This window comes from Lysobacter enzymogenes, assembly GCF_017355525.1.
GTDB lineage: Bacteria > Pseudomonadota > Gammaproteobacteria > Xanthomonadales > Xanthomonadaceae > Lysobacter > Lysobacter enzymogenes_C.
Map to the genome: position 1 here is coordinate 57672 of NZ_CP067395.1, position 115033 is coordinate 172704.

A 115033-nucleotide genomic window follows, 5' to 3' on the forward strand; every position below is an offset into this window, starting at 1 on the left:
CTGGACCTGTCGCTGCCCGGCCAGGACGGTTTCGAGATCTGCCGCGCGGTGCGTTCGCGCTACGCCGGGGTCATCTGCATGCTGACCGCGCGCACCGACGACATCGACCAGGTGCTGGGGCTGGAACTCGGTGCGGACGACTACATCGGCAAGCCGATCGAGCCGCGGGTGCTGCTGGCGCGCCTGCGCGCGCACCTGCGTCGCGACCACGCCGCGCGCCAGACCGGCCGAGTGCTGCGCTTCGGCCAGCTGCGCATCGACTGCGAAACCCGCGAGGCGACCCTGCGCGAGGTCCGCATCGACCTGACCACGGCCGAGTTCGACCTGCTGGTGCTGCTGGCCGGACGCGCCGGCCAGATCCTCAGCCGCGACGACCTGCTGCAGGCGCTGCGCGGCATCCAGTTCGACGGGCTCGACCGTTCGATCGACGCGCGCATCTCGCGCCTGCGGCGCAAGCTCGGCGATCTGGCCGAGGAACCCGAACGGATCAAGACCGTGCGCGGCAAGGGCTATCTGTTCAACCGGGCCGCCTGGGAATGACGACCGCGCCGGCATGGCTGCGGTGGCTGTGGCCGCGCAAGCCGGACTGTCCCGCGGCCGGGCGGCGCGCGCGCGATCTCGGCAAGCAGGGCCACTTCGGCCTGTTCGTGCGCTATTACCTGATCGTGGTGCTGATCTACGCGGTGATCGTGGTCGGCGGCATCTCGGCGTGGCTCAGCATCACTTCGGAGAACAGCCGCGCCTACGGCGAGGCGCAGCTGCGCGGCACCCACTACCTGATCGAGCAGCGCTACCTGGAAACGCCGCGCGAGGACTGGCCGGCGCTGAGCGAGGAGCTCAGCGACCGCTTCGCCTATCCGGTGCGGCTGGCGCCGCTGGCCGAGCTGCGCGACACGCTGACCGCGCGCGAGTACCAGCGCGTGCTGCGCGGCGAAGTGGTGATGGAAAGCGAGGACGAGGCCTACACCTACCAGCGCCTGCCGGGCAGCGACCAGGCGGTCGCGCTCGGCGATTTCGACGATGTGATGGTGCAGGGCGTGCCGTGGAGCGACCTGGACCTGATCGACTCGATCGTGATCCTGGCGATGTACTTCCTCGCCATCGCGCTGCCGCTGTATTTCCTGGTCTACCGGTTCTGGCGCGACCTGCGCCGGCTGCGCACCACCGCCGAGGCGCTGAGCGCGGGCGAGCTCGACGCGCGCGCGCCGGAGGTCACCACGCGTCTGGTCAATCCGCTCGGCCATGCGCTGAACCAGATGGCCGGGCAGGTGCAGCAGGTGCTGGAAAGCCAGCGCATCCTCGCCCAGGCGGTCGCGCACGAGATCCGCACGCCGCTGGCGCGCATGCGCTTCGGCCTGGAAATGCTGGAGCAGGCCGGCGGCGACGACGAACGCGCGCATCTGCGCGAAGGCCTGGAGACCGACATCCAGCGGCTCGAGCATCTGGCCTCGCACAGCGTGGCCTACGCGCGGATCGGGCGCATGGTCGGGATCGAGCGCGCGCCGGTGCCGGTCGGCGCGTTGCTGGCCGACATGGCCGATGTGTTCGATCCGGAACCGCCGCTGCTGCTGAGCTTCGATTGCGGCGGCGTCGACAGCCTGCCGGCCAATCACGAGGCGCTGGAGCTGGCGCTGCGCAATCTGATCGGCAACGCGCTGCGGCATGCGCGCACGCGCGTGGCGGTCAGCGTGGCGCGCAGCGGCGACGGTTATGCGCTGTGCGTCGACGACGACGGCGAAGGCGTGCCCGAAGCCGACCGCGAGCGCGTGTTCCAGCCGTTCGCGCAATTGCGCAAGCATCCCGAAGGCTTCGGCCTGGGATTGGCGCTGGTGCGGGTGGTCGCCGAAAAGCACGGCGGCCGCGCCAGCGTCGGCGATTCCGCGCTCGGCGGCGCGCGCTTCCGCATCGACTTGCCCGGGCAGTAACGCGAGGCCTTCCGGCTTCGCCCTTCTGCGCCCGCCAAGCGGCGCCCGCCAAGCGGCGCCCGCCAAGCGGCGCGCAGACCCCGCCGTTTCAGCGAGCCGACCGCCCCAGGGCCGCCGGCTGCCGGGCCGCGTCTGCGCCGGCCCCGTTGCGCCCATTCCCTACGTCTCAGTAACACTCCGTTACCGAGCGTCGACCGCAGTCACCCACGCGCCCAGATACTCCCACTGACGCGCCTCGCGCGCGCCCGCAGCATGGTCCCGTCCCCCCACGACGGAGTGTTTCCCCCATGCAACGCAAGCTGTTCGCGCTCGGCGCCGCCGCGCTGGCGCTGTCCTTCTCGACCGCCGCCAGCGCCCAGGGCGCCGGCGATCGCGAAGGTTTCTACGTATTCGGCGGCGTCGGCGCCGCGATGACCCAATGGGACGCCAAGCGTTCGGCGCTGCCGGCCGGGCAGAAGCGCAGCCAGGACAAGACCGGCGCCAGCCTGGTGCTCGGCGGCGGCTACCGCTTCAACCAGTACTTCGCCGTGGAAGGCTCCTACCACGACATGTTCAGCGAGGTCAGCCGCCGCGGCGTGGGCGACTACGACACCCGCACGCTGCAGCTCAGCGCGCTCGGAATCATCCCGATCGGCGAGCGCTTCGAAGTGTTCGGCAAGGCCTCGGTCGGCCGCGCGCGCAACGAATTCAGCCCCGCGCGCGGCGCGGTCGGCCTGAGCAAGGCCAGCGAGAGCGTCAACGTCGCCAGCCTCGGCGTCGGCGCCAACTACCACTTCAACGACCGCTTCGCCCTGCGCCTGGACGTGACCGGGCTCAGCAAGGCCGACGGCGGCAGTTTCCGCCGCAAGGCCGGCGCCGACGACCTCAAGACCGGCGAAGCCAGCCTCGCCGTGATGTACCGCTTCTGATCCGCCCATCGGCGGAAGCGGCGCGACCGCTTCCGCCTTCTTCCGAATTCAGCTGCCTCCCACCTTCCGCCGAGCGCGCCCGATGAACCTCGCGACCCGCTGCAACTTCTCCCGACATTTCCTGTGGAGGCGCGCATGAGCGGCCTGGCTGGGCTGTGGCGCGCGCAGCCGGATTGGGAGGACGAGCGCCTGCGCTACTGCATGCGTTCGATGATCCACGCCTTGCAGCACCGCGGCGCGCACGCGCATGCGCTGTGGAGCGACCCCGCCGCCGGCGTCGCCGTCGCCCATTGCCGCGAGCGCGCGGGCGCCGCGCAGCCGGTCGCCAGCGCCGACGGCCGCTATCTGCTGAGCATGGACGGCGCGCTGTACGAGCGCGAATCGCTGCACCGTTCGCTGATCGCATTGAACGCGGTCGGCGAGGAGGCCAGCGACGCCGAGCTGATGCTGGCCGCGATCGTGCGCTGGGGCCTGCGCCGCGCGCTGGCGCGCTGCGACGGCGCGTTCGCGCTGAGCCTGTGGGACCGCCAGGACCGGCAGCTGTGGCTGGCCCGCGACCGGGTCGGCGAGCGTCCGCTGTACTACGGCTGGATCGACGGCGATTTCGCCTACGGTTCCGAACTCAAGGCGCTGCACCGCCATCCCGGCTTCGACGCGCCGGTGGACCGCGACGCGTTGAGCCTGCTGTTGCGCTACGACTACATTCCCGCGCCGTTCTCGATCCACTGCGGCGTGTTCAAGCTCGCCCCGGGCACCTTGCTGCGGCTGACGTACCAGGCGCTGCGCGCCGGCGCCGGCGCGCACCAACCCGAGCGCGACGCGCAGACCTACTGGTGCGCGCGCCAGCGCATGGCCGAGGCGGTCGAACTGCGCGGCGAGCTCGGCGCCGACGAGGCCGTCGACCAGCTCGAAATCCTGCTGCAACAGGCGGTCAGCGCGCGCATGCGCGCGCCGTGCGCGGTCGGCGCGTTCCTGTCCGGCGGCACCGATTCCTCGCTGGTGACGGCGATGATGCAGGCGCAGTCGGCGACGCCGGTCGACACCTACGCGATCGGCTTCGACGACGACCGCCACGACGAAAGCGACTGGGCGCGCGCGGTGGCGCGCGCGCTCGGCACCCGCCACACCGAGCACCGGGTCGGCGGGCGCGAGGCGCTGGAGGCAATCGAGCGCCTGCCGCAGGTGTGGTGCGAACCGTTCGCCGATTCCTCGCAGGTGCCGACCCTGATCGCCAGCGAACTGGTCGCGCGGCGCAGCCCGGTGGCGCTGACCGGCGACGGCGGCGACGAACTGTTCTTCGGCCATTCGGCGTATTGCCGCGCGGTGCGCAACGCGCGCTGGAACGAGCGCGTGCCGGCGCCGCTGCGCCGGCTGGCGCCGCGCCGCAGCGGCGACGGCGCCGAGCGCGCGCGCCTGGGCGGGCTGCGCGCGCTGTGGGCCGAACTCGGCGCGCAGCGCGTGGAAGACCATTACCTGCAACGGGTCTCGCGCTGGCGCGACCCGGCCGCCGCGGTGCCCGGCGCGCGCGAACCGGCGACCCTGTTCGGCGACTGCGCCGGCCACCTGCCGGTCGGCGACGCCGCCGACCGCGTGCAATACCTCGATTTCCGCATGGACCTGCCGAACGGCATCCTGACCAAGATCGACCGCGCCGGCAGCGCCTGCGGCCTGGAGACGCGCTCGCCGCTGCTGGACCGCAGCGTGATCGAGTTCGCCTGGTCGCTGCCGACCTCGCTCAAGCACCATCGCGGCGAGCAGAAGTACGTGCTCAAGCGCCTGCTCGAACGCTATCTGCCGCACAAGCTGATCTATCGCCCGAAGACCGGCTTCGGCGCGCCGGTGTCGCGCTGGCTGCGCGGGCCGCTGCGCGAATGGGCCGAGGCGCTGCTGGACGAATCGCGGCTGCGCCGCGAAGGCCACTTCGACCCGCGCGCGATCCGCACGGTCTGGAACGAGTTCCAGGCCGGCGAGCGCAAGTGGCATACCCATCTGTGGAACGTGCTGATGTTCCAGGCCTGGCTGGAGCGGCACCGCTACGCCGCGGCGCCGCTGCCGCTGGCGTTGGCGGCCGAGATGGCGCCGGCCGCCGCGCCGCGCCGGCTCGGCGCGCTGGAGAGCGCGGCCGGCTGACCGCTGCGCGTCGACAGCGCGCGCAGCGCTGGCCGCTGCGCGCCGGCGGCGGCATCATGGCCGCCCCGAACGCGCAACCACGGCCTTTGCATGGACTCACTCGCGCTGATGCGCAGCTTCCGCCGAGTGGTGGAACTCGGCAGCTTCGCCCGCGCCGCCGACGACTTGAACCTGTCGGCCGCCGGCCTGAGCAAGCAGGTGCGCCAGCTCGAGGCGCGGCTGGGCACGGTGCTGATCCAGCGCACCACCCGGCGCATGAGCCTCACCGACGGCGGCCGGCTGTATTTCGCCGAATGCGGCCGGCTGCTCGACGAGATCGACGCGCTGGAGCAGCGCGTGCGCGAAGGCTCCGAGCGCGTCGACGGCCTGCTGCGGGTCAGCGCGCCGCTGTCGTTCGGGCTGCGCGTGCTGTCGCCGCTGTTGAGCCGGTTTCTGGCCGAACACGCGCATCTGCGCCTGGATTTAGTGTTGGAAGACCGCGTCGTCGACTTGGTCGGCGAAGGCTTCGACGTGGCGGTGCGGCTGCGCGCCGAACTGGAGGATTCCAGCCTGGTCGCGCGCCGGCTCGGCAGCGTGGGGCAGCTGCTGTGCGCCGCGCCGGACTACCTGCGCCGCCGCGGCGAGCCGCGCACGCCGCAGGAGTTGTGCGGGCATGCGCTGCTCGGCTACAGCCTGTCCGAATCGCCGCGCGCGTGGCGCCTGCAGGGCGAAGACGGCGAACGCGAGTTCATGCTGCCGGCGCCGCGCGTGGCCGCCAACAACAGCCTGTTGCTGCGCGATCTGCTCGTCGACGGCCATGGCGTCGGCAGCCTGCCGGCGTTCGTGGCGGCGCCCGACATCGCCGCCGGCCGCCTGCGCGAAGTGCTGCCGCGCCATCGCCAGCCGCCGCGGCACGTGCACGCGGTCTACGCCACCGGCCGCCACCTGCCGGCCAAGGTGCGCGCCTTCGTCGATTTCCTCGGCGAGCGGCTGCCGGCGGCGCTGGCCGATTGCTGAGCGCCAGCGAATAGTCCCTGCACCCGGCGCGGCTGTTTCGCCCGCGCCGCGGCGCCCAAGCTGTCTCCACGCGGCCGCTCAGCGCCGCCCTCGAACCGCGCTGTACCGGCGCGAACGCATGGAGACTTTCGATGAAACCCGTATCCGCTTTTGTCGGCGCCGCACTGGCGCTGGCCTTGTCCGCGCCCGCCGCGGCCGCCGACGTCGGCCGCAGCCCCTGGGGCGCCGACGACCAGATCGGCCGCCTGAACCTGATCACCGAGCAATCCACCGCGGCGGTGCTCGGCCGCCTGCGCGGCGGCAAGGTCTACGACTTGGCCACCGAGTACTTCGTCGGCATGCCGAGCTGGCAGGCCGCGGGCGATCCGCACTACCAGTTCTGGATGACCCACACCCCGCGCGGCACCCAGGTCGACGACCCGATGCAGGTCGGCGCGGCGATGAACGCCCACACCAGCTACACCGGCTCCGCGTTCTCGATGTACACCCACACCGGTACCCATATCGATGCGCTGAACCATTTCGGCATCGGCGGGCGCATCTGGAACGGGTTCGAGGCCGACAAACATCTCGGCGACCGCGGCTGGAACAAGGCCGGGATCGAGAAATTCCCGCCGCTGATCGCGCGCGGCGTGATGCTCGACGTCGCCGCGGCCAAGGGCGTGGACATGTTGCCCGACGCGTACCGCATCACCCGCCAGGACCTGCGCGAAGCGCTGGCCCGGCAGAAGCTGCAACTGCAGCGCGGCGACATCGTGCTGATCCGCACCGGGCGGATGAAGCTGTTCGAGCAGGCCGACGCCTACATCGCCAAGCCGCCGGGCCTGGGCATCGACGCGGCGCGCTATCTGGTCGAGGACGCCGGCGCGATGGTGATCGGGGCCGACAATCTGAGCCTGGAAACCTTTCCCTCGGAAGTGCAGGGCGAGTACGTGCCCCTGCACACCTACCTGCTGGCCCAGCACGGCGTGCCGATCATCGAGTTGATCGCGCTGGACGAACTGTCGCGCGACCAGGTCTACGAGTTCGCCTTCATCGGCGGGCCGCTGAAGATCCGCGGCGGCGACGCCGCGCCGCTGCGGCCGGTGGCGATTCCGCTGCGGTGAATGTTGTGTTGCACGCGGCGCTTGCGGGTGCGAGTGGCGTCGCGCTTGCGAGCGCAGCAAAACGTTCCGGGGCCGAAGCGGCCCCGGAACGCGTGCGGACCGATGCGGCTTACTGCGGGCAGGACTCCTGCAGTTCGTAGTACTGCAGTTCCGACGGCGCCACGCCCCAGCCGCTGCCCTGGACCAGGCCGGCCGAATCGGCATACGACAGGTTGATGCTCACGCCGGGGTAATCGCCGACGCTGAGCGTGGCGTAGAGGCTCTTGGCGCCGCTGGTGGCGTTGTAGGCGTCGACCGCGGTCTTGAACCGCGACAGCGCCACCGAGTTGCTGGTGAAGGTGCGCAGCGAGGACAGGTCGAGCGCGAACGCGTACTGCACGTTGGTCGGGCCGTAGCGGTTGACCGTGCTCGGCACGACGATCGGCTTGTTGCTCCAGTAGTGGTTGATGACGCGCAGATCGCAGGTGCCGGCCTGGGGAAAGCCGGTCGGCGCGTTGAGCCGGCCCAGCGAGGTCCAGCCGGAGGCGAGGGCGCCGTGGCTGGCCAGGGCCAGCGCGCAGAACAGGGCGTAGCGCTTGAAGTTCATGAGACTCCTTGTCGGAACTGAGGAAGGGCGCGCCGTGTCCGGCGGCGCCCGCCGCGCCCGCGTCGCGGGCGGTCGGCATCGCCATTAACGCCCGCGGGCGTCTTACCGGGTTGGACGCGCGCCGGCGCCGGCATGCCGGCGGTCGGCCGCAACGCTGCGTCGGTCGACGCGGCGCGCGCAGTCTGCGCCGCGCTCGCGTCGCGCGCGTGACCGCGCCGCGACAGGCGAGCGTCGGCGCCGGCACGCCGCGGCAGTGACCGCCATCGCGATACCGCAACGCATGCGCCGCCTGCGCGCGCATCGACAGGTGCCCGACAGCCGCGCGGCCTACAACGAAGGCCGCGGGCGCCGCCCGTTGCCTTCGCCGCCCATGCCTTCGCCGGCCGCGGCGGACGCACTCAGCCGATCCGGGATTTCGCCATGACCTCTCGCCGCACCCGTTCCCCTCATCCCGGCCGCGCCGCGCCCGCGCCGCTGGCGCGCAGCGGCCTGCCGTGGCTGGCCGGCTTTTGCACGCTGATCATGGGCAGCGCCTTCGCCGGGCAGAACGCGCCCGCCGCGGCCGCGGCGGCGACCGCCGATACCGCGCGCATCGCCGTGCGCAGCGACGCCACCGCGGCCGCGTTCGACCTGCGCGTGCGCGACAGCGTCAGCGGCCGCGCGCTGCCGGCGCAGCTGAGCCTGGCGCCGGTCGGCGCCGCCGCGGCGCGGCAAAGCCTCGATCTGGCCGCCGCGGGCGGCCGCGTCGCCGGCCTCGCGCCGGGCGAGTACCGCGTCACCGTGTCCGCACCGGGCTATCTGCCGGTGGTCACCACCGTGCATTCCGACAACGCGCTGGGCCTGCCGACGACCGTGTGGCTGTCGCCGAAGCGCGAATCCGAAGCGCTCGACCTGCTCGCGCTGAAGGCCGCCGAATGCAGCGATTGCAGCGTGCTCAGCGGCCACGTCTACGACCAGCGCACGGGCCAGCCGCTGGCCGGCGCGCGTGTGCGCAGCGGCCTGGGCGAGCGCGCGGTCGCCGATGCCGACGGCTACTTCGAACTGCGCGGCAAGTTCGTCAACGACGCGTCGCGGCAGGACGCGCCGCCGCCGACCACCTCGCTGGAGATCGAAGCGCCGGGTTACCGCGCGCAGCGCCTGGAAGGCTTGTCGCTGGTCAACGACTCCAGCCACTTCGTCGTCGACCTGCAGCGCGGCAGCGGCCGCAGCGTGGAAAAGCGCGTGCACGCCCAGGCCGAAGACAACGCCGCGGCGTTGCGCGAGCGCGAAGCGCTCATGCGCCAGCTCGATGCGGACAACGCCGGGCAGGCGATGCGCGCGGGGCAGACGCTGGCCGCCGCGCAGGTCTCGGCGACGGCGGTGTCGGTGCCCTCGAGCATCCGCGTCGGCACCAGTTGCTCCGGGCGTTCGTGTTCCGGCGTGTCGGTCTACAGCCTCGAAGACTACGTGGCCAAGGGCCTGGACGAGGAGTGGATCCCGTCCTGGCACGCGCAATCGCTGGCCGCCGGCGCGGTCGCTTACCGCACCTACGGCGCCTACTTCGTCGCCCATCCGATCAGCAGCCGCTACGACATCTGCAACACCACCTCGTGCCAGGTGTTCAACGCCGACTCGGTCTCGGCCACCGTCGCCGCCGCCAACGCCACCCGTGGGGTGATCCTCAGCCGCGACGGCAAGAGCGCGGCGTTCAGCGAATACTCGTCGGAAAACAACGCTTGGGACGATCCCAGCGACGGCCTGTCGTGCAGCAACAACGACCTGAGCTGCGGCAACGGCAACAACGGTTCGCCGCGCAACAACTGGCCCTGCCTCAGCGATTCGGTCGGCAAGGGCAAGGGCTGCTTCGGCCACGGCCGCGGCATGAGCCAGTGGGGCACCCAGCGCTGGGCGGCCAACAACGGCCGCGACTGGAAGTGGATCACCGACCACTACTTCAACAACAACAACAAGCCCGCCGGCATGCGCAACGCGTTCCGCTCCGACGGCGGCGGCAGCCCGAATCCGGGCGGCGCGCCGGGCACGGTCGACACCAACGGCACGCCGCTCAACGTGCGCTCGGGTCCGGGCACCGGCTACTCGGTGGTCGGCACGCTCGCCGACGGCAGCAGCGTGACGATCCAATGCCAGACCAACGGCACCAGCGTCACCGGCACCTTCGGCACCAGCAAGATCTGGAACCGCATCGGCAGCGGGCGCTTCATTCCCGACGCCTACACCCAGACCGGCTCCGACGGCCGGGTCGCGCCGGATTGCTGAGCGGCGCGATGCGGCACCGGCGCGCACGCCGCGCGCCGCCACCACCTCACTTCTTCGAGGATTTCCCGTGAACTTGCTTTCCAGAACCTTGCTCGCGACCGCGCTCGCCGTCGCCTGTCTGCCGGCCGCGCACGCCGGCAAACCCGTCGCCGCCGCCGATGCGCTGGCCGACCCCGCGCTCGCCGCGCGCATCCGCGTCGAGCAAGACGCGCTGCGCGGCGAACGCGCGCAGTTGCCGGTTTACTTCCGCCAGGCCTATGCGCGCTATCCGGCGATTCCGGCCGGCACGCTCGAATCGCTGGCCTACGTGGCCAGCCGCTGGCAGCACCTGCGCCCGTCGCCGGCGCAGGAACACAGCGAAATGCCGCGCGCTTACGGCGTGATGGGGCTTTATCGCGGCGAAGGTTTCGCCGATCAGGTCGGCGAAGCCGCGCGCCTGCTGGGCGTGCCGGAAGCGCGCATTCTTGCCGAACCTTCGCTCAACATCCTTGCCGCCGCTGCGTTGCTCGATCGCGAGATCGGCCGCGACGGTGCGCTGCGCAAGCCCGATGCCGAAGCGCTGCGTCCGGCGCTGGAGCGTTACGCCGGCTTCGCCAAGCCCGTCGCCGGCGCGGCGAAAAGTGCGGCGGCCGACTATGCGCGTGCCAGCTTCGCCTACGACGTATTGTTGACCCAGGATCGCGGCATCGACGGCAAAAATCCGGGAGAGCAGGGCATCCAGATCCCCGCGCGCGAGATCGCCTGGGAACGCGCGTTCGACGCGCCCGCGCTGGTGCGCCTGCGCGCGCCGCTGCTGCGCCTGAACGCCGATGCCGATCGCATCGAAACCGCCGATTACTACGTCGATTCCGACAGCCAGACCCTGCGCAGCAAAGACCCGCAAGTCGCCGCCGCCGCGGCCAGCCAGGACTACGGCCCGGCGCTGTGGGTGGCCTCGCCTTACCACTCCGCGCGCACGTCGTACGATTCGGCGACGATCCATACCGTGCAGGGTTCCTACGCCGGCAGCATCTCGTGGTTCCAGAACAATCCCGACCACGTCAGCATCCACTACCTGGTGCGCAGCAGCGACGGCCAGATCACCCAGATGGTGCGCGAGAACCGCGCGGCCCATCACGTGCTCTCGCACAACCCGACCACGCTCGGCATCGAGCACGAGGGCTATGTCGACAACGCCTCGTGGTACACGACCGCGATGTACAACGCCTCGGCCGGCATCGTCCGCCACTTCTGCGCCAAGTACTCGGCGATCAAATGCGCCAGCGCGTTCCAGGGCCCGGCCGGCAGCTCGGTGCGGGTGTTGCCGGCCAGCGTCAAGGTCAAGGGCCACCAGCACTACAGCGGCAACGACCACACCGACCCGGGCAAGAACTGGGACTGGGCGCGTTACTACAAGCTGCTCAATCCGGGCGGCGGCAATCCCGGCGCGCCGGGCACGGTCGACACCAGCGGTTCGCCGCTGAACGTGCGCTCCGGCCCGGGTACGAGCTACTCAGTGGTCGACACGCTCGCCGACGGCGCCAGCGTGACGATCCAGTGTCAGACCACCGGCACTTCGGTCACCGGCACCTACGGCACCAGCAACATCTGGAACCGCATCGGCACTGGGCGCTTCATTCCCGACGCCTACACGTACACCGGTTCCGACGGCCGCGTCGCGCCGGATTGCTGAGCGCGGCGTCCGTATCGGTTTCAACGCGTCGAGGTGGGCGGGCGCGGCGGCGGCTGGTCGGCGCCGTCGCGCCCGTTTTTTTCGCATGCCTGATCGCCGCGTTCGCACCGATGGCCGCGTCGCAATCGCCATTGGGAGCGGCCGCAATTGCAATTCAGAGCGTCGAGGTGGGCGGGCGCGGCGGCAGTCGGTCGATGCCGTCGCGCCCGTTTTTCCGAGGATCGCGGGATTTTCGCTGATATCTGTTGCGTTAATCCCTGTCTCGCGCATGACACGCCGCGGTCACGCTGACCCCGCCAAGATGGCTTCCGCGACACCGGCGCCGCATTCGCGCAGCGCCGGCACCCAGCCGGAGGCGGACATGCGCAGCGCACGGCGTTCCCAATCGCAACTCATCGCCATCGGCCAGAACGCGCCGTGGGTGATCGCCAGCCGTCTCGGCGCGATCTCGCGCGCGGCCTCGGCACCGAGCGCAAAAGACGTCGGCGAACTGCATCGCATGGTCGACGAGAAATGGATCGCGCTCGGCAACGCGTGGTGGCAGATGTCGGCGCAATGGTGGCAATGGCAGGCCGGCTGGTGGCTGCGCCCGCAGCCCTGGCTCGGCCCGGCCGGCGACGATCCGCTGCGCTGGTGGCAGGAGGCGATGCACGCCGGCGACGCGGTGCTGGCCAGCGGCCTGCGCCCGGTCGCGCGAACGGTCGCACGCAACCGGCGGCGGCTGGCGTCGCGGGTCTGATCGACAAGGCCCGCGCGGCGCCTGCCGGTCGCCGCCGCATCGCATCCGTCCCGGCACAGCGCCCGGTGCGAACACACTTCGAAACGATTTGCATGCGCCCGCCGCAACACCGGCGGCTCTACCCTGGGGATCTCGCGACCGCCGCGTCGCGCCGCACCCAGGTCGCGCCATGCCGCCGGTCCAGGTCTGCCCCTTCCTGATGTTCTCCGGCCAATGCGAGGCCGCGATGAACCTTTACGTCGCGCTGATCCCCGACAGCCGCATCCTCGACATCCGCCGCTACGGTCCGGGCGAAACCGGGCCCGAAGGCACGGTCATGGTCGCCAGCTTCGCCCTCGGCGACCTGACCGTGATGTGCAGCGACAGCCCGGTGAAGCACGCCTTCGACTTCACTCCGTCGACGTCGCTGTTCGTGACCTGCGAATCGCGCGAGCAGCTCGACGTGTTGGCGGAGAAGCTCAGCGACAACGGCAAAGTGCTGATGCCGCTGGACAACTATGGCTTCAGCCAACGCTTTGCGTGGGTGCAGGATCGGTTCGGGGTGTCGTGGCAGCTCAATCTGGATTGAGCGATTGAGGGCGCAGGTATTTCTTATGTATTTTCGGTGAGCAAGTTCGCCACAACGAAAAAGCGGAGAAAAACCGGTCAGAAAAAATAACTGGTTCACCGTTCCTTGTTTCCGTGGCTGCGTTTGTCGGCCTGCATCCGGTCGGTTATTGTCGATGCACCGCTATATGCCTTTGGGGGTAAGGAAATGGCAGTCGTACCAAAGAAAGTGGCCGAGCGCCTGGTCGCCGGACTGAAACGTTATCAGCCTGTCTTGGCGGCGGCGCGAGCTCGCGATGTAGGCGAGGCCGATACCGTAACAATCATCAAGGATATGTTGGCTGACGTATTCGGATACGACAAATACTCAGACGTAACGTCCGAGCATTCCATTCGCGGAACCTTCTGCGATTTGGCGATCAAGATAGATAATCAACTGCAGACCTTGATCGAGGTCAAAGCCATAGGGCTGGAACTAAAGGATCAGCACGTCAAACAGGCGGTCGACTACGCCGCGAATCAGGGCGTGGATTGGGTACTGCTGACCAACGGGATCACTTGGCGGGTGTATCGCCTGATCTTCGCCAAGCCCATCGATCAGGAACTGGTGTTGGAGATCGACTTCTGCGCGTTGAGCACGCGTGCAGACGGCGACATCGAGTTGCTGTATCTGTGGTGCAAGGAAGGCTGGCAGCGTTCGGTTCTGGGCGAGTACCACACGCAGAAGCAAGCGCTGTCCCGTTTCTTCGTCGGAGCGATGCTGCAGACCGATACGGTGCTTGACGTTATCCGTCGCGAGTTGCGGCGGGTATCGCCGGATGTCCGGATCGATGCCGCGCAGATCAAGGCGGTCCTGGTCGGGGAGGTCATCAAGCGCGAGGTGCTGGAGGGCGAAAAGGCCGACGACGCTCGCAAGAAGATCGCCAGAGCCGCCAATACAGCACTTCGTGCCGCATCGGCCAAGCCGCCCAAGGCCGCGAAAGGAGCGGACGGCGACAGTTCCCAGATGGAGGCGGATTGACGACTGGCGCTGCGACGGTATTTCGCCCAACAAAAAAGCCGACGAGCGATCGTCGGCTTTTTTGTTGAATTGGTGGAGCCAGGGAGGATCGAACTCCCGACCTCGTCATTGCGAACGACGCGCTCTCCCAGCTGAGCTATGGCCCCGGATGAATCCGAGGCGGCAAGTTTAGCGGCACATCGGCGGCCGCGCTACCCCCGCCGCGAAAATTCGCCGGACCCGCGCCGCAGCAGCGTTTGCGGCGACTCAGGCGGCGCCGCTGGGCGCGGCCAGCAGCGGCGCCAGCGCCGGTTCGAGCGCGGCGCGGCGCCAGCCGGACAGGGCGTCGGGCCATTCGCCGTGGTCGAGCAGGGCCTCGAGCCAGCGGCGCGAGGCGAGCACGCCGTCGGGCAGGCCGAGCGCGGCGCTGCGGCCGGCGACGGCGTCCTGCAACTGGCGCAGGCGCTGTTTGTCGCGGGTCTCGGCGATGCCGGCGTCGGGGGCCTGGGCTTCGTCGGCCAGCGGCGTGGACAGTGCGGTCCAGATCGCGTCGGTCAGCTTGCGCGGCGCCTTGGGGTGGGCTTCGAGCTGGCGCTGCAAGGCGTCGCGGTCGGCCGGGGCCTGGCGGGCGATGGCCACGGCCAGTTCGTTGTCGAGGATCCAGGTGCGCGGCTTGTCGCTGTCGCGCGCGTAGCCGTCGCGCCAGCGCAGCAGGCGCAGCAGGCGCTGCTGGGCGGCGCGGTCGAGGAACTGGGCGCTGCGCAGCGACAGGTGCGGCCAGCGCTCGGCCGCTTCGTTCTCGGCGTTGACGACGGTGCGGGCGGCGTCTTCGGCCAGCCACTCGCGGCGGCCGAGCTGGCCGAGCAGGCCGTCGAGCGCGTCGTGCATGACGAACAGGTGGCGCACGTCGTCGGCGGCGTAGTCCAGCTGCGACGGCGACAGCGGCCGGCGCATCCAGTCCGAGCGGGTCTCGCCCTTGGGCAGGGCCACGCCGGTCAGCTGTTCGACCAGCTTCTGGTAACCCAGGCCGCCGCCGATGCCGGCCAGCGCCGCGGCCTGCTGGGTGTCGAACAAGGGCTTGGGCACCACGCCGCAAGCGTGCTTGAACGCGACCAGGTCCTCGCTGGGACTGTGCACCACCTTGAGGATGGCGGTGTCGGCCAGGATCGGCGCCAGCGCCTGGGTCATGCCCGGGCGCAGCGGGTCGACCAGCAGGATCGTCGGCTCGTCCTCGCCGTCGCGCTCGATGGCGATCTGCACCAGGGCCAGCTGCGGCCAATACGTGCGCTCGCGGATGAACTCGGTGTCCAGCCCGATGCGCGCGGGCTTGGCGTCGAAATGCGCTTGCAGCGCGTCGGGAGCGGTGATCCAAAGAGGCATGGGCGATGTGCTGGACGCGTGCGGGCCGGTCAGGGCCGGGCGGGCGACAATAGCTCAAATCGCCGTCGCGGGCCGCGACGGCTCGGGAAAGAACGCAAAAACCCGCAACGGCCGGCTTTGCCGAACGCCAAGGCCGGGTTCGCCGAATCCTCGTTCGCGCCGCGGCGCCGCCGCCGCGATGCCCGGCGCCGGCCCCTGAGACGATATGCTGCGCGGGTCGTCGCATCCCGCAGAGGCCGCAGGTTTGCCCGCAATCCACTGGATCCGCACGCTCGCTCTGGGCCTGGCCTGCGCCGGGCTGCTGGCCGCCTGCGGCGACCGCGCCGAGCGCGCCGGCGCGCAGACCGTGCCGCGCCAGCCGATCGTGACGGTCAGCGCCGATCAGGCGGTCTCGCCGGTGCCGCCGTGGCGGGCGCCGGCGGTGGCGGTCGGCGAGGACACCCAGGCCGCGCTGCGCAAGCGCGCCGATGCCGCGCTCAAGGCCGGCGACCTGTATGCGACCGCCGATTCGGCGATCCCGCTGTACTTGGCCTTGCGCGAGTTCGCGCCCAACGACCGCGGCGTCGCCGCCGGGCTGGACCGGGCGGTGGCGATGCTGCTGGCCGAGGGCGACGGCGCGCTCAAGCGCATCGACGAGGAACCGCTGGCGCTGCGCGAGGCGCACCGCGCCGCGGCGGTGGCGCGCGCGGTCGCGCCGGAGCATCGCAAGGTCGAAGCCTTCCTGGAGCGGCTCGACGCCGCCGACCAGGCGCAGGAAGCCAATCGCCTCGGCGAGGAAGCGCTCAACGCCGGCCGCATCGGCGAGGACGGCCGGGACGGCGGCGCGCTGGCCTATTTCCGCGAAGCCCTGGAGCTGCGTCCGCGCGACGTGCGCGCCGGCCAGGGCATCGCCGCGGCCGAGAGCGCGCTGATCCGCCGCGCCGAACTGGCCGCCGACCGCGACGACTACGCCGGCGCCGAGCGCTGGCTGGCCAAGGCCGCGCCGATCCGGCCGAAGCTGGACACCGCTTCCGACGCCCAGGGCCGCATCGCCGCGCAGCGCCAGGAGCGCATCCGCCGCCTGCGCGACGAGGGCATCGGCCTGCTGCCGAAGCTGCGCGGCATCGACGACGCGCGCGGCGTGCTGGCGACGCTGTTGCGGATCGCGCCGCCGGGCGATCCGGCCGCGGCCGAGCTGCGCGAGCGGATCGAACTGGCGACCCACTACGGCCTGTTCCGCCCGGGCCAGGTGTTCACCGACGCGATGAACCAGGGCGGTCGCGGCCCGCAGCTGGTGGTGATCCCGCACGGCGCGTTCCGCATGGGCGCCGAGCCCGGCGAAGCCGGTTCCAGCGACGCCGAGCGGCCGCTGCGCAACATCCGCTTCGAGCGCGGGCTGGCGGTGTCGCGCTACGAAATCACCGTCGGCGAATTCCGCCGTTTCATGAACGCCAGCAAGCACCGCGCCCGCGCCACCCGCCGCGGCTATTCGATCGCCTACGACGAACGCAGCGGCAATCTGGTGCGTCGCGGCGGCGTGGACTGGCGTTCGGACTACGCCGGCCAACCGGCGGCCGACAATCTGCCGGTGGTGCACGTCAGCGCCAAGGACGCCAACGCTTACGTCGAGTGGCTGTCGGGCATGACCGGGCAGCGCTACCGCCTGCCGAGCGAAGCCGAGTACGAATACGCGCTGCGCGCCGGCAGCCAGGGCGCCTATCCCTGGGGCGACGGCGCGCCGCCGGCCAAGGCCGGCAACCTGACCGGCGCGCTCGACGTCTCGCCGAGCGGCCGGCGCTGGCGCAACGCCTTCGCCGGCTACGGCGACGGCTTCTGGGGGCCGGCGCCGGTCGGCAGCTACGCGGCCAATGCATTCGGCCTTCACGACATGGGCGGCAATGTCAGCGAGTGGGTGGCCGACTGTTGGCACGACAACTACCGGCGCGCGCCGCGCGACGGCGCGGCGTGGTTCAACCCGGGCTGCCGCACGCGGGTGTTCCGCGGCGGCTCGTGGTCGAGCTCGCCGGCGCAGTCGCGCGCGGCGTGGCGGCAGGGCACCAGCGCCGACACCACCAACGGGCGCCTGGGCTTCCGGGTGGTGCGGGAGATCTGATCTGATGTCCGCGCCGCGGCCGCAACAGCGACCGCGGCGGGCAAGGCGAGGGGCCGAGCGCGGCGCCGGCGCGGCAAGCTAAAGTTTCGCCGGCGGCAGCGCCGGCAACGTTTCGCGGGCGGCGACGCCCGGCAATCTTCGGGAGCGGGCGGATGAGAGTGGACCCTTACGGCAATCAGGCGAGCGGCGGACGGCGCGGCTTCGGCGGCATGCGCTGGTGGATCCTGCTGCTGTTCGGCCTGTACGCGGCGTGGTCGTGGTTCGGCAGCGCCAAGACCGATCCCTACACCGGCGAGACCGCGCATTACGGCACCAGCGCCGACGAGGAAGTGCAGCTCGGCGAACAGGCGTTCGCGCAGGTGCTCAACGACGCCGGCTCGCAGCGCGCGCTGCTGGCCTCGAGCGCGCCGCAGAGCCAGGCGGTCAGCCAGATCGCCCAGCGCCTGATCGACAAGGTGCCGCAGGTCACCGACGCGCTGGCGCGGCAGAACAATCAGCAAGCGCCGACCGACTACCGCAATTTCAAGTGGAGCGTCGCGGTGATCGACTCGCAGGAGGCCAACGCCTTCTGCCTGCCCGGCGGCAAGATGGCGGTCTACACCGGCCTGTTCCCGGTGACCCAGAACGACGACGCGCTGGCGGTGGTGATGGGCCACGAGATCGCCCACGCGCTGTTGCGCCACGGTTCCCAGCGCATGGCCCAGCAGAAGCTGGTGCAGCTCGGCCAGGTCGCCGCCGGCGCGGCGGTCGGCGGGATGGACCCGCAACAGCAGCAGATGATCATGGGCGCGCTAGGCGCCGGCGCGCAGTACGGGCTGGTGCTGCCGTACGGCCGCAATCACGAGACCCAGGCCGACAAGGTCGGCCTGATGCTGGCCGCGGCCGCGTGCTACGACCCGCGTCAGGCGATTCCGTTGTGGCAGCGCATGTCGCAGCTCGGCGGCGGCCAGCGCCCGGCCGAGTTCGCCTCGACCCACCCGGACCCGGCCAACCGCATCGCGACCTTGCAGCAGCTGATGCCGAAGGCGCTGGAGTTCTATCAGGCCAATTGCGCGAACAAGCCGCTGGCGGCGCGCTGATCCAGCTCCCTGTAGGAGCGGCGCGAGCCGCGACTGCGACAACGCACCTGCGACGAACCTTACGGCGTAGTTGCGTTGTCGCAGTCGCGGCTCGCGCCGCTCCTACAGGAAGGCGGTGCAACTTCAGAAGCTCATGAACAAGCCGCCGTTGACCGGAATGTTCGCGCCGGTGATGAACCCGGCCTCGTCCGCGGTCAGGAACTCCACCGTGCGCGCGATCTCGCTCGGCTTGCCCAAGCGCCCGACCGGCACCGATTCGAGGATCTTGCCGCGGATCTCCTCCGGCACCGCCATCACCATCGCCGTTTCGCAATAGCCCGGCGACACCGAATTGACCGTCACGCCCTTGCGCGCCACTTCGCGCGCCAGCGCCATGGTGAAGCCGTGCATGCCTGCCTTGGCCGCGGAGTAGTTGGTCTGGCCGAACTGGCCGGTCTGGCCGTTGACCGAGCTGATGTTGACGATGCGGCCGAAGCCGCGTTCGGCCATCGCGTCGACCGTGTGCCGGCACAGGTTGAACACGCCGTCGAGGTTGACGTTGATGACCTCGTCCCAGGCGCGCCGCTCCATCTTGCGCAGGCTGCCGTCGCGGGTGATGCCGGCGGCGTTGACCAGGATGTCGATGGCCCCGAAGCGGCCGACGATGCGCTGCACCGCCGCGGCGCAGTCGTCGAAGTCGCCGACGTTGGCCGCTTCGAAACCGATGTCGTGGCCTTGGGTCAGCTGCGCGAATTCGGCGATGCGCTGCTCGCGCGCGCCCAGGTCGAGCGCGATCACGCGGCGGCCGGCGCGGGCCAGGGCCAGGCAGATCTCGCTGCCGAGCCCGCCGATGCCGCCGCTGACCACGGCGATGCGTTTGTTCATGCGATTCCCTCGAAAACCAGCATGGCCCGCGGCAGGGGGCGGATCGGCTCGACGGCTTGGGTGCGGCCGCACGGCGATCGCGCGGCGGGCGCGTGCGTGGCGTGTGTGCGTTGGGCGCGCGAGGCGCGATGTCGGCGATCGACGCAGGCGTCCTCCCCAGGCCGCCTGCGCGTGCGCGCCGGCCCGCGGCGCGCGAAGACTTTAGGGCCCGCCGCGGCTCAGCGCTCGCGCTTGCCCGGCTCGTGCTTGCCCGGTTCGCTGTTGCCCTTGGGCTTGGGCGTGACCGGCTGGCCGACGCTGCCGGACAGGTTCTGCTGGAACTCTTTCCACAGCGTGAGGTTGCGTTCGGTCAGCTGGTTCATCATCGCCCACGGCGTCTGCCCGAGCATGCCGCCCATCTGGTTGCGGAACTGCTGCTGCTGATCGAGGAACAGCTGCATCGAGCGTTCCAGGTAGTTGCCCATGAAGCCCTGCAGCGAGTCGCCGTAGAAACGGATGATCTGGCTCAGCAACTGGGTCGACAGCACCGGTTCGCCGTCCTGCTCGTGCTCGGCGATGATCTGCAGCAGCACTTGCCGGGTCAGGTCGTCGCCGGAGCGGGCATCGCGCACTTCGAACTCCTCGCCGTCGACGATGAGCTGGCGCACGTCTTCGATGGTGATGTAGCTGGAGATCTCGGTGTCGTAGAGACGACGGTTCGGATATTTCTTGATGACGCGAGTCGAGGCCATTGAGCTTTGGCTCTAAAAATCGTGGTGCCTTGCAGCATGGCGCAGGGCGCGGGGCCTTGCAACCGTTGCCGGGACGGACGGCGGCGCAGGCCGCGGGAAGGCGCCGGGAGGCGCGCGCGTGCGCTCCTCGCATGCGCCGCGCGGGACGACGAAAACCGCTGAAAAACCGCATCCGGCGCGATCGCCGACGGCGGTGCGGGCGCGCGCCGGGCAGCGGGCCGGGCGTTCCGCCAGCGAGCGCGGCGCGCACGCGGCGCGCCGGGCTTCAGACCTGAATAGGGTTGGCAGCGGCCGAGTGCGCGGCCGCTGCGCGAACGCCGCGCCGATGCGCCATCGCGGCGCGCCGACGCCGGCGCGGCTTCACCAACCCATGTACTGGCCGCCGTTGGCCGAGAGGTTGGCGCCGGTGATCCAGCCGGCCTCGTCGGGGATGAAGAACCCCACCGCGTAGGCGATCTCCTCCGGCGAACCCAGGCGTCCGGTCGGGATCTGGGCGATGATCTTGTTGCGCACGTCCTCGGGCACGGCCATGACCATGTCGGTGGCGATGTAGCCCGGCGACACCGTGTTGACGGTGATGCCGAAGCGCGCGTTCTCCTGCGCCAGCGAAATGGTGAAGCCGTGCATGCCGGCCTTGGCCGCGGCGTAGTTGGCCTGGCCGTACTGGCCCTTCTGGCCGTTGATCGAGCTGATCTGCACGATCCGCCCCCACTTGCGCTCGCGCATGCCCTCGATCACCGGGCGGGTGACGTTGAAGCAGGAGTTGAGGTTGGTGTCGATGACGTCGGTCCACTGCTGCGGCGTCATCCGGTGGAAGGTGGTGTCGCGGGTGATGCCGGCGTTGTTGACCAGGATGTCGACCGGGCCGATCTGGCGCTCGACCTCGCGCACCAGCGCCTCGGCGTGCGCGGGCGAGGACACGTCGCCGTGGGCGATGGCGACGTCGTAGCCCTGTTCCTTCATCTGCGCCTGCCAGGCGCGCCCTTTGGCTTCGTCCCGATAGTTGGTCGCGACCTTGTGCCCCAGTTTGGCGAGGCGCTGGACGATCGAGGTGCCGATGCCACCGGTACCGCCGGTGACGAGTGCAACGCGTGACTGCATATGCTGAGCTCTCCATGGCCGCAAAAGGGCGGTCGCGTCCCGATTCTAGACAGCATTCGTGCCGGGATCGTTGTGCATCGCGGCGAGACTGGAAGCCGCCTGCGGAATCTGTGCCGGACTGAACGAATCGCATGCCGCACTCAGCAATTGAGTGACAGTTTCCACCGCAACCAGGGCCTGCGGCGCCTGACCGAGCGCGGCCCAGGCCGCGCGCAGGGCCGGCAGCGGATCGGCCGGGTCCAGCGGATGCGCGGCCTCGGACTTGGACAGCTTGCGGCCGTGCGCGTCGAGCAGCAGCGGCAGGTGGGCGTACGCCGGCGTCGGCAGACCGAGCGCGCGCTGCAGCAGGATCTGGCGCGGGGTCGAGTCGAGCAGGTCGGCGCCGCGGACGATGTCGCTGATGCCCTGGTCGGCGTCGTCGACGACCACCGCGAGCTGGTACGCCCAATGGCCGTCGGCGCGGCGCAGGACGAAATCGCCGACCTCGCGCGCCACGTCCTGGCGCTGGCGGCCGAGCACGCCGTCGTCGAATTCGACCGTCGCGCCGTCGGCCACGCGCAGCCGCACCGCCGCCTGCGGCGCGGCGTGGTCGACACGCGGGCCGTGCGCGACGCAGCGCCGGTGCACGCCGCCGCTGGCGGCGAGATCGCTGCGGCTGCAATGGCAGACGAAGGCCTGGTCTGCGTCCAACAGACGTTGCAGCGACGCCGCGTACAGCGCGTGGCGCTGGCTTTGCCGCACCACCGGCCCATCGCTGAGCAGGCCGAATGCGCTCAGCGCGTCGAGTTGGCGTTGGGCGGCGCCGGGAACTTCGCGCGGCGGGTCGAGGTCTTCGATACGCACCAGCCATTGCCCGCCGTGCCGGCGCGCCAGCAGCCAACTGCCGAACGCGGCCAGCAGCGAACCCGCGTGCAGGTCGCCGGTGGGCGAGGGCGCGAAGCGGCCGCGATACGCGGCAGCGCCGCGCTCGAAATCGATGGAATGTTTATGTCCGGACAATGAACGAGAACCCGTGCCGCTGCGGTCGTCTTGTGGATTCTCGTTGAATTAACGCGGTCTTCGCCACATTTCCACATCAGCAGCGCCGGCCGGGCCGGCGCCGCGCCCGACACGGATCGTCGAACCGCCAGGGTTGCGCGAGGCGCGCAACCCATCGCCAATAAAGACGAAACCACCATGTTCAAGCGCATAGCCCTGTTCCTCGCCACCAATCTCGCCGTCCTGGTCCTGCTCGGCATCGTCATGTCGGTATTGCAGAACGTGTTCGGCATCCGCCTCGGCAACAACGGCGCGATCCTGGTCATGGCCATGGTGTTCGGTTTCGGCGGCTCGCTGATCTCGCTGCTGATGTCCAAGTGGGTCGCCAAGCGCAGCACCGGCGCCTACGTGATCGAGCAGCCGCGCAACGAAACCGAGCAGTGGCTGGTCGCCACCGTGCGCCGCCAGGCCGAGGCCGCCGGCATCGGCATGCCCGAAGTGGCGATCTACGACGCCCCGGAAATCAACGCCTTCGCCACCGGCGCCAACCGCAACAACTCGCTGGTCGCGGTGTCGACCGGCCTGCTGCGGGCGATGAGCCGCGACGAGGCCGAAGCGGTGCTCGCGCACGAGGTCAGCCACGTCGCCAACGGCGACATGGTGACGATGGCGCTGATCCAGGGCGTGCTGAACACCTTCGTGCTGTTCGCCGCGCGCATCGTCGGCGGCTGGATCGACGCGATGATGAGCGGCAACCGCGAAGGCGGCGGCCGCGGCCTGTTCTACTTCGTCACCGTGTTCGCGCTCGACATCGTGTTCGGCCTGCTCGCCAGCATGATCGCGATGGCGTTCTCGCGTTACCGCGAGTTCCGCGCCGACGCCGGCGGCGCGCGCCTGGCCGGCCGCGAGAAGATGATCGCCTCGCTCAAGCGCCTGTCGCTGACCTACGGCGAGAGCACCCTGCCGAACCAGGTCCAGGCCTTCGGCATCAGCGGCGCGGTCGGCCACGGCCTGTCCAAGCTGATGCGCAGCCACCCGCCGCTGGAGGAGCGCATCCAGGCGCTGATCGACGCGCCGCAGGAGCGCAGCAGCGGTTCGGCCGTCGTGCGCTGATCGCGATTCGCGACGCAACGAAAAAGCCCGCCATCCGGCGGGCTTTTTCTTTTCAGCGATTGTGCGAGGGGGAGTGGAAACACCGGAGCGGCCGATCTCACCGTTCCCCAACCCCCATTCCCCAATCCCGCTCTGGCTTTACTGGAAGTCGTAATCCATATCGGGCCCCGCCGCCGCCAGGAAATGCCCCTGCGCGTAGTCGATCCCGGCCGCGAACAGCAGGCTCATGCTCGCCGCATCCTGGACGAACTCGGCGATGGTCTGCCGGCCCAGTTCGCGCGCCTTCTCGGCGATCTCGCGGATGCGCTGCTGGTGGTCGGGATTGGTGGTCAGGTCTTCCATGTAGCCGCGGTCGATCTTGAGGAAGGCGGCGTCGAAATGGTTCAGCAGCTGGAACGAGTTGAGGCCGGCGCCGAACTGTTCCAGGCCCACGCGCACGCCGTAGTGGTAGACCCGCGACTGGAACTCCTGCGCCGCGCGCAGGTTGGTGAACACCTTGGATTCGGGCAGCTGCAACACCAGCAGCTTGCCGTCGGCGCCGTGCTTGGCCAGCTTCTCGACGATGTGCTCGAGCAGGCTTTCGTCCTGCAGCGAGGCCTGGGTGATCTTGACCAGCAAGGTGGTGCGCTTGCCCTGGCGCATGCGCTCGCCGATCACCTGGATCGCCTTGGCCACCACCCAGCGGTCGATTTCCCACAGCAGGCCGTGTTCCTCGGCGATCTGCAGGAACGACAGCGGCTGGACCAGCTCGCCGCCGTCGTCCGGGCCGACCGTCTGCATGCGCAGGTAGGCCTCGTACATCTCGATCGGTTCGCCGTGCAGGTTGATCAGCGGCTGGTAGTTCATGACGAAGCGGTCGGCGTCGAGCGCGTCGCGGATGCGCGCGACCCAGGCCGCGATGCGTTCTTCCTCGGCGCGGTCCGCGGCGCCGGGGTCGAACAATTCGCTGCGGTTGCCGCCGATGTCGATCGCCGATTGCAGGCACTGGCTGGCCTTGCCGAGCACCGCGGTGACGCTGGCGATCTTCTCGCCGATCTGCACGCCGCCGACGCTGGCGGTGGCGCTCAGGGCGAGGTGGTCGGTCTCCAGCACGCGTTCGAAGAACGCCGCGCGCAGGCGGTCGGCCAGGGCCGAGGTGTGCTGGTGGTCGCTGCGCAGGGTCAGCACCGCGAACTGGTGCTCGCTGAAGCGCGCGGCGATGTCGTCCGGGCCGATCGCTTCGCGCAGGCGCTGGCCGCAGGCGGCGACCAGCTGGTCGGCCTGGTCCAGGCCGATTTCCTGCAGCAACTGGTTGTAGTGGTCCGGCTCGACCAGCAGCAGGCCGTGATGGGCCTGGCCCTGGGCGGCGTCGGCGACCGCGTCCTCGAGCTGGCGCAGGAAGGTCGCGCGGTTGAGCAGGCCGGTGACCTGGTCGCGCTGGCGCAGCGCTTCGACTTCGCGCGCCAGTTCCGGGTCGATCTCCTGCCGGCGCAGCACCACTTGCAGGCAGTGCTCGCCTTCGTAGGTGGCGGGGGTGAACTCCATCACCGCCGGAAAGGCGTTGCCGTCGAGGGTGCGGGCCTGGGTTTCGTAGCTCGGCGGCGGCGCCTCGCCCTTGCTGAGCTGCTTGAGCAGTTGCTTGAAGCCGTCGACCTGGCTCGGCGCGACCAGATCGAGCAGGGACATGCCCTCGATGTCCTCGAACGATTCGAAGCCGAACATCTCCAGGTAGGCCGCGTTGGCGCGGATGTGCATGCCTTCGTGGATGTAGGCGATGGGATCGCGCGAGGAATCGATCAGCGCGTCGCAGCGGCGCTCGGTCTCGCGCACCTGGGCCTCGAGCTTGCGCAGCGAGCGGCGCGCTTCCAGGTCGGCCCATTCCGAGCGGATGCGGTGCTGCAGGTGGGCGATGTTGGAGCGCAGGACGATGCCGCGCGCGCCGATCTCCATGATCCCGAGCAGTGCGGTCTCGTCGACCGCTTCCATCATCACCAGCACCGGCAGGTCCTTGCCGCTGGCGTCGACCGCCTGCATCAGCTTGGCCAGCGAGACGTGGCGCGAGTTGCGCGCGGCCAGGACCAGGTCCGGCGGGTGCTGCAGGATCAGCGCCGACAGTTCCTGTTCGCTTTCCGGGCGCGTGGGCCGCACCGCGATGCCGCTGTTGCGCAGCGCGCTGACGATGGCTTCGGCCGCCTCTACGCTGTCGTCGACGATCAGCAAGCGCAGCACCATGTCTTTGCCGAATTGCATTCACCACCTCCGTGGGCCGGTTTTATGACACGAAGCGCCGGCCTCGTCCACGCGGGGACGAGAATCTGTGACCCGTTTTAGGGTTCGAACACGCCACGGATGCGAAGCTGGCGGACTTTGCGCGAACGCAAAGCCGCAACCTGCGGCGTTCCCCATCAAACCCCAACCAGATTACAACCTTACAACGGACGCTTGCCCGGGTCGCCTGCCACTTCGCGCACCAGCTTGGGCACCAGATACCCGGACAGGCGCGCGGCCAGGGCGCGGTGCAGGTCGCGCGCGCGGTCGTCGGCGACTTCAAAATGGGCCGCGCCCTCGACCCGGTCGAGCTGGTGCAGGTAATACGGCAGCACGCCGGCGGCGTAGCTGCGTTCGCTCAGCGCGGCCAGCGCCTCGACGCTGTCGTTGACCCCGCGCAGCAGCACCGCTTGATTGAGCAAGGTCGCGCCGGCCGCGCGCAGGCGCCGCATCGCCGCGTCCACGCCGGCGTCGAATTCGTTGGCATGGTTGGCGTGCAGCACCACCGCGACCGGCCACGGCAGCGCCGCCAACCACTCGGTCAGGGCGGCGTCGACGCGTTCGGGCAGCACCACCGGCAGGCGGGTGTGCACGCGCAGGCGCTTGAGCTGGGGCACGGCCTTGAGCGCGTCGGTGAGTTCGGCCAGCTTCGGCGTGGCCAGCGACCAGGGGTCGCCGCCGGACAGGATCACCTCGTCGATGCCGGGGTCGGCGGCGATCGCAGCGACCGCCTCGCGCCAGCCGGCCGCGGCCGCGGTTTCCTCGGCATACGGAAAGTGACGGCGGAAGCAGTAACGGCAGTTGACCGCGCAGCTGCCGGTGGCGATCAGCAGGGCACGGCCGCGGTACTTGCGGATCACCCCATGGCCGGCCTTGGCCGCGCCGTCGCCGACCGCGTCGAGGCTGAAGCCCGGCATCGGCCGCATTTCCGCGTCCAGCGGCAGGACCTGGCGCAGCAGCGGGTCGGCCGGGTCGCCGGCGCGCATGCGCGCGACGAAGCCGCGCGGCACCCGCAGCGGGAACTGCGCGGCGGCGGCGTCCGACACGCCCAGCGCCTGCGGATCCAGGCCGAGCAGGGCCAGCAGCTCGCGCGGGTCGCGCACCGCGTCGCGCCACAGCGCCTGCCAGCGCGCGGGCGGCGCGGCGGCTTCGGCGGGGGCCGGGTGCGGGAGGGGATGCGCAGCAGGTATCATGCGGGGCTAGCCTTCAGGGTTCCGATCACGGCGCCCGGGTCCCGCAGCGGCGGTTTCGCCGCGGACGGGGCCGGCGCAGCCCGACATTCTAGCCTTCCCCGCGCCGCCAGGCGGCCGCGGGGCCGCGTCCGGTCCCCGGCGCGGCCGGCCGGGGCGGCGCCGACGACGGCGGCTGGACGCGCGCGGCCCCGGGCCGCGGCGTCTGGAACCTCATTCACCGACACAAATCATTTGCAGGGAGTTTCAGCATGGCCACCCTTGGCATGAACGACGTTAAGAACGGTCAGAAGATCCTGGTCAACAACGATCCGTGCATCATCACCGAGACCGAGTACGTCAAGCCGGGCAAGGGCCAGGCGTTCACCCGCGTCAAGTACCGCAGCATCAAGTCCGGCCGCGTGGTCGAAATGACCATGAAGGCGACCGACAGCGTCGAGCAGGCCGACGTGGTCGACACCGACATGCAGTACCTGTACTCCGACGGCGAGTACTGGCATTTCATGAACCAGGAGTCGTTCGAGCAGGTCCAGGCCGACAAGGCCGGCATGGCCGGCGCCGACAAGTGGCTCAAGGGCGAGGAGGAGTGCGTGGTGACGCTGTGGAACGGCACCCCGATCGCGGTCCAGCCGCCGAACTTCGTCGAGCTGAAGATCGTCGAGACCGATCCGGGCGTGCGCGGCGACACCTCGGGCGGCGGCGGCAAGCCGGCGACCCTGGAAACCGGCGCGGTGGTGCGCGTGCCGCTGTTCGTCGGCCAGGAAGAAATCATCAAGGTCGATACCCGTTCGGGCGAGTACGTCAGCCGGGTCAAGTAACGCATCGGCCCGTGGCCGCCTCGGGCGGCCGCGGGTTCGGCGGGACGCCGTCCCGGCGAGGGCTCTCTCGACGGGAGCCGTCCCGACGAAAGCCGTCCCGACGAAAGCCCGGATCGGTTTTGCGCTTGCGGTCGTTTTCGACGCTGTAGCGCCCGGGCAAGAAAAGCGGCGGCACAATGGGTTCCGGCTCGCGCCGGAACCCGCGCAAGACAGGCGCCGCGTTGCGCGCGCGCCGTGCTGCCGCCTTAGCGCGGCCAGCCGCGACACCCCAGGCGTCACCCCAACGCGGCCGGCTGCAGTGGCCGCGTTTTCGCAACACCCGGCCGGCCCGGCCACGGGGCGGCCTTCCTCATCCGGCCAGCGCACCGGCCCAGACAGCGAGCAGCGCCCATGACCTCCGAACTCCAGCCCGTTCCCTGCGACCTGTCCATCGAAGCGGGCTGGGTGGTGCCGGTCGAGCCGCATGCGGTGGTGCTGGAACAGCATGCGGTGATCGTCAGCAAGGGCGTCATCGCCGACGTCCTGCCGATCGCCCAGGCGCGCCAGCGCTACGCGCCGGCGCAGACCGTCAGCCGGCCCGAGTCGGCGCTGATTCCGGGCCTGGTCAACGCCCACACCCACAACCCGATGACCCTGCTGCGCGGCATCGCCGACGACCTGCCGCTGATGGAGTGGCTGCAAGGCCACATCTGGCCGGTCGAGGCGGCGGTGATCGGGCCGCAGTTCGTCGAGGACGGCATCACCCTGGCGATCGCCGAGATGCTGCGCGGCGGCACCACCTGCGCCAACGAAAACTACTTCTTCCCCGACGTGCAGGCCGCGGTCTACAAGCGCCACGGCTTCCGCGCCCGGGTCGGCCTGCCGGTGATCGATTTCCCGACCGCCTGGGCCAAGACCTCCGACGAATACTTCGACCGCGCCGGCGAGGTCCACGACCTGTGGCGCGACGACGCGCTGGTCGCGACCGCGTTCGCGCCGCACGCGCCGTACACGGTCAGCGACGCGAATTTCGAGCGCATCCGCATGCTCGCCGATCAGCTGGATCTGCCGATCCACCTGCATACGCACGAGACCGCGCAGGAAGTCGCCGATTCGATCAAGCAGTACGGGCAGCGCCCGCTGGCGCGCCTGGATCGCCTGGGACTGGTCACCGACCGCCTCATCGCAGTGCACATGACCCAGCTCACCGACGCCGAGATCGAGCTGTGCGCGCAGCGCGGGGTCAGCGTGGTGCATTGCCCCGAATCCAACCTCAAGCTGGCCTCGGGCTTCTGCCCGGCCTGCAAGTTGCAGCACGCCGGGGTCAACCTCGCCATCGGCACCGACGGCTGCGCCAGCAACAACGACCTGGACATGTTCGGCGAGACCCGCACCGCGGCGATCCTGGCCAAGGCCGTGGCCAACGACGCCAAGGCGCTGGACGCCTTCAGCGCGCTGCGTGCGGCGACCCTCGGCGGCGCCAAGGCGCTCGGCTTCGACGCCAAGATCGGTTCGATCGAAGTCGGCAAGCAGGCCGACCTGGCCTGCGTCGACCTCGGCCAGCTGGAAACCCAGCCGCTGCATCACGTGGTCTCGCAGCTGATCTACGCGACCGGCCGCCATCAGGTCAGCGACGTGTGGATCGCCGGCAAGTCCAAGCTGAGCGAACGCGTGCTGGTCGACATGGACACCGCCGCGCTGATCGCGAATGCGCGCCAGTGGCGCGAGCGCATCGCCGCGATCGCGCGCTGAGCGCGATCGCGTTGCGGATCCGGGCGCGCCGCTCCGATCCACGACGGCCCGCACGGCCTGCGACGTTGCGCCGCAGTGCGTTCACGCAGACCGTAGCGGACCTGCTTCACACTAGGCGCGCGGCGCGAAACGCCGACGTCAGGCACGCAGCACACCGGCCGCGCCCACCGCGCGGCGACAGAACGAGCAGGCAGGCATGAGCAGCGCAGCAAGCAACGCACCGCACGACCCCCACGGCGACGCCCCGGCCCCCGGCAGCGACAACTTCAGCCAGGCCGAACTGGACAAGTTCGGCGCCCTGGCCAACCGCTGGTGGGACCCGCAAGGCCCGCAAAAGCCGCTGCACGCGCTCAACCCGGTGCGGCTGGAATACGTCGCCGCACGCGCGCCGCTGCGCGAGGCGCTGGCGCTGGACGTCGGCTGCGGCGGCGGCCTGCTGAGCGAGGCGCTGGCCGCGTCCGGCGCCCAGGTCACCGCGATCGATCTGGCCCCGGAGCTCATCAAGGTCGCCAAGCTGCACCGCCTGGAGACCGGCGTCAGCGTCGATTACCGGCTGCAGTCGGTGGAGTCGCTGGCGCAGGAAATGCCGGCGCGCTTCGACGTGGTCACCTGCATGGAAATGCTCGAACACGTGCCCGACCCGGGCGCGATCGTGCGCGCCTGCGCCGGCCTGCTCAAGCCCGGCGGGCGGCTGTTCCTGTCGACCTTGAACCGCACCCCGGCCGCGTTCGCGCTGGCCATCGTCGGCGCCGAGTACGTCGCCCGCCTGTTGCCCAAGGGCACGCATCAGTACCGCGATTTCATCAAGCCCTCGGAACTGGCGGCGTGGCTGCGCGAAGCGGGCCTGCAGCTGGAAGACGTCAGCGGCCTGATGTACGAGCCCTGGCGCAACGGCGCGCGCCTCGTCCCGCGCGCCGACGTGAATTACCTGGCCTGCGCCTGCAAGCCGGCCGACGCGCAGGACGCGTCGGCGTGAGCGCGGCGCCGACGCCGGCCTTCCCCAAGGCGGCGCTGTTCGACCTCGACGGCACCTTGCTCGACAGCGCGCCGGACATGTTGGCCACCGCCAACGCCATGCGCGCCGCGCGCGGGCGCGAGCCGATGCCGCTGGAAGCGCTGCGCCCGCACGTGTCCAAGGGCGCGCGGGCGATGCTCGGCGCGGCCTTCGCCGACGTCGACGCCGGCGAGCGCGAGGCCTGGGTGCCCGAATTCCTCGACATCTACGAACGCGAACTGGGCCTGCACGGCGCGCCGTTCCCCGGCGTGGAAGCGATGCTGGCGGCGCTGGAAGCGGCCGGCACGCCGTGGGGCATCGTCACCAACAAGCCCGAATACCTGGCGCGCAAGCTGATGCCGCTGCTGGGCTGGGAGGCGCGCTGCGCGGTGCTGATCGGCGGCGACACCCTGGCCGCGCGCAAGCCCGATCCGCTGCCGCTGACGGTGGCCGCGCAACGCATCGGCGTGGACCCCGGCGGCTGCGCCTACGTCGGCGACGACGAGCGCGACATCCTCGCCGCGCGCGCCGCCGGCATGCCGTCGGTGGTCGCGCTGTGGGGCTATCGGCTGGAACTGGACGACCCGATCGCCTGGCAGGGCGATGTGCTGGTCGACGACCCGATCGCGCTGGCCGCGGCGGACGCATGGCCGGCGACGCGATGAGCGCGCCGACCGCCGCCGCCGAAGGCGCCACCCCGGAGCAGGCGCTGCAGGATTTCGCCGGCAAATGGCGCGCGCGCTGGCCGGAGTGGTCGGTGGCCGAAGTGTTCGTGCCGCGCGCCCAGCGCGGCGCGGCGGTGGCCTGGGCGGCGTTGCAGCAGGAGCTGACCGACGCCGCCTGGGGCGGCAGCGACGCGCTGCCCGGCGAGGCCAAGCTCGGTTGGTGGATGGAAGAACTCAAGGGCTGGCGCGAGGGCCGGCGCCGGCACCCGCTGGGGCTGGCCCTGCAACGCCAGGACGCGCCGTGGCTGGCGCTGGCCGCGGCCCTGCCGGGCCTGCGCGACAGCCGCGAGCGCCCCGGCGACCGCACCGAGGCCTTCGACGGCCTGCTGCCGCTGGCCCAGGCCTGCGCGGCGATCGACGCGGCCCTGTTCGACCCGATCCCCGGGCAACTGCCCGAGGCGGCGGTGCCGGCGATCCAGTCCTCGCTGCTGGAAACCCGGCTGCTGCTGCAGGGCGACCCGGCGGTGCCGCTGAGCGTGGTCGCGCGCGCGATGGCGCGGCCGGGCGAGGGCGCGGCGGCGGAATGGAGCCGCGAACTGCTGGCGCAATGGCCCGAGCGCTTCGGCGCGACCGTGCCGCGGCGGCTGTGGACCGCGCTGGCGCATACCCGCCTGCAGCGCGGCGACGCGGCCCGGCCGCTGTCGCCGTGGACCGCGCTGCTGGCGGCCTGGCGCGGCGCCCGCAACTGACCGTTGCAGGCCGGGGCCGGGGCGGCGCGGCCGGCCCCGGTAGAATGGCGGCGTTGCGTTCCCCCTGCGCGCCCCCACTTTCAGCGTTGTGAATACTCCTTTCGTACCCTCCCGTTCGAGCCTGCCCGATGTCGCCTTCGACGCCGCCGCCGCGGCGCGTCCGCTGGACTGGGTCGGCATGTCCCACATCGCCTTGCCGCTGCGCATCGCCGGCGCCGACGGCGGCGCGATCCAGGTCGCGGCCTCGGTCGACGTCGCGGTCAACCTGCGCGACGCCAACGCGCGCGGCATCCACATGTCGCGCATGTACCTGCATCTGCAGAACGCTTTCGCCAGCGAGACGGTCACTCCGGCCGGCCTGCGCCGAGTGTTGCAGAGCCTGATCGACGGCCAGGGCGGCATTTCCAGCGCCGCGCGGCTGGTGCTGCGTTACGAACAACTGCTGCTGCGGCCGGCCCTGGCCAGCGCCAACGCCGGCTGGAAGCGCTATCCGGTCGAGATCGACGCGCGCCTGATCGACGGCCACTTACAGTTGGGCCTGCGTTTCGCGGTCGAATACTCCAGCACGTGCCCGGCCTCGGCGGCGCTGTCGCGCCAGCTCAACGCCGAGCGCTTCGCCGCCGATTTCGCCGCCGCGCATCCCTTGTCGACCGCCGTGGTCAGCGATTGGCTGGCGTCCGAACGCGGCCTGGCCGCGACCCCGCACGCCCAGCGCAGCCGCGCCGACGTGCGCGTGGACCTGCGCCCGGCCTTCGACGAACTGCCGCTGGTGGCTTTGATCGACGCGCTGGAAACCGCGCTGGCCACGCCGGTGCAGACCGCGGTCAAGCGCGAGGACGAACAGGCCTTCGCCCGCCTCAACGCCGAGAACCTGATGTTCTGCGAGGACGCCGCGCGCCGCGTCGCCGCCGCGTTGTCGGCCGATCCGCGGATCGAAAGGTTCGACGCCGAAGTCGCGCATTTCGAAAGCCTGCACGCGCACGACGCGGTCGCCCGGGTCACGGGGCAGGGCGCGCGCGAGTAAGCCGCGGCCGCCGTGTTCGGGCGGCGTCTGAACGATGAAGCCGCGCCGGTCCGTTCGGGCCGGCGCGCCGCTGCGCGCACGCAGAGTTCGCGGCCCGCGCGCAGCGCCGCGAGCCCGCGCGCGCCAGCGAAACTGTCGTTTTTGCCGGCGGCGCCGATGCGCCGCGGCGGTGTAGGATCGGCGCCAGAAGGGCCGCACCGGCGCGGCAATGCATGGAGGCGTGTGCGACAGCACAATTTCAAGGTGGAAACCGTGATGGCCCCCTGCACCGGGTACCGGGGCCCTTCGGCTATGCTCGGCATAGCAGACTGGTGACCGGAAGGGGCATGGGGACACCCTTGGGTGGAAGCTGGCGCGGCTGGTTGGCCGTGCTCGCGTTGTGGGCGGTGGCGACGATCGCGTCGGCGCAGTCCCTGGTCCTGCCTTCCGCAGCCTTGGCCGCCGCGCCGCAGGCGCAGCGCGACCCGTACGACCCCACCGGTTTCCGCGCGCCTTCGCTGAGCCTGTCGCGGCTGGTGCAGGGCGATCCGGTGCCGGCGCGGGTGCTGTCCGGCGAATTCGACAGCCGCTTCGAGGCCGTGTCCGGGCAACAGGTGTGGGCGCCCAAGGGCCAGCCGGCGTGGTGGCGGGTGGTCGTCAACCAGGACGTCGAGGCAGGAATCGCGCCGCAGCTGACCATCGACCGGCCTTCGCGCCGCGAGATCGAGCTGTGGCGGCCCGGCGACGACCTGCCGCTGCGCCGCGCCATCTACGGCCCGGACATCGACCTCAACCATTCCACCCGCATGATCGTGTTCCCGCTGCCCAAGGGGCTGCACAAGGGCGACACGCTGTACCTGCGCATGCTCGCCGCCGACTTGATGCAGTCGCGGGTCGAGATCGAACCGCTGGCGATGGTCCAGCGCGAGGACATGATGCACGTCGGCCTGCGCAGCGTGGTGCTGACCGCGATGGGCGTGGTCGCGGTGCTGGCGTTCGGGTTCTGGATCGGCTTGCGCGAGCGCGGCTATGCCTATCTCGGGCTGACCCTGATCCTGCAGATCCTGACCCTGACCTCCGACGGCGGCGAGATGCGGGTGGTGCCGTGGCTCAACGAGATCGCCCCCGACGCGCGCACCAACATCGTACTCAACACCGCCGCGGTGTTGGCCAGCATCCGCTTTTTGATCTTCTTCCTCGGCCTGCGCGCGACCCAGCCGCGGATCTCGCGCCTGCTCGACTGGTGCAGCTATTCGCTCGGCGGCCTGATCGTGGTGACGCTGTTCCGCACCTGGAAGTACAGCGCGCTGTTCGGCAACCTCAACCTGCTCGCGGTGGTCGCGCTGATCCTGTACGCGACCGTGGTGGCGGTGTGGCGGCGCCAGCGCGAAGCCTATTTCCTGTTGCTGGCGTGGTTGCCGCTGATGGGATTGCTGGTGGTGCTGGTCGGCGCCAACCACCAGTGGTGGCCGGAATTCGATTGGCTCGAATACACCTTCCCGGTCGGCCTGGCGTTCGGCGGGCTGGGCCTGCTGCTCGGCCTGACCTCCAAGCTGCAACAGCTGCGCCGCGACCGCGACACCGCCAACCGCCTGGCCACCTACGACAGCCTGACCGGGGCGATGACCCGCGCGGCGATCTCGCAGAGCCTGCGCAGCGCGGTGGAAAGCGCGCACCGCTCGCGCCGGCCGCTGTCGGTGGTGTTCTTCGACATCGATCATTTCAAGCGCATCAACGACGAGCACGGCCACCGCGTCGGCGACGAGACCCTGCGCATCGTCGCCCTGCGCACGCGCAACCGCTTGCGCGCCTACGACCTGTTCGGCCGCTACGGCGGCGACGAGGTGCTGGTGGTGCTGGCCGACACCGCGCTGCGCGACGCGGTGCGGGTCGCCGAGCATCTGCGCGAATCGGTCAGCGGCAGCCCGCTGTCGATCGACGGCCGCCTGTTGCCGGTCAGCCTGAGCCTGGGCGTGGCCGAACTGGTGCCCGACGAGACGCCGGAGCAGTTGCTCGAACGCGCCGACGCGGCGCTGTACGCGAGCAAGTCGGCCGGCCGCGACCGGGTCACCGCGCACGGCGCCGAAGCCGCGCGCGAGGTGGTGTCGTGACCCCCGACGGCGGCGCGGCGCCGGCGCGATTGCGCACCGGCGACGTGCTGCTGCTGCGCCACCGCGGCCCGCTGGCGGCGTTGACCGCGTGGTTCGGCGAAAGCCGCTTCGATCACGCCGCCGTGGTCGGCCGCGCCGGCTATCTGATCGAAACCGGTTCGGGCGGGGTGATCGAACGCCCGCTGGCCGAATGCCTGGCCGACGAGCGACTGCTCGAAGCGCAGGCGCGGCGGCCGCTGGTCGCGGAGCGCCCGTTGCAGGACCCCGACCGCATCGCCGTGCTCGCGCATGCCTTGTCGCTGCGCCGCCCTGCGTTTTCCGGCGATCCGCTGGCCGCGCTCGGCCGCGCCGCGGCGCTGCGCGACCGCGAACTGCCCGACTCGGCGCCGCTGCGCGCGGCGTTGCGCGAAGCGCTGCTGCACACCGCCGCCGACAGCGCCGGCGCGATGAGCGCGAGCGAATTCGTCTACCGCTGCTTCGCCGAAAACCCCGCGCAACCGCGCGGCCGGCTGGCCCCGAGCCTGCCCGCCGCGCCGCCGCCGACGCTGGCGTTTCCCGAGCTGGATTGGGACTCGCTGTGGCCGCAGATCGGCGCGTGGCTGCGTCCCTCGCGGCGCGAAGCGTTGGGGCTCGCGGACGGCGACGCGCTGGCCGCCGGCCTGCACGCCGACGCCGAAGAACTCGAACAAGCGCTGACCCAAGCGCGCCAGCGCCGCGGCCTGATGGAACGCGGCAACGCCTTGCTCGCGCTCGCGGGCCCGCGCCTGCCGAACCCGAAGTGCGTGCGCATGCGCGAGCTGGAACTGTCGCCCTCGCTGCAAGCGCTGGAAATGTAGGGGCGGCGCAAACCGCGACCGCGCCAACGCAACGACGACGAACGCCGCCGGCAGCCGGTCCACCGGCCGCGCGCGTTCGCAGTAGCGGCGCGACCGGTTGCTCTGCAGTCGCGGCTCGCGCCGCTCCTACAGGAAGATCGCAAGCCCCAACCGCCCCCTGTAGGAGCGGCGCAAGCCGCGACCGCGAAAACGCAACGACGACGAAGGCCGCCGGCAGCCGGTCCACCGGCCGCGCGCGTTCGCAGTAGCGGCGCGGCCGGTTGCCCCGCAGTCGCGGCTCGCGCCGCTCCTACAGGAAGATCGCAAGCCTCGACCGCCCCCTGTAGGAGCGGCGCAAGCCGCGACCGCGAAAACGCAGCCGCGACGAACGCGCCCGCAGCCCGTCGGATCGCAGGCCTTACGGCGCCGCCTTACCCGCCGCCTGCGCCCGCTCCAACACCAGCAGCGGATCGATCCGCACGTCGAACCAGTTCATGCCCCAATGCAGATGCGGCCCGGTCGCGCGGCCGGTCGCGCCGACCGCGCCGATCGTCTGTCCCTGGGCGATGCGGTCGCCGACTTTGACGTCGATGCGCGAGAGGTGCAGGAAATTCGAGCTGATGCCGTGGCCGTGATCGAGCAGCACGGTGCCGCCGGTCAGGTACAGGTCCGGCGCGGCGAACGTGATCACGCCGGCGGCCGGCGCTTTGACCGCGGTGCCGGTCGGCGCGGCGATGTCCATGCCCGAATGGCCCGAGCCCTTCTGCCCGTTGTAGACGCGCTGGTTGCCGAAGCGGCCGCTGATGCGGCCCTGCACCGGCCACTGGAACGGCTGGGCGAAGTCGGGGCGTTCGTCGTCGCGCGCGCGCGCCGCGACCACCTGGGCCTGCTCGCGCTCGATCCGCGCGGCGATCTCCGGCGGCGGATTGACGGTCTTCGGCGGCACGCCGCTGATGTATTCGGTGGGGAAATCGCGCGCCGTCACGGCGATGCCGGCACGCTGCGGCGCGCCACCGGGCGGCTGCACTTCCACATTGAGGGTGCCGCTGGCGTCGCGGCCGACGCCGAACACCACGCTGCCGTAAGCGGTGACCCGCAACTGCCGACCGCCGTAGCGCACCACGCTGCCGGGCGGGACCTTGCCGATGACCATCGAGCCCTGCGGCACCGACGCGGGAAACACCAACCGCGCATCGGTCGCCGCTGCCGCCGCCGGTGCGGCGGCGTTGTCGGGAATGCTGCCTTGCGCCACGACCTGCGCCGACGCCGCCGGCGCCAGCGCGGCCGCGCAGATCAGCGCGGCCGCGCGCGTGGCCAGACTCATCGCGCGAACGCCAGACGCTGCCCGTTCGGCGCGCCGACCAGCGACACGCCGTCCCAGGCGAGCTGGCCGTTGACCCAGGTCGAGGCGATCCGGCTGCGGAAGGTGCGGCCCTCGAACGGCGACCAGCCGCACTTGGACAGCACGTCCTCGCGCGCGACCGTGTAAGGCGCGTCGTCGATCAGCACCAGGTCGGCGAAATAGCCTTCGCGCAGGAAGCCGCGCAGGTCCACATCGAACAGCTTGGCCGGCGCATGGGCGAACTTGTCGACCACCTGCGCGGTGCTCAGGCGGCCTTCGTGGACCAGTTCCAGCGCGGCGTTGAGCGCGAACTGCACCAGCGGCAAACCGCTCGGCGCCGAGGTGTACGGCCGCGCCTTTTCTTCCAGGGTGTGCGGCGCGTGGTCGGTGGCGAGCACGTCGATCACGTCGTTGGCGACCGCGCGGATCAGCGCCTCGCGGTCGGCCGGGTCCTTGATCGCCGGATTGCACTTGATCAGATGGCCGAGCTTCTCGTAATCGCTGCGATCGAAGCGCAGGAAATGGATGCAGGTCTCGGCGGTGATGCGCTTGCCTTCGATCGGGCCGGGCTGGAACAGCGCCAGTTCGTCGGCGGTGCTGATGTGCAGCACGTGCAGGCGGGTGTTGTGCTTGCGCGCCAGCGAGATCGCCAGCTCGGTCGACTTCTTGCACGCCTCGCGCGAGCGGATGTCGGGATGGAACTGGGCCGGAATGTCGTCGCCGTACTTGGCCTTGTAGCGCGCCAGCTCGGCGTCGATCATCGGCGTGTCTTCGCAGTGGGTGATGATCGGCGTCGGCACGTCGCGGAAGATCGCGTCGAGGGTGACCGGATCGTCGACCAGCATGTTGCCGGTCGATGCGCCCATGAACACCTTGACGCCCGGCGCCGTGCGCGGGTCCAACTGCTGGATCGCGGCGAGGTTGTCGTTGCTCGCGCCCAGGTAGAAGCCGAAGTTGCCCCAGGCGCGGCCGGTCGCGCGGCGGTACTTGTCTTCCAGCGCGGCCGCGTCGAGCGTCGGCGGGCTGGTGTTGGGCATGTCCATGAACGTGGTCAGCCCGCCGGCCACCGCGGCGGCCGATTCGGTCGCCATGTCGGCCTTGTATTCCATGCCGGGTTCGCGGAAGTGCACCTGGTCGTCGATCATGCCCGGCAGCAGGCGGCGGCCGCGCGCGTCGATCACGGTCTCGCCGGCGCGCGCCGACAGGCCGGCGCCGATTTCGGCGATGCGGTCGCCGTCGATGCGCAGGTCGCCGTCGTACTCGCGTCCTTCGTTGACCAGGCGGGCGTTGACGATCAGGGTCGATGGCATGAGCAATGTCCGGAAGGGTCGGGGGAGGCGGCGGCGTCTTCGGTGCCGGGCACCGGGTCGTAGCCGCCGGGATGCAGCGGATGGCAGCGCGCCAACCGCTTGAGTGTGAGCCAGCCGCCCTTGAGCGCGCCGTAATGCGCGATCGCCGTCATCGAATACGACGAACAGCTCGGGTGGAAGCGGCAACGTTGGCCGAGCAAGGGGCTGATCCAACGTTTGTAGCCGCGCAGCAGGATGAGGAGCAGACGGGCGATCACGTTTCCTTAATGCCGGCAGCGGTAGTGACGGTGCGGGGGAAGCTTGCGGCGAAAGCCCCGCGCTGGGGCGTATTTTACGCTTCCGGCGGGCGTGTCGCGGGACGCGTGCGGTGCGGTTGCCGCGGGTGCCCCGGCAGGGTATAACAGCGCGCTTTCCCCAAAACAAGGCAAGTGCAAGACGAAGGTCCGCCGCGGCGCGAAACGCGTAGCCGTGCCGTCCGGGCCGGGCGAAAACCGGTCGTGCGCCGGATTTCACTTGCGGTCATCGAACGCATGTGCATTTGATGGCCGGGTGGGTCATGCTTGGCCCGCGATGCCTCCGGACCGCGTCCGGCGGCGCCCTCAGGGAATAGAAGGACAAGCCTGTCGTGGCAGTGAAAAAACCTGCGAAGAAGGCCGCCAAGGCCGCCAAGAAGACCGTCAAGCCCGTCGCGAAGAAGGCCGCCAAGCCCGCGGCCAAGCCCGCGCCGAAGAAGACGGCGGCGAGCAAGCCGGCGGTCAAGAAGGCGCCGGCGGCGGCCAAGAAGGTCGCGGCCAAGGCGGCGCCGGTCAAGGCCGCCGCGGTCAAGAAGGCGGCGCCGGCCAAGCCCGCGGCGAAGCCGGCCGCCAAGGCGGCGCCGGTCAAGCCCGCCGCGGCCAAGAAGGCGGCGCCGGCCAAGCCCGCGGCCAAGCCGGTCGCAGCCAAAGCGACGCCGATCAAAGAAACTGCCGCCGCCAAGCCCGACGTTAAAAAAGTTGAAGCGAACAAGCCTCAAGCTGTGAAGCACAAGCCCGCGCCCGGCGCGGCCCAGACCCCCTCGCCGCCTGCCCGGCCCAGCGCTCCGGCGCCCGCAGCCAAGCAGGCCGTCAGCATCTCCGACCAAAGCAAGAACACAGTGACCCAGACAGCATCCAGCAACCCTCCCGCCGGCAAGCCCGCGTCCGCTGCGGCCCGTCCGGCCGGCAAGGTCGCCGTGGCGGTGACCACCAAGGCGCCGTCCTCGCCCGCGCCGAAGACCAAGGTCAAGGTCGTTCCGTACAAGAACGATCCCGCGACCGGCCGTCCGATCGTGCCGGAAGGCTACAAGCCCGGCCCGGACGAGGAATACATGAACCCGCTGCAACTCGAGTATTTCCGCCAGCGCCTGCTGCAATGGCGCACGGATCTGGTCGAGGAGTCCAAGCAGACCATCGAGAACCTCAAGGACGAAGTGCGCGACGTCGGCGACGAAGCCGAGCGCGCGACCCGCGAGACGGAGAACTCGCTGGAACTGCGCACCCGCGACCGCTACCGCAAGCTGATCAGCAAGATCGACAGCACGCTCAAGCGCGTGGACTCCGGCGATTACGGTTTCTGCGTCGACACCGGCGAAGAGATCGGCCTGGACCGCCTCGAGGCGCGTCTGACCGCCGAGCGCACCATCGACGCGCAGGAGCGTTGGGAGCACATGCAGAAGCAGATGGGCGATTGAACCTGCCGGTCCGCGTCTGACGAGAAAAGCCCGGCTTCGGCCGGGCTTTTTTGTTTTCGGGGCGGCGAGGGCTCGGCTGCGCCGAAGCAACGCGGAGCCCGCGTTCGCGGGAGTGACGGTAGTTGGTTTCGTTGAACTCTCGCCAGCCGTCATCCCCGCGAAGGCGGGGATCCAGAGACTTCAGAGTCATGCCTCGATAAAACCCTGGATATCCGGCTGCGCCGAAGTGAAACGGAGCCCGCCTTCGCGGAACGCCGGTGATTTGGTTGCGCAGCCCACAAGTGTTGCTTCGCGACCCAAACCCGCCAGCCGCCGCCGCGAACCGCCAGGATCGGTCCACGCCGCGCGGCCGCGGCGCAGGCACGCTGTCGTTGCCGCCATCGCAGGAGCCCGCCATGCACGACTCGCACACCGCCCCGCATCATCTCGAATTCATGCGCGAGGCCATCGCCCTCGCGCGCGCCAACGCCGCCGCCGGCGGCCGCCCGTTCGGCGCGGTGCTGGTCTGCGACGGACGGGTCGTCGCGCGCGCCGTCAACCGCATCCTGGAAACCCACGACCCGACCGCGCACGCCGAACTGTTGGCGATCCGCGAAGCGGCGCAGGCGCTCGGCGCGACCCGGCTGGACGGCTGCACGATCTACGCCAGCGGCCATCCGTGTCCGATGTGCCTGGCGGCGATGCACCTGTGCGGCGTGGCGGGCGCCTACTACGCGTATTCGAACGAAGACGGCGAACCGTTCGGCCTGTCGACCGCCGGGGTCTACGCGCAGATGGCGCTGCCGCCGGCGCAGCAGCGCCTACCGTTGATGCGGTTGTTGCCCGACGGCGAGGCGGGTCTGTATGCGCAGTGGGCGCAACGCGCCTGAGGCGCGCGGTTCGCAGCAAGCGTGGTGTCGCGGTCGCGGCTCGCGCCGCTTCTGCAGGGTACGTATCCGGCTGTAGGAGCGGCGCGAGCCGCGACCGCGACGCCGCACCTACGACGCAACCGCCGCGCAGCCCCGCCTCACTGCAAATCGCGCAAATCCAGCCGCCGCAGCTTCGGCGCCAGCTTCGCCGTCGCGCCGACCACGGCCAGGGTCATGCAGCCGCCGAAGATCACCGACGGCACCAATCCCATGACTTTGGCCGCCAGCCCCGATTCGAACGCGCCGAGCTCGTTCGACGAACCGATGAAGATGCCGTTGATCGACGACACCCGCCCGCGCATTTCGTCCGGCGTCGACAGCTGCAGGATCGTCGAGCGCAGCACCACCGACACGCCGTCGCACATGCCCGACAGCATCAGCATCGCCGCCGACAGCCAGAACTCGCGCGACAGGGCGAAGCCGATGATGCACAGGCCGAACCCGGCCACCGCCCACAGCAACAGCCGGCCGGCGTGCTTTTGCGGCGGGTGCCGCGCCAGCCACAGCCCCATCAGCACCGCGCCGGCGGCCGGCGCCGCGCGCAGCACGCCGAGCGCTTCGGGGCCGTAATGCAGCACGTCGTGGATGAACGCCGGCAGCAGCGCCACCGCGCCGCCGAACAGCACCGAGAACATGTCCAGCGCCTGCGCGCCGAGCACGACCTGGTTGTTGAACACGAAGCGCAGGCCTTCGCCGATGCTCTGGAACACCGGCGCGCGTTCGGCCGGCGGCGGCGGTTCGGTCACCCGCAAGGTGATGATGGCGATCGCGCCGGCCAGGGCGAATGCCGCCGCGACCAGATACGCCGACGTCTTGCCGCCCCAGGCCACCAGCACGCCGCCGATGGCCGGGCCCAGCACCAGCCCGGTCTGCATCACCACGCTGCTGACGCCCGCGCCGCGGGCGAAGTGCTCGCGCTTGAGCACGCGCGCGAACAGCGACATGTACACCGGCGACAGGAACGCGCGGACCACGCCGTTGATGGCGATCGCGGCGAAGATGGTGAAGGTGCCGATGCCGAACGCGCCGGCCGGCAAGGTCCCGCTGGCGACGCCGGCGAGCATCAGCGTGGTCAGCAGCAGGCCGAGGCAGGCGAACATGCCGAGCTTGCGCCGCGGCAGATGATCGACCGCATAGCCGGCGAACAGGGCGAAGCAGAAGTAGGGCACGACCTCGGTAAGGCCGATCATGCCCAACGCGAGCGGGTCGCGGGTCAGTTCGTAGACGTGCCAGCCGACCGTGACCGCGACGATCTGGTACGACAGCATCGCCAGCAGGCGATAGATCAGCAGGCCGACGAAGCCGGGGTTGCGCAGCAGCTGCGAGGCGGTGACCGGCCCGCCCGCGTCGCCGTTCGAAGCGGATCCGTTGTCGGATCCGGACGCGTCGGCGCGGGCGGCGTCGGAACTCACAGCCGCCGCTGCGCCTGCTCGCGGATGAAGGCCAGCAGCGCGGCCAGGCCGTTGCTGCGGGTCGGCGAGAGGTGCTTGGCCAGGCCGATGTCGGCGATGTAGTCGGCCGAGGTGGCGACGATCTCGGTCGCGCTGCGGCCGGAGTACACGCGCAGCGCCAGATAGATCAGGCCCGAGACGATGGCCGAATCGCTGATCGCATGGAAGCTCAGCCGATCGGCGTCGCCGTCGACCACGATCCAGACCATCGACTGGCAGCCGAGCAGGCGATGCTCCTCGGTTTTATAGGCGTCGGGCAGGTCCGGCAGCTTGCGGCCGAGGTCGATCAGGTACTGATAGCGCTCGGACCAGTCGCTGAAGAACGCGAATTCGTCGCGGATCGCGGCCTGGGCATCGGCGGCGCTGGGTTCGAGCGGGAAGGGCGAGGCGGGGAGGGCGGGGGCGTTCATCGTGTCGTTAGGTGGCGGCGCGGGTCCGGGCAGACAAGGGCCGGCGTTCGAACGGCCGGTTCGGACAAAACCGGCTTCTGTTTGGAAGCGCGTCGCGGGTGGCGGCGCAAACGCCGGCGTTAGACGGCGCTTGCCGCAGAGCTTGCTCCCGGCGGCGCGCTTTCAAAAGCCCGTTCGGGCTGCGGCGCCTGAAACGCCGCAGACCGCAAAGCCGGCGCCGGAATCCGAACCGCGGACGCCGGCGCCCAGGCCCGCGATCAGGGGCCGGCCGTTTCGGCCTTCTCCAGCTCCGGACGCTTGCGCACCCAGCGCACGCCCTGCGGCGTGTCTTCGAGCAGGATGTTCTCGTCGGCGAGCTGCTGGCGGATCGCGTCGGCGCGGGCGAAATCGCGCGCCTTCTTGGCCGCGTTGCGCTCCTCGACCAGGGCCTGGATGCGCGCGTCGTCCTGGTCGCCGGCGGCGCCGGCGAACCACGTCGCCGGATCCTGCTGCAACAGCCCCAGGGCGAAACCGGCGCCGATCAGCTCGCGCTTGAGCCGCGCCTGTTCGGCCGGATCGGTGGCCTTGCGCGCCTCCGAGGCGATGCGCGCGATCTCGGCCAGCGCCTGCGGCGTGCCCAGGTCGTCGTCGAGCGCGGCTTCGATCTCGGCCGGAATGGCGATCTCGCCCGCGTCGACGCCGGCCAGGTCGCGCAAGGTGCCGTACAGCCGGTCCAGCGTGCGCGCGCAGCGCTCGATCAGCTCCGGCGACCAGTCCAGCGGCTGGCGGTAGTGCGCCGACAGCAGGGCGAAACGCAGCGCCTCGGCCGGATGCTTGCGCAGCAAATCGTGCACGGTCTCGATGTTGCCCCGCGACTTGGCCATCTTCTCGCCGTCGAAGGTCAGCATGCCGTTGTGCAGCCAGAACCGCGCGAACACCTTGCCGCCGTGCGCGCACTCGCTCTGCGCGATCTCGTTCTCGTGGTGCGGGAACATCAGATCGTTGCCGCCGGCGTGGATGTCGATGGTCTCGCCCAGATGGGCGGCGGCCATCGCCGAGCATTCGATATGCCAGCCCGGGCGGCCGCGGCCCCACGGCGAATCCCAGCCGGGCAGGTCGCCGCTGGAGGGCTTCCACAGCACGAAATCGCCGGCGTCGCGCTTGTACGGGGCGACCTCGATGCGCGCGCCGGCGCGCATGTCGTCGATGTCGCGGCGCGAGAGCTTGCCGTAATCGGGGTAGCTCTCGATCGAGAACAGCACGTGGCCTTCGGCCTCGTAGGCGTGGCCGGAGTCGACCAGGCCCGCGATCATGGTCACGATCTCGCCGATATGCGCGGTCGCCGCCGGCTCGATGTCCGGCAGGCGCACGCCGAGCGCGCCCATGTCCTGGCGGTAGATCGCGGCGAAGCGCTCGGTGATGGCCGAGATCGGCACCTTCTGCTCGGCCGCGGCGGCGTTGATCTTGTCGTCGACGTCGGTGATGTTGCGGGCATAGGCCAGCGCGCCGTAGCGGCGGCGCAGCAGGGCCGCGAGCACGTCGAACACGACCGGGCCGCGGGCGTTGCCGATGTGGGCGTAGTTGTAGACCGTCGGGCCGCAGACGTACATGGTCGGGCGGGCCGGATCCAGCGGGGCGAACGCTTCGACCTGTCGCGACAGGCTGTTGTAGAGATGCAGGCTCATGGGTGCGCTACTTGGGTTCGGGTTCATTCTAGCTTCGCTGTATGTCGGACGGGCCAGAATTCCCGCCCGGATACGGCATTCGGTCCGGTTTCGGCAGGTTCGCGACGGCGCCGGCGCGGCGCCGGACGTCCGCGGCGGGCCCGGGGGCGCGCGGGTCTAAAGGCGGGATTCAGGCCGTCCCGGCAGACTGCTCTTACACTTTATTCACGAATCCAGTGCCGCGAGCCCGATGAACCGACTTCTCCTGCAGGTCCCGATCCTGGCGCTGTCCGGCGCCGTGGCGGTCCTGTGGACGGCGCCCGCGCCGGCCCAAACGCAGCACACCACGGTGCTGCAAGCGGAGAACGTTCGCTTCGACTACGCCCAGGTGCTGCGGGTGACCCCGGTCTACCAGACCCTGCGCGCGACCACGGTCGAGCAGCAGTGCGACCCGGAGGAAGGCAAGGCCGATTCGCGCCTGCAGCGGGTCATCGGCTCGGTGCGCGAGGTCCTGGGCCGCGAGCGCGAACCCAAGCCCAGCACCGGCGAGAACTGCCGCCCGGTGCCGGTGGAGCGCGAATTCCGCCGCCCCATCGCCTACGACGTCGACTATGTCTACAAGGGCGCCCGGTTCCGCTCGCGCCTGCCCGAGGACCCCGGCAACAAGCTCAAGGTCCGGGTCGCGGTGACCCCGGTGGTGTCCCCGATCAGCACCGCGCGCTGAGCCCCGGCCCCGGTTACGCCGCTTCCAGCTCCGCCGTTCCCAGCCCCGCCGCCCGGCGGGGTTCGCATTTGCGGCCCCCGCCGGCTTGCGCCCGCCGCCCGCGCATGCGAGCATTCGCGGCCTCATGAACCCGAACTACGCCGACGCCGACGTGCTGACCTCCGCCTACATGGCGGCGGGAATGACCTCGCGCGCGCGTCGACCGTTGCCCCGCCAATCCGCTGGGTGACGGCTCGCCGTCGTTCGTGTAACAAGCCGCACACACGAAAAGCCCAGCCTAGCGCTGGGCTTTTTTGTTTTGTCCCTTTGCAAGAGAAGCGGGGTGAGGGGGTAGGGAACTGGAGATACGAAACGTCCGAGTGCTTCGCAACCTCCGGATCGTTCACAACCCCGGTTCCCCAACCCCGCTTGCTAATCCCCCGCTTCATAACCCCGCCTCATCCCGCCTCACCCCGAGACCGCCGAATGACGACGAAGCACTTCCTCAACACCCAGGACTGGTCGCGCCCCGACCTCGACGCGCTGCTGGCGCAGGCCGCCGCGTTCAAGCGCAACAAGCTCGGCAACGAGCTGAAGGGCAAATCGATCGCGCTGGTGTTCTTCAACCCGTCCATGCGCACCCGCACCAGCTTCGAGCTGGGCGCGTTCCAGCTCGGCGGCCACGCCATCGTGCTGCAGCCGGGCAAGGACGCGTGGCCGATCGAGTTCGACCTGGGCACGGTGATGGACGGCGACACCGAGGAGCACATCGCCGAAGTCGCGCGTGTGCTGGGCCGCTACGTCGACCTGATCGGCGTGCGCGCGTTCCCGAAGTTCGTCGACTGGGCCTACGACCGCGAGGACGTGGTGCTCAAGGCGTTCGCCAAGTATTCGCCGGTGCCGGTCATCAACATGGAGACCATCACCCATCCCTGCCAGGAGCTCGCCCACGCGCTGGCCCTGCAGGAGCGCTTCGGCACCACCGACCTGCGCGGCAAGAAGTACGTGCTGACCTGGACCTACCACCCCAAGCCGCTGAACACCGCGGTCGCGAACTCGGCGCTGACCATCGCCACGCGCCTCGGCATGGACGTGACCCTGCTGTGCCCCACGCCGGAATACGTGCTCGACGAGCGCTACATGGGCTGGGCCGAGCAGAACGTCGCCGAGAGCGGCGGTTCGCTGAAGGTCAGCCACGACATCGACAGCGCCTACGCCGGCGCCGACGTGGTCTACGCCAAGAGCTGGGGCGCGCTGCCGTACTTCGGCAACTGGGGCCCGGAAAAGCCGATCCGCGACCAGTACAAGCACTTCATCGTCGACGAAGCCAAGATGGCGCTGACCGACAACGGCGTGTTCAGCCATTGCCTGCCGCTGCGCCGCAACGTCAAGGCCACCGACGGGGTCATGGATTCGCCGAACTGCATCGCCATCGACGAGGCCGAGAACCGCCTGCATGTGCAGAAGGCGATCATGGCCGCGTTGATCGGCCAGTAACCCGCTTCGCTCCCTCTCCCGCTTGCGGGAGAGGGTCGGGGTGAGGGCGATCTTCGCCTTGGCTCCGAAACGTTCACCCCTTCCGTTTGCCCCCACCCCAACCCTTCCCCGCAAGCGGGGGAGGGCGCCAAACAGAGCAGAGACTTTCCGAACATGAGCAAAGACATCGTCCTCGCCTTCTCCGGCGGCCTCGACACCAGCTTCTGCGTGCCGTACCTGCAAGAACGCGGCTGGGCCGTGCATACCGTGTTCGCCGACACCGGCGGCGTCGATGCCGAGGAGCGCGCCTTCATCGAGCAGCGCGCCGCCGAACTCGGCGTGACCAGCCACGTCACCGTCGACGGCGGTCCGGCGATCTGGTCGGGCTTCGTCAAGCCGTTCGTGTGGGCCGGCGAGGGCTACCAGGGCCAGTACCCGCTGCTGGTGTCCGACCGTTACCTGATCGTCGAAGCCGCGCTGCAGCGCGCCGCCGAACTCGGCACCAAGGCCATCGCCCACGGCTGCACCGGCATGGGCAACGACCAGGTGCGTTTCGACCTGGCGGTCAAGGCGCTCGGCGATTACGAAATCGTCGCGCCGATCCGCGAAATCCAGAAGGAACACACCGAAGTCCGCGCCTACGAGCAGAAGTACCTGGAAGAACGCGGCTTCGGCGTGCGCGCCAAGCAGAAGGCCTACACCATCAACGAGAACCTGCTCGGCCTGACCATGTCCGGCGGCGAGATCGACCGTTGGCAGGCCCCGGGCGAGGGCGCGGTGGGCTGGTGCAAGCCGCGCGCCGAGTGGCCGGCGCAGGCGTTGCAGGTGAAGCTGACGTTCGAGAACGGCGAAGCGGTCGCTCTGAACGGAGAGGCCGTCGCAGGCCATGTGTTGCTCGCTAAGCTCAACGGGCTTTTTGCTCAGTACGGCGTTGGCCGCGGCCTCTACACCGGCGACACCACCATCGGCCTGAAGGGCCGCATCATCTTCGAAGCGCCGGGTCTGATCGCGCTGCTGACCGCGCACCGCGCGCTCGAAGAAGCGGTGCTGAGCAAGCAGCAGAACCGTTTCAAGCCGGACGTCGCGCGCAAGTGGGTCGAGCTGGTGTACGAAGGCTTCTACCACGACCCGCTCAAGACCGACCTGGAAGCGTTCCTGGCCAGCTCGCAGAGCACGGTCAACGGCGAAGTCACCCTGGAAACCAACGGCGGCATCGTCAACGCGGTGGCGATCGCCTCCAAGCACATCCTCAACGCCAAGGGCGCGACCTACGCGCAGGCGGCCGACTGGGGCGTGGCCGAGGCCGAAGGCTTCATCAAGCTGTTCGGAATGAGCAGCACGCTGTGGGCGGAAATCAACCGCAAGGGCTGACGCTCGCTCGAGCCCCTCTCCCGCTTGCGGGAGAGGGGTTGGGGTGAGGGCCGGAACGCGGCGATCCCGCACACCTTCACCCTAACCCTCTCCCGCAAGCGGGAGAGGGGACAGCAGCGACGCCGTTTGTGGTGACGCGATCAAACCGACTCCAAATCTAGCTGCCGACCATCCATGCTCCCCGAAGTCCTAAACCACCTGCAGGCCCTGGTGTCCTACGACACCCGCAACCCGCCGCGCGATATCGGCACCGACGGCATCTTCGATTACCTGCGCAGCCAACTGCCCGGCTTCCGCATCGAAGTGACCGATTTCGGCGCCGGCGCGGTGTCGATGCTGGCCGTGCGCGGCAACCCGCGCCGGCTGTTCAACGTGCACCTGGACACGGTGCCCTCGTCGGAAGCCTGGAGCGCGGACCCGCATGCGCTGCGCGTCACCGCAGACCGCGCCATCGGCCTGGGCGCCTGCGACATCAAGGGCGCCGCCGCGTGCCTGCTCGCGGCCGCCGCGGTCACCGACGGCGATGCCGCGTTCCTGTTCTCCACCGACGAAGAAGCCAACGACGCGCGCTGCATCGCCGGCTTCCTCGCCACCCAGCACGGTTTCACCGAAGCCATCGTCGCCGAGCCGACGATGTGCGAAGCGGTGCTGGCGCATCGCGGCATCAGCTCGGTGCTGCTGCGCTTCCGCGGCGTCGCCGGCCACGCGTCCGGCGCCCACGCCATGCAGGCCAGCGCTTTGCACCAGGCGGTGCGCTGGGGCGGCAAGGCGCTGGACTACGTCGAAGCGCAGTCGCACCAGCGCTTCGGCGGCCTGACCGGGCTGCGCTTCAACATCGGCCGCATCGAAGGCGGCATCAAGGCCAACATGATCGCGCCGAGCGCCGAGCTGCGCTTCGGTTTCCGCCCGCTGCCGTCGCAGTCCATCGACGGCCTGCACGAAACCTTCGGCACGCTCAGCGACGCCGGCGCGATCGAGCGCTACGAAGAAACCTTCCGCGGCCCCTCGCTGCCGGCCGGCGACGTCGCCGACGCCGAGAACCGCCGTCTGGAAGCGCGCGACCTCGCCGACGCGCTGAACCTGCCGATCGGCAACGCGGTCGACTTCTGGACCGAAGCCTCGCTGTTCTCCGCCGGCGGCCTGACCGCCATCGTCTACGGCCCCGGCGACATCGCCCAGGCCCACACCGCCGACGAATGGGTCGCGCTGGAACAACTCGAACGCTACGCGCGCAGCGTCGCGGGCATCATCGGGAGCAAGGCGCAATGAGCGTTTCCATGGACAACCATCTGCAGACCCGCCAGACCATCGTGCGGCTGCTGTCGAGCATGGCCTCGGCCAAGGAAATCTCGCAGTACCTCAAGCGCTTCTCGCAGCTCGATTCCAAGCGTTTCGCCGTGGTCAAGGTCGGCGGCGCGGTGCTGCGCGACGATCTGGCCGCGCTGACCTCGTCGCTGGCGTTCCTGCAGGACGTGGGCCTGACCCCGATCGTCATCCACGGCGCCGGCCCGCAGCTCGACGAAGAACTCTCGGCCGCCGGCATCGTCAAGCAGACCGTCGGCGGCCTGCGCGTGACCTCGCCCGAAGCGCTGGCGATCGTGCGCCGCGTATTCCAGTCGCAGAACCTCAAGCTGGTCGAAGCGCTGCAATCCGGCGACGGCCGCGCCACCTCGATCATCTCCGGCGTGTTCGAAGCCGAATACCTCGACCGCGATACGTACGGCCTGGTCGGCGAAGTGAAGAAGGTCAACCTCGCGCCGATCGAAGCCAGCCTGCAGGCCGGCTCGATCCCGGTCATCGCCAGCCTCGGCGAAACCCCCGGCGGGCAGATCCTCAACATCAACGCCGACTTCGCCGCCAACGAACTGGTGCAGGTGCTGCAGCCGTACAAGATCGTGTTCCTGACCGGCACCGGCGGCCTGCTCGACGACAACGGCCGGGTCATCGACTCGATCAACCTGTCGACCGAGTACGAACACCTGATCGAGCAGCCGTGGATCAACGGCGGCATGAAGGTCAAGATCGAACAGATCAAGGATTTGCTCGACAAGCTGCCGCTGACCTCGTCGGTGTCGATCACCAAGCCGTCGGAGCTGGCCAAGGAACTGTTCACCCACAAGGGCTCGGGCACCCTGGTGCGGCGCGGCGAGCGCGTGCTGCAGGCCTCGCGCTGGGACGAGCTCGACCTCGTGCGCCTGCGTGGCCTGATCGATTCGGCGTTCGGCCGCAAGCTGGTCGACGGCTATTTCGACAACACCAGGCTCAAGCAGGCCTACGTCAGCGAGAACTACCGCGCCGCGATCGTGCTGATCGAAGCCGACGACGGCCGCACCTACCTGGATAAATTCGCCGTCCTCGACGACGCCCAGGGCGAAGGCCTCGGCCGCGCGGTGTGGCAGGTCATGCGCGAGCAGAACCCGAGCGTGTTCTGGCGTTCGCGCCACGGCAACCCGGTCAATCCGTTCTATTACTCCGAATCCGACGGCTGTCTGAAGCAGGAGAAGTGGAAGGTGTTCTGGTACGGCATGGACGGTTTCGACGAGATCGCCGCCTGCGTCGACTACGCCGGCCGGCGCACGCCGACCTTGGAGGATTGAGATGGCCGGCAATGAAGCCTGGAGCATGCAGCCGCGTTTGAGCGGCGAGCACGTGACCCTGGAACCGCTGACCCGCGCGCACGCCGACGGCCTGCGCGCGGCCCTGGCCGGCGGCGAGCTGGCCCAGGCCTGGTACACCAACGTGCCGGCGCCTGAAGGCGTCGACGCCTACATCGACGCGGCGCTGGCGATGCAGCAGCGCGGCGTCGCCTGGGCCTTCGCCGTGCTCGACGCGCACGGCGAGGTCGTCGGCTGCACCCGTTACTACGACATGGACGCGGCCGTGCCGCGCGTCCAGATCGGTTACACCTTCTACGCCCCGCGCGTGCAGCGCACCGGCCTGAACACGCAAGCCAAGCTGCTGTTGCTGGGACACGCGTTCGAAACCCTGGGCTGCATTGCGGTAGGCTTCGAAACCAGCTGGTTCAACCTGGCCTCGCGCGCCGCGATCGCGCGCCTGGGCGCCAAGCAGGACGGCGTGCTGCGCAACCACCGCCGCCATGCCGACGGCAGCCCGCGCGACACCGTCGCGTTCTCGATCATCGATGCGGAGTGGCCGGCGGTGAAGCGCAATCTCCAATACAAGCTGGACCAACATTCGGGCGGAGCGGCGCATGGCTAAGTCGATAGGCATCGTGGGCGCGCGCGGACACGTCGGCGCCGATCTGGTCCGGCTGATCGCCGCGCACCCGCAGTTCGAACTGGCGTTCGTGTCCTCGCGCGAGCTGGCCGGGCAGAAGCTCGCCGACCACATTCCCGAGTACGCGGCCAAGAATCCCGAACTGCGTTACAGCTCGCCGAGCCACGAAGAACTGCCCGGCCTCGGCGCCGACGCGGTGGTGCTGGCGCTGCCGAACGGCAAGGCCGCCGACTGCGTGGCCGCGTTCGACGCGGTCGGCGTCGACCCGGTCATCGTCGACCTGTCGGCCGACTACCGCTTCGACGACCGCTGGTACTACGGCCTGCCCGAGCTGACCCGCGCGCAGTTCCACGGCCAGCGCCGGATCAGCAATCCCGGCTGCTACGCCAGCGCCATGCAACTGGCGATCGCGCCGCTGCTGAACGTGCTGGAAGGCCCGGTGCAGTGCTTCGGCGTGTCGGGCTATTCCGGCGCGGGCACCACGCCCTCGGACAAGAACGACCCCGAGAAGCTGCGCGACAACCTGATGCCGTACGCGCTGACCGGCCACCTGCACGAGCGCGAAGTGACCCGTCACCTCGGCCACGCGGTCGAGTTCATGCCGCACGTGGCGCCGCATTTCCGCGGCCTCACCGTCACCTCGAACCTGCACCTGGAACGCCGCTTCGACCGCGAGGAACTGGTCGAGCACTACCACCGCCAGTACGACGGCGAAGCGCTGGTGCGGGTGACCGATGGCGCGCCGTGGGTCAGCGACATCGCCGGCAAGCACCACGTCGACGTCGGCGGCTTCGCGCTGTCGGAAGACGGCCGCCGCGTGGTGGTGGTGTCGACGCTCGACAATCTGCTCAAGGGCGCGGCGACGCAGGCCCTGCAGAACCTCAACCTGGCGTTTGGCCTGGACGAACTGGCCGGCATTCAAGCGCACCCGCGACCGTGATGTCCTGACGCGTCCCCTCGTCGCGAGGGGGCAAGGGATCCGCCCGGCCGCGCGCGGCCGCAGGCGAGCGCGGCGGCCGGCGGATCCCTCAGGCTTCCTTCTTGCGAAGGATCTCTCGGTAGGGAATCCGGCCACGTTCGGCCGGGCGTTCGGAGTACCACCCCATGCGTCTGTCGCGTTACTTGCTGCCCACCCTGAAGGAAAACCCCGCCGAGGCGCAGATCGCCTCGCACCGCCTGATGCTGCGCGCCGGCCTGATCCGGCAAGAGGCCGCCGGCATCTACTCGTGGCTGCCGGCCGGCCTGCGCACGCTGCGCAAGATCGAAGCCATCGTGCGCGAGGAAATGAACCGCGCCGGCGCGCTGGAACTGCTGATGCCGACCCTGCAGCTGGCCGACCTGTGGCGCGAAAGCGGCCGCTACGACGCCTACGGGCCCGAAATGCTGCGCATCCGCGACCGCCACGAGCGCGAGCTGCTGTACGGGCCCACCAACGAGGACATGGTCACCGCGATCTTCCGCGCCAACGTCAAGAGCTACCGCGCGCTGCCGATGAACCTCTACCACGTGCAGTGGAAGTTCCGCGACGAACAGCGCCCGCGCTTCGGGGTCATGCGCGGCCGCGAGTTCCTGATGAAGGACGCGTACTCGTTCGACATCGACGAGGCGTCCGCGCGCCGCTCCTACCGGCGCATGTTCGTCGCCTACCTGCGCACCTTCGCGCGCATGGGCATCCGCGCGATCCCGATGCGCGCCGAAACCGGCCCCATCGGTGGCGACCTCTCGCACGAATTCCTGGTGCTGGCGCAGACCGGCGAATCGGCGGTGTATTGCGACAAGGCCGTGCTCGACCTGCCGATCCCCGGCGCCGGCGTCGACTACGACGGCGACCTGGAACCGATCGTGCAGCAATGGACCGCGCCGTACGCCGCCACCGAGGACGTGCACGACATCGAACGCTTCGAACGCGAAGTGCCGGCCGAACGGCGGGTGCAGACGCGCGGCATCGAAGTCGGGCAGGTGTTCTACTTCGGCACCAAGTACTCGGCGCCGATGAAGGCGCTGGTGGCCGGCCCCGACGGCGGCGAGAAACCCATTCACGGCGGCTCTTACGGCATCGGCGTGTCGCGGTTGCTCGGCGCGATCATCGAAGCGGGTCACGACGACGCCGGCATCGTTTGGCCTGACGCGGTGGCGCCGTTCAACGTCGGCATCGTCAACCTCGACCCGGGCGACGCGCAAATCGACGCCGTCTGCGCCGGCGTGCAGGACTCGCTCGAAGCGATGGGCCTGGACGCCTTGCACGACGACACCGACGAACGCCCCGGAGTGAAGTTCGCGCGCATGGACCTGCTGGGCCTGCCGTGGCAACTGATCGTCGGCCGCCGCGGCCTCGGCCAAGGCACGGTCGAACTCAAGCGCCGCGCGAGCGGCGAACGGCTGACGCTGGCGCCGCACGACGCCGTCGCGCACATCGCCAATCATCTTTCTTCCTGATCTTTCCTTTCAGAACCGCATTCGAGCGAACGCCCCCATGTCCGATCTGCTTTGGCAAAAACCCGGCGTCAAGGTCGACGCGCGCATCCAGAACTTCCTCGCCGGCGAGGACGTGATCCTGGACCGCGAATTCTTCGTGTTCGACATCCAGGCCAGCCGCGCGCACGCGCAGGGCCTGCAGCAGATCGGCATCCTCAGCGCCGAGGAACTCGACGGCCTGTCGCGCGAACTCGACGCGCTGGCCGACGACTTCCAGGCCGGCCGCTTCGTGCTCGACGAGCGTTTCGAAGACGGCCATTCGGCCATCGAAGGCCGCTTGATCGAGCGCCTCGGCGACGCCGGCCGCAAGATCCACACCGGCCGCAGCCGCAACGACCAGATCCTGGTCGCCACGCGGTTGTGGCTGAAAGACCGGCTGGCGCGCGTCTACGCGCTGTGCCGCGAAACCGCCGACGTCGCGCTCGCGCGCGCCGACGCCGAGCGCGACCTGCCGCTGCCGGGCTACACCCACCTGCAACGCGCCGTGGTCTCCAGCGCCGGCATGTGGTGGGCGGCCTGGGCCGAGGGTTACATCGACAACGCCGTGCGCGCGCGGCAGACGCTCGACTGGGTCGACGCCAATCCGCTCGGCAGCGCCGCCGGCTACGGCGTCAACCTGCCGCTGGCGCGCGACCACACGACGCAAGCGCTCGGCTTCGGCCGCATGCAGGTGGCCGCGGCGTACGCGCAACTGTCGCGCGGCAAGTTCGAACTCGGCGCGATCGACGCGCTGTCGACCGCCTTGCTCGACCTGCGCCGCCTCGCCTGGGACCTGAGCCTGTTCACCAGCGCCGAGTTCGGCTTCGTCGCGCTGCCGGCCGAATACACCACCGGCAGCTCGATCATGCCGAACAAGCGCAACCCGGACGTGATCGAACTGATGCGCGCCAGCTACTCCGCCGTCGCGGCCGCGCGCACCGAGATCGAACACCTGCTGTCGTTGCCCTCGGGCTACCACCGCGACCTGCAATTCTCCAAGGGCGCGATCTTCCACGCCTTCGGCCGCGGCCTCGGTGCGTTGGAACTGCTGCCCGACCTGCTGCGCAACCTGGAATGGAAGCCGCAGGCGATGCGCGCCGCACTCGACCCGTCGATGTACGCCACCGACCTCGCCGTCGATCTGGCCCGCCAGGGCCTGCCGTTCCGCGACGCCTACAAGCAGGCCGCCGACCCGGCGCGCTGGGCGCAGGGCGACCCGGAAGCCAGTCTGGCCGCGCGCGTCTCGCCCGGCGCCGCCGCCGATCTGCGCCTGGAAGTGCTGCAAGCGCGATTGAAGGAACTCACATGAGCGCCGCGGCAAAGGACTTCGCCGCGCAGCCTTTGCCGAACTGGCGCCGCGCCGTGCTCAAGGTCGGCAGCAGCCTGCTCGCCGGCTTCGAAGGCGGCGGGCTCGACCCGCGCTATGCCGCGGGGCTGGCGCGCTTCATCGAAAGCGCGCGCGAACAGCAGCGCGAGGTGGTGCTGGTCTCGTCCGGCGCGGTCGCTGCCGGACGCAGCCGGATCAAAGCCGGCGGCGACGGACTGGTGCTGCGGCAGGCATTGGCCTCGCTCGGTCAGGCCTCGCTGATCGCGTTCTGGCAGCAACTGTCGAGCGTGCCGGTCGCGCAGGTGCTGCTGACCCACGACGACCTGCGCAACCGCCGCCGCTACCTCAACGCGCGCGCCTCGCTGCGCGAGTTGCTGCGGCTCGGCGCGCTGCCGGTCATCAACGAGAACGACACCGTCGCCGTCGACGAGCTCAAGCTCGGCGACAACGACAACCTCGCCGCCGCGGTCGCCTCGCTGGTCGACGCCGACCTGCTGCTGATCGCCACCGACATCGGCGGGCTCTACAGCGGCCACCCGCAGCGCGACCCGAACGCGCGGCCGATCGAGCGCGTCGCCGCGGTCACGCCCGAACTGCTGCTTGCCGCCAGCGGCGGCGCCGGCGCGCTCGGCACCGGCGGCATGCGCACCAAACTCGAAGCCGGGGCCAAGGCGGCTACGGCCGGCGTCGCCACCGCGCTGTTCTGCGGCCGCGACAGCGAAGTGGTGGACGCGCTCGCCCAAGGCCTGCTGCACGGCACCCTGATCGCCGCGCAAAGCGACCGCCTGCGCGCGCGCAAGCAATGGCTGCGCCACGCGCCGGCCAGCGGCGCCCTGCGCATCGACGCCGGCGCGGCCAACGCGCTGCGCGTGCGCGGCGCCTCGCTGCTGCCGGGCGGGGTGGTGGAGGTCGAAGGCGAATTCCGCCGCGGCGACGTGGTCGAACTGCGCGTGGCCGGGGATGGCGGCGATTCGGTCGGGCGGGGGCTGGTGCAGTACAACTCGGCCGAGCTTGCGCGGATCAAAGGCCGGCACAGCCGCGATATCGAAGCGGTGCTGGGCTTCGGTTATGGCGAATCGGTGGTGCATCGCGACGATCTGGTGATGATCGGCGGCAACGACTCCAGCAGCGCAATCGAAACTACGGCTTCGGCCCAAGGAACGTCCTCATGAGCGGTTACGTCCGTACCTTGGCCGAACGCGCCCGCGCGGCCTCGCTGACCCTGGCCGCGCTCGACGGCGCCGAACGCGCCGCGCTGATCGCGGCGATGGCCGACCAGCTCGACGCACAGACCGACACCATCCTCGCCGCCAACGCCGAAGACCTCGCCCGCGGCGACGCCGCCGGGCTCAGCGCCGCGATGCTCGACCGCCTGCGCCTGGACCCGCCGCGTCTGAGCGCCATCGCCGGCGCGCTGCGCGAAGTGGCCGCGCAGCCCGACCCGCTCGACGGCGTCACCCGCAGCGAAACCCGCCCCAACGGCCTCACCATCGAACGCAAGCGCGTACCGCTGGGCCTCATCGCGATGATCTACGAATCGCGCCCCAACGTGACCGCCGACGCCGCCGCGCTGTGCCTGAAGGCCGGCAACGCCGTGCTGCTGCGCGGCGGCTCGGAAGCGCGCGCCAGCAACGCCGCCATCGCCGCGGCCCTGCACGCCGCGCTGCGCGAGCGCGGCCTGCCCATTGCTGCGGTGTCGCTGATCGAAGACACCGCGCGCGAACACGTGCTGGAACTGCTGCAACTGTCCGACCTGATCGACCTGGCGATCCCGCGCGGCGGCGAAAGCCTGATCCGCTTCGTCGCCGAACACGCGCGCGTGCCGGTCATCAAGCACTACAAGGGCGTCTGCCACCTCTACGTCGACCGCGCCGCCGACCTCGATCTCGCGCTGAACCTGCTGGTCGACGGCAAAGCCTCGCGCCCCGGCGTGTGCAACGCGCTGGAAACCCTGCTGGTGCACCGCGACATCGCCGATGCGTTCCTGCCGCGCGCCCTGGCCGCGCTGGCCGCACGCGGCGTCGAAGTCCGCGGCTGCGAGCGCGTGCGCGCCCACGCCCCGCAACTCGCCCTGGCGAGCGAAGCCGACTACGCCGCCGAATACCTCGACCTCATCATCGCCGCGCGCGTCGTCGACGACCTCGACCAAGCCCTGGCCCACATCGCCCGACACGGCTCCGACCATACCGAAGTCATCGCCACCGCCGATGCGGCCACCGCCGAAGCGTTCGTGCGCCGCACCCGCAGCTCCGCGGTGATGGTCAACGCCTCCTCGCGCTTCAACGACGGCGGCCAGCTCGGCCTCGGCGCCGAGATCGGCATCTCGACCACGCGATTGCACGCCTACGGCCCGATGGGCGTCGAATCGCTGACCATCGAGCGTTTCGTCGTACGTGGGGCAGGGCAGGTGCGCCACCCCGAGTCCCTGAACCACTGACGTCCCGCGCATCGTCCTGACCTCCCTGTAGGAGCGGCGCAAGCCGCGACCGCAGGGTCGCCAGCTTGCGCCGCAAGCGAGGTTTCGCGGTCGCGGCTCGCGCCGCTCCTACAGGGGCGCCCAACGTCAGCGCGCGCAACGGCCCGTCCGCACCGTTGCGCGCACATCGTCGCTACGCGCGCTTACGGCCCCGCAAGCACGTTGCCGCCGATCGCCTTGTTGGCCCCGGTTCCGCCATCGAACAAGCCGGACGTCACCGCACCGCCCATCAGATTGTTCGAAATGATGTAGCGGTCCGACACGCCATGGAACACCGACACCGAATAGCGCTGCGACGGGATCGTGTTGGCGCGGGCGAAGTTGCAGCCCAATACCTCGAAATCCGACGCGCCCGGCCGGAACGCGATGCCGTCGCACGTGTTGGCGCCGCTGGTGCCGTTGCTGTACACCGAGCAGCCCATGAACTTGACGAACTGGCCGCCGGCATCGATCCGGGCGCCGTCGTTGGCGTTGTTGAGGATGCGGCAGGCATTGAAGACGATCTCGTTGCCCGACAGCACGTAGATGCCGTGGCCCACTGCATTGGCCGCCGGCCCGGTGGCGCTGGCGAACCAGCAATCGACGAAGTTCGCCGAATAACAGCCGTTGATGACCAACCCGTTGCGCTGCGGGCTGTCGCAGATGACCTGGCTGAAGAACAGATTTTCCGGCGGCCGCGGCGCGCCGAGGTCGTTGACGATGTTGACGCTGGTGGCCAGGCCGCTGGATTCGAGCAGGCACATGAAGAACTGCAAGCCCTCGGCATGGCTGCCGATGTAGATCCCGTAGCCGCCGTTGCCCGAACGCACCGACAGGTTCTGCACCCGCACGTTGACGATCTTGCTCTGCGCGTCGACGCCGCGCAGCACCAGCCCGCCGTCCTGCAGGCCGACCTTGTCCACCGCCACATGCTCGATGACGCCGTAATACACGCTGCGCAGCCGCACGCCGCCGGGCAGGCCGGACGCCACGACGATGTCCTGCAGGCTGAGGTTGTAGACCGTTCCGCCGGACAGCACCGACTGATCGACGCCATAGCACGAACCGCTGCCGCCGCCGTTGTTGTCGAGGGTGAAGCCGCGCAGGGTGATGCCGGTAAGGATGTTGCTGCCGCAATTGATCCAGAACACGCCGGTCGACGGCGCCGACTGGCTGATCGTGACCGAGGCGCTGCCGGCGCCGATCAGCTCGATGCCCGTGGCGATCGCCAGGGCCGCGCTGATGCGGTAAATCCCATCGGGAAAGAACAGCGACTTTCCCGCCGAAGCGTTTATCGCCGCTTGCAACGCCGCGGTGTCGTCGGTAACGCCGTCGCCGACGGCGCCGAACGATTTGACGCTGACGTAGTTCGCCGCGGACTGCGTCTGAACCTGCGCGTGCGACGGCAGGCTGCCGGCCGCAAGCGTGCCGCCGACGGCGTAGGGAAGGGTGCCGAGAAACTTGCGACGCTCCATGAAATGCTCCTTGGGGTTGAAATCCGACTGCTCCGTTTGCGGCGCTGCGGACGTGGGGAGATGAAACACTGTCATCGCGCAGCCGGTGGCGGACCGGACACTCACAGGACGGGGTCGAACCCTCGCGACAGCCCCTGTAGGAGCGGCGCGAGCCGCGACCGCGGGGTGGCCAGGTTGCGCCGTAAGCGAGGTTTCGCGGTCGCGGCTCGCGCCGCTCCTACAGGGAGTCAGCCGATTGCCGAGCAGAGCTTCAGCGCCAACGCCGCCGCTTCGCGCCCGCCGGCCGCGAGGCCGCCGTCGCCGAGGTTTCCTTGCACGGCAGGCACACGCGCCCGAACCCGCCCGCACCGTCCTTCAGCGCCGGATCGAAAAACTCCGCCTGCTCCTTGATCTTGCCGCAGCGCGAACACGTCTTGAGCTCCTTGCTCGCCAACCCCGCCGCCTGCGACTGCACCTGACTGACCGCTTCGGAGCGATGCTCGCCGAGCGCGATCTCCACCAGCCGGTACAGACGCTCCGACAAGGTCGCGACCGGATCGTCGCCGAGGTTGAACCGGTTGATGCGCAAGAACCGATAGCCGTAGCTCTCCAGCGTCAGCTGGCGCTCGACATCGGCCTCATGCAGATAGCGCTCGTGATTGCCGACATGGATATGCCGGCCTTTCTGGAAGTGGTACTCGAACCCGTCGTACTCGATCACGATCTGGATCGGTCCCTTCGGCGACTGGTACGTCACCAGGAAATCCACGCGCCACGCCGGGTGCTGGTAAGTCGGGTCCAGTTGCTTAAGGTAAGCGCCGACCTCGAACTGAGCAAAAACGTCGATCCCCTCGATGTTCTCCTGATAGAACGGCGTCTTGTGCAGCCAATCCAGCACCCGCGCTTCCATCGGGCTCGACGCATCGACTTCGTCCACGTCCGGCAGGCGCGCGGCGTGGTTCAGCACATTGGCGTAATGGTGCAAAGCCTGCCCGATCGCGCCGCGATACTCGCTCAGCGGCTTGGAATGGACGAACCACACCATTTCCTGCGCACGGCTGAAACCGACGTTGAGGCGCTGCACCTTGAGCTTTTCCTCCACCGCCTGCTGCGCGTCGGTCAGTTCGACCGGGAAGACGTAGTTCAAGGCGTCGCTCCCGGCCGTGGCCACCATCGAATAGAAGATGATGTTGCGCTCCTCGCCCTGGCAGCTGTCGAAGGTCATCACCTTGAGCCGCAGCCGGCGCTCGAACTCCGCGCCCTGGGCATGGCTGAACAAGCGCTTGGACAGGTAGGTCTGCTGCTCGCGGAACGGGGTGATGATGCCCACCGTCGGCGCATCGTCCTCCTCGATCAGCTCCAGCAACCGCTCCAGGATGAAGTCCGCCTCGGCCTCGTTGGTGCCGCGGGTGACCTTCTTGCCGGTGGTGTCGACCTGATCGAATCGGATCACTTCGTCGACCGGCACGCCGCGGATCTTGATCGCCTGCAACTGGTGGCCGTAGAACGTCCCCGACGAATACCCGATCAGCTCCTGATAGGAACGGAAGTGCTTGCGCAGCATCACCGAGTACGACGCCGCGTGATTGCAGAACTCCAGGATCGAGCGCTTCACGTCGAACATCGACAGCCGCTGCAAGGCGTCGGCCGCGTCGCTGACGTTGCTGCGGAAGTAGTGGGTCAGCTCGCCGCGGTACTTCTCGTTCTGCTCGATGCTGGCATTCGACGACTTGACGTTGGAGAACTGCTTGTCGTCGCCCAACACCACCACCTTCTTCGCCCGCAGCAGCGCCGGCAGCGCCTGCGCGACCGACACCTGCGAGGCTTCGTCGATGACGACGACATCGAACAGGTCCGGCGCCAGCGGCATGAACTCGCCGAACTCGCGGATGCTGGCGATGATGACCGGGAAGCTTTCGCGCACCTGCCCGAACTTTTCCTCGGGAAACTTCTGCCGGCTTGCGATCACGCCGGCCAGGGCGCGCGCATCCGAGCGGTAATTGTCCATGAAGCCGATCAGCCGCTCGTCCACGTGCGAGTTCATCACCGACGTGTTCAAGCGCTCAAGCTGGGTCTTGGTTCCGACGTAATCGATCTGCGGCGCAGCGGCGAAGGCTTCGCGCGTGCGCAGCCAGCCGCTGAGGAAGCGGACGACCAGCGGCCACAGGCGTGCATCGTCCTTCGGCCGTTCCAGCAGCTTGTCCAGGATCGTCGGGTCGATCCGGCGCAGCAGCGAAAACGCCTGCGCCGCGGCGGGCGCGATGGGATCGACGGGGCGCGCCATCGCCAGCCAGCGCCAGGCCGCGGGCAGGGCGTGTTCCAGCTCATGGCCGGCCAGCTTCAGCCGAAGGGCATTGCCGCCCGACACCACGGCCTGCAACTGCGCCGCCGACGCCTTCAGCATCAGCGGCTGGCTGACCGGCAACAGATTGATCTGGCGTTCCAGCTCGCGCACCTGCGCGCCGCGGAACAGGTAGCCCAGCACCGGCATGCGCAGCTGCTGGTAAGCGAGCAGCGCGGCGCCGAGCGCGCGCAGCTGAGCGGCGTCCAGTTGTTCGAACAGGTTCCAGGGGCAGGGGGCCGCGTCCTTGAGGAATTCGGCCAGCACCAACTCCAGGCTCAGGCGCTCCCACAGCGTAGCCGGCGAATAGTCGCGCTCCTCGAACACCTTCAGCAGATAGGCTTCCAGGTCCGGCAGCATCGGCGCGATGGCGTCCAGCTCGGTCAGCAGGCGCGCGTCCTTGCAGCGTTGTAACTGCTCCAGCAAGGCCGGTTCCATCTCGGCCAGACGGCCTTCGTCCTGGTGCATCGCCTGCACCGCCGCCAGTTCGATCGCGCCCAGCGTGGTCACGGTGCGCGCGATCTGCTGCTTCAGGTCCGCGGCCTTGTCCTGCCGCTCGGCTTCCAGCCGCGCCTGATTGGCCTTCATCGCCTTCGCATACGCGCCGATCTGGCTGATGGTCTGGTTCGAGGTCAGCTTCTTGAAGTTCGCCGCCTGCTGGCCCAGCCGCAGCAGCGGATTCGGGAAATCCGGATCGTGCCGCACCCGCGACATCGCCTCGGACAGCTTGTCGTACACCACGTCCAGCGCCTCGGTCTTGTCCGACAGCACCAGGCACGAGCGATGATTGAACGCGCAATCCGCGGCGATGGCGGTGATGGTGTGGCTCTTGCCGGTGCCCGGCGGCCCGGCCACCACGACGATCTTGCCCTGCGGGTGGCGCACCGCCAGCAGCACCTTGCGCTGCTCCTCGTTGAGCGGAATCGGCGAGTCGTAGACCACCCGGTCGACCATCGGCAGCGCGTCCCACTGCGCTTCCACCTCGGCCGCGATGGATTTCGGGTTCTCGCGCAGTACGCCGCCGACGATGCCCTCGAACAGATCGACCACAGCCGAGCCGCCCTTGTTCAGCGCATCCAGAATTTCTTCGTAATCGTTGATGAGCGCTTCGTCCGCGCGCTCGAACGCCGCCAGATACAGCGCGCTGGAAAGCCCCACCTGCGCCGTACCCGCATCCAGCGAGGTCGACGACAGCTCGATCTCGCCGCCCAGATCGACCGCATTGGCCACGCGCCGGAACAGCAGGCGCGCCTCCTCGTACACCGACTGCTCCGGCTTGAGGTAGGTGATGCGCTCGGGAATCGGCGACACCCAGGCGCGGTTGAGCCCGGCGGCCAACTCCTGCAACACGAAGTCGATCGCCTTGCGGTTCGCATACAGATGATTGACCAGCTTGAGCTTGTAGCCGGCGCCGCTGGGCTCGCGCTGCACTTCGATCGGCAGGAAGAACAGCGGGTACTGGTTGCCCTTGAACTTCACCGCGCCGAGGTACAGATACAGCTGCAAGTTGTCGCTGGTGGCGACATAGGTTTCGAGGTCGCGGAATTCCAGATAGGCGTCGGCGGCGACGAAGCCTTCGAAGAACGCCAGCAAGGCCTGCCGCGTCCCGTCCAAGGTCAGGAACTGCGGGATCGCCTCCAGCAGCGGCGCCGGCTCTTGCGTCGCCAGCAGCTTGGCCAGTTGCTCGGGCAGGATCCGCGACAGGTCCGAACAGACGCGCTCGACCAGATCGCGCTCGGCCGCGTGCAGCGAATCCACCACCCAATAGGCCTGTGTGCGCAACGGGCCGTCGAGGTGGGCGATCAACGGCCGGATGATGTGCTCGGACACCTTGTCGGCCAGATGCTGCTGCACGCCGTCGATCCACCGCTCCGGGTCCTGCACCGCGCTGGCGTAGGTGCTGACCGCCAACGCGCCGACCTCATGGCCCACCAGCTCGATGGACGAGGCGGGAATCGCGTTGACCTGCTCCTCGATGACCTTGCGCAACACCGGGCTGATCGGCCGCACGTACTTGCGCGGCGCGATGCTCAGCGCCAGATCCTCGCCGGTCGGCCGGCTCAGCAGCGCCCACAGGTCGCGGTCCAGGTTCGGATACGGCGAGGTGCGCAAGCCCGAGCGGAACCCGCTTTCCGAAGTCAGCACGATGCGCCGGCGCGGCGCCTGCTGGCGCTTGAAATCCGAATCGAGAAAATCGCGGAAATACTGACTGACCCGCGAGGCGATCGGCCTCAAGTGGGATTTCAAAGCATCCATTCCATGCACCGCCGTTATGGAGCGAGCGGCTCGCCAGCGGACGATCCCTGGCCTTGCGCGCGGTCCCCGTTCTTGAGGGGAAATGCTACCGCGATTCTCAACCCGTCCGCCTGCCGCCGCGTGGCGCCGAACCCCCACGCAACCCCCGTTTGCCCCCTGTAGGAGCGGCGCGAGCCGCGACCGCGAACCCACCCGTTCGCGTCACAACCGCCTACCGAATCAAACGCCACCCGACAACGAGATAAAGTGCGGTTGGCACAGCGTCCTTATCCAACCATCGACAATCTGTTCCGAAGCCTCAGCGCCGCAGACCTCGCACATCGCCTCGCTTTCGTAGCCAATATCGACCAGATGCGACTTGGCCGGGTGATCCCACGGATCGATCCGGAACTCCAGATGCCCGTACTTCTGGAACGCCTCCATGATCGTCACCTCGGACGGCAGGCTGTCGAACGCCTTGTCCACCAAAGGCAGCCAGCCTTTGCCGCAGGTTTCCTCAATCCAATGCTTGGCTTCGTCCCGCGTCATTCGTCGTGCCTACAGAAAGGGAGGGTGGGTTTCGTCAAGCGTCCATACTCGCAGCCAACAAACACCACACCGGCAAGAACAGAGGACTGGCGTAAGCCAGAAACTTGATCGACCCGAGCGACATGGTTTGCCCGCCGCCGCGAGCCCCGAACGGCGACAGCAACCCGAACTGCTGGATCTTGCGCGCTCCGTCGGCCAACAACACCCACAACGCCAACAGCACGAACAAGGCGAAAACACTGCCCAGCCACGCAAGCACATAGGGGTTGAGGTCTTGCGGGCGGAAGTAAGCGAACATACCTCGCGGCACGCTGCCGAACACTACGCCCCAGCCCATGACCACCCACGGCACTGTCGCGGCCACCGCGAAAATACGCATATAGCGCTGGCCTTCTTCGAGCTGCGGCCCGGCGGTCGCCGCGAGGCGGCGCATTCCGACCCGGAAGTTGTAATAGACCAGCCCCAGGCAAAGCAGCCAGAAACCATCGGCGATCAAGTTCATCCGTGTCCCCGGGGCCCGCCCCCGCGAGCCCGCGTGGCCAGAGCATGGCACAGCGCCCGCACCGCCCGCACCTGCCGCCCCGAATTCCCGGCGGCCTCCTGTAGGAGCGGCGCGAGCCGCGACCGCGAACCCACACGCTCGCGTCGCAATTCCTACCGAATAAACCCAGCAGATCGGCGGGCTTGTTGCGTCATGGGATCGACTTGACTGCGGTCCCATTGTCTCCCTACAAGCCGAGGTAGCTTTCCTTTGTAAGGATTCGATCAACGCGACCGTTCTGATCGAACGCTACGATTATTCTCGTCGTTTTCGTGATCGCATCCACTGGCGGCTCGGAGACGAAAAACACGAGGGTAGAAGATTCGAGCGCCTCCTCTTGAACCATTTCAGTCGGCAATGCCGATGTATCGGCCATCGGAGGGCTGAACTCGAACTTTATGCCGCGGCCTTTCAGTAGACGTTCGACGTTGGCGCGAGTTTCTCCGACTCTAATGCCTTCAGTCGCAGCCTCGGCAGGTCCATGCCTCTGGCAAGAGGCCGAATAGATGCTGAAAAATACCAACAGCAATCCGTTGATGGCGCGCTTCACCGGTCAGGCCCCTGTGGTTCGAACTGCACTCCAGTTGTGCGGTCGCTTCCCAAAGCATTGTTGCTGGCGTCAGGCGTGGCAACGGGTCTGGTTCCAGTAAGACCTTCGGCGATCGAGTTCATCGAGGCCCTCAGGGCCCGCCCCCGCGATCCCACGTGGCCGGAGCATGCCACAGCGCTCGCGGCGCCCGCACCTGCCGCCCGAATCCCCGGCGGCCTCCTGTAGGAGCGGCGCGAGCCGCGACCGCGGGGTCGCCCGCTTGCGCCGTAAGCGAGGATTCGCGGTCGCGGCTTGCGCCGCTCCTACAGGGGACACCCGATTCGCGTAACCACCGGGCCGACACCGCAGGAACGACGCAAACCCCAACGCACGAACCCGGTTCAGGGCTTCTTCGGCTCGTAACTCGAATCGTTGTCCACCCAGATTTCGGTGCACTTCTTGCCGGCATCGAACCCGAAGTGGATATACGAATCGCCCTTGGCCGACTGCGCCACCGACACCAACTGCGGCTCGGTGGTGTTGCACGACACGCGCGCGCCGAAGGCATTGGCCGCCGTGCAGGTGGCATTGACCGTCGCCACGCCGGAACTCGCCTGCACGCTGCAACCGATGCTCTGCCTGGCGTCGGCGCTGTTGCGGGCATAGCCCGCATTGCCTTCGGCGTAGTTGGTGCCCACGTCGACGGGAACGTATTGCTTGACGCCGGCATGCGCCGGCGCGAACGAAAGAGCGACAGCGCACACAACGACCGATACCGCGAACGAATGCTTCATGACGGTGTCCTCCTGGACAGTGAGCGGATCAGCAGGCCGATACCGTCAGTTCACCCGCCCCGTCGCCCCCGCGCCGGTGCTCCCGTTGTAGAACAAGATCCCATTCGGCGAATACGTCAACCGGCTCCACCCCAACGCGAACGCACCGTTGGGATAGGTGAGCAAGGTGGTGTGATTGCCCGCGCTGTCGATCGTGCCGATGGCCCCGGCCCCCGTCTGCGCGTTGTAGAAGAAGATGCCGTTCGGCGTGGAGACGATGCTGCTCCAGCCGGTGGCGAACGAGAACGCCGGATAGGTGCGGACGGTGACGTGATTGCCGGTGCTGGTGACCCGGCCGACCGCGGCCGAGCCGTTCTGCGCGTTGTAGTAGAACAAGCCGTTGGGCGTGTCGACGATGCTGGTCCAGCCGGTGGCGAACGAGCCGGCCGGCCAGGTCTGCAAGGTGGTGAACGACTGCGCCTGCGCATGCTGCGCGGGCAGGGCCAACGCCAACGGGACCAGCAGCAACGCCAACCAACCGCGCTTGCTCGCGTTCGTGAGGTTCATGGCTTTTCCTTTCCTTGGGGTTCGCAGGGCGCGGCGGCGAGGGCGGGGTGGCCCCCGCGTCGCGATGCCGCGCTCAAGCGACGGTTCGCCGCGCGGCATGGGCGGATTCAAGGCCGCCGCGGCGACCGCGGCAAGCCGCCCCGGCGCTTGCCCGGATGGCGCGTGACGGCGCGCGCAGAGGAAAGGAAAAGACCGGAAAAAATCGTGCGGCAGTTACGGATCCGGAAACATCCGCAACCGCGCCTGCGTCGCAACAGCAGGCGCGATGCGTGGCGCACCCGCGAGCTTCAACGCGCAGGGCCCGAGCGAACCGAAGACGCGGCAGTCCCTGCGCAACCCTTCGTGTCAGCGCGCCGCCGCCGCCGGCGCCACCCCATAGAACTCCGCAATCTTCGGAATGAACCGCTGCGGATTCGCACCCGCGAGATTGGTCAACAGCACCACCGCCAAGCCCTCATCCGGATACACCACGAACGCCGCGCGCGCACCGCCGATGCCGGCCACCTGCCGCGTCGGCGACGCCTGCAACACCGGCCAACCCGCGCCCCAGGCGCCATCGGCGCCGCTGTTCAATTTCTCCGGCGTCCACATGCGCCGCAGATGCGCCCGATCGATCAGCCGCCCGTCCGACACCGCGATCAGCCAACGCGACAACTCCTCCGCCGTGGTCTGGATGCCGCCGCCGGCCCACAGGCTGTAGGGCATGTCGTAGATCCAGCGCGACAAGCGGCTGCCATCGTTCTTCGCCAGCGTCCCGCGCGGCGTGTAGCTGTAGATCGTCGCCGCGTTGGCCACCAGATCGTAGCTGTCGCCGAACGTCGTCAACGGCATGCCGACCACCGCGAACTGGCGCTGCGCCATGTATTGCTCGTAAGGCAGATTCGTCTGCTTGACGATGATCTGCGCCAACAGCCCGTAGTTGGTCTGGTTGTAGGCGAACCGCTCGCCGACCGGCGCGCCCAACGGCAGCGTCTTGACCGCCGTCCACGCCGCCGCCTCGTTGCCGCCGCCGATTAGCCCGCGCTGATCGACGATATCGGGCAGGCCGGACGTATGCCCGAGCAACTGGCGCACGCGGATCGTCCGCCACGCGGCGGGCAGGTCGTCCAGGTAGCGCGAAGCGGGCGCGTCGAGATCCACCTTGCCGGCTTGCGCGAGTTGCATCATCGCCACGCCGGTGAAGGACTTGGTGGCGGAGTTGATGGGGAAGCGGGTGTTGGGCGTGACCGGGACTTGGTTTTCGACGTTGGCGAGGCCGTAGCTTTCGGACAGGACGACTTGGCCGTCTTTGATCACCGCGACCTGCAGGCCGGGGATTCGTTGGTCCGTCATGGTTTGCTGGACGAAGTTGCGGGTTAGGGTGTTGGCGTCTTGCAACGAGGTGGCAGCGAGGGCGAGACACGGGAACGACATCAGTACCGCGGTGATGAGAGCGGTGATGCGGGGTTTTGCAGATGGCATGCGAGTCCCTAGGCCGGAGGTGTTGGTGAAGTGAGGTTTAAGAGCCGAGTGGCAGCCCACGGTCAGTCGGACGTCCTGCGCGGGTGAAGAGTTTAAGTGCGTGTCAATCTCAAGCTTCGGCGGGATAGGCTCTACTTGATAGGGATTCACGAGACAGACGAATGGTAATCAGCTTTGTAAGTGACGTTGTGTTTCACATCCGTGTTTCCGTCATGCTGAGAATGTCTGCGGGTTGCAAATTGCTAGTCAGGCAAGTTTTCTATTGGTGCGTTGATAGTTGCGCGGTAGTGTCTATAGTCCAGTCACCTATGAGCTGGCTGGAATATCTAGCTCCAACTGACGCGACCGAAAATCTAGGCGCAGCCTTTCTGGGGAGGTAGGAATGGCCGATGGCTTCGAAAGGGTACGGGTTGCACTCGCCCGCAATGGGTATGTCTATTTGCGCGATCAACCTTCTAAACAGATTTCACAACTGATGCTTGAGCTCGCCACTCGTCTCGGAGGTTCAATTCGAACCGGACGAGGTGGTGCCGTAATTGAGTTGCTGGAGGAGCGGGAAGCAGTCGATGCACCTCTGTGTTCACTCAGTCGCATGACTGGAGCTGGCGCACAGCCTTGGCATGTCGATGGATCTCATTCGACACTGCCACCGAGATACTTAATTTTCGGCTGCCAGTCGATTACAGGTGCTGGTGTGGCGCCAACTCAGCTTCTCAGGATCAAAGATGCCGGGTTGCCGCACCCAGCCAGTAACCGAGAGCCCTTTGTAGTAAGAAATGGGCGGGCTAGCTTTTATTCCACAATAAGCAGTTTAGATCGGCCTTGGATTCGCTTTGATCCTGGCTGCATGCGTGCCCAGACAGATGAGGGGCGATTAATCGTAGAGAAATTGTTGTCGGCGCAGATCAGTCCATTTGTTAGTTTGGAATGGCAGGTGGGCGATATCTTAGTAGTTGATAACTGGGCGGTGTTTCATAGGCGAGGCAAGGCTTCTGGGCTTGGGCGCCGAACGCTTCTGCGCATCTCACTTGCGAGCTAAGTATGCAAAATATTAGGCGAGGCACGATGCGGGCACTCCCGCCTGCACTTTCGGAAGACGCGCTGTATGGAAAGGCGACGCTTTATGCTCGGCGCGCGCTACAGGCTAAGGAGCTGGGTGAAGAAGATGCCTATCAGCTCTGGGCGACACTGTCTTTAGAACTGCTCGGAAAATACGCACTAGCGAGAATCCATCCTAGCTTAGTTGTCGATCCCAAGAATCCAAATAGTATGCTGGAAGCATGTGGGATCTCCACTGCGACAGCGGTACGAACGGTCGACGCTAACGAGGTCTTTCTGCGGCTGAAGCATGTGGTTTTGGGATTTAATTCCTTGGCGTATGCAGCATGCAAGGACTTGGCTGATCGTCGTAATGCTGAGCTCCATTCTGGGCATGCTGCATACGTTGGAATGAGTCTAGAGGAGTGGGAGGGTAAGCTCTGGCACGCCGTGAGGCTTATTTTGCAGTCGACTGGCAAGGATCTGGAAGACTTCATTGGTGGTGCAGCCGCTGAAAAGCAACAACTGCTTGAACACTTATCTCATCTTAAACAGCAGTCTGCCCTGCAGAAAATTGAGCATGCTCGCGATCAGTTCGGCAAGGGTGACGATGGCAAGAAGCGTTCCCCAAAAATGATAGAAGATCAAAGGACTGCATCCAGAGCGTGGCGCTGGTGGGAGCTGTCTCGTCGGGTCAATAGTTCTTGCGGGAAGCATTGGACGCGTATCTGTCCTGCCTGCGAATGCACTGCAATTTTAGGCGGCGATAAGGATTTTGAGGAGCTAACGGAGGATCAGGACGAGCTCACTCCTGGGTATGAAGAAGTTGAAATAACTTATTCTCCTGTTGAATTCATCTGCACTGAATGCGATTTGCATCTGTTCGGTACTGACGAACTTTCGGCGGGTGGGCTTGAAGAGGAAATTGTGGAGTTGGAAGAGCGTGAAATTAGTTACGAGCCGGACTATGGGAACGACTAAGCAGTTTTAGTTTAAGGTGCTTGGCAGGCTCTCTCGATGATTTCAATTATTTCAAGCGGTTGCGCAGACTGTTTTGTAAATAAATACTTGGCTAAATTGTCGACGGCTTTCCAGTTTTCTTTTAGTAGCTCATGCGCCTGTTTTTCGTAAAGGTCATGTTTTTTGCTCAGTCCAGCTTTCTGTAGCTGCAACTTCATTATGTCGTAATCGGGTTCGGCGGCCACAGGATTGGGCGTCAGAGTTTTATCGTGTTCTGAAGCAATTATTTCGCCGGCTAGGCCCGCGCATAGAACTACAGCAAAATCTTGCGCCACATCTTTGTCTCTTTGTGCAGAGGGGTCTTGAGGTTTTCCTCCGCGCGCGCATTTCGATCTGCTGAGTGATAGATAGAGCTCGCCCGCGCCATAATCAAGTAGATTTATTTCGCCCACAATTGCGTGGTATTTTGATTTATGCGCCAAGACAGCGTGCGCCGCCTCGTGGTATGCGGCCTCTCTTTGAATTGTCATGAGTTCCTCTATGGCAACTGGTCGCTAAATTTGTTGGTCTAGAATCGACTGTATCGTGCATTCGGTGCGCGCGACGGGACGCTAATATCGTTCGGCTGTATTGCTTGGGGTCGATAATGCGGAATTAGGTGCTGCGCGCTCTGAGCCGGGCTGGTTGTTGAGCTAATAATCCATATGCTTTGATGGGTTTTTTGGGGGCTGGTTTGGCGGTTTTAGCTCGCATTGGTGATCTATTAGATTGAGTTGCGCGGTGTTTTTTTGAGTTATTTCTTAATTGCCATATGTGTCGCCTTCAAGTCGAGTGACCGCCTCGTTCATGGTGTAGTGAACGAATTGTTTTCCCATTTCGGTTAATACATACGGTTTTGTGTTTTCGAAAGCGGATTCCATAGTTGTCGGCGCGGAATTGCGAGTGCTGGTTTTCGTCGGCCGCTTTCGGATGAATTGTCCCAGCGCATTTGTGTCCCGCTCTTGCCTTATAACGCTGCCAGTACTGAGGTCGCGAATAAGGAGTTTGTAAAGATCGGCTTCGGCGGAGTCCTCTCTCGGGATATCTCCATAAATAGATGACCAGATTTCATAGCGAGTTGATCCTGGATATTGAAATATCTCTCGAATCACGGCGAAATGAGCTTCGTGATATAGCTCCAGCCAGTCTATAAATAATCTAATGACGTCGTCAGAGCAAACACGGGTTCCCGCGGCATTTATTATTAGGTTGGCTATGTAGCGCCTTTTTTCATGGGTGTCAGCTTCGTCCCATGCGCGAAATGCTTTTCTAACTAAGCATAAATATTCTTTGCTTTGGATGCGATCTTCGATTGTGCTCCCGAAAGTATCGAAGCGCTTTTCAATTTCCGACAGGGTGTCGCGAAGTTCAGATATCTTCTCTTGATGTTCTTCAAGCCATTGAGTTTGGAGCGAGTCTTGCTGGAGAGTATCTTCCTCTGCTCGGTACTCATAGGCGGCACTGAGAAATCCTCCGATCCAAGGAATGCTGCCAAGTGCTGCGAGTACAAATTTCTCAATTATTCGGCGGCGACGAGATGGTTCGGTCTTAGCGAGTTCCTGCCTAAGTCGTTCGACAATTACGCGGTCATCAGGAAGTTGGGTGTCTGACATAAGTTTGCCCAAGGGATAAGGTCTGTATGCCGGTGGAATGTATAGATGCTGGAACGGCGCGCTACATCAGGGGGTGCCAAGCGCGCTTGGCGTGGGTGAGTTTTAGACTCTTGAATGGCATTCTTTGTGGGTTCAATCCGAGAGCTACATCCATAGCGCAATCGGAAGGGATGAGGCGTCTCGCAGTGGTTATCTGCGTTCGCCAGAAGTTGCTTTGGAGTGAAAGCGGAGGTCGGCACCTATCACTGACCGAATTATCTTAGCTAGTTACGTGGCTCGGCGGTCAATTAGGACATGTCTGATTGACACTCGTCGCTAGGTGCCGCAAATTCATGTTCAAGGAGCGTCGAAACTCCCAAACACACAGCGATACCCACCTTCGTCAACGGTGGGTTTTTCATGCCTGCCGTTTGGGCATGACGACGCGATCTCCTGCGTCGGGAGGGCGGCTAATACAACACCCGCAAGGGGAATACGCCCGCCGGCTGTGTGCGGTTTCGAACCTCCCGACTTCCCGCCGGCTGCATGCCGCACCGCGCGGGTTCCCCGCCAAGGACAGGAGTACCGCCCATGCCCCGCAAACCCGACCACACACCCCCGCACGAAGGGGTGGTGATGCCCGTCGACGCCTTCAAAGCCCTTTCCGCCTTCCAGCAGGAACTGCACGGCATCGTGCGGACCTTGCAGCCCGAGGTGTTGATCGAGATCGGTTATCCCGCCGGGCAGGACCACCGGCTGCTGCGGGAGGTGTTCCAGGCGCTGGCGCGGCGGTTGGATCCGGTGATGGATGCTTGTGTCTGGTCGCCTTCGGATGGAGGCGTCGCAGGGGCGGGCGGTTCGCAGCGGTTGCACTGATGCGCGCAAGGCGGGTTCCGGCAGCGCCCGCTCGAATCCGCCCGCAGGTTTGCGGCTGAAACCAAGCACGCAGCGCCCAAAGGTTGTCGCCGCCATCGACCAGGGCGGCGACGCCGTCGGCACGCCGGTAGCATCGCTCAAGGGGACTGCACCGCACCGATGGCGCCTGCGCCGGTGTCCTTGCTTTCGCGGCTCGAACGTAGGGCCGAGGCGAGTCTGCGGTGAAGCTGTTCCGCCAGCTTGAAATGGCCCTCGGCGGTCGGGTGCATCGTGCCGTTCACGTCGCCGGAGCGCGTGGACAACTGAGTGAAGTAGCTGTCGTTCGCCGTGCGCACCAGTCGGTTGCGTGGGCTGAACGCCTGCCATTCGTGCGGCGTCTGGTTGTGCGAGCCGCTACCCAAGCCCGGAAGCGGGAGGCGTTGGTTGCGGCTGCGGTTTTGGGATTCGGACTCGGATTTGGTGCACCAGCCCCGCCCGACGAACGCGTCGGACGTGTCCACGTAGGTAAATTGCGCTTCGGCGACCGAGGCCTGCAGGCTGCGCCGCAAGTCGGGCATCACGCGCATGACCAGTTCGTGTCCGGGGCTGAGCCGCCATGAAGTCTTCGGCGCTGGGCTTACGTCGAGCCCGAAGTACCACGGGCGAATGAAGCGCAACAAGCGGGGTATCTGAAGGTTGAACGCGGTCCATTGGTTGTTGCGGTCCTTGACTCCCTGAGTGTCCCGGTTTTTCGTCGAGTCGCCGCACAGCGTCGAACCGGCGGTGACGACGTCGGTGTTGTTTCTCAGGACATCGGGGTATGAGGTCACCAAGGTGTTGCCGGGCGGCGATTTCAGGCCGATATCCCCCATGGCTTCGGCCAGCCATCGGTACCGAAAGGGAAGTTGAATCGCCAGGGTGTCGGAGGTAGCGCCGCGGCACCATTCTTTCTGGGCGGGCGGACAAACGACGGTCTGTCGGCGCAGCAGGCGATACGGTACATCGAGTGCGGCATTCGCGCCGTCGCGCGGCATCAGGGCCCAGGCGACGAGTTGCGCAAAGCCGGCGTCGTTCCCGCCGACCGACATGAGGATCGCGTCGGGCTGGACCATGTCGGAGCAGCTCACCAAGTCGAGTGCGGACGCGGGCATGCCTTCCCCGGCAACGCGCATGTCTCTCGGAACCCGGCGGTAGGCCTCCATCTTCGCCAGTTCGCCCCCCGCTCCGGCTTGGGCGATGGAGTCGTCCATCCGCTGCGTCAGCGCCTTCGCGCGTTCCGGCGTAACGCGGCACAGTGCGCTGACCGCCGCTCTCAATTGCGACATCTTGAGCCGGCACTTGGAGCTGGTGGCCTTCTGGCATCCCGACTTCTTTTCGACCCCTATCCCTGGCGGGTCGAGCTGACGCACCAAGATGCCGTCGAAAATCTCGGCGCCGGAGCAGGCGTATTGAAGGAAAACCACTTCCTGTTGCGGGTCCGTCGCGGCCAGGCGCGCGGCGGCGACGTTCTGCTGGTTCCAGTACGATCGATGACAGTTGGTGTCGCGCCAGCTCGCTCCTTTTTCGATGTAGTCGCCGGGCTTCTTCCACGACGACTTAAGCCAGTCCAGACTATTGTCGTCGGGTAACGGCTTGTCATTCCATCGCGTAGGTACGTCCGGGTTGCCCTCGCCCGAGGCATAGGAATCTCCCAGCCCGAGGATCACCACGCGTCTGGGGTGCACGTAACCGGCGGCAAACAGCCGGCCATCGGCGGTGTCAGGACGAGCGGGGTCGTCATCGGCTTGTACGCGGACGAGGGACCTCCGCGACGGCACGAGCGTTTCCAGGTAGTCGCAACGAGCATGGTCGGAGACGACAACCGCATCCACCGTCCAGGTACAGGACGCGGCGGCGGCGAGCGGCCCCCGCACCTCGATGACCGTAGCGACAAGATTCCCCCGCACATACTCCAGAAAATCCCGTTGATACTGCTGATCGTCCTCGCTCCACACATCCGACTGGCCTTCGGGCAGGGCGGAATACGGCGACTGATTGGCCGCGGCGAGCCGTGCGTACCATTGGTCGAAAGATTCGCCCGGATTTGGCAGCGCGCCCTCCGGCGTTCGCCAGCGGCGGTTGCCGTCCACTATTTGGGTGCGCTGCGGGAATGTCGATGCCACTTTCCAGGTGATTTCGGAGGCCGGTTGCGCGAACGCTGCTCCGGACACGGTCGCCAGAAAGAGCAGCGGCCATGCGATACGAGTTGAAATAGACGGGCGGCTCATCCGTAAACCCTCGCGAGATCGAAGCCTGATGGCTTGCTGGCCATTGGGGGCGGTCGACGAGGCGGTAGCGCCGAGTGCCGGCGCCGAACATCGACCGGGTGGCCCCCCATAGCCCGATCAGGATGTTCTTCAGTCGGATACGTCGTCTGGTGGTAAACCCGGACTTGCCTGATGGGCCGTCGCTCGGTCATGAGATTGGCGGCCGCTCGTGCGCCGCAGGCGCGGGGATAGGGCCAGGGTTGGGCGACGCATGCACCAGGGGAGTGCGCCCTGTCCTGCTGGCGGGCAGGGCGGTCGCAATGGGTCGTGCGCCGCCGCCGCTCCGCCGGGGCCGGGTCTCGGCCCGTGGCGCTGCATTCGCAACCCGAATCGCTTCGCGCGCAAGCCGAAAAGCGTCGCGCGCGAGGCGTTTCGGCTTGCGCGCGAGCGGTGGCCGGTCGCCCGCAAGCCGCGCCGCCCCGGCCGCAAGCCCGCGCATCCCAGCCGCAAGCCCCCGCCGCTTGCGCGCGCGCTGCCGATTCTTGCGCGCAAGCGTTCGCACCTTGCGTTCGCAAAGCGCGCAGGCTTGCGCGCAACCGCTGCGGCTTGCGCGCAAGCGGCGGGGGCCTGCGCTTGCTGCGCCAAGGCTTGCGCGCAAGCCGATGTGGCTTGCGGGCGCAAGGCGTGCGGTGTTGCGCGCAAGCCGTGTGTGTCGCGCGCAAGCCGCGCGGGCTTGCGCTTGGGTGTCGGCGGGCCACGCGCAAGGCGCGACGGCTTGCGGTTGGGGCGCGGCGGCTTGCGCTCGGGGCGCCGCGGGTTGTGCGCGCGGTTCTAGGCTGCGCGGGCCGGCCGCTGCGGCCGGCGCACATCCCCCGACTGCCAAGGACTGCCATGAACCAGAATCTGATCGACCTCGCCCTGTCCGCCGAATCGCTGACCGCCATCGACGAGGCGCTGAGCGTGCTGGAAACCCAGCTCGCCGGGCTGGTGGCGCTGCCGCTGGACCAGCGCCGCCAGCTGACCAAGATGGGCGACAAATCCGAAGCCTTCTGCCGCCAGGCGCTGCACGTGATGGGCGAGAACCCCGGCATCCTGCCGCGCAATTTCGACCTGGACGCGCTGCGCCGCGATCTGGCCTTGCTCGACCAGCTGCGCCCGCGCGCGCTGCGCGTGACCCGCCTGCACGAGAAGCTGCGCGATACCGAAACCGCGTTGGGCAGCGATCTGATGGCCAACGGGTTGGAGGGTTACGCGTTCCTGAAGATCGCCGGCAAGGGCGAGGGGCTGGAGGCGCTGCGGCAGATGTTGTCGGCGCGGTTCAATCGCACGCCGGCCAAGCGCGCGGAGCCGCCGGCGGAGTCGCCGCAGGCGTAAGGCGCTGCAATCACCCACAGGCCCCGCCTTGCGCGGGGCCTGTGCGTTTCCGGCGTCGCCGGCCATCGGCTCAGCCGTACACGATCGCGGTGATGCCGTACGTGCTCATCGGCTGATTCACCAACACCCCGATGGTGTTGTCGGCATAGAACGCCTCGCGCAGCGGCCCGTGGCTGCGGTCGTCCTGGCCGATCGAGATGCCGCGCGCCTGGGCGTAGTACTGGCAGTACATCGGCGGCGGCCGCGGGCCGTTCTTGCGCTGCGCTTGCACGGCGACGAAGAATCCTTCCAGGCTCTGGAAGCCGATCCCGCCGAACAGGGTGAAGCCGACGCAGTCGTAGTTCTTCTTGTCCAGCGGATTCATGATCGGCTTGATGCCGGGAATGGTCGTCTTCAGCGGAAACAGGTTCGGCATGCCGTTGGGGCCGTAATAGATCTGCAGCTCCTCCAGGTCGGCGGCCGAGTTGTTGAACAGCAGGCCGCGCAGGTGCAGCTTGATGTTGAACAACGCCACCAGGTCCATCACCAGGGTGTACAGCGAGATGCCGATTCCGATCTCGGTCATCGCCGCGCCGGCGATGCCTTCGATCAGGTCGGTGGTGAAGCTGCTGCCCGGGTAGTTCGGGTCGTCGGGAATGTCGGGCAGGGTGTATTCGCGGGTGGAGATGATGCCGGTGGTGTTCTGGTAGGTCGCCAGCAGCCGGTTCATGTCGACGCCGGGGCGCAACCCTTGTTTGAAGGCCTCGTGCGCGGAAGTCAGGGTGGCCAGGAACGTGGTCACCGCGGCGCCGGCGGTGCGCTCGTTCTTCAGGCCTTCGATCAGCGTCTTGAAGGCGGCGCTGTCCTTGCGGATCCAGGTGACGTGCGAGTACTGGCAATCGGGATAGCTCATGGGGCGGCGGTCCTGTGGGTGGCGGCCGGGGCGAGGCCTCACCGACAAACGCTGCGGCCCTGCGCGAACGGCCACGGGGCGCGAAGCACGCGTGGCGGCAGCGGTCTTAGGCGGTGAGAACCGGCGGTGTTCTAGTCCGCAGCCGCGCGAGGCGTGCGAGGGGAGGCGGGTGTCGGGCTCCCGCGTTCGCAGCCCGATGCGTCCTTTCCGAATCTTTCTGGTCCGCGATGACGATCTCTCACCTCGATCCGCACTTGGTTTTCGCATGGCAGGCGGCGCACTCGCTGGCGCGCGGCGCGCCCGCGCCGGTGCGCGAACGCGGCGGTTTCCGGGTGGATACCGGATCGGAGAAGGAAGCCGTGCGCTGGGTGTTTCCGCGCCTGTGCGATGGGCTGCGCGAGGTGGCGCGCGAGGTTACGGCGCCGCGGCATTACTTGAAGTTGTGCGGGACCGATGAGGAGTTGCGCAGCGCGTTGCCGGAATGGTGGCAGATGCAGCCGGCCAATTACTTCATGACCACGGCGGTGACCGCGGCTGCGACGAAGCCGTTGCCCGATGGCTATGCGATGGAACTTCAGCGCGATGGCGCGGTGGTTCGCGCCTGCGTGTTCGCGCCGGGCGGCGAGCTGGCCGCCAGCGGTTACGCGGCGGAAACAGCACAGGCCTTCGTTTACGACCGCATCGAGACGGCCGTGGCGCATCGGCGCAAGGGGCTCGGCATTGCGGTGATGGCCGCGCTCGGCGCGGCGAAGGCGTCTGCGGCGAGCGTGTCGTTGCTGGTCGCGTCGGAAGACGGCCGCGGGCTGTATGCGGGCCTGGGCTGGGCGGTGCTCGCGCCGTTCGCCACGGCGGTGATCGCCGAGGGCTGAGCGCTCTGCCGGGTGGCGGCTGGGGACCAGCGCGTTTTTGTGAGAGGACTTCGGCGTGGCCGTGTTGTTTGCGCGAGCAGCCCGCCCGTGGGTGCGTGGGCTGGGCGTTGACATGGCCAGGGCGGCGCGACGCCTCGGCCCGTGCGTCGCTCGCGACTCACTCTTGTACTCTACAAGTATTGTTGTAGTATTCGCGCCATGAACGACGACACCGCCGTCCAGGCGCTTTCCGCTCTCGCCCACGCCGACCGCCTCGCGGCGTTCCGCCTGCTGGTGCGCGCGGGGCCCGAGGGTTTGGCCTCGGGCGAGATCGCCGAGGCGCTGGCGATCGCGCCGACCCGCATGAGCTTCCATCTGTCCGCGCTGGAGCGGGCGAAGCTGCTGCGTTGCCGGCGCGACGGGCGCCGCATCGTGTACGCGGCCAGTTACGACGACATGCGGCAGTTGCTCGCGTTCCTGACCGAGGACTGCTGCGCCGGCAATCCGCAGATCTGCGCGCCGCTCGCCGACTTCGTCGCGGCCTGCGATGCGAAGACGTGCAGTTGAGCGGCGGTTAGCGGTTCCGGGTTCGTTCTTCCGCGCCGGCGCCGCGCACGCGGCGTTCCGCGGCGCCAATGCTTCGCGAAATGGGTGCCGGCGACGTCGGCGCCTCGTCCCGACTCGACCTGAGGTTGCGCCATGTCCGTCACGATCTATCACAACCCCGATTGCGGCACGTCGCGCAACGCCTTGGCGATGATCCGCGAGTCGGGGGAAGACCCCGTCGTCATCGAGTACCTGAAGACGCCGCCGTCGCGCGAGACCTTGCAGGCGCTGATCGCGGCGATGGGCCTCACGCCGCGCGCGCTGTTGCGCGAGAAGGGCACGCCTTACGCGGAACTGGGCCTGTCCGATCCTGCGCTGGGCGACGAGGCCTTGCTGGACGCGATGATGGCGCACCCGATCCTGATCAACCGGCCGATCGTGGTGTCGGATAAAGGCGCGGCGCTGTGCCGGCCGTCGGAGCGGGTGCTGGCGCTGTTGGCGCATCCGCCGGCGTCGTTCGTCAAGGAAGACGGCGAAGTGGTGACGCGGGCGGGAGCGTCGGCATGAGCGCGGCGATGCCGATGGAGAGGGCGCCGGACGCGTCGGCGGAACTGCCGAACATCGATCCCGCGCAGTGGGTCGCGATCGACGCCGCCGCGCTCGCCGCGCCGGGCGATCCGACGCATCCGCCGCGCATCCTGATCTTGTACGGCTCGTTGCGCGAGCGTTCGTACTCGCGCTTTCTCGCGCAGGAAGCCGCGCGGCTGCTGCGCCGGTTCGGCTGCGAGGTGCGGATCTACGATCCGCGCGACCTGCCGTTGCCCGACGGCGCAGCGCCGGAGCATCCCAAGGTGCAGGAGCTGCGCGCGCTGGCCGATTGGTCCGAGGGCATGGTGTGGGTGAGCCCGGAACGCCACGGCGCGATGACCGCGATCCTGAAGGCGCAGATCGACTGGATTCCGCTGGCCGTCGGTTCGCGCCGGCCGACCCAGGGCAAGACGCTGGCGCTGATGCAGGTGTCCGGCGGCTCGCAGAGCTTCAACGCGGTCAACCAACTGCGCACGCTCGGCCGCTGGATGCGCATGGTCGCGATTCCGAACCAGTCGTCGGTGGCCAAGGCGTTCCAGGAGTTCGACGAGGCCGGCCGGATGAAGCCGTCGGCGTATTACCAGCGCGTGGTCGATGTGTGCGAGGAACTGGTCAAGTTCACCTGGCTGGTGCGCGGGCGCTCGGCTTATCTGACCGACCGCTATTCCGAGCGCGTCGAAAGCGCTGAAGCCCTGTCCCTTCGCGTGAGCCAGGGCGCGATCTGAGGCGCGCTGCGCTGCGTGCTGCGTCTCCCGATCTTCGCCGCCATCTGCCCGAGCGCCGCATGCTTGCCTTCGCCATTTTCGTCGTCACCCTGGTTTTCGTCGTCTGGCAGCCGCGCGGGCTGGGCATCGGCTGGTCGGCGCTGGCCGGCGCGGCGGTGGCGCTGGCCACCGGCGTGGTGGGCTGGCACGACGTCGGCACGGTCTGGGCCCTGGTCTGGGATGCGACGTTCACCTTCGTCGCCTTGATCGTGATTTCGCTGATCCTGGACGAGGCCGGTTTCTTCGCCTGGGCCGCGTTGCACGTCGCGCGCTGGGGCGGCGGCGACGGGCGCCGGCTGTTTCCGTTGATCGTCCTGCTCGGCGCGGCGGTCGCCGCGGTGTTCGCCAACGACGGCGCGGCGCTGCTGCTGACGCCGATCGTGCTGGCGATCGTGCTGCGGTTGAACGTCGCCCCGGCCACGGCGATGGCGTTCACGGTCGCCTGCGGTTTCATCGCCGACACCGCCAGCCTGCCGCTGGTGGTGTCGAACCTGGTCAACATCGTCAGCGCGCAGTTCTTCGCGGTGCCGTTCGACCGCTATGCGGCGGTGATGGTGCCGGTCAATCTGGTTTCGGTCGGCGCTACGTTGCTGGTGCTGTGGGGCTGGTTCCGGCGCGATATCGACGTGCGTTACTCGCTGCAGGCGTTGCAGGCGCCGGGCGAGGCGATCCGCGACGCGGCGGTGTTCCGCGCCGCGTTTCCGCTGTTGGGCGGTTTGTTGCTGGCTTACTTCGCGACCGGCCCGCTCGGCGTTCCCATCGCGGCGGTGACGGGAGCGGCGGCGTTGCTGCTGGTCGCCATCGCCGGCCGCTGGACGCGCGGCGGCCGCGGCGCGCGGATCGCGGTGGGGCGGGTGCTGCGCGGCGCGCCGTGGCAGATCGTGCTGTTTTCGCTGGGGATGTACCTGGTCGTCTACGGCCTGGGCCATGCGTGGCTGACCGGCGCGGCGAGCGCGCTGCTGACGTGGCTGGCGGCGCAGGGCACGCTGGCGGCGACGGTCGGCACCGGCTTCGCGGTGGCGGCGCTGGCCTCGGTGATGAACAACATGCCGGCCACGCTGGTGGGCGCGCTGGCCATCGACGCGGCGCAGGCGCCGGCGCTGACGCGCGAGCTGATGGTCTACGCCAATGTGGTCGGCAACGACCTGGGGCCCAAGTTCACCCCGATCGGTTCGCTGGCGACGCTGCTGTGGCTGCACGTGCTGGCCGGCAAGGGCCAGCGCATCGGCTGGGGCGCCTACATGAAGGTGGGGCTGGCGCTGACCCCGCCGGTGCTGCTGGCGGCGTTGCTGGCGCTGTGGGTCTGGCTGCCGTTGCTGCGCTGAGGCCCGGCCAGCGCCGCGCTCAGGGTTTGAAGACGGGCTCGGTGCGGACGTACGACGTCCAGACATCGGCGCCGAGTTCTTCGGTCAGCCGCGCGATCAAGGCTTGCGCGCTTTCGCGCAGCGCCCGCACCTGCTGGACCAGCGGTTCGCGCGGGACGCGGATCGCCAACTGCGCGTCGTCGTCGTCGGGGTCGCTTTCCAGGAAGTACACGGCGCCGTCTTGGGCGTGGATCTTCATGTCCCAGCCTTGCTCGACGTCGTAGAACACTTCGCCGCTGTCGGTTTCCGCCAGCGCCTTGAGCACGCGGTCGATCTCGGAGTAGCTGTCGTACCAGGGAAAGGACACGCTGGTCTGCCGGTCCGCGTTCCACAGCCACAGCCGCAACCAGAAGCAATGGCGGATGGAATTGAACGGGCGGCCGTGTTCGCGGGCGAGACGCACGATCTGCCGGTAGTAGTCCGCCAGTTCGCGTTCGTGCCCGAGCGCTTCGGCGGCGGTGACGACGGTTGCGTGGGCCACGGGAATGCGCGGCGCGGACAGCGGCACGGTCAACCGTTCCAGGTCGTTGGGGTCGGCCGGGTGGTCGGGGCCGTAGTAGAAGCGGTCGTGGATCAGGAAGCACAGGTTCGCTTGCAGCGAGGGCAGGTCCTGGGTGTGCGGGAGCCAGTCGGGCGTGGGCATGGGCGGCAGGATCGGATGGGGTGGGCGTTGCGCGGACATCGGGCGATGCGGACGACGTCGAGTGTCGGCGATCGCGTCCGATGCGCGCAATCCGGTGGCTAGCGGCCTCCGCGTTTGCCGGACGCCGCCGCGCCGCTGTCGCGGAGGCAGGCGCGCGACAGGACGATTGAGAGCGACAGCGCCGCGATCGAGACATAGCAGACGATGCGCAATCCGCTGTCGATGCCGCCTGCGCTCAGCAACAGCCCGCACAAGGCCACGCCCAAGGCGGCGCCGGTTTGCCGCACCGCGTTGAGCACCGCCGCGGCGGTGCCGGACTGCGAGCGGTCGACGCTGGCGAGCACCAGGGTGGTGGTGGCGGGCATCGCCACGCCCATACCGGCGGGAATGGCGACGAATGCGGGCAGTATCCACAGATACGCGCCGTCGGGCGGCAGCCTGCTCAACCAGACGAAGCCGAGCGCGCAGAGCGACAGGCCGGCGAGGATCGCGAAGCGGAAGCCGCGCTGCGCGAGCACGCGGCCGCTGGCGAGGTTGGCGGCGATGAAGGCGGCGGCGAGCGGGACGTAGGCGAGGCCGGCCTGCAACGGGGTGTAGCCGGCGGACTGTTGCAGGTACAGGCTCATGGCGAAGATCAGGCCGTAGTAGGACAGGCTGATGGCGATGGCGGACGCCAGGGCGACGCTGAAGTTCGGCGCGCCGAACAGGCGCAGCGGCAGCATCGGTTGCGCGCTGCGCGATTCCACGGCGAGGAAGGCGAGGCCGCAGACGGCGGCGAGGGCGAAGCCGGCGAGCACGAGCGGGTGATCCAGGCCCAGCCGCGGCGTTTCGATGATCGCGCCGATCAGGCCCAGCAGCGCGAGGACGGCCAGGGTTTGCCCGGCGAGGTCGAGGCGCTGGTTCGGTTTGCGCGGGGTTTCGCTCAGGCGCCACGCGAGCGCGATGCCGAGCGCGCAAATCGGCAGATTGACGAGGAAGATGCTGCGCCAGCCCAGCGTTTGCAGCAGCGCGCCGCCGGCGAGCGAGCCGGTGGCGGCGGCGAGCGCGCCGGACGCGGTCCACAGCGCCATCGCGCGCGCGCGCCGCGGCGGGTCGTCGGCGTAGGCGTGGTTCAGCAGGGCCAGCGAGGCGGGGACCATCGGTGCGGCGAACAGGCCTTGCACGGCGCGCGCGGCGATCAGTTGGGCGACGGTTTGCGCGGCGCCGCAGGCGGCCGATGCGATGAGGAAACCGCCGAGGCCGATCAGGAAGCTGCGTCGCGCGCCGATGCGGTCGATCCACGCGCCGGCCGAGAGCAGCAAGGACGCGAACAGCAAAGTGTAGGCGTCGACCACCCATTGCAGGCCGGCGAGGTCGCTGCCCAGGCGCGTCGCCAGTTCGGGCAGGGCGACGTTGACGATGGTGACGTCGAGTTGCACGACCATGAAGCCGAAGCAGGCGGCGAGCAGGACGGGGCTGCTCGCGGCGGCGCTCGATGCTGCGGAGGTTTGCGGGTGGGCCGACATCGGCTGCCTTCGGTCAGGGAGTGTGGTCATGCGGGCTCGCCGCGCGGCGCGCTCGACCACGCCACCTCCACGTGCCCGCGCACCGGCGCCTTGCCGGTGGCGTCGACGGCTTTCATCGCGATGCGCAGGCGGCCGTGCGCGGCGGCGCGGATCGCGGCCATCTGTTCGGCGTCGAGGCTGGCTTGTGCGCAGACGTGGCCTTGCAGCGGTTTGCGGAAGTCGGCGCTGACGCTTTTGGCGACGAGGTGGGCGCCGCGCGCGGTGTGTTGCGCGGCGACCAGCGCGGCGGCGTATTCGCCGGCCAGCGCCGCGGCCATCGGGTGCACGGCGCCGGCGCGGTTGCGCAGGCGGGCGTGGTCGGCGACCAGGATCGAGACGCGGCCCGGGTCGATGTGCACGATGCGCAGGCCGTGGGTGCGGAAGTAGCGGCTCTGCCGCGCCAGCGCCCACGACACGATGCGGTAGCGCCAGGGCTCGGGCAGGCGCGACAGGCGCTGCAAGGCGCGGGGCAGGTCGCTGAGGATGCGCTGGTGCCAGGACGGGCTAGCCACGCGCGATCAGCCTGCGCTGTTTCCAGTCGAGGTACCGGATCAGCGTCCAGATGCCGCGGAAGAACGCGCGTTCGTCGCCGCCTTCGAGCGCGTGGCGCAGGTGCAGTTCCTGCAAGGCCAGCAGGTAGCGGAACAGGCCGAAGGCTTGGTAGAACGGCCAGTCGCGGTCGCTGTCGCCGCTGGCGTCGAAGTAACGCTGCACGAGTTGGTCGCGGCTGAGCATGCCGGGCAGGTGCGAGGGCTGCCATTGGTAGCGGCGCATCAGCGCGCTGTCGCCGGGTTCGACCCAGTACGACAGCAGCACGCCGAGGTCCATCAGCGGGTCGCCGAGGTCGGCGAATTCCCAGTCGAGCACGGCGCGGATGCGCGCGGGTTCGGCGGGGTCGAAGACCAGGTTGTCGAGCCGCCAGTCGTTGTGCAGCAGGCGGCTGCGTTGTTGCGCGGGGACGCGGTCGAGCAGCCATTGGCCGAGCGGGCGCAGGTCGGGGATGTGCCAGCGCTTGAGCCGGGTGTGGCGGATCAGCCAGTGGGTCAGCAATCGGCGCAGGCGGTGCGCGGACGGCGCGGCGAGCGCGCTGTCGCTGAGGCCGAGCGCGCGCGGGTCGATGCGGTGCAGGTCGATCATGCGGGCGACGACGTTTTCGCACAGCTGGCGCGCGTCGTCGGCCGGCAAGGCGGCGGCCGCGAAGCAGCGCCGGCGCGGGACGATGCCGGCGACGTAGCGCATGACGTAGAACGGCGCCGCGGCGATGCGCGCGTCGGCGCACAGGCGCAGGGTGTCGGGCACGGGGAAGTGCGGGCGCAGCGCGGTTTGCAGGGCGAACTCGCGGCGCAGGCGTTGCAGGCCGCCGCTGGTTTGGCGCGGGCGGCGCAGGATGAGGTCGTGGTCGGCGTAGCGCAGGCGCCAGGTCAGGTGCGACAGGCCGCCGGCGCAGCGTTGCACGTCGGGGTTTCCGCGCACGTCGAGGTCTTGCGCGCGCAGCCATGCGGTGATCGCGCGGATCGGGACGGGCGGGTCCGTGGCCGCTGCGTCGCGCGCTTGCGATGCCGCGTCGGCGCCGTCGTTGCTGTCGCCGCACAGGGACGGATGGGGGTGGAGGACGACGGCCATGTCGAACCACTCGGTCGGATCGCGGCGAACTGGAACAAAAGCGTCGGGGCGGAAGGTTCTCGTGCGAGAACGCGATCCGGCCAAGCCATTGCGGTTGCGAAACACCGTAGCGTCTGGATTTCGCGGCCGTCGTGATTGCGCTCACAACGGCTCGGTTCCTCACGCCTGCTCACCGTGCGTGCTGGAATAAGCGGAAATCGCAGGGTTATTCAGCTTGCCGATGCGGTCGCTGCGCGCGGCGGGCGGGTGCGACGAACGCGGGCGAGCGCTCTTGGATGCCGCGGAAGTAGGCGTAGTGGCGCATCGCATGCGGGTGGCCGAGCGGAGGCGCTGCGGCCATCGCCGGCCACTGTTGGTCGAAGCCGATCTTGCGCAGCAGTCGCGCGTATTCCTTGAACTCGCGCGGTGTGTAGCCGGTGGCCAGCATCGCTGCGACGCGGCGGCGGATGCGGGTCTTCAGGGGTTCCGGCAGGTCGGCGCGGCGCAGGGCGCGCGCGGTTCGGCTCTTGAGGATGAGGCCGAACGGGAAGCTTTGGTCTTGTTCGATGAATTCGACGCCGATCATGGCGCAGGCCGGGTCGCCGGTGGCGATGCCTTCGATGACCGGGTGCATGATCGGGGAGATCCAGGTGCCGCGCGCATCGCTGTGCGTCAGCGGCTCGAGCGCGCGTGGCGTGTCCAGGCCCAGCGCGGCGCAGTAGCGCCGGTAGCGCGCCTGCACGGCCGTTACGCTCAGTCGCCTTCGCCGTTGTAGTCGCGGACCAGCACGTTCGGGGTTCTGTCGAGGTTTTGGACTGGCGATCCTAGCCGATCGCCGCGCCGCGGCCGTTCCCGTTTGTCAGGCGACGGGCTGCGTCCAGGCAGGGCGCTGAAGTCTCTGGATTCCCGCGTTCGCGGGAATGACGGTTGGGAGAGACGTAGGGAAACCCACCTATGGTGGGGAGATGCGCGGCGGAACCCACCTATCGTCGTTCCCGCGAAGGCGGGAACCCAGGGCTTCATCCAGGCAGCGCGCTGAAGTCTCTGGATTCCCGCGTTCGCGGGAATGACGGTTGATAGAGACGCGGGGGAAACCTACCTATCGTCGTTCCCGCGAAGGCGGGAACCCAGGGCTTTATCCAGGCAGTACGCTGAAGTCTCTGGATCCCCGCGTTCGCGGGGATGACGGTTGGGAGGGATGCGACGGAACCCACCTATCGTCGTTCCCGCGAAGGCGGGAACCCAGGGCTTTATCCAGACAGCGCGCTGAAGTCTTTGGATGTTCGGCTGCGCCGAAGTAAAGCGGAGCCCGCGTTCGCGGGAATGACGGTTGATAGAGACGCGGGGGAAACCTACCTATCGTCGTTCCCGCGAACGCGGGAACCCAGGGCTTTATCCAGGCAGTACGCTGAAGTCTCTGGATGTTCGGCTGCGCCGAAGTAAAGCGGAGCCCGCGTTCGCGGGAATGACGGTTGGGAGATGCTCGGCGAAACTCACCTATCGTCGTTCCCGCGAAAGCGGGAACCCAGGGCTTCATCCAGGCAGCGCGCTGAAGTCTCTGGATCCCCACACAATCGCAAACGATGCGGCGTTCCAGCCCATCGCGCGACAGCTCAATCGCGCGGCTTGAACTCCACCGGCACGATCACCACCGCCGCCACCGCCTTGCCTTCGCGCAGCGCCGGCGAGAACTTCCAGCGCCGCACGGTGCTGACCGCGGCGCGGTCGAGCGCGCGGTAGCCGCTGCGGCGGCTGACTTCGACCTTGGTCGGTTCGCCTTGCGCGGACACTTGCACGCGCAGCGTCACCAGGCCGCCTTCGGATTGGCGCAGCGCGTCCAGCGGATACGCGGGCTTGGGGCTGAAGCCGGGTAGCGGGCGCGGTTTGGCGCTGGCGGCCGCGGCGGCGGCCTTGCGCTTGGCCTGCGCTTGCGCTTCGCGGCGCGCCTTGGCTTCGCGCGCGAGCGTGGCGGCGCTGGGCGCGGCGGCGGGCTTGGCGGCTGCAGCATCGTTCGCCGGCGTGGCGGGTGTTGCGCCGTCGGGGCCGATGAAGCCCATGCCCTCGCCATGCGCCGGCAGGCCCGGGCGGTCCATGCCGGGCGCGCCTTCCAGGCTTTGCACCGGCGAGGAGCTTTCGATCTGGCGGTAGCCGTGCGAGACCATGATGAGCACGCCGATCACCAGCGCGATCGCCGCCAGCGCCACCGCCAGCAGCCAGCGGTTGTTCGGCGCGGCGGCGCTGCGGGTGAAGCGCGGTTTCGGCGGCAGCGGCGGGAACGGGTGTTGCGCGGGCGGGCTCGGCGTCACCGCGGTGACCGACAGCGGTACGGCGTGGTTGGGGTCCATGTGCAGCACGCTGACCCGGCCGGCGTTGAGCGCTTGCGCGACTTCGGCGCTGGCGCCGAGGCTTTGCGCCACTTCGTCCAGCGATACGTCGGGCAGGCGGCTGCGGCGTTCGGCGTCGCGGCCGGCGAAGCGCCAGCGGTTGTACTCGGCCCAGATCAGCAGCGCGGCGACCACGGCGGCGGCGGTCGCGGGCAGGGCCAGCATCAGGAACGGGTCGACTTCGTGGGTGCGCAGGTACAGTTCCGAGGCGACCGTGCGCAGGCCCAGCAGCCACAGCACCAGGGTCAGCACCGGCGTCCACAGGTACAGATAGGCCAGCCAGAACGCGCCGGTGACCGCGCCCCACAAGGTCCGCGGCAGCGGGTGTTGCGAGCCGGGTTTCTGGATCAGGCGCGAGTCGTGCTTGTGCGGGTTGGACTTGCGCGCCGGCGGCGCGCTCTTGGCTGACGCGTTCGCGGACGACGGCGCGCCCGGCGCGCGCGGCGGCGCGGCGGTGCTGTGGCTGGGGCGGCTGAAGCCGTCGGCGGCGCGGCCGGTGGCGGCGCCGCGCACGGGCGCGGTCGGCTCGTCGGGCGGGCGTTGCTCGTTGCTGCTCATCGCAACCCCCGATCCGGGCTGACCCAGGTCGCGCGGGTGCCGCGGCGCTTCATCAGCGCCTTGGGCACCGCGGTGACGGTGGTGAAGAAACTCAGCAGCCAATAGGCCATCGGGTACCAGATCATCCAGTAGTAGTTGCGGCCGACGCCGGTTTCGTAGCGGCGGTCGATGATGATGCTGGCGGCGAACTGCAGCAGGCAGATCAGCGCCAGGATGACGCCGTGCCACGACGGCAGCAGGGTGGTCACGCGCAGTTGCGGCGGCAGTTCGACGAACAGGCCGACCGCCCACAACAAAATGATGAAGGCCATGATGTAGGCCCAGGTCACGCTGGCCACGTATTCGGCCATGACCGCCCACATCCGCCGCTTGCGCCACGAGAACAGGTCGCGGCTGTGGCGCATCAGCACTTCCACGCCGCCCTGGGCCCAGCGCAGGCGCTGTTTCCACAGGCCCTTGAGGGTTTCCGGCATCAGGATGAAGCACATCGCGTTGGGTTCGTAGCGGATGTCCCAGTGGTCCATCTGCAGACGCCAGCTGATGTCGATGTCTTCGGTGACCATGCTGTCGGACCAGTAGCCGATCCGGTGCAGGGCGCTGCGCCTGAAGGCGCAGATGACGCCGGAGACGGTGAAGATGCGGCCGTACACGCGCTGGGCGCGCTTGATCATGCCGATGATCGAGGAGAACTCGCCGACCTGCAGACGGCCGAGCAAGGTCGAGCGGTTGCGGATGCGCGGGTTGCCGGTGACCGCGCCGACGCGCACGCCCGAGCACAGGTGCCAGACCATCCAGTGGGTGGCGTACTCGTCGAGCAGCGCATCGCCGTCGATGCACACCAGGTATTCCGAACGCGCCGCCAGCGCGCCCATGCGCATGGCGTTGGCCTTGCCGAGGTTGCGGTCCAGATGCACCACGCGCAGGCGCGGGTGGATCGCGGCGAGGCGGTTGAGCTGCTCGCCGGTGTCGTCGCGGCTGCCGTCGTTGATCGCGATGACTTCGAAGTCCGGGTAACGCTGGGCCAGCGCGGCGCCGATGGTTTCGTGGACGTGGTCGCCTTCGTTGTGGCAGGGGATCAGGATGCTGACGAACGGCGGCGCGTCCAGCGGCGGCGGGTCGGTGCGGCCGCGCGCGCTGCGTTCGCGGCGGAAGTAGTAGTACAAACCGCCCGCGATCCAGAAGAACGACATCACGATCGGGTAGTAGAACGCGAACTGGAACAGCGCGGTCAGCCAGGGGCTGGCAGTGGTGCTCATGCGGCGGAACTCCTTGGGCGGCGGCCGATCCTGGCCGCGCGCCCGCTGGTGGTCGATGCGTCGGCGCGCTCCGATGCGGGCGCGGTGCGGCGTTCGAGGGTTATTTCTCGATGTACGGGAAGCCGCGCGCGGACATGATTTCGCGCGCGTCGGCGGTGGAGGGGCGGTCTTCGATGAAGTCGTCCGGGTACCAGGCCAGATGGCGCGCGCCGTCGGCCTGCAGGCGCCGCGCCATGCGCTTGAGCTGGTCGGCCGGGATCGGCTTGCTCTTGTCGCGCCAGTCGACGGTCTGCAGTTCGAAGATGGTGCGCGCCAAGCCGCGCGGCGAGGCTTTCACCCGCTCGACCAACTGGTCCATCCAGCGTTCCGGATGGCGGCTGTTCTCCATCCACGGCATCGCCATCACCGCGGTGTAGTCGTAGGCCTGGTTGAACGCGCTCAGGTCCTGGGCGAACCAGGCTTCGCTCTTGGGGTCGAGCACCGGGCCGGCGAACAGGTTGCGCACGGTGATGAGCTTCGGCCGCCACTTGCCGGCGGCGCGGGTCAGTTCGTGGGTGAAGTCGATCAGCGCCTGGGTGCGCGCGGCCGGCGCGTCGGGCGCGATGCCGCGCAGTTCGTCGTCGCGCAGCAGGGCGTCGTCGTGGAACAGCAGGCCTTCGGTGTAGCCGCTGACGGCGAGGTCTTCGTAGATCTGCGAGACGATCTCGCGCGTGCGCGGGTCGAACGGGTTGAGGCGGTGGGTTTCGGCCGGATTGGTCGACTTGATCGCGAGTTGCGCGTCCAGCGCCTTGTCCGGCAGTTCGTAGCCCAGCACCGGCAGCCACGCGAACACCTTGGCGCGGGCGCGGGTCTTGATCTGCCAGGCGACGCGGTTGAACAGGTCGGCGCGCATCGGCAGCTGGCGGTTCGGGAAGTACAGCGCGTCGGCCGAGCCGTTGCCGTCGGGGTCGGCGAAGGCCTGCAGGAACACGTGGGTCGGGCCGACCTGCTTGATCCGCTCGATCAGCTTGTCGAGGTTGCGGGCCTGCTGCGCCGGGTCTTGGTCGTAGACGTAGTCGAGGTCGACCTGCAGCGCGCGCACGCCGTCGAGTTCCTCGTCGTGGCGCAGTTCGTAGGTCAGGTCCTGGATGGTCGGGTTGTCGAACACCAGCAGGCGGGCGAGGCCGTGCAGGTCGCGGCCGATGGTCTGGTGGCGGCCTTCCAGGTCGAAGGTGACGGTCATTCCGAGCTTGTCGGCGATGTCGTTGGTCTGGCTGTTGTAGGCCGCGTACGGCCACACCACCGACTGCGGCGACACGCCGAGTTCGCGCTGGATCTTGTCGCGGCTGGCGGTGAGGTCGCGGCGCACGCGCTCCAGGTATTGCGCTTCGGTTTCGTAGCTTTGGGTCTTGCCGCTCCATTCGCGGGTGATCGCCGCCGGCATGGTGTTGCCCTGCGGGTTGGAGGTGACGCCGCGGTGCAGGTTGTCGCTGTGCGAGGCGATCTCGATCAGGCCGGAGGCCTGCATCTCGCGCAACTGGTCCCAGGTGACGAAGTCGTCGTGGGTGAACATGCGCGGGCCGTAGTCGACCTTCTGGTCCTGCGGCAGGTCGACCCAGGCGGTGACGACCGCCATCAGCGCCGGATACTTGTAGGCGCGCAGCAGCGGGAACACGTGGGTGTAGATGCTGCGCAGGCCGTCGTCGAAGGTCAGCAGCACCGCCTTTGGCGGCAGCTTGATTTCGCCGCGCGAGGCCTTGATGACGTCGCTCAGCGCGACCGGGCGGTAGCCGTGGCCGGACAGCCAGTCCAGGTGCGCGGCGAAGTTCTGGGTGCTGACCGCGTAGGCGTCGGGGTCGCCCTTGCGCGCGACGTCGTCGCGTACGTCGTGGTAGCTCAGCACCAGCAGCTGGTCGCCGCGGTTTTCGCGTTCGGCGGCTTGCGCGGCGCTGAGGTCTTTGTCTTCGTGGCCCTGCTGCGCCGGCGCGGGCGCGGCCTGCGCGGCCAGCGGCAGCGCCAGCAGCAATGCGGCGGCGGCGAAAGCGCGGCGCAGCGCGGCGTGGATGGATGCGTGCGACATGCTTATTGCTCTCCCCAGCGGAAGTTCAGGTCGAAGCCCAGGCGGTCTTCGCGGATGCCGTCGTAGACCGGGCGCGACCAGTTCACGCCGTAGTTCAGCACTCGGCCGGTGCCGAAGCGCCATTCGTGTTCGTAGCGCACTTGCGGGACCCAGTGGCTGCCGAAGTTCTCTTGCCAGTACGGCCCGGCCTGCACGGTCAGGCGTTGGCGGAAGTGGCGCTCGTAGCGGCGCCAGGCCAAATGGTCGATGCGCAGGCCGAGGTTCAGCGAGCCGTCGCGGCTGGGATTGAAGTAGGGAATGTCCGGGCCGGTGCGGCTGGCGCGGCTGGTGAACACATCGGCCAGGCCGTCGATCAGCAGGTGCGGACGCGTGTACAGGCGCTGCGCGCCGCTGAGGCCGAACGCGGTGCGGGTGTTGTCGTCGCTGTAGCGCAGTTGCTGCGCGGTCGCGGCCAGCGAGCTGCGTTCGCTCGGGGTCCAGCGCAGGCCCAGGCTCGCCGCGTCGGCGTGGATGCCGGAGCGGCGCGCCTGCAGCGAGGCTTCCGGCGTGGTGGTGTACCACGAGGCGGTGCCGTAGAGGACGTCGCTGAAACGCCAGCCGGCGTCGAGGTAGTAGCCGGTGCGGTCGCCGCTGGGGAGCCAGCGGTCGTTGGCGCGGTCGACGCCGAAGCCGAGGGTCAGGCGGTCGTAGGCGTACAGCGCGCCGACGCCGGCGCGGCGGTCGTGCACTCGGTCCTTGCTGCCGTCGCCGTTTTTATAGTCGGCCCAGGCGTCCTGCGCATGCGCGGTCAGGCGCCAGCGATCGCCGATCAGCGGGCTGGCGACTTCGACTTTATGGGTCGCGTCGCGCGAACCCAGCGGCGAGGCGGTGGCGCCGCGGTCGCCGTCGGAATCGCTGCGGCCGAATGCGGTGGAGACCTGCCATTGCCAGCCCAGGCGGCTGTCCCAGGAGCGCGCCATTTGTTCGACCTGGACGTCGCGCGCGCGGTTCTGCAGCAGTTCGTCGTGGATCGGGCGGGCCAGGTCGACGCGGTTGTGTTCGAGCAGGCCGCCGACCTGGCCGACGCGCGCGGACACGTTGGTCGGCTCCATCGTCTGCGCCATGCGGAAGCGTTCCAGCGCGCGGTCGGTCCAGCCGCGCTTTTGGTACAGCACGCCGAGGTCGGATTGCAGGCCCGGGTTGTTCGGGCCGATCCGCGCCATCTGCTCCAGGCGCTGTTGCGCGCCGACGGTGTCCTCGCCGTACAGGCGGATCATCGCCTGCTGGCTGTCGGCGTCGTAATAGCGCTGATTCTGAAAGCTTTCCTTGGCGCCGGGCACGCGCACGAACGGCGGCTGCGACTGCTTGATCTTTTCCAACTGCTTGTCGGCGTCTTCGAAGCGCTCGCTTTCGGAGTAGGCGTAGGCCAGCTGCAATTGCGAGTCCTGGTCTTCCGGCCACTGCTGGGTCACTTTCTCCAGCACCGTGGCGGCTTCTTCCGGATGCTTGGCCGCGAGCAGCGACTGGCCGACCTTGGCCAGCGCGTACATCGGGATCTCGACGTTCTGCGCCTGCAGCGCGCGGTAGCGCTCGACCACTTCGGCGTGGCGCTCGAGGTGGTTCAGCATGATCAGTTCGTCGAAACGCGTGCGCAGGTCGGCCTGCTGCTGCTCCGGCGTTTGGGTAGCGCGGCGTTGCGCCAGCAGTTCGCGCGCCTGGCGCATCTCGTCGAGGCGCTGGGCCTCGCTCTGCGGATAGGTCGCGCCCCACAGCACCCGGCGGGCGAAATGGTTGGCGTCGAAGCGCTGGCGCTCGTCGGCGCTGAACAGTTCCGGCCGGGCCTGGGCCAGGGTCCAGGCGCGTTCGGCGCCGCCGAGGTCGGCCAGGGTCAGCACCTGCAGGCGGTACAGCCGATCGTCGCCGGGGCGGGCGGCCTGGGCGGCTTCGATCCGCGCGAGCGCGGGCAGCCACTGCCGTTGTTCGCGCAAACGCTCGATCTCCGGGAGGGGATCGGCGGGAACCGGGCTCGGATTTTGACGCGGTGCGGCAAAAACTGACGTTGTGGGGCAGGTTGCGATCACCGCCGCGAGAGCGGCGGCGAGGGCCAGGGGACGCTGTGTGGGCATGGGTACCGGTTTCCGTGGGGGCCGGGGGGTACTTCTGGAGCAGATGAAAGTGTGAAAAAAGTCACACTTTGCGGTATGGACGCAAAAGCTATGCCAAGGGCGTGTGAGCGTTTATCAATTGTCGTAATTCAAGCCCTTGTTTTAATTGTATTTTTGGCTTGTGAAGAAGGGGTGGACCGTGCTGCGTCGCGGTTTGACATCGTGCTTTTAGATCGATTCAAATCGAGTCGAAACGGAAAGGACGGCGCCGGACGGGCGCGTCCGGGGGCGGTGTACGGCACAACCGTGCGCCGCGGATGCAGGCAAGGGAGCAGATATGTCGGTATACCGAGGTGGCCGCCGCGCGGGCGCGAAGGCGACGGCGCTGGCCGTGGCGTTGATCGCCGCGCTGGGCGCGCAGGCGCAGGCCAAGAACCGCGCGTTCTGGAGTTCGTTCGAGCCGGCCGACCCGGCCGCGACGCCCGCCGCCGACGCAGTTCCGCGCCTGAGCCCGGCCGGCGGCCCGCCGGCCGCGGCGGCGCTGACCGCCAAAGCCGAGGCCGGTTTCACCGGCTTGCACTCGCTGCGCTTCGACGGGCGCGGCGGCGGCGAGCAGCGCGCGCAGGTGTTCGAGGTCGACGTGGCGGTGGCCAAGGACAGCGAGCTGTCGTACCGGCTGTTTCCGCTGTCGGCGCGTCAGATCGACCCCAAGGCGGGACAGCTCGACGACCTGCGCTACGCCTCGACCTTCGTCGCCCTCGACCTGGAGTTCGACGACGGCACCCGCCTGTCGCAGCTCAAGCCCGCCGACGGTTACGGCTTCGCCCTGACCGCGCACGGCCAGGGCGATGCGCGGCTGCTGTACCCGGATCAGTGGAACGCGGTCGGCAGCCGCATCGGCGAGGTCGCCGCGGGCAAGCGCGTGCGCAAGATCGTGCTGGTCCACGATGGCGCGGCGGGCGCGGCTTATGCCGGTTATCTCGACGACGTGCGCATCGCGCCGGCGCCGCGGCGCAAGGACAAGGAACTCGACAAGCTCGCCGCGCAGCATCCGGCCGATTTCGTCGACACCCGCCGCGGCAGCAATTCCAACGCGCGCTTCTCGCGCGGCAACAACTTCCCGGCGGTGGCGCTGCCGCACGGGTTCAATTTCTGGACGCCGACGACGAACGCCGGCTCGCATTGGATCTACCAGTACCAGGAGCGCAACGGCGAGGGCAACCGGCCGCGCCTGGAAGCGCTGGCGCTGTCGCACGAGCCGAGCCCGTGGATGGGCGACCGCCAGGCCTTCCACATCCTGCCGGCGCCGGGCGAGGGCGCGGTCGAGTTCGACCGCGGCAAGCGCGCGCTGAGCTTCGGCCACGATCAGGAGATCGCGCGCGCCGATTACTACCAGGTGCGCTTCGACAACGGCATGGTCGCCGAGATGACGCCGACCGACCACGCGGCGATGCTGCGCTTCACTTATCCCGAATCGCGCGGGCGCCTGCTGTTCGACCAGCGCGACGAGCACGGCGACATCGCGGTCGACACCCGCGACGGCGTGCTGAGCGGCTGGACCGAGAACAAGAGCAAGCTCTCCGCCGGCGCCGGGCGGCTGTATTTCTATGCGCGCTTCGACCGGCCGGTGATGCAGGGCGAGCGCTTGCAGCGTCAGGCCGGGCGCGACCGGGTCAGCGCGTGGTACGGCTTCGATTTCGGCGACGAGCGCGTGCGTCAGGTGACGATGCGCATCGCCACTTCGCTGATTTCGCTGGAACAGGCGCAGCGCAATCTGGACCTGGAAATCGCCGAGTCCGATACGTTCGACAGCGTGCGCGAACGCGCGCGCGCGGCCTGGGACGCGCAGTTGGGCATCGTCCAGGTCGAGGGCGCGCCCGAGCACGAGCGCACCACGCTGTACTCCAATCTCTATCGCTTGTTCCTGTATCCCAACAACGGCAGCGAGAACACCGGCAGCGCGCAGCAGCCGCGCTGGCAGTACGCCAGCCCGTTCGTCAAGGCCGAGCGCGACAGCGACGCGCAGCGCAGCGGCGCGCGCATCGCCGACGGGCAGGTCTACGTCAACAACGGTTTCTGGGACACCTACCGCACCGCGTGGCCGGCGTACGTGTTGCTGACGCCGACCCGCGCCGGCGAGATGATCGACGGCTTCGTCCAGCAGTACCGCGACGGCGGCTGGATCGCGCGCTGGTCGTCGCCGGGCTATGCCGACCTGATGGTCGGCACCAGTTCCGACGTGGCCTTCGCCGATGCCTGGCTCAAGGGCGTGCGCAATTTCGACGTGCGCGGGTTCTATCAGTCGGCGATCCGCAACGCGTCCAGCGCCAGCCCGATCGCCGGCGCCGGGCGCAAGGGCATCGAGCGGGCGATCTTCCGCGGCTACACCGACACCAGCACCGACGAGGGGCTGTCGTGGTCGATGGACGGCTACATCAGCGATTTCGCGATCGGCGCGCTGGCGACCGCGCTGTCGCGCGAGGCCGGCGCCGACGACCCGTACCGGGCGAACTATGCCGACGACGCGGCCTATTACCGCAACCGCGCGCTGGGCTACGTCAACCTGTTCCATCCGCGCCTGGGCTTCTTCGTCGGCCGCCACCGCGACGGCCGCTGGCGTTCCACCGAGACCGAGTTCGAGCCGACCCGCTGGGGCGGCGACTACACCGAGACCAACGCCTGGAACATGGCCTTCCACGCGCCGCAGGACGGCGCTGGGCTGGCCGCGCTGTACGGCGGGCGCACCGCGCTGGGCAACAAGCTCGACCTGTTCTTCACTACCCCGGGCACGTTCGAGACCGGCAGCTACGGCGGGGTGATCCACGAGATGCTGGAAGCGCGCGACGTGCGCATGGGCCAGTACGGCCACAGCAACCAGCCCTCGCACCACATTCCTTATATGTATGCGATGGCCGGGCAGCCGTGGCGGATCCAGGAGAAGGTGCGCGACATCATGGACCGGCTGTACGCCGGCAGCGAGATCGGCCAGGGCTATCCGGGCGACGAGGACAACGGCGAGATGTCGGCGTGGTGGCTGTTCAGCGCCGCCGGTTTCTATCCGCTGCGCATGGGTTCGCCCGAGTACGTGATCGGCGCGCCGCGCTTCGAGCGCATGAGCATCGCCCTGGAAGGCGGCAAGCGCCTGGAGATCCGCGCGCCGGGCGTCAGCGCGCGCAACCGTTACGTGCAGTCGCTGAAGATCGATGGCGAGCCGTGGGAGCGGTTGACCCTGCCGCATGCGCGGCTGGCGCAGGGCGCGCTGCTGGAGTTCAAGATGGGGCCGATTCCGTCGAACTGGGGCAGCGCGGCGGCCGCGCTGCCCGAATCGCTCGGCGCCGACGGCGAGGCGCCGGCGCCGCTGCGCGATCTGGCGCGGCGCGACAACGCGGCGGTGGCGGGTTTGAACGCCAAGCAGGTCGCGGCGCTGTTCGACGACGACGCGACCACCTCGGCGCGCTTGAACGCGCCGATGCCGCTGCTGAGCTGGAACTTCAAGACGCCGGCGACGGTGCGGATGTATACGCTGACTTCGTCCGACAAGGCCGGCGACGCCGCGGCCTGGGCGCTGCAAGGCTCCAACGACGGCCAGCAGTGGACCACGCTGGACGAGCGCGGCGGCGAGAACTTCCCGTGGCGGCGGCAGACCCGCGCGTTCGCGATCGCGGCGCCGGCAGCGTACTCGCGTTACCGGCTGCGGCTGGTGGGCGAGGGGGCGGGTGGGATCGAGCTGGCGGAGGTGGAGTTGTTGGGGGAGGCGAAGTAGGCGTCCTGATTGCGCGGTGGTTGTGGATTCGCGGTCGCGGCTCGCGCCGCTCCTACATGGGCTACCTGTAGGAGCGGCGCGAGCCGCGACCGCGAACTTGCGACCACCGACGCACCCCCTCTGGCCCCGCACACGTGACGCACCACGCGCTTTAACGCCAATCCGCAACGCCGGTCGCACCGCGTGCCCGCGCACGCTGCGAATCCTTCCCGTTTCATGCCCGTAGTGATGCCGCGCAGCCGCCGCGCGCCGCGCTAAGGTCGAAGCGCGCGAATCGTTCGCGCCGCGCGTTCGCGCGACGCCAGCAAGCCTAGCCCACACTGCCGGTGCCTCCGCGCACGCGCCGGCCCTGCGCGGATCCGTTCCGCAAACGAGGCTGACATGGACACGAAGGGACTCACACGGCCCGGGCCGCGGCGCTTCGCCGCGGCGCTGACGGCCGGGTTGCTGCTCGCTGCGCCGCTGGCGCAGGCGCAGAATTTCGAGACGTATTACGGACGCCCCGACTGGCGCGACTCCGGCGAGGACGTCAAATCCGTCAACCAATGTCCGGGCGGCGGCTCGGTCACCGTCGCGACCCGGCGCAACGGCAGTTCCGACCAGGTGCTGATCACGCGCATGGACGACAACGGCGTCAGCGACGGCGCCGCGCCGGGCACCTGGCAGCGCGCGTATTTGATCGCCGGGGCCAAGTTCTCCTCGGGCCTGGGCATCGTCGAGCTCAGCGAGCGGCGCGGCTTCGCCGTCACCGGCTCGGTGCGCGGCAGCAATGGCAGCTCGCGCATCTACGTCATGAATGTGGACTGCGCGGGCAACATGGTCTGGACCACGGTGCTGGAGAACGGCGATGGCAACACGCTCGCCACCGGCTACGACCTGATCCAGAGCGGAGCGCTGACCTCCTCGGCGAACGGCGACATCGTGGTCGTCGGCGACGAGATCCTGCTCGGCCAGGGCCGGACCTACGGTCGCATCGTGCGCCTGGGCCTGGGCGGCAACGTGATCTGGGACCAGCGCTACGACGGCCGCGAATGGCCGGTGCTGCAGTTCCGCGCGGTGACCGAGAACCTCGCCGCGACCGGCGCGTTCACCGACCTGGTCGTGGCCGGCGGCGCGTCCGCGACCAGCACGCGCAAGGCGCTGATGTTGCGCACCGACGCCAACGGCGCGCCGGTGTGCGCCACCACCCTCGGCGACGAGCGCGAGCATCGGGATTTCTTCGGCCTCACCGCCTTGCTGTCGCGCGGCTACAACGGCGACAGCGTGCTGGTCGGCGAGGCGCGCGGCCCGTCGGAAGGCGCGCTGCCGCGGCCGTACCTCGCGCGCTTCGGCCGCGGCAGTTGCGAGCCGAAGGCGCAGGCCGACTGGTATGAGCCCGACAAGGGCGGGTTCAGCGCGTTCGACGTGGTCGAAGCCCGCGACATCGACGGCAACGACGGCGCGCTCGCCGTCGCCGGCACCCTGTACGGCACGCGAGGCTTCAGCTTCGCCGCCAATCCGGCCGACCTGCGCCAGTACGCCGCCGGCCCGCTGGGCCGCCTGTACGGCGATCCGGTGCGCAAGAACGAAGCGATCTACGCGATCGACCGCAAGGGCGACCGTTTCGTGCTCGCCGGCTACACCGGCATCGATCGCGACGGTTCGGGCGATCCGCAGGACGTCTACTTCGTGCAGAGCGACCCGGTGCTCAAGACCGATTGCACGGAAGACTGGAAGCCTGAAGGCGTGGGCGTGGACCTGCCTTACAAGGAAACGCGGCCGGATCCCAAGCGCATCGACAAGTGGTCCGCGGCCAGCACCGAGTGGATCGCGGCCAGCGACTGGAAGTACGCCTGCGAGCGGGACCCGCCGAACGGCTGCCCGGGCGTGATCGACAACGGCACCGTCAGGCTCGGCGTGCACGCCGCCGGCTACCTCAACATCGAGTGCCCGGCGATCGGCATGTCGATGGGGCTCAACGGCACCACCCTGGTCGGCCTGCGCTTGATGTCGACCAACGGCGAGGCCTCGGCGCCCGGCGCGCCGTGCGAAGGCTGGGGCGTGGCCAACGCCGATTCGGCCGCGCCGATCACCGCGTACGCTTCGCGTTGCGGCAGCAGCGCCAACGTCGTCGCCGCGCCGCTGACCTTGCCGACGTCGGGGCCGATGGACCGGGCGACCTCGTCGGTCACCGTCGGCAGCACCTTCCGCGTCGTGCATCGCTTCACCCCGTCGACGACGCCGTTCCTGTATCGCGTCGACGTGGCGATCCAGAACATCGGCCGGACCACGGTGAAGGATCTGCGCTATACCCGCGGCATCGACTACGACGTGCCGCCGATGACCTTCTCGGAGTACATCACCCTGGCCGGCTCGTCGCCGCTGTTGGTGGGCTGGAACAACAACGGTTTCACCTCGCTGGATCCGCTGGCCGTGCATCCGACCACGGGCGCGATGACCGACAACGGGCCGGGCGATCTCGGTTCGCACATGGACTTCCGTCTGGGTTCGCTGGCGCCGGGCGCGACGCGCACGCTGGTGACCTATTACGGCGCGGCGCCGACCGAGAAGCAGGCGCTCAACGCGCTGGCGACGGTCGGAGCCGGGTTGTATTCGCTGGGCCAGCCGAACTACCTCAACGGCAGTCTGTGGACCGCGCCGATCGCGGGGCCGGACGGCCCGTTGCTCGGCATCCCGAATACGTTCATGTACGGCCTGCAAACCAAGTAAGACGCTTCAGTCGTCGGCCGCAAATGCGGCCGGCGACGCCGCGCCGTCGCGCGGGCGAGCAGCCCGCGCGACGGTCGCGCGCAGATGCAGATGCAAGGCGCCGATCAACGCGCAAGCGGTCAATGCGGCCGCCAGCGCCAGCGCCGTGGCGGACACGCCGCGGGTTTGCACCAGCCAGCCGGTGGCCAGCGCCGACAGCGGCATCGCGCCCATCGTCGCAGCCGAAAACCAGGTCATCTCGCGCCCCATCCGGCGCGGATCGGCGCTGCGCTGCAGCCACGACAGCGAGCGGATGCCGTAATGGTTGCTCGCCGCGGCGAGCAGGCCGAACGCCAGCACCGTCGCGGCCAGCGGCCACGCCGCCGCGCCCCAGCCGAGCAGGGCGTAGGCGAGGGCGGCCGCGAGCCAGCAGCCGGCGACGCCGTACAAGGTCCGCTCCATGCGTTCGGGCGGGCGCCGCGCGGCCAGCGCGGCGGCCAGCGACACGCCGACGAATTGCGCGGCATAGATCGCCAGATAACGCGGATCGTGGCGCTGCACCAGCAGCACCGGCAGCAGGATCTGCACCGGGCCGAATGCGAGCAGGGTGCTGGCGAGCAGGTAGAGGTAGTAGCTGCGCGCGATGGCGGGAGCCGTTGCGGCCGTTGCGTTCGTCGCCGCGGCGTCGTTCCCGGCAGGCTCGCGCCCGCGCGCCGGCCCGTACCGGCGCAGCGCCGCGATCAACGGCAGCGACGCGGCCACGCACAGCGCATCGACCGCGAACGCCGTGGCCAGCGCGTGCGGGCCGGACGAGGACAGGATCAGGCCGCCGGCCAGCATCGGCATCGCCATCGTCGCCACGCTGGAGGCAAGCGCGAACACCGCATTGGCCGGCGCCAGCAGGCCGCGCCGCAGGTACAGGCCGAAGCAGGCGCGGCCGGCCGGATACGCGACCGCCCAGACGATGCCGCCGACCAGCGCCAGCGCATAGATCAGCGGCAAGGTCATCGCGTCGAACCAGGTCGCCGCGGCCAGCGCGGCGTTGATCGCGACGTACAGCGCGCGGCACCACCACAGCAGCCGCGCCGGGTCGAAGCGGTCGAGCGCGCCGCGGAATCCGAACAGCAGGACCAGGCTCGGCAGCGCCTCGATCGCCGCGACCGCGCCGAGGTCGAGCGCGCGGCCGCTCAGGCGCATGACCAGGAACGGCAGCGCGATCAGGGTGAACGCGGCGCCGAAGGTGGTGATCAGATTGTCGAGCAGCAGCCACGCCGGCCGCGGGTCGCGCCGGCCGATCCGCAGCAGCCGCGCGGCCGTGCCGCGGCGCGCGCTCACGTCGGCTCGCTCAAGTCGGTTCGCTCAAGCCAGCGCCGGGCGGCGCAGGAAGAACAGTTCGCCCTGGCGCTCGACCTCGAAGCCGAACGCGGCGGCGATGGCTTCGAGCTTGCCGGCGTCCAGACGCCACACCGGCTCGACGTCGTCGACGCCGACATCCAGGGTCCATTGCATGCCCAGCCAATGGGTCAGCACGAAACCGCCGGGCTTGAGCAGCCGCGCCAGCGCGTCGAAGTACCGTTCCAGGTGCAGCTGGCAACAGGCGAAGCTGGCGAGGTTGTTGTCGAGCACGCAGTCGAAACCGGCGGCGGGAAAGCGTTCGGCGAAGTCGCGGCTGTGCTTGTTCAACAGGTGCACGCGGTAGTCGCGCAGGCCCAGCGACTGGGCGTGTTCGAATTCGCCGCGGGCGACGGTGACCGAGACCACCCGCGCGCGGCCGTCGAGCAGCCGCGCTACCGACGAGTTGCCGGTGCCCACGTGCAGCACGTCCAGGCCGTCGAGCGCGGCGCCTTGCAGCCAGCGGTTGATCGCGGCCTGGTCTTCGGTCGGCTCGCAGCCGGAGTAGTCCAGCAGCGGCCAGCTGGCGCGTTCGTCGGCGCCCTGGTGGGTGTCCACGTGCGGCTCGCGTCCGCAGTCGATGCGGTGGGCGCCGATGTCGAAGCGCGGTTCGAACGCGGGCGCGGCGGAGGCGGAAAATTTCGGATTCATGACGGCGGCTCGGGCACGGGACGGGCGCGTCGATTCTTCTCCCATGCGCGAACGCGTGTCGAGCGGCGATGCGCGCAAGCTTCGCGGAACTGCACGGCGCCGTCACAGATTAAATCGTGCGCAGCTTTCATTCTTCGTTGCGAAAGCGCGGCGATGCATCGCGCTCGCGCCGCGCGGACGGCGTCGGAAACCTCGAATCGGATCGGCCGCATACGCGGCGCCGCCCAGACGTTTTCTTCCGCGCCGGCCTTGGTCGGATCAGCGTTCCCCCGCAGTCGTTCGTCCGCTCCATCCGCAAGCTTCAGCACCAGGCGTGCGGGCACCGCATCGGCGGCGCCCGTATCGACGCGTCCGGTCTGCCAATCAGACCCTGCGAGCCCGCAGCGCATGCGCGAATCCGCGCGGCGCGGCCGTGCCCGCGTACGCCGGATGCGCCGCCTCATGCTCAATCAGTTCGGTTTCGACGAGTTCGTGTTCAGCCAGTTCGTGCTGACCGGCGTCGTCGGCTTCTCCACCCTGATCCTGCTGGCCTGCCTGATGTTCCTGATCGGCTGGGCCGCGTGGCGGCAGCTGCGCCGGCCGCCGCCGCGGGCGCTGGCGCGCTATCCGTTCGTGTCGATCCTGGTGCCGTTCTACAACGAGCCGGAAGACTCGCTGCTGAGCACGCTGGAGTCGATCGAACGCAACGACTATCCCGGGCCGGTGGAAGTGCTGCTGGTCGACGACGGCTCCACCAACGCGACCGCTGCGGCGGTCGCGCACTGGTTGGCGCAACCGCGCGGCAAACGCTATGCGCTGATCGCGCGCGCGCAAAACGGCGGCGCCAAGGGGCTGGCCCTGGACGCGGCGCTGCCGCAGCTGTCGCCGGATTCGGAAGTGGTCACGGTCATCGACAGCGACACGGTGATCCTGCCCGGCGCGCTGCGCAGCGCGGTCGAGGCGCTGTATTCCTCGCCGCGCCACGCCGCCGCCTGCGGGCTGATCGTGCCGGCCGGGCGCAACCAGTCGTGGCTGCACCGTCTGCAGTTCTACGAACACATCGGCGCGCTGGCGGCGATCCGCTACGTACAGAGCAAGCTCGGCTCGGTCAACGTGGTCGCCGGCGCGTTCTCGCTGCACCGCACCGACGTGATCCGCGAACTCGGCGGCTGGGGCGAGTGGCTGGTCGAGGACATCGCCTGGACCTGGCGCGCGCTCGCCCACGGCTATTCGATCGCCTACGCGCCGGACGCGGTCGCGTACACGATCTGCCCGACCACGCTCGGCGGTTTGTTCCGCCAGCGCCGGCGCTGGGCGCGCGGGCGCCTGGAATCGTTCCGCGTGGCCTGGCGCATCTCCTGGCCGCGGACCATGAAGATGCTGCCGTGGTGGCTGCTGTGGGCGCAGTCGGCGCTGGTGCCGACGCTGCTGCTGGCCGCGGCCGGCGGGCTGCTGTACCGCAACCATGCGTTGCTGGCGGTGGCGGCGCTGAATTGGCTGCTGATGGCCGCGCTGAACTTCGTCTCGGTGCTGCACGCGCGCGAGCGGCTGCAACTGGGGCCGCTGGATCTGCTGCTGGTGTCGGTCTACAACACCGTCATCGACGTGCTGCTGTTGCCGGCCAACCTGATCGGCCTGCTCGACGAACTGCGCGGCGGCCGCAAAAGCTGGATGACCCGCTGAGGGCGCGCATGGACTATCACGCCTTCCTCGCCCAGCGCCCGCGCGCCTACCTCGGCCGCGGCCTGCCGCGCCGGCGCGCGGTGGCCTTGAGTTTCGACGACGGCCCGGGGCAGGCGACGCCGGCGCTGTTGACCGCGCTGCGCGAACTCGACGTGGTCGCCACGTTCTTCTGCGTCGGGCGTTTGCTGCGCGCGACGCCGTGGCTGAGCGCGCGCATGCTCGCCGAGGGCCACGAACTGGCCAACCACTCGATGAGCCATGCCGACGCCAACGGCCTGGACGCCGACGCGCTGCTGCGCGAAGAAGTGGCGCCGGCCGCGGCCGAACTGCGCCGCGCCGGCGCCGACGCGTTGTCGGCGCAGCTGTTCCGTCCGGCGTTCGGCGAGATCCGCGCCGACCAGGTCGACTTGCTGGCGCAGCACGGCTACACCGTCGCCGGCTGGTCGATCGATCCTTGCGACTGGCTCGAACCCGACGCGCCCGGCCATGTCGATTGCGTCGCCGGCGCGGTGCTGGCGCAGGCCCATCCCGGCGCGATCGTGCTGTTGCACGACGGCGACGACGACCACGGCCGGGCGCGGCCGCGCATCGTCGAGATCGTGCGCGAACTGGTGCCGGCGCTGCGCGCGCAGGGGTATGGGTTCGTGCGGGTGGGGGATTTGTTGCGGGAGCGCGAAGGGGTGGGGGAGTCGGCGTAAGCGCGGTGTCGGTGCGATGGTTCGTCGTGGAGATGCCCGTGTGGTCCGGGTGTCGCCGGTGTATGCGGTGTCGCGGTCGCGGCTCGCGCCGCTCCTACATGAGCTACCTGTAGGAGCGGCGCGAGCCGCGACCGCGACACCTCGACAACCGGCGCACCTCAGCGATCCCGTCAAATCACAGCTGCTGCACGTAACGCATCTGACAGACCCACGCGGAGACCGCCGCGAGCGCGAACGGCAACAAGACCGCCGCCAAGTCCGCACGCGTGCGCAAGCGCAAGTCGGTAAGGCAGAGCAGCACGCACAGCGCGCCCCACAACGCCGCCACGACCACCGAAGCCGCCGGAAACAGATGCCCGACGCGGTGCGGCAGATAGAGTTCGTAAGTGGAGGAGAGCATCAGGCTCAGTCCAGCCTGTACGCTCGCGCCGGCCAGGTTGAGTCGATACATCAAGCGCGAAGTCGCCGCATCGCGCCACATCGCCCGATCCATATTCACGCGTTCCCTGCGTGCATCCATACGTTTCAGCCCTTCGGCCGGCTCGCTCCGCACGACAGCGCGTACACCCGCACCAACTCGCGTTTCAGCGTCGCCTGGGCCTGGGCGACTTCGGCGTCGCGCAGGCGTTGCGGGCTCAAGGGCTCGCGCGGCCACGCCGGCGCGGCGCCGTCGGTCTCGGCCGATTGCTCGGATTCAGGAAGATCGGCTGGCCTGCGCATGCGCTCCGTCCATCGTTAAGTCCTGGCCGAATCTAGCACCGTGCGGGCGCGCGGCTCAAACCCGGGGCCCGGCCGTGCCGCGCGGAACGCGCGGATTTCGCTGCGTGCGGCGCTATCATCGCCGCCTGAACGCGGCTGCGGGGCGCACTCCGCAGCCGTCTTGCGCGAACCATCGAGAGGTAGCCCGTGGCATCCGTCGTCGCCCAACCCATCGTCGCAGGCCTGACCCGTTCGGCCGTGTTTCTCGTGGTGACCTTGCGGCCGGAGCCGCAGCATCGGCAAACCGTGCGCGCGCTGTGCGCCGATCTGGCCGGCCTGCTGCGTTCGGTCGGTTTCCGCGATCTCGACGGCCGCCTGTCGTGCATCCTGGCGTTCGGCGACCAGGCCTGGACGCGTCTGTTCGGCGCGCCCGCGCCGGCCGAGCTGCATCCGTTCCGCGCGATCGAAGGCAGCCATCGCGCGGTCGCGACTGCGGGCGATCTGCTGTTCCATATCCGCGCCGAACGCATGGACCTGTGCTTCGAGCTGACCCAGCAGATCCTCGCGCGCCTCGGCGATGCGGTGGACACGGCCGAGGAAACCCACGGCTTCCGCTATTTCGACCAGCGCGACCTGCTCGGTTTCGTCGACGGCACCGAGAACCCGGTCGACCAGGAAGCGCTCGACGCGGCCCTGGTCGGCGACGAGGATTCGGGTTTCGCCGGCGGCAGCTACGTGATCGTGCAGAAATACCTGCACGATCTGAAAGGCTGGGAAAACCTGCCGGTGGAGCAGCAGGAGCGCATCGTCGGCCGACACAAGCTGTCCAACGTCGAACTCGCCGACGCGGCCAAGCCTTCATACGCGCACAACGTATTGACGGTGATCGAGGAAGACGGCGAAGAACTCAGCATCGTGCGCGACAACATGCCGTTCGGCGACGCCAGCAAGAGCGAGTTCGGCACCTACTTCATCGGCTATGCGCGTTCGCCGCGGCGGATCGAGCGGATGCTGGAAAACATGTTCGTCGGCGACCCGCCGGGCAATTACGACCGTTTGCTGGATTACAGCCGCGCGGTCACCGGCTCGCTGTTCTTCGCACCGACGGCGACGTTCCTGGCGGAGGTCTCGGCCGACGACGAAGGCGAAGCGGCGGCCGACGCCGCGGTGGCGGCGACGGCGTAACCCGCGCCGGTCAGGCCGGCATCAGCGCAGGCAGGCCCAAGGCCTGCAGCAGGGCTTCGACGGTTGCGGCGACCGGGCCGGACGAATCGATCTCGACATCGGCCGATTCGCGCAGCAGCGGTTCGACCTGCGCGATCAGCTCGCGCAGCTTGGCCCGGTCTTGTTCGCGGTGGCCGTATTCGCCGGCGCCGCGTTCGCGCAGGCGCCGCAGCAGGCAGTCCTCGGGCGCGCTGAGCAGCACCACGGCATCGAAGCGCTCGTAGAACGCTTCCATGTTCGAGGCCGTGCCGGCGAGAAACCGCGGCGCGGCTGCGGGATCGGCCAGCAGCGCGGCGACGCGGTCTTCGCGCCAGACCCAGTCGCGGCCTTCGCCGGGCGTCAGCGCATCGGCGGGATCGGACTCGACCCAGTGCGACCACTGCGGCGTATCGAGGTCGATCGCATCGAAACCGCGTTCGCGCAGTTCGCGCACGGTCGCGGATTTGCCGGCGCCGGACAGGCCGGCGATCAGGACGCTGCGCAGCGGCTTCATCTCACCACCAGCGCCACCACGGCTTGCGCGGCGCGGGTTGCGGCGGCGGCCGTTCGGCTTGTCCCGGCATCGGCCGGCCGGGCAGGGTGGCCGCGGTCGCCGCGTCGACTTCGAACGCGGTGCCCATCTGCCGGTTGACCTGGGCCACGAACCCGGCCGGCTCGCGCATCCAGCCCGCGGCCAGGCGGGTCAGCACCATCGGCAACAGGGCATCGACGTCGGGATCGTCGCGGCGCATCTGCTCGAGCAAGGCGCGGTCGAGGATGCTGATTTCGCGCACGCCGTCTTCGCCGGCCCAGCGCATCTGCCGGTGCAGCAGCATGACCCAGTGGTTGGCGCGTTCCGGCGGCGACATCGTTGCGTAAGCGGGATCGAGCATGCGGCACCTGCGGCGGGCGGGGCGACGCGGAATCATCGCATTCGCGCCGGAGCGATCGCTGCGGCGCGCGGCCGCTGCCGCCGCTGCGCTGGAGCAATGCCGGACGCCGGCGAAGTCCGGCGTTGCGCCGGCGGCCGCGCCGAAAACAGCGCGCACAAAAAAACCGGCGCTGGGCCGGTTTTCTCGTACAAACGATTGGTCGGGGAGACAGGATTCGAACCTGCGACCTCTACGTCCCGAACGTAGCGCTCTACCAGACTGAGCTACACCCCGACTTCGTGAGCCGCAAATTCTAGCGGCGCTCACCGGGGCGTGCAAGAGGGGACGACAGAAAAGTTTCACTTCGATTGCGCCGCCGGTCCCGGACGGCCGGAAAACCGCGTCGTGGCGGGCTCGGCGCCGCATCGGCAAAGTCCGCGGCGGCGCCTTCCGGCGGCGGCGAGCGGCGATGCGTGCGCCATGGCCGCCCCGGAGCCGCGCAATCGCTAAACTAAGCGGCCTGCCGGCGACGCCCGCGGCGCGTCCCCGCCGGGGCGCCCGCCGCGCCCGTTCCGGGCCGTCCTTTCGCGTCTTTTGCTGTGATTTCGGAGTCCGTCTTGATCAAGCCCCGCACCCCGCCCGGCGTCATGGAGCTGCTGCCCCGCGACCAGATCGCGTTCCAGCGCATGCTCGACACGATCCGCCGCAATTTCGAACGCTTCGGCTTCCTGCCGGTGGAAACGCCGGTGATGGAACTGACCGAGGTGCTGCTGACCAAGTCCGGCGGCGAGACCGAGCGGCAGGTGTATTTCGTCGAGTCGACCGGTGCGCGCGCCAACAACGCGCAGGACGGCGACAGCCGCGGCACGCCCGAGTTGGCGCTGCGCTTCGACCTGACCGTGCCGCTGGCGCGCTACGTCGCCGAGCACGAGGCCGAACTGGCGTTCCCGTTCCGCCGCTACCAGATGCAGCGCGTGTACCGCGGCGAGCGCCAGCAGCGCGGCCGCTACCGCGAGTTCTACCAGTGCGACATCGACGTGATCGGCAAGGACAGCCTCAGCGTGCGTTACGACGCCGAGCTGCCGGCCTGCATCTACGCGGTGTTCTCCGAACTCGACATCGGCGCGTTCACCATCCAGCTCAACAACCGCAAGCTGCTGCGCGGCTTTTTCGAGGCCAACGGGATCGCCGACGGCGAGCTGCAGGCGCTGGTGCTGCGCGAGGTCGACAAGCTCGACAAGCGCGGCGCCGACTACGTGCGCGATGTCCTGATCGGCAGCAGCTTCGGCCTGGCCGAGGACGTCGCGGACCGGATCCTCGACTTCGTCGGCGTGCGCTCGGATTCGCACGCCGACGCGCTGGCCAAGCTGGCCGCGCTGGGCGAGGGCAACGACTCGCTGCGCCAGGGCGTGGCCGAGCTGCGCGAAGTGCTGGAGCTGATCCGCGCGCTCGGTGTGCCGGAGGCCAATTACGCGCTGAACTTCTCCATCGCCCGCGGCCTGGACTACTACACCGGCACGGTCTACGAGACCACGCTCAACGACTACCCGGGTTTGGGTTCGATCTGCTCGGGCGGGCGTTACGAGGACCTGGCCAGCCACTACACCAAGTCCAAGCTGCCCGGCGTGGGCATCTCGATCGGGCTGACCCGGCTGTTCTGGCAATTGCAGGAAGCCAAACTGGTCAGCACCGCCGACAGCAGCGTGCAAGTGCTGGTCACCCAGATGGACGACGCGCACCTGCCGCAGTGCCTGGCGCTGGCCAGCGAGCTGCGCGCGGCCGGGCTCAACACCGAGGCGGTGATGGAGCCGTCCAAGCTCGGCAAGCAGTTCAAGTACGCCGACCGCGCCGGCATCCGCTTCGTGGTCGTGCTCGGCGAGAACGAGATCGCCAAGGGCACCGCCACGGTCAAGGACCTGCGCCGCGAGGACCAGTTCGAAGTCGCGCGCAGCGAACTCGCCCGCACCCTGCGGGTCGAGCTGGAACAGTCGCGGGTCATGAAGTGACCCCACGGTGCGCCCACGGCGGCGAGCGCGCGCGCGTCCTGCGCGCGCGCCCGGCGTCGCGCGCGCACCGACATCGCTGTCGCCCTCGTCATTCGCCGCGCCGGCCCGTGCCGGCGCAGGCAGCACTATCGGCGCAAGCCGACACCCCCGCCGCGGTCCGCATCGTCCCGATGCGCCGCGGTTTCCTTTTGTCTGACGCACCGACTCCCGAGTATGCGCGCCGCCGATCCGCCGGCGCCGTGCAGATGATCGCCAGGGTGCGATGCGGAGAACCCCAGCTTTGAACAAGATCCGACTCGACGGCCGCTCGCTGACGCGGTCCCAGCTCGTGGCCGTGGCCTACGGCGCGCAGGTCGAACTGTCCGCCGAACAACTGCCGGCGGTGACCCGCGCGGCCGATTTCCTGGCCGAACAGGTGCGCCGCGAAGAGCCCATCTACGGCGTGTCCACCGGCTTCGGCAGCAACGCCGACCGCCTGCTCGGCGCGCACCACCTGCGCGACCAACTGCCCGGCGCGAAGCGCTCGCAGGAAACCCTGCACGAAGAACTGCAGCGCAATCTGATCGTCACCCACGCGGTGTGCGTGGGCGAAGCGTTCGCGCCGGAAATCGTGCGCGCGATGCTGTGCATCCGCATCAACACGCTGATGCGCGGCCACTCGGGCATCCGCGTGCAGACCCTGCAGGCGCTGACCCAGATGCTCAACGCCGGGATCGTGCCGGTGGTGCCGCAGCTGGGTTCGGTCGGCGCCAGCGGCGACCTCGCGCCGCTGTCGCATCTGGCCATCGTCCTGCTCGGCGGCGGCGAAGCCTTCTTCGAAGGCGAGCGCCTGACGGGCGCGCAGGCGCTGGCGCGCGCCGGCCTGGCGCCGGTGCAGCTGTCGTACAAGGAAGGCCTGGCGCTCAACAACGGCACCGCGCAGATGCTGGCCTGCGGCGTGCTGGCGCTGAACAAGCTGGAAGACCTGCTCGACACCGCCGACCTCGCCGCGGCGATGACCATCGACGCGTTCGCCGGGCGCCTGGGCGCGTTCGCGCCGGAAGTGCATGCGCTGCGTCCGCATCCGGGCCAGGTCAAGGTCGCCGAGAACCTGCGCAAGCTGCTCGACGGCTCGACCCTGGCCGACATTCCTTATCATTTGGTGCCGCGCTTCCGCCCGTGGCTGCCGCAGAGCTGGGACACCGAAGCGGCGCAGCAGCTGAGCTTCGACATCGGCTGGGACTGGGTGCCGTTCGGCCAGCGCCACGGCCGCGAAAAGTTCTACAACCGTTTCCGTCCGTTCCGCGGCGGCAAGAAGCACCAGCCGCAGGACAGCTATTCGCTGCGTTGCATTCCGCAGGTGCACGGCGCGGTGCGCGACGCCATCGCCCAGGCCGCGCGGGTGCTGGAGATCGAGCTCAACTCGCTGACCGACAACCCGATCGTATTCCCGGACGCGCAGGCCGAGCACGTCGAGCAGCAGGTGATCTCCGCCGGCCATTTCCACGGCATGCCGCTGGCGCTGGCGATGAGCTACGTCAAGGCCGCGATCCCGGTGCTGGCGAGCATTTCCGAGCGCCGCCTCAACAAGCTGGTCGACCCGGCCACCAACGACGGCCTGCCGGGCTTTTTGATCGGCAACGAGGACGCGACCGAGTCGGGCCACATGATCGTGCAGTACACCGCCGCGGCCATCGTCAACGACCTCGCCAGCCGCGCGCATCCGGCCTCGGTGTATTCGATTCCGACCAGCGCGAACGCCGAGGACCACGTGTCGATGGGCGCCAACGAGGCGCGCCACGTGCTGGCGATGGCCGACGACCTCGGCAAGGTGCTGGGCCTGGAGCTGTATACCGCCGCCCAGGCGCTGGACCTGCGCCGCGACATGATCAACGCCGCGCGCGATCTGGCCGACCGCGCCGACGCCGCGACCCTGGCGGCGAAGGTGTCCGGCGGCCCCGCGGCCGGCGCGGACGAGCACGCCGGCTTCCTCGCCGAAGTCGAAGGCTTGCGCGCCGAGCTGTCGGCGGCGGAGGAATTCCGCCCGGGCCGCGCGGTCGCGATCGCCCACGCCAAGCTGCGCGAATCGATCGCGTTCCTCGATCACGACCGCGCCCTGGACGGCGAAGTCGCGCTGGCCGTGCAACTGGTGCGCGACGGCAGCGTGCTGTCGGCGGTGCGCGCGGAAATGCAGGACTGATCCGCCCCGGCCCCTCCCGATCCCGGGAGGGGCCGTTTGCACTGGAACTGCCGCCATGCACCTCGTCCATCACACCGAAACCGCCTTCTCCGTGATCGGCCTGCTGACGCCGGCCGAATGCGCGGAGCTGGTCGCGCTGGCCGAAACTCATGGCTTCGAACCCGCCGGCGTGCGCACCGCCGACGGCGGGCAAAAATCGATGGCCCATGTGCGCAACAACGAGCGCGTGGTGTTCGAATCGCCGCCATGGGTCGAACGGCTGTGGCAGCGCCTGCAGCAGGCCGGCCTGCCGGCGCTCGACGGCGAAACCGCCAGCGGCCTGCCGCGCGCGCTGCGTTTCTACAAATACGGCCCGGGCCAGCGCTTCCGCATGCACAAGGACGGACCGTGGAGCGAAGACGGCCGCCTCAGCAAGCTGACCTTGCTGGTCTATCTCAACGAAGGCTTCGTCGGCGGCGACACCGCGTTCCGCGGCTTCCGGGTCGAACCGCGCGTCGGCGACGCGCTGCTGTTCGTGCACGACACCTGGCACGAGGGTTCGGCGGTGGAGCAGGGCGTGAAGTACGCGCTGCGTTCGGATGTGATGTACGCGCCGCCGGCCTGAGCCGGACGCGGCGCGCTCACGCCGCCGCCCCCCACATCCGCACGCAATCGCGCCCGCCGGCCTTGGCCAGATACAGCGCCTGATCGGCGAACTGCAACGCCGCCTCGACGCCCAGATCCGAATCCGGCGCGATCTCGTGCACGCCGATGCTGGCGGTGACCGGGATGTCGTGGCTGCGGCTCGGGCAGGGCTGCGCGCGCAGGCGCAGGCGCAGCGCTTCGGCCACCTGCGAGCCGGCGGCGAGGTCGTGGTCGGGCAGCACGGCGACGAACTCCTCGCCACCGAAGCGCGCCAGCAAGGCGTGGTGCGGCGCCAGCGTCTGCGAGATCAGGCCGGCGGCCCAGCGCAGGCATTCGTCGCCGACCAGATGGCCGTGGTGGTCGTTGATCTGCTTGAAGTGGTCCAGGTCGATCATCATCAGCGCCAGCGGCCGGCGCTGCCGGCGCGCGCGGTGCAGCAGCGATTCGAAGGCTTCGCGGAAATGGCTGCGGTTGTGCAGGCCGGTCAGGCCGTCGCGCTGGGCGGTTTCGCGCAGGCGGTCGTGGGCTTTCTCCAGTTGCGCCAGCGCCGTGCGCAGCTCGCCGGTGCGCTGCTCGACTTTCTGTTCGAGCTGGTCCTTGGCCTCGCGCACGATCCGCTCGTTCTCGTTGCGCAGCGAGGCGTAGCGGTAGCCCAGCGCCACCGACAGCAGCAGCATTTCCAGGGCCGAGCCGATCTGCACGCCGTATTCGGTGATGAACACCTTCGGCAGCAGGTCGAAGGCGATCGCCGCGAACATGCCGGTGCCGAGCAGGAACGCCGACCACGCCAGCAGGAACAGCCGCGCCGGCTTGTAGCCGCGGCGCATCACCACCACGGTTTCGACCGCGATCCAGGCGATGCTGACGAACACCGCAGCCGAGGCGATCGGGGTCACGATGCGGTACGGCGCCTGGGTCGCGATCAGCCCCAGCAGCACGAAGAAACCGATCATGCCCAGGCCGATGCGGTCGCCTAATCGCCAGCGTTGCGACAGCCCGAGGAAGGTGCGCGCGAACTGCTGCATGCCGACCTGGGCCAGGCAGATCGACAGCGGCACCGAATGGTCGGCCAGCCACGGCGAATCCGGCCACAGGTATTCGAAGCCCAGGCCGTTCAAGGTCAGCAGCACCAGGCCGAACGCGCAGATGTGGAACAGATACCAGAAGTAGCTCGAATCGCGCAGGCTCAGCCACAGCACCAGGTTGTAGAAGAACAGCGCCAGCAGGATGCCGTAGTAGATGCCGATGCCGAGCTGGGCGTCGCGCGCCAGTTCGGTGAAGGCGCTCGGCGTGTACAGGGTCAGCGGCACCTGCATCGAGCTTTGGCTTTGCACCCGCACGTAGACGTCGACGCGCTCGCCGACCGGCAGGTCGATCCAGAAGTTCGGGTGGCGGTAGCGGATCGCGCGCGAGGCGAACGGCAGGCTGTCGCCGCCGCCCTGGTGAGTGGCCAGGGCGCCTTCGCTGTGGGTGTAGACGTCGATCCGGTCGCTGAGGGCGAAGCCCTGCACCAGCAGCCAGCGCGGCGTGTCGGGGTCGGCGTTGCGCGCGGCGAAGTGGAACCAGTAGGCGCCGCGCTGGAAACCGAACGAGCTGTTGCCGCCGGGCAGCAAACGGAAGCGGCCCTGCACCCGCGCGAGTTCGGCGCCGGACAGGTCGAGGCGGCCGCCGGGGTCGTGGTAGTAGCCGGTGAACGGGGCGAGCGCGACTTCGCCGCTGTGGCGGTCGAGCGCGAGCAGGCTCTGCGCGGCGCCGGCCGGGCCCCAGCCCGACAGCGACAGGCACAGCAGCAGCAACAGCCGGAGCAGCAGCGACGGGCGCGCGGGGCGGGCGGGAGTCGTATTCATCTTCCTTGGGCCGAGACCTTCCTTGGACCTGCCGGCGCAAGCCGTCGCACCGGAAAGGGAGGGGCGGCGCGGCCGGCAGGACGGCGCGCGACGCGTGCCTGGATTCTTAACGCAAATTCCCCGGCGTGCAGGCCGGGTTGACGGACGGCGACCGGGACGGTTAATGTATTAACGCGTTATCACATTAATGCATTGGTCCCGGTCCGACCCGGGGCCGCGCCCCCGGCAAGCCGCGAGGCGGCCCTTTCGTTTCGGTTCCGCCCGCGTCCTCCGCCGTCCTTCCTGCCTCGTAGACCCGCCCCTCCATGAAACGCCGCGCCATCGCCTCCGTCGAAACCCAAGCCGCAGACGCGCTGAGCGAACTGGCCGCGGCGCTGTCCGGGCTGCGCACGCCGGAGCAGGTGCGCGCGTTTCTCGAAGACCTGTGCACGCCCGCCGAGCTGGAAGCGATGAGCGACCGCTGGCGGGTGGTGCCGCTGCTGGAGGAGGGCGTGCCGTACCGCGAAATCCACGAACGCACCCAGGTCAGCGTGACCACCATCGGCCGCGTCGCGCGGGTGCTCGAACGCGGCACCGGCGGTTACGCCGCGGCCCTGCACCGACGCGGCCTGCGACATCGCTGACGGCCCGTTCCGTCCGCCGCCGGTGCGCGCAGACCGGCTTCAGCCTCCGCCGCCGCCCGTCCCGTCTTTCTCCGAGAACCCACGTCCATGAGCCCTCCCGCCAGTGCCGCCGCGCCGCGCGACCGCCTGCGCATCGCGATCCAGAAGTCCGGCCGCCTCGCCGATCCGGCCCGCTCGCTGCTCGCCGCCTGCGGCCTGAGCTGGCGCGAAAGCCGCGACCGCCTGTTCTGCTACGGCGAAACCCTGCCGGTCGACCTGCTGCTGGTGCGCGACGACGACATCCCCGGCCTGATCGCCGACGGCGTCTGCGACCTCGGCGTGGTCGGCCGCAACGTGTTGCTGGAACAGGACGGCGACCGCCGCGGCAACGGCCGCGCGCCGGCGTTCCGCGAATGGCGCGCGCTCGGTTTCGGCGGCTGCCGCCTGTCGATCGCCGTGCCCGATGCGTGGCAGTGGCAGGGGCCGCAGGACCTGGCCGGCAAGCGCATCGCCACCAGCTATCCGGCTTTGCTGTCGCAGTGGCTGGCGCAGCAGGGCGTGGACGCGCAGGTGGTGCTGCTGTCGGGCTCGGTCGAAATCGCGCCGAGGCTGGGTCAGGCGGAGGCGATCTGCGACTTGGTCTCCAGCGGCGCGACCTTGTCGGCCAACCAGCTCAAGGCGGTGCAGACCCTGGTCGAAAGCGAGGCGGTGCTGGCCGGCCCGACCGAGCGCTTCGACGACGTGCGCGGCGAACTGGCCGACCTGCTGCTGCGCCGGCTCGACGGCGCGCTGCGCGTGCGCAACAGCAAGCTGCTGATGTTCCAGGCCCCGCGCGGGCTGCTGGCCGAGCTGCTGCCGCTGCTGCCGGACGCCGAACAACCCACGGTGATGCGCCTGGACGACGGCGACGATGTCGCCCTGCAGGCGCTGTGCCACGGCGCGGTGACGTGGCAGCGGCTGGAAGAACTCAAGCGCGCCGGCGCGCGCGGGCTGATGGTGCTGCCGGTCGAGGGCATGCTGGCATGAACGCGCCCGCCGCCATGCCGCGCTACGACTGGAACGCGTTGAGCGCCGACGAACGCGCCGGCGCGCTGCGCCGTCCGGCCCAGGAAACCCGTCAGGCCACCGCCGATACGGTCGC

97 protein-coding genes, 2 tRNA genes and 1 pseudogene (2 of these 100 only partly in view) are annotated in these 115033 nt (G+C 68.8%); 55 read left to right on the plus strand and 45 right to left on the minus strand.

The features are described from left to right. From JHW38_RS00430 to JHW38_RS00455, 6 genes and pseudogenes are all read left to right on the plus strand, one after another. Nucleotides 1-540 carry the 3' portion of a winged helix-turn-helix domain-containing protein gene (locus tag JHW38_RS00430; protein WP_207524080.1) on the plus strand. 150 nt of this gene lie to the left of the window's left edge, so only the last 540 of its 690 coding nucleotides appear in the window; the start codon falls outside the window, past its left edge; it ends in the stop codon at nucleotides 538-540. Beyond that, entirely contained in the window at nucleotides 537-1925 is a 1389-nt protein-coding gene (locus JHW38_RS00435) for an ATP-binding protein (RefSeq protein ID WP_207524081.1), read from the plus strand. The genes JHW38_RS00430 and JHW38_RS00435 overlap by 4 nt, the downstream gene beginning before the upstream one ends. 287 nt (nucleotides 1926-2212) lie before the next feature. Next, complete coding sequence (locus JHW38_RS00440) at nucleotides 2213-2833, plus strand: porin family protein (RefSeq protein ID WP_207524082.1); 621 nt, start codon at nucleotides 2213-2215, stop codon at nucleotides 2831-2833. A 135-nt stretch (nucleotides 2834-2968) separates the two neighbouring features. After that, a pseudogene (gene asnB / locus JHW38_RS00445) lies at nucleotides 2969-4852 on the plus strand (asparagine synthase (glutamine-hydrolyzing)); the annotation flags it as partial. 201 nt (nucleotides 4853-5053) lie between these two features. Further along, nucleotides 5054-5959, plus strand: coding sequence for a LysR family transcriptional regulator (locus JHW38_RS00450; protein ID WP_207524084.1), 906 nt, complete (start codon nucleotides 5054-5056; stop codon nucleotides 5957-5959). Nucleotides 5960-6090: 131 nt separating this feature from the next. Continuing rightward, complete coding sequence (locus JHW38_RS00455) at nucleotides 6091-7065, plus strand: cyclase family protein (protein WP_207524085.1); 975 nt, start codon at nucleotides 6091-6093, stop codon at nucleotides 7063-7065. Nucleotides 7066-7174: 109 nt separating this feature from the next. On the opposite strand, the gene JHW38_RS00460 is transcribed toward JHW38_RS00455, so the two are convergent. After that, entirely contained in the window at nucleotides 7175-7651 is a 477-nt protein-coding gene (locus tag JHW38_RS00460) for a hypothetical protein (protein WP_207524086.1), read from the minus strand. Between the two features lie 420 nt (nucleotides 7652-8071). Between JHW38_RS00460 and JHW38_RS00465 the strand changes: the two genes are divergently transcribed. The 5 genes from JHW38_RS00465 to JHW38_RS00485 all read left to right on the plus strand — a co-directional run bounded on the left by JHW38_RS00465 (nucleotide 8072) and on the right by JHW38_RS00485 (nucleotide 13885). Continuing rightward, a complete protein-coding gene (locus JHW38_RS00465) occupies nucleotides 8072-9907 on the plus strand; it encodes a SpoIID/LytB domain-containing protein (protein ID WP_207524087.1) in 1836 nt (611 codons plus the stop codon). Nucleotides 9908-9974: 67 nt separating this feature from the next. After that, a complete protein-coding gene (locus tag JHW38_RS00470; protein ID WP_207524088.1) occupies nucleotides 9975-11579 on the plus strand; it encodes a peptidoglycan recognition protein family protein in 1605 nt (534 codons plus the stop codon). A 361-nt stretch (nucleotides 11580-11940) separates the two neighbouring features. After that, entirely contained in the window at nucleotides 11941-12318 is a 378-nt protein-coding gene (locus JHW38_RS00475) for a hypothetical protein (RefSeq protein WP_207524089.1), read from the plus strand. A 169-nt stretch (nucleotides 12319-12487) separates the two neighbouring features. Further along, nucleotides 12488-12886: a VOC family protein gene (locus JHW38_RS00480; protein ID WP_207524090.1), complete on the plus strand. Its 399-nt coding sequence runs from the start codon at nucleotides 12488-12490 to the stop codon at nucleotides 12884-12886. A gap of 105 nt (nucleotides 12887-12991) precedes the next feature. Further along, nucleotides 12992-13885, plus strand: a complete 894-nt coding sequence (locus JHW38_RS00485; protein WP_207524091.1) for a type I restriction enzyme HsdR N-terminal domain-containing protein — start codon at nucleotides 12992-12994, stop codon at nucleotides 13883-13885. A gap of 70 nt (nucleotides 13886-13955) precedes the next feature. Here the strand turns inward: JHW38_RS00485 and JHW38_RS00490 are convergent. Together JHW38_RS00490 and rnd are read right to left on the minus strand one after the other, a co-directional pair. Further along, nucleotides 13956-14031, minus strand: a tRNA-Ala gene (locus JHW38_RS00490). Between the two features lie 100 nt (nucleotides 14032-14131). Continuing rightward, a complete protein-coding gene (gene rnd, locus JHW38_RS00495) occupies nucleotides 14132-15244 on the minus strand; it encodes a ribonuclease D (RefSeq protein WP_207524092.1) in 1113 nt (370 codons plus the stop codon). Between the two features lie 205 nt (nucleotides 15245-15449). On the opposite strand from rnd, the gene JHW38_RS00500 reads away from it, so the two are divergent. Both JHW38_RS00500 and JHW38_RS00505 read left to right on the plus strand, forming a co-directional pair. Beyond that, nucleotides 15450-17336, plus strand: a complete 1887-nt coding sequence (locus JHW38_RS00500) for an SUMF1/EgtB/PvdO family nonheme iron enzyme (protein ID WP_428995278.1) — start codon at nucleotides 15450-15452, stop codon at nucleotides 17334-17336. 152 nt (nucleotides 17337-17488) lie between these two features. Continuing rightward, nucleotides 17489-18415, plus strand: a complete 927-nt coding sequence (locus JHW38_RS00505) for a M48 family metallopeptidase (protein ID WP_207524093.1) — start codon at nucleotides 17489-17491, stop codon at nucleotides 18413-18415. A 123-nt stretch (nucleotides 18416-18538) separates the two neighbouring features. Here the strand turns inward: JHW38_RS00505 and phbB (JHW38_RS00510) are convergent, their stop codons facing one another. From phbB (JHW38_RS00510) to gluQRS, 4 genes are all read right to left on the minus strand, one after another. Continuing rightward, nucleotides 18539-19279 carry an acetoacetyl-CoA reductase gene (phbB, locus tag JHW38_RS00510; RefSeq protein WP_207524094.1) on the minus strand — a complete coding sequence of 247 codons (741 nt, stop codon included), beginning with the start codon at nucleotides 19277-19279 and terminating at the stop codon, nucleotides 18539-18541. 218 nt (nucleotides 19280-19497) lie between these two features. Next, nucleotides 19498-20010 (minus strand): polyhydroxyalkanoate synthesis repressor PhaR, encoded by a 513-nt coding sequence (gene phaR, locus JHW38_RS00515; protein ID WP_207524095.1) that lies wholly within the window; start codon nucleotides 20008-20010, stop codon nucleotides 19498-19500. Between the two features lie 360 nt (nucleotides 20011-20370). Further along, complete coding sequence (gene phbB, locus JHW38_RS00520) at nucleotides 20371-21111, minus strand: acetoacetyl-CoA reductase (protein ID WP_207524096.1); 741 nt, start codon at nucleotides 21109-21111, stop codon at nucleotides 20371-20373. Nucleotides 21112-21156: 45 nt separating this feature from the next. Further along, nucleotides 21157-22110, minus strand: a complete 954-nt coding sequence (gene gluQRS / locus JHW38_RS00525; RefSeq protein WP_242691110.1) for a tRNA glutamyl-Q(34) synthetase GluQRS — start codon at nucleotides 22108-22110, stop codon at nucleotides 21157-21159. A 177-nt stretch (nucleotides 22111-22287) separates the two neighbouring features. Between gluQRS and htpX the strand changes: the two genes are divergently transcribed. After that, a complete protein-coding gene (gene htpX / locus JHW38_RS00530) occupies nucleotides 22288-23202 on the plus strand; it encodes a protease HtpX (protein ID WP_207524097.1) in 915 nt (304 codons plus the stop codon). Nucleotides 23203-23340: 138 nt separating this feature from the next. Here htpX and JHW38_RS00535 read toward each other — a convergent pair whose 3' ends face one another. Then, the gene (locus JHW38_RS00535) at nucleotides 23341-25431 is read right to left on the minus strand and encodes a GGDEF/EAL domain-containing response regulator (RefSeq protein ID WP_207524098.1); all 2091 of its coding nucleotides are present in this window, start codon (nucleotides 25429-25431) and stop codon (nucleotides 23341-23343) included. 179 nt (nucleotides 25432-25610) lie between these two features. Beyond that, nucleotides 25611-26642, minus strand: a complete 1032-nt coding sequence (gene epmB, locus JHW38_RS00540) for an EF-P beta-lysylation protein EpmB (protein ID WP_207524099.1) — start codon at nucleotides 26640-26642, stop codon at nucleotides 25611-25613. A 248-nt stretch (nucleotides 26643-26890) separates the two neighbouring features. Between epmB and efp the strand changes: the two genes are divergently transcribed. The 8 genes from efp (at nucleotide 26891) to JHW38_RS00580 (ending at nucleotide 35546) form a co-directional block, all read left to right on the plus strand. Further along, entirely contained in the window at nucleotides 26891-27457 is a 567-nt protein-coding gene (efp, locus tag JHW38_RS00545) for an elongation factor P (RefSeq protein ID WP_207524100.1), read from the plus strand. 390 nt (nucleotides 27458-27847) lie between these two features. Further along, nucleotides 27848-29188 (plus strand): TRZ/ATZ family hydrolase, encoded by a 1341-nt coding sequence (locus tag JHW38_RS00550; protein WP_207524101.1) that lies wholly within the window; start codon nucleotides 27848-27850, stop codon nucleotides 29186-29188. A 196-nt stretch (nucleotides 29189-29384) separates the two neighbouring features. Next, nucleotides 29385-30164 (plus strand): bifunctional 2-polyprenyl-6-hydroxyphenol methylase/3-demethylubiquinol 3-O-methyltransferase UbiG, encoded by a 780-nt coding sequence (gene ubiG, locus JHW38_RS00555; protein ID WP_207524102.1) that lies wholly within the window; start codon nucleotides 29385-29387, stop codon nucleotides 30162-30164. Then, nucleotides 30161-30847, plus strand: a complete 687-nt coding sequence (locus tag JHW38_RS00560) for a phosphoglycolate phosphatase (protein WP_207524103.1) — start codon at nucleotides 30161-30163, stop codon at nucleotides 30845-30847. Before ubiG ends, JHW38_RS00560 begins: the two co-directional genes overlap by 4 nt. Beyond that, entirely contained in the window at nucleotides 30844-31596 is a 753-nt protein-coding gene (locus tag JHW38_RS00565) for a phytoene/squalene synthase family protein (RefSeq protein ID WP_207524104.1), read from the plus strand. Before JHW38_RS00560 ends, JHW38_RS00565 begins: the two co-directional genes overlap by 4 nt. Nucleotides 31597-31684: 88 nt before the next feature. Next, complete coding sequence (folE2, locus tag JHW38_RS00570) at nucleotides 31685-32620, plus strand: GTP cyclohydrolase FolE2 (RefSeq protein WP_207524105.1); 936 nt, start codon at nucleotides 31685-31687, stop codon at nucleotides 32618-32620. A gap of 326 nt (nucleotides 32621-32946) precedes the next feature. Next, nucleotides 32947-34710, plus strand: coding sequence for a sensor domain-containing diguanylate cyclase (locus JHW38_RS00575; RefSeq protein WP_207524106.1), 1764 nt, complete (start codon nucleotides 32947-32949; stop codon nucleotides 34708-34710). Continuing rightward, entirely contained in the window at nucleotides 34707-35546 is an 840-nt protein-coding gene (locus tag JHW38_RS00580) for a hypothetical protein (protein WP_207524107.1), read from the plus strand. Before JHW38_RS00575 ends, JHW38_RS00580 begins: the two co-directional genes overlap by 4 nt. A 397-nt stretch (nucleotides 35547-35943) precedes the next feature. Here the strand turns inward: JHW38_RS00580 and JHW38_RS00585 are convergent, their stop codons facing one another. The 3 genes from JHW38_RS00585 to yidD are packed head-to-tail and all read right to left on the minus strand — an operon-like array spanning nucleotide 35944 to nucleotide 38434. Next, entirely contained in the window at nucleotides 35944-36849 is a 906-nt protein-coding gene (locus JHW38_RS00585) for a M23 family metallopeptidase (protein ID WP_207524108.1), read from the minus strand. After that, the gene (locus JHW38_RS00590) at nucleotides 36846-38177 is read right to left on the minus strand and encodes a dihydroorotase (RefSeq protein ID WP_207524109.1); all 1332 of its coding nucleotides are present in this window, start codon (nucleotides 38175-38177) and stop codon (nucleotides 36846-36848) included. The genes JHW38_RS00585 and JHW38_RS00590 overlap by 4 nt, the downstream gene beginning before the upstream one ends. Next, a complete protein-coding gene (gene yidD / locus JHW38_RS00595) occupies nucleotides 38162-38434 on the minus strand; it encodes a membrane protein insertion efficiency factor YidD (RefSeq protein WP_207524110.1) in 273 nt (90 codons plus the stop codon). The genes JHW38_RS00590 and yidD overlap by 16 nt, the downstream gene beginning before the upstream one ends. 368 nt (nucleotides 38435-38802) lie before the next feature. Between yidD and dksA the strand changes: the two genes are divergently transcribed. Further along, nucleotides 38803-39885 (plus strand): RNA polymerase-binding protein DksA, encoded by a 1083-nt coding sequence (gene dksA / locus JHW38_RS00600; protein WP_207524111.1) that lies wholly within the window; start codon nucleotides 38803-38805, stop codon nucleotides 39883-39885. A 395-nt stretch (nucleotides 39886-40280) separates the two neighbouring features. After that, nucleotides 40281-40754 carry a nucleoside deaminase gene (locus JHW38_RS00605; RefSeq protein ID WP_207524112.1) on the plus strand — a complete coding sequence of 158 codons (474 nt, stop codon included), beginning with the start codon at nucleotides 40281-40283 and terminating at the stop codon, nucleotides 40752-40754. A 137-nt stretch (nucleotides 40755-40891) separates the two neighbouring features. Here the strand turns inward: JHW38_RS00605 and JHW38_RS00610 are convergent, their stop codons facing one another. The 3 genes from JHW38_RS00610 to cysS all read right to left on the minus strand — a co-directional run bounded on the left by JHW38_RS00610 (nucleotide 40892) and on the right by cysS (nucleotide 44318). Then, a complete protein-coding gene (locus JHW38_RS00610) occupies nucleotides 40892-42112 on the minus strand; it encodes an MFS transporter (RefSeq protein ID WP_242691441.1) in 1221 nt (406 codons plus the stop codon). 89 nt (nucleotides 42113-42201) lie between these two features. Further along, nucleotides 42202-42654 (minus strand): SufE family protein, encoded by a 453-nt coding sequence (locus JHW38_RS00615; protein WP_207524114.1) that lies wholly within the window; start codon nucleotides 42652-42654, stop codon nucleotides 42202-42204. 257 nt (nucleotides 42655-42911) lie between these two features. Beyond that, entirely contained in the window at nucleotides 42912-44318 is a 1407-nt protein-coding gene (gene cysS / locus JHW38_RS00620) for a cysteine--tRNA ligase (protein WP_207524115.1), read from the minus strand. 229 nt (nucleotides 44319-44547) lie between these two features. On the opposite strand from cysS, the gene JHW38_RS00625 reads away from it, so the two are divergent. The 11 genes from JHW38_RS00625 (at nucleotide 44548) to JHW38_RS00675 (ending at nucleotide 57302) form a co-directional block, all read left to right on the plus strand. Continuing rightward, on the plus strand, nucleotides 44548-45021 hold the full coding sequence (locus JHW38_RS00625) for a hypothetical protein (protein ID WP_207524116.1): 474 nt from the start codon (nucleotides 44548-44550) through the stop codon (nucleotides 45019-45021). A gap of 465 nt (nucleotides 45022-45486) precedes the next feature. Beyond that, nucleotides 45487-46497 carry an N-acetylornithine carbamoyltransferase gene (locus tag JHW38_RS00630; protein ID WP_207524117.1) on the plus strand — a complete coding sequence of 337 codons (1011 nt, stop codon included), beginning with the start codon at nucleotides 45487-45489 and terminating at the stop codon, nucleotides 46495-46497. 153 nt (nucleotides 46498-46650) lie between these two features. Beyond that, complete coding sequence (locus JHW38_RS00635; protein WP_207524118.1) at nucleotides 46651-47847, plus strand: argininosuccinate synthase; 1197 nt, start codon at nucleotides 46651-46653, stop codon at nucleotides 47845-47847. A gap of 174 nt (nucleotides 47848-48021) precedes the next feature. Further along, entirely contained in the window at nucleotides 48022-49116 is a 1095-nt protein-coding gene (locus tag JHW38_RS00640) for an acetylornithine deacetylase (protein WP_207524119.1), read from the plus strand. Next, nucleotides 49113-50444 carry an acetylglutamate kinase gene (locus tag JHW38_RS00645; protein WP_207524120.1) on the plus strand — a complete coding sequence of 444 codons (1332 nt, stop codon included), beginning with the start codon at nucleotides 49113-49115 and terminating at the stop codon, nucleotides 50442-50444. Before JHW38_RS00640 ends, JHW38_RS00645 begins: the two co-directional genes overlap by 4 nt. A 1-nt stretch (nucleotide 50445) precedes the next feature. Further along, nucleotides 50446-51066 carry a GNAT family N-acetyltransferase gene (locus JHW38_RS00650; protein ID WP_207524121.1) on the plus strand — a complete coding sequence of 207 codons (621 nt, stop codon included), beginning with the start codon at nucleotides 50446-50448 and terminating at the stop codon, nucleotides 51064-51066. Next, nucleotides 51059-52024 (plus strand): N-acetyl-gamma-glutamyl-phosphate reductase, encoded by a 966-nt coding sequence (gene argC / locus JHW38_RS00655; protein ID WP_207524122.1) that lies wholly within the window; start codon nucleotides 51059-51061, stop codon nucleotides 52022-52024. Before JHW38_RS00650 ends, argC begins: the two co-directional genes overlap by 8 nt. Nucleotides 52025-52188: 164 nt before the next feature. Then, on the plus strand, nucleotides 52189-53520 hold the full coding sequence (proS, locus tag JHW38_RS00660; RefSeq protein ID WP_207524123.1) for a proline--tRNA ligase: 1332 nt from the start codon (nucleotides 52189-52191) through the stop codon (nucleotides 53518-53520). A 37-nt stretch (nucleotides 53521-53557) separates the two neighbouring features. Further along, a complete protein-coding gene (argH, locus tag JHW38_RS00665) occupies nucleotides 53558-54847 on the plus strand; it encodes an argininosuccinate lyase (RefSeq protein WP_207524124.1) in 1290 nt (429 codons plus the stop codon). After that, nucleotides 54844-56037, plus strand: coding sequence for a glutamate 5-kinase (proB, locus tag JHW38_RS00670; protein WP_207524125.1), 1194 nt, complete (start codon nucleotides 54844-54846; stop codon nucleotides 56035-56037). Before argH ends, proB begins: the two co-directional genes overlap by 4 nt. Continuing rightward, nucleotides 56034-57302: a glutamate-5-semialdehyde dehydrogenase gene (locus tag JHW38_RS00675; RefSeq protein ID WP_207524126.1), complete on the plus strand. Its 1269-nt coding sequence runs from the start codon at nucleotides 56034-56036 to the stop codon at nucleotides 57300-57302. Before proB ends, JHW38_RS00675 begins: the two co-directional genes overlap by 4 nt. Before the next feature lie 182 nt (nucleotides 57303-57484). On the opposite strand, the gene JHW38_RS00680 is transcribed toward JHW38_RS00675, so the two are convergent. The 8 genes from JHW38_RS00680 to JHW38_RS00715 form a co-directional block, all read right to left on the minus strand. Continuing rightward, the gene (locus tag JHW38_RS00680; RefSeq protein ID WP_207524127.1) at nucleotides 57485-58795 is read right to left on the minus strand and encodes a right-handed parallel beta-helix repeat-containing protein; all 1311 of its coding nucleotides are present in this window, start codon (nucleotides 58793-58795) and stop codon (nucleotides 57485-57487) included. A 250-nt stretch (nucleotides 58796-59045) separates the two neighbouring features. Then, complete coding sequence (locus JHW38_RS00685) at nucleotides 59046-63350, minus strand: AAA domain-containing protein (RefSeq protein WP_207524128.1); 4305 nt, start codon at nucleotides 63348-63350, stop codon at nucleotides 59046-59048. 240 nt (nucleotides 63351-63590) lie between these two features. Beyond that, nucleotides 63591-63899 carry a hypothetical protein gene (locus tag JHW38_RS00690; RefSeq protein ID WP_207524129.1) on the minus strand — a complete coding sequence of 103 codons (309 nt, stop codon included), beginning with the start codon at nucleotides 63897-63899 and terminating at the stop codon, nucleotides 63591-63593. A 34-nt stretch (nucleotides 63900-63933) separates the two neighbouring features. After that, a complete protein-coding gene (locus tag JHW38_RS00695) occupies nucleotides 63934-64401 on the minus strand; it encodes a hypothetical protein (protein ID WP_207524130.1) in 468 nt (155 codons plus the stop codon). Between the two features lie 226 nt (nucleotides 64402-64627). Then, a complete protein-coding gene (locus JHW38_RS00700; protein WP_207524131.1) occupies nucleotides 64628-64990 on the minus strand; it encodes a hypothetical protein in 363 nt (120 codons plus the stop codon). A gap of 380 nt (nucleotides 64991-65370) precedes the next feature. Further along, on the minus strand, nucleotides 65371-65763 hold the full coding sequence (locus tag JHW38_RS00705; RefSeq protein WP_207524132.1) for a hypothetical protein: 393 nt from the start codon (nucleotides 65761-65763) through the stop codon (nucleotides 65371-65373). Nucleotides 65764-65808: 45 nt separating this feature from the next. Further along, a complete protein-coding gene (locus JHW38_RS00710; RefSeq protein ID WP_207524133.1) occupies nucleotides 65809-66309 on the minus strand; it encodes a hypothetical protein in 501 nt (166 codons plus the stop codon). A gap of 345 nt (nucleotides 66310-66654) precedes the next feature. Next, a complete protein-coding gene (locus JHW38_RS00715; protein ID WP_207526202.1) occupies nucleotides 66655-67770 on the minus strand; it encodes a serine hydrolase domain-containing protein in 1116 nt (371 codons plus the stop codon). 382 nt (nucleotides 67771-68152) lie between these two features. On the opposite strand from JHW38_RS00715, the gene JHW38_RS00720 reads away from it, so the two are divergent. Next, nucleotides 68153-68809 carry a TauD/TfdA family dioxygenase gene (locus JHW38_RS00720; protein WP_207524134.1) on the plus strand — a complete coding sequence of 219 codons (657 nt, stop codon included), beginning with the start codon at nucleotides 68153-68155 and terminating at the stop codon, nucleotides 68807-68809. A gap of 26 nt (nucleotides 68810-68835) precedes the next feature. Beyond that, complete coding sequence (locus JHW38_RS00725; RefSeq protein ID WP_207524135.1) at nucleotides 68836-69789, plus strand: hypothetical protein; 954 nt, start codon at nucleotides 68836-68838, stop codon at nucleotides 69787-69789. 11 nt (nucleotides 69790-69800) lie between these two features. Here the strand turns inward: JHW38_RS00725 and JHW38_RS00730 are convergent, their stop codons facing one another. Both JHW38_RS00730 and JHW38_RS00735 read right to left on the minus strand, forming a co-directional pair. Continuing rightward, a complete protein-coding gene (locus tag JHW38_RS00730) occupies nucleotides 69801-70298 on the minus strand; it encodes a hypothetical protein (RefSeq protein WP_207524136.1) in 498 nt (165 codons plus the stop codon). A 270-nt stretch (nucleotides 70299-70568) separates the two neighbouring features. After that, nucleotides 70569-71420 carry a hypothetical protein gene (locus JHW38_RS00735; RefSeq protein ID WP_207524137.1) on the minus strand — a complete coding sequence of 284 codons (852 nt, stop codon included), beginning with the start codon at nucleotides 71418-71420 and terminating at the stop codon, nucleotides 70569-70571. A gap of 570 nt (nucleotides 71421-71990) precedes the next feature. Here JHW38_RS00735 and JHW38_RS00740 point away from each other — a divergent pair. Next, nucleotides 71991-72275 (plus strand): hypothetical protein, encoded by a 285-nt coding sequence (locus JHW38_RS00740; RefSeq protein ID WP_207524138.1) that lies wholly within the window; start codon nucleotides 71991-71993, stop codon nucleotides 72273-72275. Between the two features lie 137 nt (nucleotides 72276-72412). Here the strand turns inward: JHW38_RS00740 and JHW38_RS00745 are convergent, their stop codons facing one another. Further along, nucleotides 72413-74521, minus strand: a complete 2109-nt coding sequence (locus JHW38_RS00745; protein WP_207524139.1) for a hypothetical protein — start codon at nucleotides 74519-74521, stop codon at nucleotides 72413-72415. A gap of 870 nt (nucleotides 74522-75391) precedes the next feature. Between JHW38_RS00745 and JHW38_RS00750 the strand changes: the two genes are divergently transcribed. Further along, nucleotides 75392-75874, plus strand: coding sequence for a hypothetical protein (locus tag JHW38_RS00750; RefSeq protein WP_207524140.1), 483 nt, complete (start codon nucleotides 75392-75394; stop codon nucleotides 75872-75874). A gap of 70 nt (nucleotides 75875-75944) precedes the next feature. Here the strand turns inward: JHW38_RS00750 and JHW38_RS00755 are convergent, their stop codons facing one another. Further along, nucleotides 75945-76766 carry a hypothetical protein gene (locus JHW38_RS00755; protein WP_207524141.1) on the minus strand — a complete coding sequence of 274 codons (822 nt, stop codon included), beginning with the start codon at nucleotides 76764-76766 and terminating at the stop codon, nucleotides 75945-75947. A 308-nt stretch (nucleotides 76767-77074) separates the two neighbouring features. Here JHW38_RS00755 and JHW38_RS00760 point away from each other — a divergent pair, with 308 nt between their 5' ends. The 5 genes from JHW38_RS00760 (at nucleotide 77075) to JHW38_RS00780 (ending at nucleotide 80837) form a co-directional block, all read left to right on the plus strand. After that, nucleotides 77075-77635 carry a hypothetical protein gene (locus tag JHW38_RS00760; RefSeq protein ID WP_207524142.1) on the plus strand — a complete coding sequence of 187 codons (561 nt, stop codon included), beginning with the start codon at nucleotides 77075-77077 and terminating at the stop codon, nucleotides 77633-77635. Between the two features lie 198 nt (nucleotides 77636-77833). Next, on the plus strand, nucleotides 77834-78181 hold the full coding sequence (locus JHW38_RS00765) for an ArsR/SmtB family transcription factor (RefSeq protein ID WP_207524143.1): 348 nt from the start codon (nucleotides 77834-77836) through the stop codon (nucleotides 78179-78181). Nucleotides 78182-78313: 132 nt separating this feature from the next. Further along, nucleotides 78314-78727 carry an arsenate reductase (glutaredoxin) gene (gene arsC / locus JHW38_RS00770; RefSeq protein WP_207524144.1) on the plus strand — a complete coding sequence of 138 codons (414 nt, stop codon included), beginning with the start codon at nucleotides 78314-78316 and terminating at the stop codon, nucleotides 78725-78727. Then, nucleotides 78724-79473, plus strand: coding sequence for an arsenical resistance protein ArsH (gene arsH / locus JHW38_RS00775; RefSeq protein WP_242691115.1), 750 nt, complete (start codon nucleotides 78724-78726; stop codon nucleotides 79471-79473). The genes arsC and arsH overlap by 4 nt, the downstream gene beginning before the upstream one ends. Before the next feature lie 59 nt (nucleotides 79474-79532). After that, entirely contained in the window at nucleotides 79533-80837 is a 1305-nt protein-coding gene (locus tag JHW38_RS00780; RefSeq protein ID WP_207524145.1) for an arsenic transporter, read from the plus strand. Nucleotides 80838-80856: 19 nt separating this feature from the next. Here the strand turns inward: JHW38_RS00780 and JHW38_RS00785 are convergent, their stop codons facing one another. The 9 genes from JHW38_RS00785 to pgaA all read right to left on the minus strand — a co-directional run bounded on the left by JHW38_RS00785 (nucleotide 80857) and on the right by pgaA (nucleotide 92889). After that, nucleotides 80857-81519: a hypothetical protein gene (locus JHW38_RS00785; protein ID WP_207524146.1), complete on the minus strand. Its 663-nt coding sequence runs from the start codon at nucleotides 81517-81519 to the stop codon at nucleotides 80857-80859. Between the two features lie 98 nt (nucleotides 81520-81617). Then, nucleotides 81618-83024: an MFS transporter gene (locus tag JHW38_RS00790; protein ID WP_207524147.1), complete on the minus strand. Its 1407-nt coding sequence runs from the start codon at nucleotides 83022-83024 to the stop codon at nucleotides 81618-81620. Between the two features lie 26 nt (nucleotides 83025-83050). Continuing rightward, nucleotides 83051-83575 (minus strand): DUF4442 domain-containing protein, encoded by a 525-nt coding sequence (locus tag JHW38_RS00795; RefSeq protein WP_207524148.1) that lies wholly within the window; start codon nucleotides 83573-83575, stop codon nucleotides 83051-83053. After that, nucleotides 83568-84686, minus strand: a complete 1119-nt coding sequence (locus tag JHW38_RS00800) for a phosphotransferase family protein (RefSeq protein ID WP_207524149.1) — start codon at nucleotides 84684-84686, stop codon at nucleotides 83568-83570. Before JHW38_RS00800 ends, JHW38_RS00795 begins: the two co-directional genes overlap by 8 nt. Nucleotides 84687-84891: 205 nt before the next feature. After that, nucleotides 84892-85407, minus strand: coding sequence for a hypothetical protein (locus JHW38_RS00805; protein WP_207524150.1), 516 nt, complete (start codon nucleotides 85405-85407; stop codon nucleotides 84892-84894). A gap of 871 nt (nucleotides 85408-86278) precedes the next feature. Next, nucleotides 86279-87607: a poly-beta-1,6-N-acetyl-D-glucosamine biosynthesis protein PgaD gene (gene pgaD, locus JHW38_RS00810; protein WP_207524151.1), complete on the minus strand. Its 1329-nt coding sequence runs from the start codon at nucleotides 87605-87607 to the stop codon at nucleotides 86279-86281. Further along, a complete protein-coding gene (gene pgaC, locus JHW38_RS00815) occupies nucleotides 87604-88863 on the minus strand; it encodes a poly-beta-1,6-N-acetyl-D-glucosamine synthase (protein ID WP_207524152.1) in 1260 nt (419 codons plus the stop codon). Before pgaC ends, pgaD begins: the two co-directional genes overlap by 4 nt. A 100-nt stretch (nucleotides 88864-88963) precedes the next feature. Beyond that, nucleotides 88964-90922: a poly-beta-1,6-N-acetyl-D-glucosamine N-deacetylase PgaB gene (gene pgaB / locus JHW38_RS00820; RefSeq protein ID WP_207524153.1), complete on the minus strand. Its 1959-nt coding sequence runs from the start codon at nucleotides 90920-90922 to the stop codon at nucleotides 88964-88966. Nucleotides 90923-90924: 2 nt separating this feature from the next. Beyond that, nucleotides 90925-92889, minus strand: a complete 1965-nt coding sequence (gene pgaA, locus JHW38_RS00825) for a poly-beta-1,6 N-acetyl-D-glucosamine export porin PgaA (protein ID WP_207524154.1) — start codon at nucleotides 92887-92889, stop codon at nucleotides 90925-90927. Between the two features lie 454 nt (nucleotides 92890-93343). Between pgaA and JHW38_RS00830 the strand changes: the two genes are divergently transcribed. Beyond that, nucleotides 93344-96769, plus strand: coding sequence for a GH92 family glycosyl hydrolase (locus tag JHW38_RS00830; RefSeq protein ID WP_207524155.1), 3426 nt, complete (start codon nucleotides 93344-93346; stop codon nucleotides 96767-96769). A gap of 381 nt (nucleotides 96770-97150) precedes the next feature. Then, nucleotides 97151-99478, plus strand: coding sequence for a hypothetical protein (locus tag JHW38_RS00835; RefSeq protein WP_207524156.1), 2328 nt, complete (start codon nucleotides 97151-97153; stop codon nucleotides 99476-99478). A 6-nt stretch (nucleotides 99479-99484) separates the two neighbouring features. On the opposite strand, the gene JHW38_RS00840 is transcribed toward JHW38_RS00835, so the two are convergent. Genes JHW38_RS00840 through JHW38_RS00850 form a run of 3 tightly spaced genes read right to left on the minus strand, consistent with a single transcriptional unit; the run spans nucleotide 99485 to nucleotide 101889 of the window. Continuing rightward, nucleotides 99485-100792, minus strand: coding sequence for an MFS transporter (locus JHW38_RS00840; protein WP_207524157.1), 1308 nt, complete (start codon nucleotides 100790-100792; stop codon nucleotides 99485-99487). A 24-nt stretch (nucleotides 100793-100816) separates the two neighbouring features. Beyond that, a complete protein-coding gene (locus JHW38_RS00845) occupies nucleotides 100817-101500 on the minus strand; it encodes an SAM-dependent methyltransferase (RefSeq protein ID WP_207524158.1) in 684 nt (227 codons plus the stop codon). Beyond that, nucleotides 101497-101889 carry a hypothetical protein gene (locus JHW38_RS00850; protein WP_207524159.1) on the minus strand — a complete coding sequence of 131 codons (393 nt, stop codon included), beginning with the start codon at nucleotides 101887-101889 and terminating at the stop codon, nucleotides 101497-101499. The genes JHW38_RS00845 and JHW38_RS00850 overlap by 4 nt, the downstream gene beginning before the upstream one ends. A gap of 52 nt (nucleotides 101890-101941) precedes the next feature. On the opposite strand from JHW38_RS00850, the gene JHW38_RS00855 reads away from it, so the two are divergent. Then, nucleotides 101942-103162 (plus strand): glycosyltransferase family 2 protein, encoded by a 1221-nt coding sequence (locus JHW38_RS00855; RefSeq protein WP_207524160.1) that lies wholly within the window; start codon nucleotides 101942-101944, stop codon nucleotides 103160-103162. Nucleotides 103163-103170: 8 nt separating this feature from the next. Further along, nucleotides 103171-103860, plus strand: coding sequence for a polysaccharide deacetylase family protein (locus tag JHW38_RS00860; protein WP_207524161.1), 690 nt, complete (start codon nucleotides 103171-103173; stop codon nucleotides 103858-103860). Nucleotides 103861-104035: 175 nt separating this feature from the next. Here the strand turns inward: JHW38_RS00860 and JHW38_RS00865 are convergent, their stop codons facing one another. Together JHW38_RS00865 and JHW38_RS00870 are read right to left on the minus strand one after the other, a co-directional pair. Further along, the gene (locus JHW38_RS00865) at nucleotides 104036-104380 is read right to left on the minus strand and encodes a hypothetical protein (protein WP_207524162.1); all 345 of its coding nucleotides are present in this window, start codon (nucleotides 104378-104380) and stop codon (nucleotides 104036-104038) included. Between the two features lie 5 nt (nucleotides 104381-104385). Beyond that, nucleotides 104386-104580 (minus strand): hypothetical protein, encoded by a 195-nt coding sequence (locus tag JHW38_RS00870; RefSeq protein ID WP_207524163.1) that lies wholly within the window; start codon nucleotides 104578-104580, stop codon nucleotides 104386-104388. Between the two features lie 186 nt (nucleotides 104581-104766). Here JHW38_RS00870 and JHW38_RS00875 point away from each other — a divergent pair, with 186 nt between their 5' ends. Beyond that, complete coding sequence (locus JHW38_RS00875; RefSeq protein ID WP_207524164.1) at nucleotides 104767-105744, plus strand: Dyp-type peroxidase; 978 nt, start codon at nucleotides 104767-104769, stop codon at nucleotides 105742-105744. Between the two features lie 10 nt (nucleotides 105745-105754). On the opposite strand, the gene JHW38_RS00880 is transcribed toward JHW38_RS00875, so the two are convergent. The 3 genes from JHW38_RS00880 to JHW38_RS00890 form a co-directional block, all read right to left on the minus strand. Then, a complete protein-coding gene (locus JHW38_RS00880; RefSeq protein ID WP_207524165.1) occupies nucleotides 105755-106276 on the minus strand; it encodes an AAA family ATPase in 522 nt (173 codons plus the stop codon). 1 nt (nucleotide 106277) lies between these two features. After that, nucleotides 106278-106655 (minus strand): hypothetical protein, encoded by a 378-nt coding sequence (locus JHW38_RS00885; RefSeq protein ID WP_207524166.1) that lies wholly within the window; start codon nucleotides 106653-106655, stop codon nucleotides 106278-106280. Between the two features lie 196 nt (nucleotides 106656-106851). After that, a tRNA-Pro gene (locus tag JHW38_RS00890) sits at nucleotides 106852-106928 on the minus strand. A 323-nt stretch (nucleotides 106929-107251) separates the two neighbouring features. Here JHW38_RS00890 and hisS point away from each other — a divergent pair. From hisS to JHW38_RS00905, 3 genes are all read left to right on the plus strand, one after another. After that, nucleotides 107252-108640, plus strand: a complete 1389-nt coding sequence (gene hisS / locus JHW38_RS00895) for a histidine--tRNA ligase (protein WP_207524167.1) — start codon at nucleotides 107252-107254, stop codon at nucleotides 108638-108640. 280 nt (nucleotides 108641-108920) lie between these two features. Continuing rightward, a complete protein-coding gene (locus JHW38_RS00900; RefSeq protein ID WP_428995279.1) occupies nucleotides 108921-110819 on the plus strand; it encodes an HAL/PAL/TAL family ammonia-lyase in 1899 nt (632 codons plus the stop codon). Between the two features lie 55 nt (nucleotides 110820-110874). Beyond that, nucleotides 110875-111423 (plus strand): prolyl hydroxylase family protein, encoded by a 549-nt coding sequence (locus JHW38_RS00905; protein ID WP_207524169.1) that lies wholly within the window; start codon nucleotides 110875-110877, stop codon nucleotides 111421-111423. Between the two features lie 16 nt (nucleotides 111424-111439). Here JHW38_RS00905 and JHW38_RS00910 read toward each other — a convergent pair whose 3' ends face one another. Next, nucleotides 111440-113290, minus strand: coding sequence for a sensor domain-containing diguanylate cyclase (locus tag JHW38_RS00910; RefSeq protein WP_207524170.1), 1851 nt, complete (start codon nucleotides 113288-113290; stop codon nucleotides 111440-111442). A 305-nt stretch (nucleotides 113291-113595) separates the two neighbouring features. On the opposite strand from JHW38_RS00910, the gene JHW38_RS00915 reads away from it, so the two are divergent. The 3 genes from JHW38_RS00915 to hisD all read left to right on the plus strand — a co-directional run. Next, nucleotides 113596-113913: a YerC/YecD family TrpR-related protein gene (locus JHW38_RS00915; RefSeq protein WP_207524171.1), complete on the plus strand. Its 318-nt coding sequence runs from the start codon at nucleotides 113596-113598 to the stop codon at nucleotides 113911-113913. A gap of 87 nt (nucleotides 113914-114000) precedes the next feature. Beyond that, nucleotides 114001-114918, plus strand: coding sequence for an ATP phosphoribosyltransferase (hisG, locus tag JHW38_RS00920; protein WP_207524172.1), 918 nt, complete (start codon nucleotides 114001-114003; stop codon nucleotides 114916-114918). 14 nt (nucleotides 114919-114932) lie between these two features. After that, nucleotides 114933-115033, plus strand: the 5' end (the start) of a protein-coding gene (gene hisD / locus JHW38_RS00925; RefSeq protein WP_207526204.1) for a histidinol dehydrogenase. The gene runs 1249 nt beyond the window's last position; only the first 101 of its 1350 coding nucleotides appear in the window; the start codon lies at nucleotides 114933-114935; the stop codon falls past the right edge of the window.

Bases quoted from the DNA above. Each gene is read 5' to 3' on its own strand.
- JHW38_RS00435 (WP_207524081.1), top strand. From the start codon at position 537: ATGACGACCGCGCCGGCATGGCTGCGGTGGCTGTGGCCGCGCAAGCCG.
- JHW38_RS00440 (WP_207524082.1), top strand. From the start codon at position 2,213: ATGCAACGCAAGCTGTTCGCGCTCGGCGCCGCCGCGCTGGCGCTGTCC.
- JHW38_RS00450 (WP_207524084.1), top strand. From the start codon at position 5,054: ATGGACTCACTCGCGCTGATGCGCAGCTTCCGCCGAGTGGTGGAACTC.
- JHW38_RS00455 (WP_207524085.1), top strand. From the start codon at position 6,091: ATGAAACCCGTATCCGCTTTTGTCGGCGCCGCACTGGCGCTGGCCTTG.
- JHW38_RS00460 (WP_207524086.1), bottom strand. From the start codon at position 7,651: ATGAACTTCAAGCGCTACGCCCTGTTCTGCGCGCTGGCCCTGGCCAGC.
- JHW38_RS00465 (WP_207524087.1), top strand. From the start codon at position 8,072: ATGACCTCTCGCCGCACCCGTTCCCCTCATCCCGGCCGCGCCGCGCCC.
- JHW38_RS00475 (WP_207524089.1), top strand. From the start codon at position 11,941: ATGCGCAGCGCACGGCGTTCCCAATCGCAACTCATCGCCATCGGCCAG.
- JHW38_RS00480 (WP_207524090.1), top strand. From the start codon at position 12,488: ATGCCGCCGGTCCAGGTCTGCCCCTTCCTGATGTTCTCCGGCCAATGC.
- rnd (WP_207524092.1), bottom strand. From the start codon at position 15,244: ATGCCTCTTTGGATCACCGCTCCCGACGCGCTGCAAGCGCATTTCGAC.
- JHW38_RS00500 (WP_428995278.1), top strand. From the start codon at position 15,450: ATGCTGCGCGGGTCGTCGCATCCCGCAGAGGCCGCAGGTTTGCCCGCA.
- JHW38_RS00505 (WP_207524093.1), top strand. From the start codon at position 17,489: ATGAGAGTGGACCCTTACGGCAATCAGGCGAGCGGCGGACGGCGCGGC.
- phbB (WP_207524094.1), bottom strand. From the start codon at position 19,279: ATGAACAAACGCATCGCCGTGGTCAGCGGCGGCATCGGCGGGCTCGGC.
- phaR (WP_207524095.1), bottom strand. From the start codon at position 20,010: ATGGCCTCGACTCGCGTCATCAAGAAATATCCGAACCGTCGTCTCTAC.
- phbB (WP_207524096.1), bottom strand. From the start codon at position 21,111: ATGCAGTCACGCGTTGCACTCGTCACCGGCGGTACCGGTGGCATCGGC.
- htpX (WP_207524097.1), top strand. From the start codon at position 22,288: ATGTTCAAGCGCATAGCCCTGTTCCTCGCCACCAATCTCGCCGTCCTG.
- JHW38_RS00535 (WP_207524098.1), bottom strand. From the start codon at position 25,431: ATGCAATTCGGCAAAGACATGGTGCTGCGCTTGCTGATCGTCGACGAC.
- epmB (WP_207524099.1), bottom strand. From the start codon at position 26,642: ATGATACCTGCTGCGCATCCCCTCCCGCACCCGGCCCCCGCCGAAGCC.
- efp (WP_207524100.1), top strand. From the start codon at position 26,891: ATGGCCACCCTTGGCATGAACGACGTTAAGAACGGTCAGAAGATCCTG.
- JHW38_RS00550 (WP_207524101.1), top strand. From the start codon at position 27,848: ATGACCTCCGAACTCCAGCCCGTTCCCTGCGACCTGTCCATCGAAGCG.
- ubiG (WP_207524102.1), top strand. From the start codon at position 29,385: ATGAGCAGCGCAGCAAGCAACGCACCGCACGACCCCCACGGCGACGCC.
- JHW38_RS00565 (WP_207524104.1), top strand. From the start codon at position 30,844: ATGAGCGCGCCGACCGCCGCCGCCGAAGGCGCCACCCCGGAGCAGGCG.
- JHW38_RS00575 (WP_207524106.1), top strand. From the start codon at position 32,947: ATGGGGACACCCTTGGGTGGAAGCTGGCGCGGCTGGTTGGCCGTGCTC.
- JHW38_RS00585 (WP_207524108.1), bottom strand. From the start codon at position 36,849: ATGAGTCTGGCCACGCGCGCGGCCGCGCTGATCTGCGCGGCCGCGCTG.
- JHW38_RS00590 (WP_207524109.1), bottom strand. From the start codon at position 38,177: ATGCCATCGACCCTGATCGTCAACGCCCGCCTGGTCAACGAAGGACGC.
- JHW38_RS00605 (WP_207524112.1), top strand. From the start codon at position 40,281: ATGCACGACTCGCACACCGCCCCGCATCATCTCGAATTCATGCGCGAG.
- JHW38_RS00615 (WP_207524114.1), bottom strand. From the start codon at position 42,654: ATGAACGCCCCCGCCCTCCCCGCCTCGCCCTTCCCGCTCGAACCCAGC.
- cysS (WP_207524115.1), bottom strand. From the start codon at position 44,318: ATGAGCCTGCATCTCTACAACAGCCTGTCGCGACAGGTCGAAGCGTTC.
- JHW38_RS00625 (WP_207524116.1), top strand. From the start codon at position 44,548: ATGAACCGACTTCTCCTGCAGGTCCCGATCCTGGCGCTGTCCGGCGCC.
- JHW38_RS00630 (WP_207524117.1), top strand. From the start codon at position 45,487: ATGACGACGAAGCACTTCCTCAACACCCAGGACTGGTCGCGCCCCGAC.
- JHW38_RS00635 (WP_207524118.1), top strand. From the start codon at position 46,651: ATGAGCAAAGACATCGTCCTCGCCTTCTCCGGCGGCCTCGACACCAGC.
- JHW38_RS00640 (WP_207524119.1), top strand. From the start codon at position 48,022: ATGCTCCCCGAAGTCCTAAACCACCTGCAGGCCCTGGTGTCCTACGAC.
- JHW38_RS00645 (WP_207524120.1), top strand. From the start codon at position 49,113: ATGAGCGTTTCCATGGACAACCATCTGCAGACCCGCCAGACCATCGTG.
- JHW38_RS00650 (WP_207524121.1), top strand. From the start codon at position 50,446: ATGGCCGGCAATGAAGCCTGGAGCATGCAGCCGCGTTTGAGCGGCGAG.
- argC (WP_207524122.1), top strand. From the start codon at position 51,059: ATGGCTAAGTCGATAGGCATCGTGGGCGCGCGCGGACACGTCGGCGCC.
- proS (WP_207524123.1), top strand. From the start codon at position 52,189: ATGCGTCTGTCGCGTTACTTGCTGCCCACCCTGAAGGAAAACCCCGCC.
- argH (WP_207524124.1), top strand. From the start codon at position 53,558: ATGTCCGATCTGCTTTGGCAAAAACCCGGCGTCAAGGTCGACGCGCGC.
- proB (WP_207524125.1), top strand. From the start codon at position 54,844: ATGAGCGCCGCGGCAAAGGACTTCGCCGCGCAGCCTTTGCCGAACTGG.
- JHW38_RS00675 (WP_207524126.1), top strand. From the start codon at position 56,034: ATGAGCGGTTACGTCCGTACCTTGGCCGAACGCGCCCGCGCGGCCTCG.
- JHW38_RS00680 (WP_207524127.1), bottom strand. From the start codon at position 58,795: ATGGAGCGTCGCAAGTTTCTCGGCACCCTTCCCTACGCCGTCGGCGGC.
- JHW38_RS00690 (WP_207524129.1), bottom strand. From the start codon at position 63,899: ATGACGCGGGACGAAGCCAAGCATTGGATTGAGGAAACCTGCGGCAAA.
- JHW38_RS00695 (WP_207524130.1), bottom strand. From the start codon at position 64,401: ATGAACTTGATCGCCGATGGTTTCTGGCTGCTTTGCCTGGGGCTGGTC.
- JHW38_RS00705 (WP_207524132.1), bottom strand. From the start codon at position 65,763: ATGAAGCATTCGTTCGCGGTATCGGTCGTTGTGTGCGCTGTCGCTCTT.
- JHW38_RS00710 (WP_207524133.1), bottom strand. From the start codon at position 66,309: ATGAACCTCACGAACGCGAGCAAGCGCGGTTGGTTGGCGTTGCTGCTG.
- JHW38_RS00715 (WP_207526202.1), bottom strand. From the start codon at position 67,770: ATGCCATCTGCAAAACCCCGCATCACCGCTCTCATCACCGCGGTACTG.
- JHW38_RS00720 (WP_207524134.1), top strand. From the start codon at position 68,153: ATGGCCGATGGCTTCGAAAGGGTACGGGTTGCACTCGCCCGCAATGGG.
- JHW38_RS00725 (WP_207524135.1), top strand. From the start codon at position 68,836: ATGCGGGCACTCCCGCCTGCACTTTCGGAAGACGCGCTGTATGGAAAG.
- JHW38_RS00730 (WP_207524136.1), bottom strand. From the start codon at position 70,298: ATGACAATTCAAAGAGAGGCCGCATACCACGAGGCGGCGCACGCTGTC.
- JHW38_RS00735 (WP_207524137.1), bottom strand. From the start codon at position 71,420: ATGTCAGACACCCAACTTCCTGATGACCGCGTAATTGTCGAACGACTT.
- JHW38_RS00740 (WP_207524138.1), top strand. From the start codon at position 71,991: ATGCCCCGCAAACCCGACCACACACCCCCGCACGAAGGGGTGGTGATG.
- JHW38_RS00745 (WP_207524139.1), bottom strand. From the start codon at position 74,521: ATGAGCCGCCCGTCTATTTCAACTCGTATCGCATGGCCGCTGCTCTTT.
- JHW38_RS00750 (WP_207524140.1), top strand. From the start codon at position 75,392: ATGAACCAGAATCTGATCGACCTCGCCCTGTCCGCCGAATCGCTGACC.
- JHW38_RS00755 (WP_207524141.1), bottom strand. From the start codon at position 76,766: ATGAGCTATCCCGATTGCCAGTACTCGCACGTCACCTGGATCCGCAAG.
- JHW38_RS00765 (WP_207524143.1), top strand. From the start codon at position 77,834: ATGAACGACGACACCGCCGTCCAGGCGCTTTCCGCTCTCGCCCACGCC.
- arsC (WP_207524144.1), top strand. From the start codon at position 78,314: ATGTCCGTCACGATCTATCACAACCCCGATTGCGGCACGTCGCGCAAC.
- arsH (WP_242691115.1), top strand. From the start codon at position 78,724: ATGAGCGCGGCGATGCCGATGGAGAGGGCGCCGGACGCGTCGGCGGAA.
- JHW38_RS00780 (WP_207524145.1), top strand. From the start codon at position 79,533: ATGCTTGCCTTCGCCATTTTCGTCGTCACCCTGGTTTTCGTCGTCTGG.
- JHW38_RS00785 (WP_207524146.1), bottom strand. From the start codon at position 81,519: ATGCCCACGCCCGACTGGCTCCCGCACACCCAGGACCTGCCCTCGCTG.
- JHW38_RS00790 (WP_207524147.1), bottom strand. From the start codon at position 83,024: ATGTCGGCCCACCCGCAAACCTCCGCAGCATCGAGCGCCGCCGCGAGC.
- JHW38_RS00800 (WP_207524149.1), bottom strand. From the start codon at position 84,686: ATGGCCGTCGTCCTCCACCCCCATCCGTCCCTGTGCGGCGACAGCAAC.
- pgaD (WP_207524151.1), bottom strand. From the start codon at position 87,607: ATGAGCAGCAACGAGCAACGCCCGCCCGACGAGCCGACCGCGCCCGTG.
- pgaC (WP_207524152.1), bottom strand. From the start codon at position 88,863: ATGAGCACCACTGCCAGCCCCTGGCTGACCGCGCTGTTCCAGTTCGCG.
- pgaB (WP_207524153.1), bottom strand. From the start codon at position 90,922: ATGTCGCACGCATCCATCCACGCCGCGCTGCGCCGCGCTTTCGCCGCC.
- JHW38_RS00830 (WP_207524155.1), top strand. From the start codon at position 93,344: ATGTCGGTATACCGAGGTGGCCGCCGCGCGGGCGCGAAGGCGACGGCG.
- JHW38_RS00835 (WP_207524156.1), top strand. From the start codon at position 97,151: ATGGACACGAAGGGACTCACACGGCCCGGGCCGCGGCGCTTCGCCGCG.
- JHW38_RS00845 (WP_207524158.1), bottom strand. From the start codon at position 101,500: ATGAATCCGAAATTTTCCGCCTCCGCCGCGCCCGCGTTCGAACCGCGC.
- JHW38_RS00850 (WP_207524159.1), bottom strand. From the start codon at position 101,889: ATGCGCTGCGGGCTCGCAGGGTCTGATTGGCAGACCGGACGCGTCGAT.
- JHW38_RS00855 (WP_207524160.1), top strand. From the start codon at position 101,942: ATGCTCAATCAGTTCGGTTTCGACGAGTTCGTGTTCAGCCAGTTCGTG.
- JHW38_RS00860 (WP_207524161.1), top strand. From the start codon at position 103,171: ATGGACTATCACGCCTTCCTCGCCCAGCGCCCGCGCGCCTACCTCGGC.
- JHW38_RS00865 (WP_207524162.1), bottom strand. From the start codon at position 104,380: ATGGATGCACGCAGGGAACGCGTGAATATGGATCGGGCGATGTGGCGC.
- JHW38_RS00870 (WP_207524163.1), bottom strand. From the start codon at position 104,580: ATGCGCAGGCCAGCCGATCTTCCTGAATCCGAGCAATCGGCCGAGACC.
- JHW38_RS00880 (WP_207524165.1), bottom strand. From the start codon at position 106,276: ATGAAGCCGCTGCGCAGCGTCCTGATCGCCGGCCTGTCCGGCGCCGGC.
- JHW38_RS00885 (WP_207524166.1), bottom strand. From the start codon at position 106,655: ATGCTCGATCCCGCTTACGCAACGATGTCGCCGCCGGAACGCGCCAAC.
- JHW38_RS00905 (WP_207524169.1), top strand. From the start codon at position 110,875: ATGCACCTCGTCCATCACACCGAAACCGCCTTCTCCGTGATCGGCCTG.
- JHW38_RS00910 (WP_207524170.1), bottom strand. From the start codon at position 113,290: ATGAATACGACTCCCGCCCGCCCCGCGCGCCCGTCGCTGCTGCTCCGG.
- JHW38_RS00915 (WP_207524171.1), top strand. From the start codon at position 113,596: ATGAAACGCCGCGCCATCGCCTCCGTCGAAACCCAAGCCGCAGACGCG.
- hisG (WP_207524172.1), top strand. From the start codon at position 114,001: ATGAGCCCTCCCGCCAGTGCCGCCGCGCCGCGCGACCGCCTGCGCATC.